The organism is Streptomyces sp. NPDC093586, from assembly GCF_044764905.1.
Lineage (GTDB): Bacteria > Actinomycetota > Actinomycetes > Streptomycetales > Streptomycetaceae > Streptomyces.
On record NZ_JBIWJA010000002.1, the window covers coordinates 238,771 to 352,866 of the forward strand.

Here is a 114,096-nt window from a genome sequence, read left to right on the forward strand (position 1 = left end):
TTGTTGTTGTTGTTCGCGCCTCCGCCGTTGTCGATCGGCGCCATCGCGTGAGTTCCTGTGGGTGCCGGTGCGGCAAAGGCGTTCGACGGCGCCAGGGCGCCTCCCGCGGCCAGAGCTGCCGATGCGGCTACCACTGCCGCGCGCTTGGCATACTTGTTCGTCATGACGTTCCCTTTCCGATGGCATGGACGTCGTAGATTCGCTGTACATTTCGACGGCGGAATACATTCGCTGTGGCAATGGTCCGCCAGTTCGATTCTCGGGAGTTTCAGATGCTGTTGCTCCGATTGTTCACCGCCTGACTGTCATGCCTTTGGATGCGACTGCCACACGGAAACCCGGATCTGAGACTCTCTGGCCAGCATGCCCGGCCGCAGTCGCGGGCGCATCGGGTGAGCACCCCAAGTTCCACTTCGCACACCCCACCTCGCACCCCGGCACACCCCACATCCCGCTCCGGCCCAGCGGTCTTGATCGGTCTGGATCTTTTGCGCAGCTCCGGTCACGGAGGGAAACTGGCTGGTGATGGACCTTCTAGAGCGAGAGGCCGTGCTCCGGGACCTCACCGGTCACTTGAAGGCAGCTGTGAGTGGCCCTGGGCGCCTGGCCCTTGTCCGCGGTGAGGCTGGCATCGGGAAGACCGCCGTCATCCACCGTCTCGCCCAGCTTGTCGATCCTCACATCCGGGTCGTGATCGGCGCCTGTGACCCGCTGACCACGCCCCGCCCTCTGGGCCCTCTGGTGGACTTGGCTCCGCGCTTGGGCGAGGAGGTGCGCACCGCCCTGGCGGCCACGCTGGCCGGCACGAACCGTATTGACGAGGTCTACGACTGCCTGCTCGCCGACCTGAGTGCCTACCCCAGCCTGCTGGTCGTCGAGGACATCCACTGGGCCGATGAGGCCACGATGGACCTACTGCGTTACCTGGCCCGCCGCCTGCCGAGTGTTCCGGCGCTGGTGCTGGCCACCTACCGCGACGACGAGATCGGCCGCACCCACGACCTGACCGCTCTCCTCGGCACCCTGGCCAGCTATCCGTGGGTGTACCGCCATGATCTGGCCCCCTTGAGCCGCCGGGCAGTCGCCCGGCTGGCCGTCGGACACGCCGGGGGTGCCGTAGACGCCGAGCAGCTGTATCACGTCTCCGCCGGCAACCCGTTCATCATCACCGAGATTCTGGCCGCTCCTGCCGAACCCATTCCGGCCACGGTGCGCGAGGCGGTCGCCGGCCGCCTCGCGGGTCTGTCGCCCGCGGCGCGCAGGGTGGTCGGCGTCCTGGCCGTCCTCGGGACCCGAGTCTCGCTGCCCCTGCTGGCCGGCCTCCTGCCGGCCCCGGAGGAGGCGCTCGACGAAGCCGTGGCCTGCGGGATAGTACGGACCCACGGGCAGGTGACCGAGTTCCGCCATGAACTGACCCGGCTGGCGGTGCTGGAGGCCGTGCCCGCCGCCTACCGTCTGCGGGTACACCGGCAGGTGCTGGCGGCGATGCGGTCCGGCCCGGTCGCCGCGGATGATCTGTCGCTGCTGGCGGATCATGCCAACGGCGCCGGGGACCCGGCCGCCGTGCTGGAGTACGCACCCGCAGCCGCCGTCCACGCCGCCGCGCTGGGCGCGCACCGGGAAGCCGCCGCCCAGTACACCCATGCTCTGCGGTACGCCGACCGCCTGCCGTCCGAGCAACAGATCTCTCTGTTGGAGGGCCATTCCCAGGCCTGTCTCCTGTCCAGCAAGCTCGACGAGGGGATCACTTCGCGCCGTACGGCGGTGAGACTATGCCATGCGCTCGGCGACCGGTTGCGTGAAGGGGAGGACCTGCGCTGGCTGTCATGCTGGTTGTGGCCGGCCGGACGGACCGCCGAGGCCAGGCGAACCGGCCTGGACGCAGTGCGGGCACTCGAAGAACTGACGCCCGGCCGGGAGTTGGCGAGGGCGTACCTGAACCTCTGCCAGCTGGCCTGTTACGAGCATGAGGGCGTGGCGGTGGTCGCCGCCTACGCCGAGAAGGCGATCGCTCTGGGTGAGCGCTTTGGTGATGCGGGGGTGCTCGCCCAGGCCTGCTTCCATGCCGCGGCGGCACGCGTGCTGAGTGAAGGACGCGGCTGGGAGAACTGCGAACAAGCGGTGTCCGACGCGATGGCGCGGGACCTGCCGCTGGACGCGGGCTTCATGGCGTTCGTCATGTGCTGGCTGGCCGCGCTGCGGCGGGATACCGCCCGTTCGACCACAGCCGTTGGCCGGGCGGAGACATACTGCCTCGACCACGGCCTGCTGGCCTACCTGCTGTGCGCAAGGGTCTGGGGCAGTTGGGGGATGCTCCACCAGGGTTTGTGGCCGCAAGCCGCCGACGTCGCGCAGAAGATCCTGTCCCACCGCGGCTCGCCACCGGTTGCCCGCGCCCTGGCACTGACCGTGCTGGGGCTGGTAAGAGCCCGCCAGGGCGGATCCGAGGTGTGGCAGCTCCTGGAACAAGCGGCGAGGCTGGTGGACTCGAAGTGCCTGCTGGACACGGGCCTGGGGTGGGAGGCCCGTGTCGAGGCTGCCTGGCTGGCTGGTGACCACGAGCAGGTTCAGTCCGAGGGCCAACGCGGACTGGCCGCGCTGGCGAACCGCGCCCATCCCTGGTTGTCCGGTCCCCTGGCCTGTTGGATCCGCCGAGCCGGAGGAAAGCCTCCGCAGGTCCCGGCGTCCGCCCCGTACGCGCTGGAACTGGCCGGCGACTGGGCCGGCGCCGCGACGCGATGGGACAGGCTCGGCTGCCCGTACGACGCCGCGCTGGCCCGTCTGTCCGGCGACGCACCCGCGCTCCGCCAAGCCCTGGCCGCCTTCGAGGATCTCGGCGCCCGGCCGGCCGTGACGCGCACCCGCTCTCTGATGCGTGCTCGCGGTGTCCGCCCGATCCGGCAAGGCCCGCGGCCAGCCACCCGGGCCAATCCGTACCAGCTCACCAATCGGGAGATGGACGTCCTGAAACTGCTGGAGGAGGGCCTTTCGGATGCCGAGATCGCCGCCCGCCTCTACATCAGCCCCAAGACTGCCGGGCATCATGTGGGTGCCATACTGTCCAAGCTCAACATCCACACCCGTCACGAAGTCGCCCGCAAGCTCCACCACCCCGAGCGCGGATAGGGCTCCGCAACGGATTCATCACCTCAACTGAATTTGCAGTTGAGGTTCTGGCTGCCGGTGAAGGTGTTGTTCCCCTCTGCGGTCTGCCCTGTCGGGGCACAGATCTGCACGAGCGGCGGGATACCCAGAAACGACAGAAGTCCTCCGCCGCCTTGCGCCTGGGTTCCGTTGAGGATGTTGTTGTTGTTGGTGTTGTTGTTCGTGCTCGTGCCGCCATTGTTATTGTTATTGTTGTTGTTGTTCACCCCGCCACCATTATTATTGTTACTGTTATTGTTGTTCGTCGTGCTGGTGGTGTTCTGGGTGCCGGTTCCTCCCGTGCCCGTCTGCCCCACGCGGTAGGGCGCCTGAAGCGGTGACGTGGCACTCAAGCGTGACAGGAGTCCCCCGCCGCCCTGGGCCTGTGCGCCGCCGGCGCTGAAGAGCACCACCGTGATCACGGCGGTGCTGATCGTGGCGAACTGCTTGGTGAGCTTCACTCGGCCGACCTTTCGTCGTTCCTGGTACCGCATTCTCAGGGGACAGGATGGCGACGGCGGGTCTTGAACAATCTCTGGACACACGGCAATGCCCGCGTTTTCCCCCGGACAGCCCCAAGGCCTCACGCGGCTGACCAAGCCGGAAAACATCGGGAAACAATGACCGGTGCGACGGTGACTTTCAGAATGCGTGGCCGACCGGGATGGTCTTCACCGGTAGCCGCCCGCCATCTTCTCGAGCCGGGCGATTCGCTCCGCCATCGGCGGGTGGGTGGAGAACATCCTCGACAGACCCTGTCCCGGGCGGAACGGGTTGGCGATCATCATGTGGCTGGCCGTCTCGATCCGGGGCTCCGGAGGCAGCGGCAGTTGCTTCGTACCGGCGTCGAGCTTGCGCAGCGCACCCGCGAGGGCCAACGGGTCGCCGGTGAGCTGGGCGCCGGACGCGTCGGCCTCGTACTCCCTCGAACGGCTGATCGCCAGTTGGATGAGGCTGGCGGCGATCGGGCCGAGAAGCATGATGAGCAGCATGCCCAGGAGGCCGGGGCCGTCGTCGTCGTTCGACCGGCCGATCGGGATCAGCCAGGCGAAGTTGACCAGGAACATGATCACGGAGGCCAGGGCGCCGGCGACCGACGAGATGAGGATGTCGCGGTTGTAGACGTGACTGAGCTCGTGTCCGATGACGCCGCGCAGCTCGCGCTCGTCGAGCAGGCGCAGGATGCCCTCGGTGCAGCACACGGCGGCGTTGCGCGGGTTGCGGCCGGTCGCGAAGGCGTTCGGGGCCTCCGTCGGGGAGATGTACAGGCGTGGCATGGGCTGGCGGGCCTGCGTGGAGAGATCCCGGACCATGCGGTACAGCGCCGGGGCCTCGAACTCGCTCACCGGGCGTGCGCGCATCGCGCGCAGGGCCAGTTTGTCGCTGTTCCAGTAGGCGTACGCGTTCGTGCCCAGGGCGACGAGGACGGCGACGACGAGACCCGCTCGGCCGAAGAAGCTGCCGATGACGATGATGAGCGCGGACAGTCCCCCGAGGAGTACTGCGGTTCTGAGCCCGTTGTGCCGGCGGTGCACGGTACGCCCTCCAAGTCGTGCAGCAGGGGAACCCTTTGCTTGCTTGTCTCGCTCGCTGTGGTTGCTTCCTGTCTTCGACGCCCCTGGTGTCGTGATGTCACGTCCAGTGGACCCTTCCGTACTGGTCAACGCCAGGCGACGGCCACCAGTTCCCCGACGGGCACGGCCGCGCGCGTGGTCCGTCCGGGTGACGGCCCGGCATGCGGCACGCGCGCGTGGGGGCCGGGTGCCCCACGCGCGCGTGCCGATACGCGGCGACCGCCCGGAAGAACCGGGGCCAGAAGAGACCGGTTCAGAAGAGACCGGTTCAGAAGAGACCGGTGTCGGCGAAGCGAAGGATCAGCTGGGGCGCTCCGGACAGGGCTACGGCGACGAGGGCGGTCACGGTGATCGCCACCGTGAGCGGGGCGGGGAGGCGGTGCCGCACGGCCTCGCCCTCGGGGGCGCGGAACAGCAGGGCCGCCCACTGGAGGTAGTAGAAGAGCGCGATGACGACGTTGACGGCCATGACGACGGCCAGCCAGCCCAGGCCCGCGTCGACGGCCGCGGAGAAGACGGTGACCTTGGCGAAGAGGCCGATGACACCGGGCGGCAGTCCGGCGAGGCAGAGCAGGAAGAACGCCAGGAGCAGGGCGGTCAGCGGACGGGAGGCGTACAGCCCGCGGTAGTCGGCGACGCGGTTGAGGGCCCTGGTACGGCCCACCAGGGCGGCCACCGCGAAGGCTCCGAGGTTCACGGCGGCGTACATGAGGGCGTAGGCGACGGTGGAGCCGATCGACCGTTCGGGGTCGTCGGAGTACCCGGCGGCGGCGATCGGCACCAGGAGGTAGCCGGCCTGGCCGACGGACGACCAGGCGAGCAGGCGTACCGCGCTGTACGCGCGCGTGGCCTGCTGGCGCAGGGCTCCGACGTTGCCGACGGTCATGGTGAGCGCGGCCAGGACCGCGAGGGCCGGTCCCCAGGCGTCGGCGTACGACGGGAGGGCGACGACGGTGACGAGGATCAGGCCGGAGAAGCCGACCGCCTTGCCGACGACGGACAGGTAGGCGGCGATCGGGAGCGGCGCGCCGACGTAGGTGTCGGGCACCCAGAAGTGGAAGGGCACGGCGGCCGTCTTGAAGGCGAAGCCGACGAGGGTGAGGACGACGCCGGTCTGGGTGAGCGTGGTGAGCTGCCCGTCGACGTGCTGGACGCGGTCGGCGACCTGGGTGAGGTAGAGGGTGCCGGTGGAGGCGTACACGAAGCTGATGCCCATGAGGCTGACCGCGGTCGCGGTGACCGAGGACAGGAAGAACTTCAGCGCGGCTTCGGAGGAGCGCCGGTCGCCGTGCCGGAGGCCGACCAGGGCGAAGGCGGGCAGGGAGGCGACCTCCAGGGCGACGACGAGGGTCGCGAGGTCGCGGGAGGCGGGCAGGAGGGCGGCGCCGGCCGCCGAGGAGAGCAGCAGGAACCAGAACTCGCCCTCGGGCAGTCCCCGGTCGGCGTCCTTCAGGGCGGTGACCGAGAGCAGGGCGGCCAGGAGCGCGCCGCCGAGGACCAGGAACTGGATCGCGAGGGTGAAGGTGTCCGCGGTGTAGCTGCACACGTCGGCGTCGCCGGTGAGGCAGAACGTGGAGCGGTCGTCGCCCACGAGGGGCAGCAGCATGAGCGCGGAGGCGGCGAGTCCGGCGACCGCGACCCAGCCGAGCATCGCCTTGCGGGTGTCCGCGACGAACAGGTCGGCGACGAGGACGACGAGCGCGACGACCGCCGCGATGGTGGGCGGCGCGACGGCGAGCCAGTCGACGGACTGGACGAGGTTCTGGGCCAGGGGCTCGGCCAGGGGCTGGGCCGGGGAGCTCATCGGGTGCCTCCTGAGAGGAGCTGCTGCACGGCCGGGTCGGTCAGCCCGAGCAGGGCCTTGGGCCACAGCCCGGCGACGACGGTGAGGACGACGAGCGGGGTCCAGGCGGCGAACTCGTACGTGCGGACGTCGGTGAGCTTCGGGGAGTCCTGCGGTACGGCGCCCATGCAGACGCGGCGGACCACGATCAGCATGTACGCGGCGGTCAGCAGGGTGCCGAAGGCGGCGATCGTCATGAAGGTGAGGAAGGCGGGGCGGCTGAGGCCGGCGGCGGGGTCGAAGGCGCCGAACAGGGCCAGCATCTCGCCCCAGAAGCCCGCCAGGCCCGGCAGGCCGAGCGAGGCGACCGCGGCGAAGGCGAGCAGGCCGCCCAGGCGGGGGGCCTTGCCGTACAGGGCGGCGCCGGTCTCCTCGGCGAGGGTGTCGAGGTCGGTGGTGCCGGTGCGGTCCTTCAGGGCGCCGACCACGAAGAAGAGCAGGCCGGTGATGAGGCCGTGGGCGATGTTGGCGAACAGGGCGCCGTTGACGCCGGTCGGGGTCATGGTCGCGATGCCGAGCAGCACGAAGCCCATGTGGCCGACGGAGGAGTAGGCGATGAGGCGCTTGAGGTCGCCCTTCGCGCCCTGTTTGGCGAGGGCCAGGCAGGCCAGGGAGCCGTAGACGATGCCGACGACGGCGAAGGCGGCGAGGTAGGGCGCGAAGGTGCGGAAGCCGTCGGGGGCGACCGGGAGGAGGATCCGTACGAACCCGTACGTGCCCATCTTCAGCAGGACGCCGGCCAGCAGGACGGAGCCGACGGTCGGCGCGGCGGTGTGGGCGTCGGGCAGCCAGCTGTGCAGCGGCCACATCGGCGTCTTCACCGCGAGCCCGATCCCGATCGCCAGTACGGCGATGACCTGCACGGATGTGGTCAGCGACCGGCCGTTGTCAGTGGCGAGTGCCACCATGTCGAATGTGCCCGCCCTGATTCCGATCAGGAGCAGGCCGAGCAGCATGACGACGGAGCCGAGCAGCGTGTAGAGGATGAATTTCCAGGCGGCCCGGACCCGTCCCTCGCCGCCCCAGCGGGCGATGAGGAAGTACATCGGGACGAGGACCGTCTCGAAGGCGAGGAAGAACAGGATCAGGTCGAGGACGGCGAAGGTGGCGAGGGTGCCGGACTCGAGGACGAGCAGCAGGGCGACGAAGGCCTTCGGGCTCGGGCCCGCGGGCGGCTTGAAGTACGAGTAGAGCGCGCACAGGAAGGTCAGCAGCGCGGTCAGGACCAGCAGGGGGAGGGAGATGCCGTCGATGCCGAGGTGGATGCGCACGTCGAGTGCGGGGATCCAGCTGATGTCCGTGCTGGCCTGCATCGTCGACGGGTGGTCGTGGTCGAAGCCGAGCACGAGGACGATCGCGGCGAGGAGGACGACGCCGGTGACGGTGACGCCGTGCCTCAGGACCGCCTGCTCGGGCGACTTCCCCTTCAGTCCGGGCGGGGCCGGCAGGAGGGCCGCGGCGGCTCCGAGGAGCGGGCCGACGACGACGAACGCCAGAAGGAACTGCATCACGGACTCGTTGATATCGATCACGCCTGCTCACGCTCCCGTGGCGACGAGGACGACGGCGACCGCGAGGACGACGGTGCCGGCGAGCAGCGCGCTCACATAGGTCTGCACATTGCCGGTCTGGGCGCGGCGTACGGCGGTCCCGAGCCAGCGGGGCAGGGTGCCCGCCCCGCGTACGTAGGTGTCGACGACCTCGCGGTCGAGGAACCGGACGAGGCTCGCGCCGGCCTGGACCGGGCGGACGAAGAGGGCCGCGTACACGGCGTCCAGGTGGAAGCCGACGGCCGCGTGGCGGTGCAGCGGACCGAGCAGCAGCCGCCCGGGGTCGGCCGGGTCGGGTGCGGAGGCCACGTCTCCGTAGGCGGGCCGGTGGCCGGCGATGGCCTCGGCCTCGACCTGGCCGGCGTCCGCCTCGGGGTGGGCCGCGACCGCGCCCAGGGGGACGCGGGCCGCGAGCGCGGTGGTGTGCCGCCAGGCCGCGTAGGTGACGATGCCGCCGGCCAGGGCCACACCGGTGCCGAGCACGGAGGTGGTGAGGGTCGGGGTCAGGTCGGTGCCGTCGAACCAGTCGGGCAGCAGGCGGAAGGCGAGCCCGCCGAGGGCGAGGGAGGGGACGGCGAGCACCCAGAGCACGGCGTTCATGACGACCGGCTGCCGGCCGTGGTCGGGGGCCTCGGCGCCCCGGCCGCGGAAGGCCAGCAGCCACAGGCGCATCGCGTAGGCGGCGGTGAGCAGGGCCGTGACCAGGCCGGCGACCAGGACGGTCCAGCCCGCGGCGCCGGGTGCGTGCTCGGTGTGGCCGGTGGCGGCGTGCTCGGCGGCGACGAGGACGGACTCCTTGGAGAAGAAACCGCTGAACGGGGGCATCGCGGCGAGCGCGAGCAGCGCCACGGTCATCGTCCAGTAGGCGTCCGGGACGCGGGAGCGCAGGTCGCGCATGCGGGACATGGCGGCCAGCGAGTTGGTGCCGGTGGCGTGGATGACCACACCGGCGGCGAGGAACAGCAGCGCCTTGAAGGCGCCGTGCGTGAGGAGGTGGAAGACGGCGGCCCCGCGGTCGCCGGCGGCGAGCGCACCGGTCATGTAGCCGAGCTGGCCGATGGTCGAGTAGGCGAGGACGCGCTTGATGTCGTCCTGGGCGAGCGCGGCGAGCGCCGAGCCGGTCATCGTGACGGCGGCCATGACGGCGAGGACGACCATCGCGGCCTGGGAGGCCTCGAAGAGCGGGAGGAGCCGGGCGATGAAGTAGACACCGGCGGCGACCATCGTCGCGGCGTGGATGAGAGCGGAGACGGGTGTCGGGCCCGCCATCGCGTCGGGGAGCCAGGTGTGCAGCGGGAACTGCGCCGACTTGCCCGCGACACCGGCCAGGAGCAGCAGGGCGGTCAGGGTCGGATGGTCGAGCGAGCCGCTCGCCACCGCGCCGAGGACCTTGGTGATGCGGAAGGAGCCGGTCTCGGTGGCCAGTGCGAGCAGGCCGATGAGGAAGGGGACGTCACCGAGCTTGGTCACCAGGAAGGCCTTGAGGGAGGCGGCACGCGCCTCGGGGGTCTCCCAGTAGTGGCCGACCAGGAAGTACGAGCAGATGCCCATGACCTCCCAGCCGACCAGCAGCACCATCAGGTCGCCGGAGTAGACGACGAGGAACATGGCGGAGGTGAACAGGGAGACGAGCGCGGCGTACGAGGGGTAGCGCGGGTCGTCGCGCAGGTAGCCCGTGGAGTAGAGCTGCACGCAGGCGGCGACGCAGCCGACCAGGACGGCGACGAGGGCGGCGAAGCCGTCGATGTGCAGGGCGACCTCGATGGGGACCGAGCCGGTGGGCGTCAGTTCGGTGGCGGCGTCGACGGCCCGGCCACCGCCCTGGCGGGCGGCGACCAGGACGGCGAGGACGAGGGCCGCGAGAGTCGGCAGGACGGCGAGCGGGCGGACGAAGCCGGGTGCGGTGCGGCCGAGGAGGAGGCCGGCGACCGCCCCCAGGAAGGGCAGGAGGGGGACGAGTACGGCGAGGGTGGTCGTGGTCACGCGGTGGCCTCAGCCTTCTCGGCCGTCCCGGTCGCGGGGGCGTCGGTGTCGGGGCCGTCCGGCTCGTGGCCCTCGGCGGTGTCGCGGAGCCTGTCGATGTCCGCGGTGCCGCGGTTGCGGTGGACGGCGAGCACGATCGCCAGGCCGATGCCGATCTCGGCGGCGGCGATGGCGATGGTGAACAGGGTCAGGGCCTGTCCGGAGTGCAGGGTCTCCTCGGCGGCCTTGCTGAGCCAGACGTCGAAGGCGACCAGGTTGAGGTTGACGGCATTGAGCATCAGCTCGACCGACATCAGGACCAGGATCGCGTTGCGGCGGGCGAGGACCCCGTACAGACCCGTGCAGAACAGGAGGGCGGAGAGAACGGCGGGATAGGCGAGGTGCATCAGCGGACACCGCCCTTGCCGGCACCGTTCGGGGTGGTCGCCGGGCCGGCGCCGGCCGCTCGGTCCGTCCTGGCCTTGCGGGACAGGACGATCGCGCCGACCAGGGCGGCGAGGAGGAGGACGGAGAGGGCCTCGAAGGGGAGGACCCAGTTCTGGAAGAGGCTCGCTCCCGTCACGGCGGTGGAGCCGGCGGCCGGGCCGTCCAGGTCGATCCACGTGGTCCGGAAGGCGTCGGTGACGACCCACACCAGGGCCGCCGCGGCGGCGACGGCCACGGTGAGGGCGGCCCAGCGGTTGCCGGAGTCGGCGTCCGGGGAGCGGCCGATCGGAGCCCGGGTGAGCATCAGACCGAACAGGAGGAGGACGACGACGGAACCGACGTAGATGAGGACCTGCACCCAGGCGATGAACTCGGCGGTGAGCAGGAGGTACTCGACGGCGAGGCCGCCGAGGGCCACCACCAGCCACAGGGCGGCGTGGACGAGCTGCCGGGTCGTGACGGTGACGACGGCGGCGCCGAAGGTGACGAGGCCGACGAGGAGGAAGGCGATCTCGACGCCGGTCGGGGACAGGAAGCCGTGGGTTCCGGCGGCCGTGGCCGTGGTCGTGGGATCCGTCGCCGCGAGGCGGACGGCGGTCGCTGCGAGGGTCATTCCCGGCCTTCCTGTCCCGGCCTCGGCCGGTCGGCCTCCGGCTCGTCCGGCCTCGGCTGGTCCGTCTGCTGCTGGGAGTCGCCCGTCGGGCGGGTGGACTGTTCGGCGGCGCGGGCCTGCTCGTCGGCGTGCGGTTCGGTCGGCCGGGCCGCCTCGGCCGCATCCCGCGACGCCGCACCTTGCTGGGCCGTCTCCTGCTGGGCCGTCTCCTGCTGGCCGGCCAGTTTGTCGGCGGTCTTGCGGGCGGCGGCGAGTTCCTTCGGTTCCTCCGCGCCGGGGTCGAGGGCGGGCGGGGCCGGGACCGTCCACATCCACTCGCGGAGCTTGTCGCGCTCGTGGGTGAGGTCGCGGATGTCCGTCTCGGAGTACTCGAACTCGGGGGACCAGAACAACGCGTCGAAAGGACAGACCTCGATGCAGATACCGCAGTACATGCACAGGGAGAAGTCGATGGCGAAACGGTCGAGGACGTTGCGGCTGCGTTCGCGGCCGCCGGGGGTGGCCGCCGGCACCGTCTCCTTGTGGGAGTCGATGTAGATGCACCAGTCGGGGCACTCGCGGGCGCACAGCATGCAGACCGTGCAGTTCTCCTCGAACAGGCCGATCACGCCGCGGGTGCGGGGCGGGAGGTCGGGCAGGGCGTCCGGGTACTGCTCGGTGACGGCCTTCCTCGTCATCGTGCGGAGGGTGACGGCCAGGCCCTTGGCCAGGCCGGAGCCGGGGACGGGGGACATGGTTACCGGATCACCACCTTGACGATGCCGGTGAGGGCGATCTGGGCGAGGGAGAGGGGGACGAGGAGGGTCCAGGAGAGTTTCTGCAGCTGGTCCTCGCGCAGGCGGGGATAGGTGACGCGCAGCCAGATCACCACGAAGGCGAGGACGGCGGTCTTCAGCAGGGTCCAGACCCAGCCGAGGCCGTCGGCACCCCAGGGTCCGTGCCAGCCGCCCAGGAACAGGACGGTGGTCAGGCCGCACAGCACGACGATCCCGGCGTACTCGGCGAGGAGGAACAGGGCGAAGCGCAGGCCGGTGTACTCGGTGTAGGCGCCGAAGATGATCTCCGAGTCGGCGACCGGCATGTCGAACGGGGGGCGCTGCAGCTCGGCCAGCCCGGCGACGAAGAAGACGACCGCGCCGACGATCTGCCAGGGCAGCCACCACCACTCGAACGCGTCGAGGATGCCGACGAGCGAGACGGTGCCGGCCGCCATCGCGACGGAGGCGGCGGTGAGCAGCATCGGGAGTTCGTACGCGAGGAGCTGGGCGGCGGTGCGCAGACCGCCGAGGAGGGAGAACTTGTTGGCGGAGGCCCAGCCGGCCATGAGCGAGCCGAGGACGCCCACGCCCATGACGGCGAGGACGAAGAAGATCCCCGCGTCGACGACCTGGCCCACCGCGCCCTCACCGGGGCCGACGGGGATGGCCAGGAGCACGAGGAGGTACGGCAGCAGCGCCACGGCGGGGGCGAGCTGGAAGACGCGGCGGTCCGCGTCCGCCGGGACGACGTCCTCCTTCTGCGCGAACTTCACACCGTCCGCGACCAGCTGCGCCCAGCCGTGGAAGCCGCCGGCGTACATCGGGCCGAGGCGGCCCTGCATGTGGGCCATCACCTTGTGCTCGGTCTGGCCGACGAACAGGGGGAAGGTGAGGAAGACGACGAAGACGACCAGGAGGCGCAGGGTGACGTCGAGGGCGTCGTTCACTGCGTGCCTCCTGGGCGGTCGTCGGGGGTGCCGGGGCGGGCGGGGGGCTGGTCACCGGTGTCCGGGGTCTCCGAGGTCTCCCGGTTCTCCGGGGTTCCCGGCCCTTCGGGAGTCTCCGGGGTCTCCGGCCCTTCGGGAGCCTTCGGGGTCTCCGGCGTCTCCGCGCTCTTCCCGTCGTCCGTGCTCCCCCGGTCCTCGGGCTTCTCGGTGGGCTCCGTGGGTTCCTCGAAGGCCGGGCGGGCGTGGTGCCAGGGTGCGTCGGAGCTGCGCGGGGGCGTGGAGGCGCGCCTCGGGGCAGCGGGCGTCTCGCCGACGGCGGGCGTCTCCCCCGCGGCGCCGGACGGGCCGGTCGCGTCGGACCGGTCCGCGGCCGAGTCGGTGCGCTGGGATGCCGAGCCCTGGCTCGCGCTCCGGGAGCGGCGGGTGGCTGGTGTGCGCGGTCCGGTGGTCTCCGGGTTCTCCCCGCCGGGTGTGCCCGCCGGTCCTTCAGGCGCTGCCGGTCCCTGCCGCTGCGACGCGGAACCCTGGCTCGCGCTCCGCGCGCGACGGGGCGCGGACGCCGGTGGTGCCGAGGAGGGGCCGGTGGCCGGGATCTCGGCGGCCGGGATCTCGGCGGCCGGGGTCGTCTGGCCGACGGAGCCCTGGGCGGCCGTGCGCATGCGGCGGGGCGGGCGTTCGCCCGCCGCACGGGCCGGACGGTCGCCCGCCGCGCGGGCGGCGCCCCGGGCCGGGCGGGCCGGAGCAGGGGGGAGCTGGCCCTTCAGCGGGCCCCACTCGTTGGGGTCGGGGACGCCCGGGGGCAGCATCTGGCGGCGCCGGGGGCCGCCGTGGTCGGACTCGCCGGGTTCCTTCGCACCCGGCCAGGCCTTGGCGACGCGGGCGGCGAGGACGAAGTCCTTGCGCAGGGGGTGGCCCTCGAAGCCCTCGGGCAGCAGCAGGTGGTCCAGCGCGGGGTGGTCCTCGAAGACGACGCCGAACATCTCGTACGTCTCGCGCTCGTGCCAGGCCGCGCCCGCGTACACCCCGACGGCGGTGGGCAGGACCGGGGACTCGTGCGGAACCGTCGTCCGCACCAGCAGTCGGCGGACCGGCGCGAGGGCGGCCACGTGCGCGGCGACGCGGAAGCCCGTGCCCGGTTCGTCGACCGCGCTCAGCCAGTCGAAGTACGTGCAGCCCAGCCGGTCACGGGCGGTCTCCAGGGCGGAGATCCAGGCCGCCGGCGGCACGTCCACCGTCAGGAGGTCGTACGACTCCTCGGCGGTGGCCTCGGCCCCGAAGAGCTCCTCGGCATCGGCGGGCAGCCAGCCGACGGCGGTCATCGGTCCTCCCCGGAACCCGACGCGGAACCCGACGCGGGAGCCGTCGTGGGGTCGGGCGTGGCGGCGGGCGGCCGCACCAGGTCGCTCTGCAGCGCGGCCGCCGACGGCCTCGGCGAGGTGCCGTACCGCTCCCCCAGCGACTCCCGCGCGATCTTCTCCTGGAGCTTGAGGATGCCCTGGAGCAGCGCCTCGGGGCGGGGCGGGCAGCCGGGGACGTAGACGTCGACGGGGATGATCTGGTCGACGCCCTTCGTCACGGAGTACGAGTCCCAGTACGGGCCGCCGCAGTTGGAGCAGGCCCCGAAGGAGATGACGTACTTCGGCTCGGGCATCTGCTCGTACAGGCGCTTGACGGCGGGGGCCATCTTGTCCGTGACCGTGCCCGAGACCACCATCAGGTCGGCCTGGCGGGGCCCCGGCGCGAACGGGATGACGCCGAGCCGGATGAAGTCGTGGCGGGCCATCGACGCGGCGATGAACTCGATGGCGCAGCAGGCGAGGCCGAAGTTGAAGACCCAGAGGGAGTAGCGGCGGCCCCAGTTGAGGACGACCTTCATCGGCTCGGGGGCGAGCCGGGCCAGCGCGCCCAGCCTCTTCGGTTCCGGCAGCAGGACGGGCTCGGAGCCGGAGGAAGGGGCGGAGGAGGCAGAGGATGCGGAGGGGTTCACGTCCATGACAGGACGCCCTTCTTGTATGCGTAGAGCAGGCCCACGGCGAGGAAGCCGAGGAAGACGAACATCTCCACCAGCGTCGTCGCTCCGTAACCAGGGTCGGCGAAGACCGTCGCCCACGGGAAGAGGAAGATCGAGTCCACCGCGAAGATCACGTACAGGAAGGCGTAGACGTAGTAGCGGACCTGGGTGTGGGCCCAGCCCTCGCCGACGGGGTCGACTCCGCACTCGTACGTCAGGAGCTTCTCGGGCGTCGGGACCACGGGCCGCAGCAGACGCCCGGCGCCGAAGGCGACGGCCACGAAGAGCACGCCGACGACGGCGAGCAGTCCGACGACCGAGTAGGACTGGAAGTAGTCGGCCGCGATGCCGACAGTCGGTTCCGGCACGTCCGTCCTCACTCCCTGTCCGAACCCGAACGCTGCTGTTCGACGATCTGATCTGTACGCACGGGAGTCTAGGGCCTGATAAAGAGGCGGTAAGCAGCCCGTCGCCTCTTGAGACGCCGGGGTGGGGTTTTCCTCAGGGATGCCCGGCGGTCCGCCTCATGGCGCCGCGCCGCGCCGCACGGCACGCTGGCCCGTATGACCGAACGCCTCTCGTCCCCGACGCACGCCGGACACGCCGGTGAAGTGGACGGCGACCGCCTGCCACCGGCCCGTTTCGCCCTCGACCGGCACACCTGGCAGGAGATCGCCCATCTGCTGGCGAACCTTCCGGTGGCATTGCTCGGGTTCACGTACGTCGTGACGGTGCTGAGCCTCGGTTTCGGACTGACGGTCACGGTGATCGGACTGCCCCTGCTGGCGGCCGGTCTGTCGGGGGCGCGGCTGCTGGGCCGGATGGAACGGGCGCGGGCGCGGGCCCTGCTCGGGGTGCGGGTGGAGGAACCGAGCCGGCTGCCGGGGCGGGGCCGGGGCGGGTTCTTCGCCCGGTTGTGGATGGCGCTGAAGGACCCGGTGGGCTGGCGCACGGTCCTGTACGAACTCATACGGCTGCCCTGGGGCGTCGTCACCTTCGCGGTCACGCTGACGTCGCTGTTCGTGCTGTGGCCGGTGCTGCCGTTCGTCGCGCGGGGCCTGACCAACGTGGACCGGGCGATGGTGCGCGGGCTGCTGTCGCCGTCCGACGAGCTGGAGCGGCGGATCGCCGAGCTGGAGACGGACCGGGGGGTCGTGGTCGACACGGCGGCGGCGGACCTGCGGCGCATCGAGCGGGACCTGCACGACGGGGCGCAGGCCCGCCTGGTCAATCTGGCCATGGGGCTGGGCCTGGCCAAGGAGAAGCTGCTGGAGGACCCCGACGCGGCGGCGGCGATGGTCGACGAGGCGCACGGCGAGGTGAAGCTGGCGCTCCAGGAGCTGCGGGACCTGGCGCGCGGCATCCACCCCGCCGTCCTGACCGACCGCGGCCTGGACGCGGCCCTGTCCTCGGTGGCCTCGCGCTGCACGGTGCCGGTGAAGGTGACGGTCGACCTGAGTGAGCGGCCGGCGGCGGCGATCGAGGGCATCGCCTACTTCACCGTCTCGGAGCTGCTGCAGAACGTCAGCAAGCACAGCGGGGCGAGGTCCGCCTCGGTGGAGGTGTGGCGGTCGGCCGACCGGCTGCTGATGCAGGTGGTCGACGACGGGCACGGGGGTGCGCGCATGGACGGCGGTACGGGGATGAAGGGGCTGGCCGAGCGGCTGAGCGCCGTCGACGGCCTGTTCGCGATCCATTCGCCGGAGGGCGGCCCGACGACGATCACGGCCGAGCTGCCCTGGCGCGACCGCTCGGACACCGACGGCGCCTCCGGTGCCTCCGGTGCCTCCGGTGCCTCCGGCACGAGGTAGCGGACCGGCCCCGAGCCACGCCCCGGTGTCCACGTGCCGGGACGTTCGCATGCCGGCCCGTGGGAGGGGTGGGGAAAACCCCCCTTCCAGGACGCCGACGGGCTCCATGTCCCCGGGGCGCGAGGTCGAGGAGGGTGAAGTCAGGACAGCACAGCCACACGTCGAGGAGAAGGACGGCACCGATGGCCACGGAGTACGGACAGGGTTACGGGCTCGGTAGCGGGCCGGGTCTTTCCGCGGATGCCGGTTCGCGGCGGCACCGGCTGCCGGCGGGGCTGCGGGCGCCGTTCGAGGGCCGCAGTCTGCGGGAGTTCGGCTTCGTGCTGCTGAGCCTGCCGATCGGCATCATGCTCTTCGTGTACGCCGTCACGATGATGTCGCTCGGCGCCGGGCTGCTGGTGACGTTCCTGGGCGTCCCGGTGCTGGCCGCCGCGCTCGCCGGCTGCCGGGGGATGGGGGCGCTGGAGCGGGCGCGGGCGCGCGGCCTGCTGGGGCTCGACGTGGCCGCGCCGGAGCCGTTGCGGATGAGCAAGCCGGGCGCGATGGCCTGGATGGGGGCCGTCCTCAAGAGCGGCTCGTCCTGGCGGAGCCTGCTGTACGCGCTGGTGCAGTTCCCGTGGTCGGTGTTCTCGTTCGTCGTCGCCGTGAGCTTCTGGTCGACCGGCTGGGCGATGCTGACGTACCCCCTGTGGTTCTGGGTGTTCCCGGCCCACGCCGGTCAGGACGGGCTCCAGCTGTACGGCGACGAGACGCACCGGATCTACCTCGACAACCCCTTCGAGATCACCGTGACCGCGCTGATCGGCCTGCTGGTCACCCTGGCGACGCCGTGGATCGTGCGGGCCCTGACGACGGTGGACCGGCTGCTGGTGCACGGGCTGCTCGGCCCGTCGCGGCTGGCGACGCGGGTGGTGGAGCTGGAGTCCGACCGGGGCGTCGTGGTCGACACGGCCGCGGCCGACCTGCGACGCATCGAGCGCGACCTGCACGACGGCGCACAGGCCCGCCTGGTCAACCTGGCCATGGACCTGGGGCTGGCGAAGGAGAAGCTGCGGGAGGATCCGCAGGAGGCGGCGCGCATGGTGGGCGAGGCGCACGGCGAGGTGAAGACGGCCCTGCAGGAGCTGCGGGACCTGGCGCGCGGCATCCACCCCGCCGTCCTGACCGACCGCGGCCTGGACGCGGCCCTGTCCTCGGTGGCCTCGCGCTGCACGGTGCCCGTGCGGGTGGAGGTGGACCTGACCGAGCGGCCGGTGGCGGCGATCGAGGGCATCGCCTACTTCACCGTCTCGGAGCTGCTGCAGAACATCAGCAAGCACGCGCGGGCCACGGCGGCCGCCGTGGACGTGTGGCGCGTGGAGAACCGGCTGATGCTCCAGGTCGTGGACAACGGCGTGGGCGGCGCGGAGGTGTCCGCCGGTTCCGGCCTGGCGGGACTGGCCGAGCGGCTCGACGCGGTGGACGGGATCCTCGTGGTGGACTCGCCGGCCGGGGGCCCCACCCGGGTGACGGCGGAGCTGCCGTGGCGGACGGAGCCGGTACGCCGCTGAGCGGCCGCCACCGGACACACCGTCGGCCGGAGCCCCGCACCCCCGGGCTCCGGCCGGCATGATCGAGAATCGGCCACCGGGCGTCCGAATCCCGGCCCGGCCTCCCCTCTCTTCCCGCTTCTTCCCGCTTCTTCCCGTCGTACGAACGCATCCGGCCCCCGATGCTGGGATGCTGGACCCGTCGCACGGACGGTTCGTGGACGCGGCACGGGCCGCGCGGGCCGTGGGGTGGACGGAGTCTGGCTGTGGGGGGCCGAGGATCGTGGAGGACAGGGTGCGGGTGGTCATCGCCGAGGATTCGGTGCTGCTCAGGGAGGGGCTGACCCGGTTGCTGACCGACCGCGGGCACGACGTGGTGGCCGGTGTCGGTGACGCCCAGGCGCTGATCAAGACGATCACCGAGCTGGACGCGCAGGGCGGGCTGCCGGACGTCGTCGTGGCGGACGTGCGGATGCCGCCGACGCACACCGACGAGGGCGTGCGGGCGTCGGTGCAGCTGCGCAAGGCGCACCCCGGGCTCGGGGTGCTGGTGCTGTCCCAGTACGTGGAGGAGCGGTACGCCACCGAGCTGCTGGCCGGCTCCAGCCGGGGCGTCGGCTATCTGCTCAAGGACCGGGTGGCCGACGTGCGGGAGTTCGTGGACGCGGTGGTGCGCGTGGCACAGGGCGGTACGGCGCTCGATCCCGAGGTGGTCGCGCAGCTGCTCGGACGCAGCCGCAAGCAGGACGTGCTCGCCGGGCTCACCCCGCGGGAGCGGGAGGTCCTGGGGCTCATGGCCGAGGGCCGGACGAACTCCGCGATCGCCAGGCAGCTCGTCGTCAGCGACGGGGCCGTGGAGAAGCACGTCAGCAACATCTTCCTGAAGCTGGGCCTGTCCCCGAGCGACGGTGATCACCGGCGCGTGCTCGCCGTGCTCACCTATCTCAACTCCTGAGACCTCGGCTCCTGGGACCTCGACCTTCGAGACCTCGGTCGTCGAGACCTCGGTCCCGGGATCTGGGCGGCCGGGCCGTGTCACCGACCCACCGGTTCCCCGTGGACCGGCAGGGTGCCGGGCCGCCGCGAGGTCGTGTCCATCATGCGAATGTCCACCGGAAGTCAACACCCGCGGACGTAGGGTTGATCCTGGGACGGTCGATGGGAGACCGGTCCCCGGACAGCCGCCTCGAGGGAGGTCCAGTTCAGTGACCAGCCAGGTCAGCAGCCCAGCGGAGCAGGCCGACGGAACCGTCGTGGGAGAGCAGCGCAAACCGGTCGGGGCGAAGGACGTCCGCCGGCTGGACCGGGTGATCATCAGGTTCGCCGGGGACTCCGGTGACGGTATGCAGCTCACCGGTGACCGCTTCACCTCGGAGACGGCGTCGTTCGGCAACGACCTGTCGACGCTGCCGAACTTCCCGGCCGAGATCCGGGCGCCCGCCGGCACCCTGCCGGGCGTCTCGTCCTTCCAGCTCCACTTCGCCGACCACGACATCCTCACCCCCGGCGACGCGCCGGACGTGCTGGTCGCGATGAACCCGGCCGCGCTCAAGGCGAACGTCGCCGACCTGCCGCGCGGCGCGGAGATCATCGTCAACACGGACGAGTTCACCAAGCGGGCGATGCAGAAGGTCGGCTACGAGACCTCTCCGCTGGAGGACGGCTCACTGGACGGCTACAGCGTGCACCCGGTGCCGCTGACCACCCTGACGGTGGAGGCGCTGGGGGACTTCGACCTGTCCCGCAAGGAGGCCGAGCGCAGCAAGAACATGTTCGCGCTGGGCCTGCTGAGCTGGATGTACCACCGGCCCACCGAGGGCACCGAGAAGTTCCTGCGCACCAAGTTCGCGAAGAAGCCCGACATCGCGGAGGCCAACATCGCGGCCTACCGGGCGGGCTGGAACTTCGGCGAGACGACGGAGGACTTCGCGGTCTCCTACGAGGTCGCGCCGGCGGCGCAGGCGTTCCCGCCGGGCGTGTACCGCAACATCTCCGGGAACCTGGCTCTGGCCTACGGGCTGATCGCCGCGTCCCGTCAGGCCGACCTGCCGCTGTTCCTGGGCTCGTACCCGATCACCCCGGCCTCGGACATCCTGCACGAGCTCAGCAAGCACAAGAACTTCGGTGTGCGCACCTTCCAGGCCGAGGACGAGATCGCCGGCATCGGCGCGGCGCTGGGTGCGGCGTTCGGCGGGTCGCTGGCGGTCACCACCACCTCCGGTCCCGGTGTCGCGCTCAAGAGCGAGACGATCGGGCTCGCGGTCTCCCTGGAGCTGCCACTGCTGGTGGTGGACATCCAGCGCGGCGGGCCCTCCACCGGTCTGCCGACCAAGACCGAGCAGGCGGACCTGCTGCAGGCGATGTACGGCCGCAACGGCGAGGCCCCGGTCCCGGTGGTCGCGCCGAGGACGCCCGCGGACTGCTTCGACGCGGCCCTGGAGGCGGCCCGGATCGCCCTGGTCTACCGCACCCCGGTCTTCCTGCTCTCCGACGGCTACCTGGCCAACGGCTCCGAGCCGTGGCGGATCCCGGAGCTCGACGAACTGCCGCACCTGCGGGTGCAGTTCGCGCAGGGACCGAACCACACCCTGGACGACGGCACCGAGGTGTTCCGGCCCTACAAGCGCGACCCGCAGACCCTCGCCCGCCCGTGGGCGGTGCCGGGCACACCGGGCCTGGAGCACCGCATCGGCGGCATCGAGAAGCAGGACGGCACGGGCAACATCTCCTACGACCCGGCCAACCACGACTTCATGGTCCGCACCCGCCAGGCCAAGGTCGACGGCATCGACGTGCCCGACCTGGAGGTGGACGACCCGGGCGGCGCGCGCACCCTCGTGCTGGGCTGGGGCTCGACGTACGGCCCGATCACGGCGGCCGTACGGCGGCTGCGGGCGGCCGGGGAGTCGATCGCGCAGGCCCACCTGCGCCACCTCAACCCCTTCCCGCACAACCTCGGCGAGATCCTGAAGAGGTACGACAAGGTGGTGGTCCCCGAGATGAACCTCGGCCAGCTCGCCACGCTGATCCGGGCGGAGTACCTGGTCGACGCGCGCTCGTACAACCAGGTCAACGGCATGCCGTTCAAGGCGGAGCAGCTCGCCACGGCGCTGAAGGAGGCCATCGATGTCTGACGCCAACGCGCTGCTCCAGCTCGTGCCGAAGGCCGAGGGCACGCAGTCCATGAAGGACTTCAAGTCCGACCAGGAAGTGCGCTGGTGCCCCGGCTGCGGCGACTACGCCGTCCTCGCCGCCGTGCAGGGCTTCATGCCCCAGCTGGGCCTGGCGAGGGAGAACATCGTCTTCGTCTCCGGCATCGGCTGCTCCTCCCGCTTCCCGTACTACATGAACACCTACGGGATGCACTCCATCCACGGCCGCGCCCCCGCCATCGCCACCGGCCTCGCCACGAGCAGGCGTGACCTGTCGGTGTGGGTCGTCACCGGTGACGGCGACGCGCTGTCCATCGGCGGCAACCACCTCATCCACGCGCTGCGCCGCAACGTCAACCTCAAGATCCTGCTGTTCAACAACCGGATCTACGGCCTGACCAAGGGTCAGTACTCCCCGACCTCCGAGGTCGGCAAGATCACCAAGTCGACGCCGATGGGCTCGCTGGACGCGCCCTTCAACCCGGTGTCGCTGGCGCTGGGCGCGGAGGCGTCCTTCGTCGCCCGGACCGTCGACTCCGACCGCAAGCACCTCACCGAGGTCCTGCGCCAGGCCGCCGACCACCCGGGCACGGCGCTCGTGGAGATCTACCAGAACTGCAACATCTTCAACGACGGCGCCTTCGACGTCCTCAAGGACAGGCAGCAGGCCCAGGAGGCGGTCATCCGCCTCGAGCACGGGCAGCCGATCCGGTTCGGCACCGACAACGCCAAGGGCGTCGTCCGCGATCCGGCCACCGGTGACCTGAAGGTCGTCACGGTCACCGCGGACAACGAGGGCGACGTCCTGGTCCACGACGCCCACGCCGCGTCGCCGACCACCGCGTTCGCGCTGTCCCGCCTCGCCGACCCCGACACGCTGCACCACACCCCGATCGGTGTGCTGCGCTCCGTCGAGCGGCCGGTCTACGACACGCTGATGTCCGACCAGCTGGACACCGCCGTCGAGCAGAACGGCAAGGGCGACCTGGCGGCGCTGCTGGCGGGCGGCGACACCTGGACGGTCGTCGGCTGAGAGCCGTACCGCTCCACGAGGCCCGGGTCGTCAGGCCCGGGCCTCGTCGTATGCCCGGCGCGCCCGCGCGACCTCGTCCATCCGGTCCTCCGTCCACCGGGCCAGGGCCGCCACCTGCTCGGCCGCCTCCCGGCCGAGGTCCGTCAGGGAGTAGTCCACCCGCGGCGGGATCACCGGCTTCGCGTCCCGGTGCACCAGACCGTCGCGCTCCAGGGTCTGGAGGGTCTGGGTCAGCATCTTCTCGCTGACCGTCCGGCCCTGCCGGGAGACGGCACGGCGCAGCTCGCCGAAGCGGTACGGGCGGTCGATCAGCTCCATCAGGACCAGGACGCCCCAGCGACTGGTGACGTGTTCCAGGACGAGCCGGTACGGGCACATCGTCTCGCGGCTGACACTTACTTCCATAGCCGTACCTTACTTCAAAGTGGGTACTATCCATAAGTTAGTGCCGCTCCTAGGGTGAGTGACAGAGAAAGACGTCACCGCACGAGGAGTACACGGACCATGAGCATCGTCGTCACCGGAGCCTCCGGACACCTTGGCCGCCACGTGGTGGGGCAGCTGCTGGAGAAGGTCCCGGCCGAGCAGGTCACCGCCGTCGTGCGCAGCGCGGAGAAGGGCGCCGCCCTCGCGGAGCGCGGCGTGCGGATCGCCGTGGCCGACTACAACGCGCCCGAGACCTTCGACGGGCTGTTCTCGGCGGGCGACAAGGTGCTGCTGATCTCCGGCAACGAGGTCACCAAGGACCGCCCCGCGCAGCACAGGGCCGTCATCGACGCCGCCGCCGCGGCGGGGGTCGCGCTGCTGGCGTACACGAGCGCCCCCAGCGGCCTGACCGCCTCCCTCGCCGACGACCACCGCGCCACCGAGAAGGTCCTGCTCTCCTCCGGCCTGCCGTGGGTGATCCTGGGCAACGGCTGGTACCACGAGAACCACACGGAGAACCTCGCCCGGGTACTGGAGCAGGGCGCCGTCGTCCAGGCCGCCCGCGAGGGCCGCATCTCCTCCGCCTCGCGCGCCGACTACGCGGCCGCCGCCGTCGCCGTGCTGACCGGCGAGGGACACGAGAACACGCGGTACGACCTGGGTGGCGACGAGGCGTGGAGCTTCGCCGAGTACGCGGCCGAGGTGAGCCGGCAGGCGGGCCGCGAGGTCGCCTACCGCCCCGTGTCCGTCGAGGAGTACGTCCGCGCCCTCGTCGGCGCCGGGGTGCCCGAGCCGATGGCCGAGGTGCTGGGAGGCGTGGAGGCGTCCACCGAGAAGGGGGAGTTGGTCGTGACCACCGGCGATCTGTCCCGGCTCATCGGCCGTCCGACCACCCCGGTCGCCGACGCGATCGAGGCCGCGCTCCGGGGCTGACGCCCCGACGGCCACCTGTCATGACCGTATGGCGATACGGGCATGACAGGCCGCCGGACGCGGCGCTACCGTCGTCCTGGGCATGCCTCCGTCCCCGGCGTGCCGTAGGCGAGGAGGAGGTGCCCGTGGCCGGGTCGTCCAGGAGTGAACAGCGCATAGGCCTGCTGAACGGCTTCGCGGCCTACGGGATGTGGGGGCTCGTCCCGTTGTTCTGGCCGTTGCTCAAGCCGGCCGGCGCCGGGGAGATCCTCGCCCACCGGATGGTGTGGTCCCTCGCCTTCGTCGCCGTCGCCCTGCTCGTCGTGCGGCGCTGGGCGTGGGCCGGCGAGCTGCTGCGGCAGCCGCGCAAGCTGGGCCTGATCACCGTGGCCGCGGCGGTCATCACCGTCAACTGGGGCGTCTACATCTGGGCCGTGAACAGCGGCCACGTCGTCGAGGCGTCCCTCGGGTACTTCATCAACCCGCTGGTCACCATCGCGATGGGCGTGCTGCTGCTGAAGGAGCGGTTGCGGCCCGTCCAGTGGGCGGCGGTCGGTACCGGCTTCGCGGCCGTCGTCGTGCTCACCGTCGGCTACGGCCGGCCGCCGTGGATCTCCCTCTGCCTCGCCTTCTCCTTCGCCACGTACGGACTGGTGAAGAAGAAGGTCAACCTCGGGGGCGTCGAGTCGCTGGCCGCCGAGACGGCGGTCCAGTTCCTGCCCGCGCTCGGCTTCCTGCTGTGGCAGGGGGCGCACGGCGGCTCCACGTTCACCACCGAGGGCATCGGGCACGGCGCCCTGCTCGCCGCGACCGGCGTGGTCACCGCGATCCCCCTGGTCTGCTTCGGTGCGGCGGCGATCCGCGTGCCACTGTCCACACTGGGACTGCTCCAGTACCTGGCCCCGGTCTTCCAGTTCCTGCTCGGCGTCCTCTACTTCGGCGAGGCCATGCCACCCGAGCGCTGGGCCGGCTTCGCGCTCGTCTGGCTGGCGCTCACCCTGCTCACCTGGGACGCGCTGCGCACCGCCCACCGGACCGCCCGGTCACTGCGGACCCCGCCGGGCGGGGCCGGCGGCGGCGTACCGGCGGAGAAGGGGGACGCCGCGCGGGACTCGGGCGTCGTGGCCTGCGGAGGACCGGCCCCGGATTCCGCTTCCGCGGACCCCGCGCCCGCGCCCGCCCGGATCGACGCCCCGACCGGGAAGCCGTAGCCCGCTATGCGCGACGCGGTGGCCGAATAGCGGTCTTGACGCGGCGTCAGTCGCGGCCACACCATCCAGGCACCTCATTCACCGGGAGACCTCCCCAGGGTCTCCCCAGGAATTCGGAGCCCCCCACATGAAGCTTTCCGTCTCCGGGCGTGCGCTGGCGGCCGGCGCCGTCGCGGTCGCCACCCTGATGACCGGCGGTTCCGTGGCCGGCGCGACCCCCACCCCCGAGGCCACTGCCGCTGCCGCCGCACCCGACATACCGGTGGCCGACGTCAAGGCCCACCTGGCGCGGCTCCAGTCGATCGCCACGGCGAACGGCGGCAACCGCGCCCACGGCCGCCCCGGCTACCAGGCGTCGCTCGACTACGTGAAGGCCAAGCTGGACGCCGCCGGGTTCACCACCACGGTCCAGCGGTTCACGTCCTCCGGCCGCACCGGCTACAACCTCATCGCGGACTGGCCCGGCGGCGACGCGAATCAGGTTGTCATGTCCGGGTCACATTTGGACAGTGTCACCGCGGGCCCCGGCATCAACGACAACGGCTCCGGCTCGGCGGCCGTCCTGGAGACCGCGCTCGCCGTGGCCCGCTCCGGCTACCACCCCACCAAGCACCTGCGCTTCGCCTGGTGGGGCGCGGAGGAGCTGGGGCTGGTCGGCTCCCGCTCCTACGTCAACAGCCTCGGGTCCGCCGGCCTCGCGAAGATCAGCGGCTATCTGAACTTCGACATGATCGGCTCGCCCAACCCCGGCTACTTCGTCTACGACGACGATCCCGTGATCGAGAAGACCTTCAAGGACTACTACGCCGGCCTCGGCGTCGCCACCGAGATCGAGACCGAGGGCGACGGCCGCTCCGACCACGCGCCCTTCAAGAGCGCGGGCGTCCCCGTCGGCGGCCTCTTCAGCGGCGCCGACTACCGCAAGACGTCCGCGCAGGCGGCCAAGTGGGGCGGCACCGCGGGCCAGCCGTTCGACCGGTGCTACCACTCGTCATGCGACACGACCGCCAACATCGACGACACGGCGCTGAACCGCAACAGCGACGCCGTCGCGTACGCGGTCTGGCAGCTGTCGCAGTAGCCGCCGGCGCGTCCCGGCCGACGCCGGGTCAGTCGGCCGAGGCGTGGGCGTGGGCGCGGGCGCGTTCGGCGAGGCGGCCCATGCGGGTGCGGGCCGACTCGAGCCGCTCGGCGTCGTCGGCGGCCGGTCCCTCCTCGGCGGCGAGTTCGCTCCACAGGCCGACCAGGTCGCGCCCCAGCTCCAGCCCCCGCTCGGGGTCGCGCACCGCACGCCAGGCGGTGGCCGCGCTCTGGACGTTGCCGTAGGCGGCCTCCGCGTCGCCCGCCCGGCGGTGGATGCCGACCAGGTCCAGCGAGAGCCGGAAGGCGCGGGCCGGGTCGCCCGACAGGTAGGCGATGTACGCGGTGAGCTCGCGGAGCCGGAGCACCTCCGGGTGCTCCGGTCCCAGCGTGTCCGAGGCCTCGGCCACCGCGCGCTCCGCGAGTCGCGCCGCGTCCTGCGTACGTCCCTCCCTGACCGCCTCGTTGATCCGCGCCGTGGGCTCGGCGAGGAGGGCGGGGGTGGTGACGTCACCGGGCGCGGTGAGCGGCGCGTCCCCGAGCACGGCCTCGGCCACGGCGTCGAAACCGCGGGCGGGGGTGGGCGTGGGCCTGGGGCCGGGGTCGGGGTCCGCGACGAGGCCGGGGACCGGCTTGCGGCGCCCGGCGGGAGCGGGGGCGAGCACGGAGGCGGGCTCGGGCGCCACGCCCGCGGAGCGGCCGGGTATGGCGACGGGAGGTGCGGGGACGCCGGACGCGGGGGCTCCGGTCAGGGATGTGACGGGCGCCGGAGCGGCGGGTGCCGTTCCGTCCGCCGACAGGCCGCCGGGCGCGGCACCGCCGCCCGCGGGCTCCGCGTCCATCCGCGGCGGCGGACCGAACACCCCCGTCGGCGGCGCCACCGTGCCCGGCGCCGTGCCCCCGGCGGGTACGGGCAGGGCGCGCGAGGTGAACGCGGGCGCGGACTCACCGGACGACGCCCGCTGCGGCTCGGGCACCGCGGGCACGTCGGCAGCCGAGTCCGGCCGGACGGCGGGGGACGCCGAGGCAGCGGGGGACGCCGGGGCAGCGGGGGGTGCCGGAGCCGCCGGGAGCACCTGGACGGCGGGGACCGCCGAGGCGACCCGGGTCGCCGGCGTCACCGCCGGCGCATCGGCCGCCGGCGCCGGCCGGACGACGGGAGCCGCCGAGGCAGCCCGAGCCGCAGAAGTCGCCGCCGGCACGTCGGCAGCCGGGGCTGCGGACGCCCTCGAGACCTCCGGGGCCGCCGGGACCGCCGGCGCCTCCGGGACCGCCGGCGCCTCCGAGGCCGATGCGCCCGTGACCGCCGGGGCGCCCTCCGTGCCCTCGGCCGCCTCCGCCGTACGCGGTGTCGGCACCGGCTTGCCCGCGAGGTGGCTGGAGCCGTCCGGGTCGACCCGGAGCCGGACGACGCAGTCGATGCGCTCGTCGTGGACCGTGGCGAGGACGGGCCGGCCCGCCGTGCGGGCGATGTGGTGGAGTCGGTTCAGGACGGCGTGCTGGATCTCCTCGCCGGGGGCGGCGACGACCGGGACGCCGTCGACCGAAGCGCCGCGCACGTCACCGCCGGCCCCCGGTACGCGGACGTCGATCGGCGGACGCTCGGCGCGTCGCTGGTCCCGCTGCCTGTCGCGGCCGAGTCGAGACATCGTCCCCCCACTCATAGGCGGCTTCCGTCGGCGGTTCCGCTTCCCCGCCGTCCAGAGCCTGTCATGCCTGTCGTTCACCTACCGTCGAGTCTCTCCGCTCGCTCGCGATTCTCACGTCACCGCGGTGTCACAGGCTCGTTCCAGGAGGTCACGGACGTGCGGTGCGCCGTGCCGGGCCACCCCGCCCGCCACCGCCCCGGGCGTCACCCTGAACAGTCTCATGCATACGCATATAATGCAGGTGCTGGTATTTCGCGTACGCCGGAAAACCCCTGGGGGATCCCATGAGCCGCCGTTTCCTCTTCCTGCTCGGCAGCAGCCGCCCCGACGGCAACACCGAACTGCTGGCCCGCCGCGCCGCCGAACAGCTGCCCGCGGACGTCGAGCAGCGATGGATCAGCCTGGCCGAGCACCCGCTGCCCGAGTTCGAGGACCTGCGGCACGACAGCGACCACACCCGCCCCACCGAGGGCGATGCGGCGCTGCTGCTCGACGCCACGCTCGCCGCGACGGACCTCGTGATCGCCTCGCCGCTGTACTGGTACTCGCTGTCCGCCCCGGTCAAGCGCTACCTGGACCACTGGTCCGGCTGGCTGCGCACCCCCGGCCTCGACTTCAAGGCGACCCTGGCCGGCCGCACCCTGTGGGGCGTCACCGCGCTCGCGCACGAGGAGCAGGAGGTCGCCGACCCCCTGATCGGCAGCCTGAACAACTCGGCGGCGTACATGGGCATGCGGTTCGGCGGTGTCCTGCTCGGCAACGGCAGCAAGCCCGGCGACGTCCTGCACGACACCGACGCGCTGGCCCGGGCCAAGACCTTCTTCGCCCGGGAGGCGCCGCTCGCCCGCTTCCCGTACGAGCGGGCGGACGCGGCCGCTACGAGGTGATGTCCTTCGTGGTGAACCGTGCCCAGGCCGCCGAGCCGAACACCGCCGCGTACAGGGCCTGCAGGCCGAGGTTCTTCACCAGCTCGTCCCAGTAGACCGGCTCGCGCATCAGGTCGGCGAAGGACAGCCAGTAGTGCGAGAAGAAGTACGGCTGGAGGGCGTGCAGCTGGGGGATCTGGTCGAGGATCTGGACGGTGATCACCAGCCCGACCGTGGTCGCCATCGCCGCGATGCCGCTCCCGGTCAGCGTCGAGACGAACAGGCCGAGCGCCGCCACGCCGACGAGCGAGGCGGCGACGACCAGGGCGATCAACAGGGCCCGCCCCAGGCCCTCGGCGTAGGTGATGCGGGTGCCGGAGATGGTGGTCAGGTCGCCGAGCGGGAACAGCAGCGCCCCGACCGCGAGTGCCGTGACGGCGACCACGAGGGTGGCCGCGAGGCAGAAGGCGATCACCGTCGCGTATTTCGTGAACAGCAGGCGGGTGCGTCCGGCCGGGGCGACCAGGAGGTAGCGCAGCGTGCCCGCGCTCGCCTCGCCCGCGATCGCGTCACCGGCGACGACACCGACGGCCATCGGCAGGAAGAACGGGAGCGTCGCGGCGAGCGCGGTGAAGACCAGGAACAGCCCGTTGTTGCTGATCTGCGCGATGAACGCCGGCCCCTCGTCCCCGCCGCCCCGGCCCCCGCCGAACGACGAGCCGTCCCCCGTCTCGATCCTCACGGCGATCCCCACCAGGACCGGCACCGCGGCCAGCACGCCCAGCAGGGCGAGGGTGCGCCAGCGCCGGAAGGTGGTCAGCAGCTCGCTGCGGAGCAGCCCGAGGGACCACAGGGGGCTCGGCGCGCGCACGACGTGCGCCTCCGCGTCCCCGTGCACCGCGTCCCCGTCCGCCGCTCCCCCGGCGCGTGCCGCCCCGGCCGGTGACGCCTCAGCCCGCGACATCGAAGCCCTCTCCCGTCAGTGCCACGAACGCGTCCTCCAGGGAGGCCCGTTCCACTCCGAAGCCGCGGACGCGCACGCCGGCCGCGACCAGCGCGGCGTTCAGGTCGGCGAGGTCGCCGCCCGGCGGCTCCGCCGTCACCCGGTCCTCGGCGACGGCCACGTCCCCGGCGCCCCGTTCCTTCAGCACCCGCGCCGCCTCCCCCGTGTCCGGCGTGGTCACCACCAGCCGGCCGCGCGCCCCGGCCGCCAGGTCGGCGACCGGGCCCTGGGTGATCAGCCGTCCCCGCGCCATCACGGCGGCGTGCGTGCACACCTGCTCGATCTCGTCCAGCAGGTGGGAGGAGAGGAAGACGGTGGTGCCGTCGGAGGCCAGCTCGCGCACGAGGGCGCGGATCTCGCGCATGCCCTGGGGGTCGAGCCCGTTGGTGGGCTCGTCCAGCACCAGCAGACGGCGCGGCTGGAGCAGCGCGGCCGCCAGTCCGAGGCGCTGCTTCATGCCGAGCGAGTACGCCTTCGCCTTCTTGCCCGCGGCGGCCGTGAGGCCCACCCGGTCCAGCGCCGCCCCGACGCGCTCGCGCCGGGTGCGCGGGTCGGCGGTCGGGTCGGCGGCGTCGTAGCGCAGGAGGTTGTCGCGGCCGGAGAGGAAGCCGTACAGGGCCGGGCCCTCGATGAGGGCGCCGACCTGGGGCAGTACGGCGCGGGCGGCACGCGGCACGGGCCGGCCCAGCACCCGTGCCGCGCCCGAGGTCGGCTCGATCAGGCCCATCAGCATGCGGATGGTGGTGGTCTTGCCGGAGCCGTTGGGGCCGAGGAAGCCGAAGACGCTGCCCGCCGGGACGGTCAGGTCCAGGCCGTCGACGGCGAGCTGTCCGCCGCGGTAGCGCTTGGTGAGGGCGCGGGTGGCGATGACGGCGTCACTCTCGCCGTCCCGGCCCGGGCCCTCCGGTTCCGCGGCGGACGGTTCCCCCATCGGCTCCCTCTCCTCGTCGTGCGGGCGGTGCGGTGCTACTTCGCGGCGTCGGCCGCCTTCACCAGCGCGTCCTTGGTGACCGCACCGGCGTAGACCTTGCCGTCGTCCGTGATCAGGGCGTTGACCAGGCGGGTCGTGAAGACCGTGCCCGAGCCGAAGTCGCCCTTGACCTGGTCGCCGAAGGAGCCCAGGAAGCCGCCCAGGTCGCCGCCCTCGGACGCGTCCGGCAGGCCCTGGCCGCCGGTGTCGAAGGTGGCGATCGTGTTCCAGCCCTCGCCGATGACCTCGAGGCCGTCCAGGTCCTCGGCGAGGTCGGCGTCGGGCTTGTGGCCCCGCTCCGGTGCCTTGGGCGTCTCGCCCGCCTCGGGCGTCTCGTCGTCCTCGGTGACCTTCGCGCCCTTGGGCGGGGTGAAGTCGAACGTCGAGGCGTCCGGCTTCGCGAAGCTGACCTGGGTGAAGCCCGCGTCCACGACGGCGGCGCCGCCGCTCGACGGGGTCAGGGTGAACTTCAGCGGCATGCCGGTCTTCGCGTCCACGGCCACGCTGATCGCGCCGACCGTGGAACCGGACTGCCGGGGCTTGATCACCAGTCGGTACGCGTCCCGGCCGGCGACCTGCGCGGTGCCGTCGACGGTCACGGACGTGGTGTCGTCGACCGCCTTGAGGGCCTGCTCGGTGAAGTCCTTCGGGGTGGCCGGCGCCTTCCCGGCGGGCCGCTCGGCGCCGGGGGACGTGGTGGAGTGGTAGACCTCGTTGGACTTGCTGTCGTAGCCCCAGACGTCCTTGCCGTCGTGGATCAGGCTGTACTCGGCGGCGTTCTCCAGCAGCGAGAGCTTCTGCCGGTCGGGTCCGTCGGCCGCGACGCGCAGCGTGTGGCTGCCGGTCACCAGCCCGGTAAGCTTGGCGGACGGGTCGGCGGAGGAACCGTCACCGCCGCCGGCGCCCGGGCCGCCGGACATGCCGGACGCCAGACCGCTCTCCAGGCCGCCGAGGTCCGGCAGGCCCAGGTCGGTGCTGATCCTGACGGTGCCGGACAGCTGCTGGACGTCCGACTCGGCGATCTTCTGGATGAGCTGCTGGGCCGTCACCTCGGGCAGGTCCGGGTCGCCTGAGTCGGCGAGGGCGGGGACGAGCCCGATCGTGGCGGCCGCCACGCCCATCACCGCGACCGGGACGACGTACCGCGCGGCCCTGCGCCGTCCGGCACGCGGCTCCTCGCCGTCCCCGGCGGTCGTGTTGTCGTCGGAATCGATCGGTGCCATGTGTGCCCTACCTCCGTCGTCGGCGGCGGCTGTCTCGCGACCTCGCACGTGTTCACCCGTGAGCCGCCATTCTCACCCGAATCGGTGAGGAGTGGTGTTTTTCCGTGTGACCATCTGACCAAATCGGCCACGAGGAAGCGTCAGACCGCGGGCTCAACTCCGCGTACTCCTGCGGGATGACACGGAAGGGCGGATCCTCCACCGACCGGTGGGGGCGTCCCCGACCGGTGGGGGCGTCCCCGACCGGTGGGGGCGGGGCGCGTCGCGCCGGGAGAGCGCGGTGGCGGCCGGGAGGTCAGCCGGCTCGGTGCACCACCGCGTCGCACAGCTCGATCAGCGCGGCCTTCGCGTCGCACTCCCGCAGCGGGGCCAGCGCCGACCGGGCGTCCTTCGCGTACCGGACGGTGTCCCGCCGCGCCTGTTCGAGCGCGGGGTGGGCGCGCAGCAGGCGCAGGGCCTCGGCATGCCGCGCGTCGTCGCTCAGGTCGGAGTCCAGCAGCTCGCACAGGGCGATGTCCTCGGCGAGCCCCAGCCGGGCCGCCCGTTCGCGCAGCCGCAGCACCGGGAGGGTCGGGATGCCCTCGCGCAGGTCCGTGCCGGGCGTCTTGCCCGACTCGTGGGAGTCGGAGGCGATGTCCAGGACGTCGTCCGCGAGCTGGAAGGCGACGCCGAGCCGCTCGCCGTACTGGGTCAGCACGTCGACGACCGTGTCGTCGGCGCCGGACATCATCGCGCCGAACCGGCAGGAGACCGCCACCAGCGATCCCGTCTTGCCGCCCAGCACGTCCAGGTAGTGGTCGACCGGGTCCCGTCCGTCCTGGGGCCCCGCCGTCTCCAGGATCTGGCCGGTGACGAGCCGCTCGAACGCGAGGGCCTGCACCCGGACCGCCTCGGGCCCGAGGTCGGCGAGGATCTGGGAGGCGCGGGCGAACAGGAAGTCGCCGGTGAGGACCGCGACCGAGTTGCCCCAGCGGGTGTTGGCGCTGGGCACGCCGCGGCGCACGGCGGCCTCGTCCATCACGTCGTCGTGGTAGAGCGTGGCGAGGTGGGTCAGCTCCACGACCACGGCCGAGGGCACGATGCCGGGCGCGTAGGGGTCGCCGAACCGGGAGGCGAGCATCACCAGCAGCGGCCGGAACCGCTTGCCGCCGGCCCGCACCAGGTGCTGGGCGGCCTCCGTGATGAAGGGCACCTCACTCTTGGTTGCCTCAAGCAACCCTTCCTCGACGGCCGCCAGTCCGGTCTGGACATCGGCTTCCAGTGCCTGGTCCCGCACGCTCAGCCCGAACGGCCCGACGACGGTCACGAGGGGTCTCCTGTCTGCTGGTGTCTACTGGCGATTACCTGGTTTGTCGATAGGTCGCTGCCACCACTCGAGTCAGCGTATCCGGTCACGTTTCGATCACCGCTAGCGCCCACCGTTACAGGCCGGTCGGTATCGGATCATGCACGGTATGTTTTTGATCAAGTGATATGAGCAGATATCGGCCGACATCGCCGGAGAGGCGCGGCGCGGAGCACGGCACACCGGAAGCCACCACCGAAGATCCCACCACCCCTCCCGACGGACCGCACCCCGAGAGCGTCACCCGTTCGCCACCCGCACCCGCGACCCCGGACGGATGCCCGCACACCCCGGACGGATGCCCGCGCGACACGAGGAAACACCGGGGCGCCCCGCCGACGGAGGGGCGTACCCCCGCTGCCGCGCGCGTCCGGCCGGGCACCCGGTCGGCCCCCCAGCCACCCCCCGGTCGGGCCCCCGCACCGAAGCGACCCCCACCAGGGGGCGATTGACCACCAGTTGACTCTAATGCCCGATTTGCCGCTCTTGTTGAGGCCAGTGAGTTGGCTCACGCCACCGCGCCCGCCCGCACCCCCGCCGCGAACCCCCTCACCCCTTTGCCCCGTAGGCGAGTTGAGCCTTGGCAGTAGCAAAGGATCAAGCACCCCAAATGCCTCAGATCAAGGTCAACAGGCACGTCGGGTGATTCCTGCACTTGTTCCGGACATGTGCTCTCGCATACGTTCCCGGCCTGTCAGGCGGACGCCGAATCCTGCCACCGCCCCGACACACAGTCATCCACCGACACACTCGCAGGCAGGAGCGGGGGACCCAAGGTAAGTCGCCGCGCCGGACACCACCGGAGCGGCTCGGGGTGAAGCCGTGCCCGTCAGGGCGCGGCCGGGCACCTCCCCGCCCGAACCCGACAGCTCACCTCGCAGGCGTATGGAGAGGGACACACACATGCCTGCCAACGGTCAGAACCGTCACGCCCGAACCGGCCGCCTCGCCCGCAAGCTCGCCGTCGCCGGCACCGGCGTCGCCGTGCTCGCCCTGCCGCTCGTCGGCGCCGCCACCGCGTCCGCCGCCACCCCGGCCACCACGGCCGCCGCCGCCACGGCGACGGTGTACCCGAACAACCTCGACGGCTGGATCCGCGAGTCGCTGGACATCATGGCGCAGCACGGGATCCCCGGGACCTACGACGGCATCCACCGCAACGTCATGCGGGAGTCGTCCGGCAACCCGTTCGCCATCAACAACTGGGACGTCAACGCCGTCAACGGCACCCCGTCCAAGGGCCTGCTCCAGGTGATCGACCCGACCTTCCGGGCGTACCACGTCGCCGGCACCTCCTGGGACTCGTACGACCCGGTCGCCAACATCACCGCCGCCTGCAACTACGCGGCCCACCGGTACGGCTCCATCGACAACGTCTTCAGCGCGTACTGAGCCGCCCGCGCACCGCGACACAACCGGACGAACCGAGCCGTACCGATACGCACCCGGTGCGTCAGGAGGCTCCGAAGATCCGCTCGAGGACGACGGCCACGCCGTCGTCCTCGTTCGTCGTGGTGACCTCGTCCGCGACCGCCTTGAGTTCGGGGTGGGCGCCCGCCATGGCGACCCCGCGGGCCGCCCAGTGGAACATGGGGATGTCGTTGGGCATGTCCCCGAAGGCGATCGTCCGCCGCCGGCTCAGCCCCAGACGCTCGGCGGCGAGCGCCAGACCGGTCGCCTTGGTCACCCCGCACGGCTGGAGCTCCACCGTCCCCGGCCCCGACATCGTGACCGTCGCGAGGGAACCCACCACCGCGCGCGCCGTCGCCGCCAACTCGTCGTCGGACAGGTCGGGGTGGCGCAGCAGCACCTTGCTGATCGGCGCGCTCCACAGCTCGTCGCGCCGCTCGACCCGCACCGCGGGCAGGGTCGGGTGGGGCATCAGATAGCCCGGTTCGATGAGCGTCAGCCCGTCGACGCCGTCCTGGTCGACCGCGGCGTACACCTCCCCCACCTCGGCCTCGATCTTGCCGAGCGCGGTCTCCGCCAGCTCCCGGTCCAGGGTGACCGACCACAGCATCCGGTGCGCGTCGGCGTCGTACACCTGCGCGCCCTGCCCGCACACCGCGAGCCCCGTGCAGCCGAGGCCGTCGAGCAGGGAGCGCACCCTCGGTGCCGGGCGCCCCGTCACCACCAGGTGCCGCGCCCCCGCCCGGGCCACCCGCGCCAGCGCGGCCAGCGACCGGTCGGAGACGGTGTCGTCGCCGCGCAGCAGCGTTCCGTCGAGGTCGGTGGCGACGAGGGCATATGCGGTGCGGTCCATGATCAGAGAATACGGACACCGCACCTGCCCGACCCACCCACGACCGGTTGCGCACGAGGACGTTCGCAGGTGTCCGAAACCTGACGCAACACCGTCTGAAGGCGGTTAAAGGCCTGTGCACCAGTTGGCAACAACATGCTCTGCCTTCTACCCTCCGGGCGGCCCCGGGGGTACCTTCCTGTTGTCCAGGGGGGACTTGATCGGGGGGTCGGGTTGAGCAGCGGACGTGTACGCGTGCTGAGGCCGGAGGAGCTGGGCGAGGGGGAACGGGAGCGCTGGCGCGAGCTGCGCGCCGGGGCGACGGCGCCCCGCAATCCCTTCATGGAGCCGGAGTTCACCGACGTCGTGGGCCGGGTACGGCCCGGGGCGCGGGTGGCGGTGCTGTACGAGGGCGGTGAGGCCGCCGGTTTCCTGCCGCACGAGCGCGGGCCGCTGGGCCAGGGCCGGGCGATCGGGCTCGGGGTCTCGGACTGCCAGGGCGCGGTGCTGCGGCCGGGCCTCCTCCCGGACACCCGCCGACTGCTGCGGGCCTGCTCCCTGTCGAGCCTCGCCTTCGACAACCTGGAGGCCGAGCAGGGCCTGTTCGTGCCGTACGCCGCCGAGGAGCACGCCACCTACGTCATCGACGTGGAGAAGGGGTACGAGGCGTACGAGAGCGTGCTGCGCACCCAGTCGCCGAAGTTCCTGAAGACCACCCTCGCCAAGGAGCGCAGGCTGGGCCGGCAGGCCGGAACCGTGCGCTTCGTGTTCGACGAGCGCGAACCGGCCGCGCTGCGCACCCTCATGGAGTGGAAGTCGGCGCAGTACCGCAGGACGGGACGCCGGGACCGCTTCGCCCAGGAGTGGATCGCCCGGCTCGTCGGACGGCTCGCCGAGACCCGGGCGCCTCAGTGCACGGGCACGCTGTCCGTGCTCTACGCCGACGACCGGCCCGTCGCCGCCCACTTCGGGCTGCGCTCGGAGTCGGTCCTGGCCTGCTGGTTCCCGGCGTACGACCCGGACTTCGCGAAGTACTCGCCGGGGCTGGTGCTGCACCTGCGGATGGCCGAGGCCGCCGCCGCCGAGGGCATCGGCCTGCTCGACATGGGGCGGGGCGCGGCGGAGTACAAGGACTCGCTGAAGACCGGTGAACTGCCCGTGTACGAGGGGACGGCGACACGTCCGGGGGCGGGCGCCGCGCTGCACTGGCTCGGCCGCGAACCGGCCCGCCGCGCGCACGGCTTCGTGCGCGAACGGCCACGGCTGGCGTCGCTGGCGGCACGCACGCTGAAGGGGGCGGCCCGGCTGCGCCGGTCGTGACGGAGGGGCAACCACGAGGGGGTGGGGCGCATGGCCGGAGCACGGCGTGCGCGGCAGGAGGCACGGCGGGAGATCGAGAGATTCCTGAGCATCGAACCGGTGCAGGTCGCCGAGCTGGACCTCGGCGACGGGGAGGATGCCTGCCTCAGACCGGGGCCGGGTGGTCCCCCGGTCACGTCCGGCCCGGTGTTCGTCCTGGTCCGCAGGGCGGGACGGCCCGTCGGCACACTGCTGGGGCGGGTGCCCCGGGGAGCGGATCCGGCACGGGAACTGGCGGGCCTCGCCCGGCGCCTGCGTCCCGGGACGCCGCCCGGGCCCGTCCCCCCTCCCCCGTCCGCCGGTGTCGTCGTCGCCACCCGGGAGCGCGCCGGGCAGCTCGCCCGCGCGCTCGACTCCCTGCTCGCGCAGGACCATCCGGACTTCGAGGTCGTCGTCGTCGACAACGCCCCGGTGACCGGCGAGACCCGCGAACTGGTCGAGCGGAAGTACGGCGAGCGCGTGCGGTACGTCTGCGAACCGGTCCCCGGACTCGCCGTCGCGCACAACCGGGGCCTCGCGGCCGTGCGCGGCGAGGTGGTCGCCTTCACCGACGACGACGTGGTCGCCGACCCGCGCTGGCTCACCGAGCTGACCGCGCCCTTCACCGCCGACCCGCGCCTGGCGTGCGCGACCGGCCTGATCCTGCCCGCCCGGCTGAGCACCCCGGCCCAGGTCCTCCTGGAGAGCCACGGCGGCTTCGCGAAGGGCTTCGCCCCGCGCACGTACGACCCGGAGCACCCGCCCGCCGACGAACCGCTGTTCCCGTTCACCGCGGGGCGCTTCGGCTCCGGCGCCAACATGGCCTTCCGTACGTCGGTGCTGCGCGCGGCCGGCGGTTTCGACCCGGCGACCGGCGCGGGCACACCCGCACGGGGCGGCGACGACCTCTACGGCTTCGTGCGCGTCCTCACCCGGGGCGGACGGCTGCACTACACGCCGACGGCCCTGGTGTGGCACCACCACCGGGAGACCTGGCGGGACCTGGAGACCCAGGCGTACGGATACGGCGCCGGGCTCACCGCGTACCTCACGGCGGTCCTCGTGAACCGGCCCGCGCTGCTGCCGGCGTTCCTCGCGCGGCTGCCGCGCGGGCTGGCCCACGCGCGCGGTCTGACGGCCGTCCGCGACACGGACGGCGGCGGCGCACCGGGCGCCCACGACGAACGGACCCATCCGTGGCCACGGCGGCTGTCGCGGCTGCAGCGCAGGGGGATGCTGTACGGGCCGGTGGGTTACCTGCGCGCGCGGTACGCCCTGCGGACCGCTGCCAGGGGGGCGAGATGACGACGCCGGACGCCCGCGGCGGGGACGCACCGGGCGGGGGCGCCGTTCCCGTCCTCCTCTACCACGCCGTGATGGAGGACCCGCCCGACTGGATCGCCGAGTTCACCGTCTCCCCCAAGGAGTTCGCCGCCCACCTCGACGCGGTCGTCGACAGCGGGCGGACCCCCGTCACCATCGGCGCGGTCGCCGACCACTTCGCCGGGCGGGCGCCCCTGCCACCCCGGCCCGTGCTGCTGACCTTCGACGACGGCTTCGCCGACCTGCCCGGTCCCACCGCCGAGGCGCTGGCCGACCGCGGACTGCCCGCCACCGCCTACCTCACCACCGGAGCCGTCGCCCCCGGCGGCCGCAGCCTGCTGCCGCCCGCCCCGATGATGCGCCTGGGCGAGGCCGCCGGGCTGGAGGCCTCCGGCATGGAGATCGGCAGCCACACCGTCACCCACGCCCAGCTGGACACCCTGTCCGCCAAGGACCTGGCATACGAACTGCGTACCTCGAAGACCGTGCTGGAGGACGCCCTCGGCCACCCGGTGCGTCACCTCGCCTACCCGCACGGCTACAACAGCCCACGGGTGCGGGCGATGTCGGCCCGCGCCGGCTACGAGACGGCCACCGCCGTGCGGCACGCGCTCAGCTCCGACCGCGACGAGCGGTACCGCATCGCCCGCCTCATCGTGCGGCGCGGTCACACCGTCGCCGACGTCGAGGCGTGGCTGGCGGGTGGCGGCGCCCGGATCGCGCCGTACCGGGACGGGCCGAGGACGGTCGGCTGGCGGTGGTACCGCCGGGCCCGCGCCGTCGTGCGGGGTCCCGTCTTCGCCGGCTGAGCCGGGGAGGCGGGCCCTGCCCGCCCACGTGGACGAGTCTGCGGATTTTGGTGTGAAAAGCCGAGAAAATTCCTATAGTTGACCCGGGGAGGGGAGTCTCAACGTGCAGCACCATGTGCCCGTACCGACCGCCGAGAGCAGTGTGCTGCCTGCCCCCGGCCCCGCCGCCGGCCCGGGGCGCGCGGGCCACGGGCCGTCCCGCCTCCCCGCCGCCGGCCTGCTGACCCTGCTGCTCGCGGCCTGCCTGTGGATCTACGCGCTGCCCCGCATCGGTTTCCGGGAGATGGGCGACTACGGCCTGCTGGACCGCCTGCCCGTCGCCTACTACCTCTCGCTGCTCGTCCTCACCGCGGGCTTCGTCCTCAGTCTCCGGCGCGCCGCCGCCGCGCCCTGGTGGCCGGCCGCGCACTGCGCCGCGCTGCTGTTCGCCCTCAAGGCCCCGCCGGCGGTGCTGTACGACGCGGTGCGCTACCCGTGGGCCTCCAAGCACGACGCCGTCGTCAACACGCTGCTGGCCAACGGCGAACTGCGCCCGGGGGCGGCCCTGTCGGGCAACATGTCCGCGTACGACCAGTGGCCCGGCTTCTTCACGCTCAACGCGGCCCTGACCCGATCCCTGGGCGTGGAGAGCGCCGCCGCGTACGCGAACTGGGCTCCGATCGTCTTCGGCCTGCTGATGATCCCGGTGCTGGTCCTGATCTACCGCACCTTCTGCCGGGACTGGCGGCTGGTGTGGACCGCCGTCTGGATCTTCCAGCTCGCCAACTGGGTGGGCCAGGACTACTTCGCCCCGCAGGGGCTCGCCTACCTGCTGCACCTGACGGTCATCGCGGTGGTGCTGCGGCACTTCGTGCGCCCCGGCTCCGCCGGGCGGCTGCGCGACCGCGGCTTCCTCGACCCGGCGGCCGCCGCCGTGCCGCCGCCCACGAACCACCGGCAGCGCGCCGTCTGCGTCGTGGTCCTCGCCCCGCTGATCGCCGCCGTCAACGCGACGCACCAGCTGACCCCGGTGATGCTCTGCGTCTGCCTGCTCGCGCTCAACCTGACCCGCCGCTACCGCAACGTCGGACTGCTGGCCGTCGCCGTGCTGCTGATGCTGACGTGGGATCTCACCATGGGGCGGCCCCTGTTCACCGAGACGCTCTCCACCCTGAAGGAGTCGATCGGCGAGCTGACCCAGAACTCCCGCGCGGGTTACGCCGGACAGCTCACCGGGCCCGGGCCCGAACTCGCGGGCAGGGCCAACGTGCTGATGGTCCTCGCGATCGTCGTCCTCGCCGGCGCGGCCGTCGTGCTGCGGCGCCGGCTGACCCGCGGCGCGCTGCCGCTGCTGCTGGTCTCCGTCGCCCCCGTGCCGCTGTTCGCCGTCAACGACTACGGCGGCGAAATGCTGTTCCGCGTCTACCTGTTCGGCCTGCCCGGTGCCGCCTTCTTCGCCGCCGCCGCCCTCGTGCCGGCCGCCACGGCCCGCCCGGGCCGGGCGAAGGTCCTGCGGAACAGGGCCGCGGCCGTCGCCCTGCCCGCCGTACTGCTGGTGCTGCTGGCCGGCTTCCTGCCGTCGTACTACGGCAAGGAGAAGATGTACTACACGCCGCCCGAGGAGACCGCGCTGGTCACCCGGGCCCTCGACAGCGCCCCCGACGGCTCGCTGATCCTCGCCACCACCGGCTCCTTCCCGCAGGCGCTGCACCGCTACGACCAGCTGGAGCACTGGTACTTCGCCGAGCAGGAGCTGCCCGAGAACGAGAGGATGCTGAAGGACCCCGCCGGTTACCTCGCCGAGGGGATCCCACCGGGAACCAGGACGTACGTCATCCTCACCCGCACCCAGGACATCTACACCGCCGGAGAGGGTCTGCTGCCGGCCGGCGGCTTCGAGACGCTGCGTACGAAGCTGACCGCCTCGCCGCTCTTCCGGACCGTCGAGAGCCGTCCGTACGGCGTGGTCCTGGAGTACCGGCCGGCCGGCCGCTGAACGACCACAAGGTGATCGCAGTGACGACGAAGGGCAGTCAGGTCAGTCCATGAACACCACCCCGGACTCCGCGGACACCGACAACAGCACCGGGACGGCGAAGGTCCTCGGGCTCACCCCGACACGCCTCAGAGTCCTCGTCGCCGCCTCGGGCTGGCTCGCCCTGGCCACCACCGCCCTGCCCGGCCCCTCGCCGCTGCGCTGGATACCGGTGCTGCTCTTCGTCCTGTTCGGGCCGGGCTGCGCGGCGCTGTACCCGCAGCCCGCCGGGCTGGCCGCCGGCGCCCGGCTGGAGGCCGTCGCGCTCGTCGCGCCGATCAGCCTCTCGCTCGGCGTCCTCACCGCCACCTCGCTGTTCCTGGTGGAGGGCTTCTCGGCCACCGCCTTCCTCGTCCCGCTCGCCGTCTTCACGACGGTCACCGCGGCTCTGCCCGGGCTGCCGCTGCCGGCCGCCCGGCGCGGCGCGGTCGAGCGCGCCGCCCGCCGCCCGACGGGTGGTGGCGGCACATGACGGGCCGGCACCGGTCGGGCGGGCCGCACACACCGCCCGCGACCCACGGAGTGATCGACATGGGGGGCGCCGCGAAGCGCACCTACACGGCCGTCGTCCTGGTCGTGGTGGCCGCACTGCTCGCCGGGCTCGGCATCTGGGCCGGCCGCTCCGAGGACCCGAAGCCGCCCGCCGCCGGCGCCATGCCCGACAACGCGGCCTCCGGCACGCTGCCCACCGGCCCCTGCGCCCCCACGGACACCCTGGTCCCGCGCTGCGGCGCCTGGTGGGGCGCCTACGTGCCGTACGCGGAGAACGGCTCGCTCAAGGACGCCGTGCTCGGCTTCGAGAAGCGGATCGGCCGCAGGCTCGACCTCGTCTACAACTACCACGACATGTCCGGCACCGAACTCGACGGACAACTGCTCACGCCCGACGAGCAGGAGCTCGGCAGGGACCGGCTGCTGATGCTCGCCTGGGAGTCCACCGTGTGGACCGAGCCGCACCACGAGAACTGGACGGAGACCCAGCTCGGCTGGAAGAACATCGCCTCCGGGCGGTACGACGAGGAGATCCTCGACCCGCAGATCCGGCGCATCAAGGCCTACGGCAAACGCGTCTTCCTCTCCTTCGACCAGGAGACCGACGCCCGCATCAAGGAGGGCGCCGGCACCCCGGAGGAGTTCGTCGCGGCCTACCGGCACCTGCACGACCGGTTCCGGGAACTGGGCGCCGACAACGTCGTGTGGGTGTGGACCGTCTCCGGTTACCTCGGCAGCGCGCGGCAGATGAAGGCGCTCTACCCGGGGGACGCGTACGTCGACTGGATCGCCATGGACCAGTACAACTACTACCAGTGTCACGACACGACCGACTGGAAGGACTTCCTGCGCAGCCAGCAGCCCAGTTACGAGTGGCTGCGCGCCAACGTCACCGACGAGAAGCCGGTGATGCTCGCCGAGTTCGCCACCGCGCCCGACGCCGACAACCCGGTGCGCCAGCGCGACTGGTACACGCAGATCCCCGCCGCCGTGAAGAAGCTCCCCGAGGTGAAGGCGCTGGTCCACTGGAACCGGCCGACCTCCGACGAAGCCGCGTGCGACCTCACCGTCGACGACGGCCCCGGTCTGGAGGGGTACCGGGAGGCCGGGAAGAACGGGTACTTCCACCAGCCGGTGCCGACCCGCTGACGGGGCGCGTGCCCGTGGCCGTGACCGGCCGCCGAGGAAGCCGGCGTGCGCCGGGCGGGCGTGCACGAAGTCGGCGGGCCCGGTGCCCCCGGTCGCAGCTCCGCGGCGCGGCCGGGGTGGCCGTCCCGACGGCGGGAAGGGAGCGTTCCTCAGCCCCCGCGGCCCGGCTCGTCCACCCCGCCGGCGGACTCGCCCGCGCCGGACCGGTGGCGTCGCACGATCAGCGCCATCGTGTCGGCCTGCAGCGCCTCGCGCTCGTAGCCGGGGCGGCCGACGAACAGCGTGACCGTGTCGTCGTCCGCCCCCCGCTCGTACGCGGCCCGGCGCGCCCAGCTCGTGCCGTACCCGGCGGTGGCGTTCAGCCGTGCCCAGCGGGTGCCGTAGCCGGGATCCTCCGCGTCCCCGCCGGGGCCGCCCGTGCCGCCCCCGCGCAGGGCGGACCGCAGACCGGGCACACAGCCGACGGCGACCAGGGACATGCTCAGCAGCACCGCCCACCCGGCGCCCGCGATCCCGGCCGGGGCGAACAGCACGGCCGCGCTGCCCAGGACGAGGGTGCACATGGCGCCCTGCACGGCGGCGAGCACGCCGGTGCGGCCCTGGACGCGCAGCACCCCGATGTACAGCTCGACGACGATCCTCGGCAGCGCCCCGACGGCGAGCAGCCGCAGCACCGTGGAGCCGTGCTCGGCGTAGTCCTCGTCGAAGGGGGCGAGGATCTGCGGGGCGAAGACGACCAGGAACAGCACCACCGGCACCAGCAGCAGCGTCATCCGGCGCAGCGCCCCGCGGACGCCGTCGGCGAGACGGCGCGGATCGTGCGAGGCGTGGGCGGTGAGCGAGGAGGCCATGTTGATGGCCATGAACTCCATCGTGCCGCCGACCGTGTACGCCACGTAGAAGAAGCCGTTCTCCGCGGCGCTGAAGCGGACCGCGACCATCACCGGCAGCAGGTTGATCATCGCCAGGCTGAACAGCGCGCCCATGGAGTCCCCGGCCAGGAAGCGGCCCATCTCCCGCACCCCGGGCGGCTCCACGTCGCGGTCGGCGGCGGCCTGGCGCGGGATGAGCCTGCGGAAGATCAGCCAGCCGAGCGGCAGCGTGGAGAAGGCGATGGCCACGGCCCAGGACACGAAGATGCCGAGCACCGGCAGCGCGGAGGCGAAGACGGCCAGGAGGACCAGCTTCCCGACCGAGAACACCGCGTTCCCGGCCGGCACCCACTCGGCCTTGCGCAGCCCGGTCAGCACCCCGTCCTGCAGGGTGAGCAGCGCCCAGGCCACGCACGCGGCGACGAACAGGGCGCCCGCCGCAGGGGTGCCGAGCGGCGCGTACGAGGCACCCCACAGGTCGAGGGTGAGCAGGAAGACCACGGCGGCCACGACCACGACCACCGAACTGGCCACGTACGCACGCCGCACCAGCGTCCCGGTCGCCCGCCCGGCGCGCGGCACGAAGCGGACGACGGCGCCGATCATCGTGGTCGCCGTGATGCTGGCGAGCAGCCGCATCGCGGCGATGGCGGCCGAGCCCTGGCCGACGGCCTCCTCCGAGTAGTAGCGGGCGGCCACGAACCAGAAGCCCAGGCCGAGCACGGCGGAGACGCCGGTGCTGAGCATGAGGAAGTAGGCGTTCTTGAACAGCGAGTCGGAGCCCTGCCCGCCGCCGGACGGCTCGGGGCCGCCGCCCGCGGACGCCGCGGCGGCGTCGTCGTGCACCCGCGTCTCAGCCACGGGACGATCCCGCCCCGTCCGGCGCCCCGGCGGGCCGAGCCCCCGACTCCTCCAGCACCCGAACGACCGCACGGGCGCGCAGCGGGTCCACGGGCAGCGCGTGCCGCGCGAACCAGCGCGCCCCCTCGGGGCTGGGCGAGAGGTCGGTGAACTCCGCGCCCGCGTAGTCGTCCAGCGGCGGATCGTAGAGGTAGCCGACGACGATGCCCCGCCGGGCCAGCGCCCCGATCGCCGCGTCCCGGTCCGCCACGAACAGCGGCACCCGGAACAGCGGCTGCGCCCTCTCCGGCCGCCGGCCGCCGGCCGGGTGCGCCCAGCGGGTCGACAGCAGCAGTTCGGTGCCCGCCCGGCAGCCCGCGAGCACGTCGTCCAGCCGGTCGAGTCTTCGCCCGACGCGCCCGAGCCGGAACCGGCCGGACCGCAGGCGGTAGTCGTGCATGTCGACGCGGACCCAGGGGTCGTGCGCCTCCAGGTCCGGTGCCGAGGCGACCGCCCGGGTCAGCGCCTCCGGCCGCAGCGGCATCCGGATCCCCTCGCGCTCCGTCCTCCCCAGGAGCCGCAGCGTGGCCCAGGCCGCCCGGCGCAGCCGCAGACCGCGCACCGCCGCCTCCGCGTACGGCCGTACGGCGTAGGCGGCCTCGGCCGTGGTCCGGCGCGGCAGCAGCAGGTCGTCGCAGGACTTCGCCAGCGCCTCCCGCAGCCCCGGGTCGGCGACCGAGAGGAACCCGCCGGCCTTGGCGCCGACGTGCTTGGACAGGCTGAACACGGACGCGTCGCCCCAGGTGCCCACGGGCCGCCCGCCCACCTCGCTGCCGATGGCGTGCGCCGCGTCCTCGAACAGCGGGATGCCGAGCGCGTCGCAGCGCTCCCGCAGCCGGGGCGCCGGGTCCGGGTTGCCGTACAGGTTGGTCGTCAGTACGGCGGACAGGGAACCCCACACCTCGTCGGGCACGGCGTCGACGTCGACGGACGCGTCCAGCGGATTCAGCGGCGCCTGCACCGGCCGCAGCCCGGCGGCGAGGACGACGAAGAAGATGACGTCGTCGTTGACCGGCGACATCAGCACCCGGCCGCCCGGCGGGCACCAGTGACGCAGGGCCGCGTACAGCCCGAAACGGCACGACGGTACGTATACGCATTCCCGGCCGAGTCGGCCGCGCATGGTCTCTTCGAGCCGCTCTCTCGGCTGCGCATCGGACCGCGCCGGACCCGGACCGGACTGACCTGTGGTCATCCGCCCCCCTGAGGTGCCGTCGGAACGCCCCCTCCCCGAGGCCTTCCGGCACACGTCCAGAGTCACCCCGTTCGCACCGCTCCGTCAAGATTGCGTTCCGGCCTGTGGACGACTTCCCGCACACGGGTGGTGGCGGAGCGCCACGGCCCCAGGGGCCACTCTCCTCACCGCCCGCGCCGCTGCCGGACCGCTCCCCGCCCGGCAACGCCTGTCCCCGCCGGGCGCCGCCACCTCTTCGGACACTGCCCAAGAGGCGTGTGCCACCCGTAACGTGTGGCACGGCCACGGATCACGTGGCGCACGGCGAGCACGAAAGCGAGGCAGCACCCGATGCCCCCCTTCGATGTCCCCGAGGGCGATCCCTTCGGCCCGCACAACCTCCCGTACGGCGTGTTCTCGATCCGCGGCGCGCAGGAGCGGACGGTGGGCGTCCGGCTCGGCGACCACGTCCTGGACGCGGGCGCGGCGGCCCACGCGCTCGGCTCGCCGTACGCGTCCCTGCTGGCCCGGCCCACCCTGAACCCGCTGCTGGCGGCCGGCCGCACCGCCTGGTCGGACGTGCGGCGCGCGCTGACGGCCTGGGTGACGGTCCCGTCCCACCGGGAGGCCCTGGAGCCCCTGTTCCACCCCCTGTCGTCGGTGACCCTGCACCTGCCCTTCGAGGTGGCGGACTACGTCGACTTCTACGCCTCCGAGAACCACGCCCGCAACGTCGGCCGGATCTTCCGCCCCGACGCCGAGGACTCCCTCACCCCGAACTGGAAGCATCTGCCGATCGGTTACCACGGCCGCGCCGGCACGGTCGTCGTGTCCGGCACGGACGTCGTACGGCCCTCCGGGCAGCGCAAGGCCCCCACCGACGCCGCTCCCGTCTTCGGCCCGTCCGTCCGCCTCGACATCGAGGCCGAGGTCGGCTTCGTCGTGGGCACGCCGTCCGAACAGGGCCACCCGGTGGCGCTCGGCGACTTCCGCGAGCACGTCTTCGGGCTGTGCCTGCTCAACGACTGGTCCGCGCGGGACGTCCAGGCCTGGGAGTACGTCCCCCTCGGCCCGTTCCTCGGCAAGTCCTTCGCCACCTCGGTGTCGGCCTGGATCACGCCGCTGGACGCCCTGGAGGAGGCCCGGGTGGCCCCGCCGGAGCGCACCCACGCGCTGCTGCCCTACCTGGACGACGCCGGGGAGGAGCCGGGCGGTTACGACCTGCGGATCTCGGTCGCGGTCAACGGGCACGTGGTCTCCGAGCCGCCCTTCTCCACCATGTACTGGACCGCCGCCCAGCAGCTGGCCCACATGACCGTCAACGGCGCCTGTCTGCGCACCGGTGACCTCTACGGCTCGGGCACGGTGAGCGGGCCCGCCGAGCGGGAGCGCGGGTCGCTGCTGGAACTGACCTGGAACGGCCGCGATCCGCTGGAACTCCCCGACGGCAAACGGACGTTCCTGGAGGACGGGGACGTGGTGACCCTGTCGGCGTGGGCGCCGGGCCCGGGTGGCCTGCGGGTGGGGCTCGGGGAGGTGACCGGACGGGTGGTCGGCCGGTGACCGTCCGCGGGGGCGGGCCGGGGCGGCCGTCTCGCCCCCGCCCGTACGGGAACCCGATGTCCGTCGGCACCTGACTCGCACCGCCCGTCCCCGTCATACTGGCGTCGGGCGGTGTGCGCGGCACGCCCGCCCTCCAGGACGGCTCGGACCCGTGGCACGCCCCGGACCGGGCACGGACCTGAGCCGCAGCACCGCCGCACAGCACCAGCACACCGCCGTACACCACCACAGCACCACAGCCAGAGCCGCCTTTCCGACCAGGATCCGGAGCCCGTGGCATGACCGTCTGCCTGCTCCTGCTGTTCGCCGTCGCCGTGACCGCCGCCGTGCCGGTACCGCGCGCGCTGACCCGCTCCGCGTGGCCCGAACGGGACCCCGTCGTCGCGCTGTGGGTGTGGCAGTGCCTGGTCGCCACCGTCCTGCTGTGCTGCCTGACGTCCCTCGTCCTCGGTGCCGCCGCCGTCTTCGGCACCGTGCGCGCCCAGTTGTTCGCCCCTGCGCCGCCGGCGGTGACCGCCGCCTACGACCTCTCCGCCGGTCCGGTCTGGGCGGCCGTCCTCACCCTGCTGCTGGCCGGCGGCGCCGCCTGGACGACCGCGATGCTCGCCCGCGAGCTCGTCGAGGCCCGCCGGCGCCGCGCCCGGTCCCGCGCGCACCTGCGCGAACGCGCCCCCGACCTGCCCGCCGGCCTCCCCCGGGCCCGCGGTCCGCTCCTGGTTCTGGAGGACGAGTACCCGGACGCCTGGTGGATGCCCGGCAGCCCGCCCCAGCTGATCGTCACCACCGGTGCCCTGCACCGCCTCACCGACCATCAGCTCGACGCCGTGCTCACCCACGAGCGCGGTCACGCCCGGGCCCGGCACGACTGGCTGCTGCACCTGTCCACCGCCCTGGCCACCGGCTTCCCCCGGGTCCCGCTCTTCTCCCACTTCTGCGACCAGACCCACCGCCTGGTCGAACTCGCCGCCGACGACACCGCCTCCCGCCGCTGCGGCCACCTGACCACGGCGCTGGCCCTGATCGAGCTCAACCAGCACCGAGGCGTCCTGTCCTGCGCCTCCAGCCACCGCCTCCTGGGCGAACGGGTCGACCGCCTCCTGGAACCCCCGCCCCGCCTCTCCCCCCGCGACCGCGCCCTGACCACGGCGACAGCCGCCCTGGTCCCCCTCCTCCCCCTCCTGATCACCTTCGCCCCGGGCCTGACGGCGCTGACCTGACCACGGCCGCGACCGCCTCAGCCGCGGGCGAAGCCCCATGACCGCGGGCAGAGTCGTGCCTCCCCCGGTGCCTGAACGGCCTGGGAGGTGCCCCCAGGGGCGGCACGGGTGGGCGCTGGGGGTTACCCCCTCTGGGGGAGGAGGCACCCCGCTACGCCGGGCCACACACCCCAACCCCGCCCGGCGCCGACGCCGCGCGCCGGCACCCCGGACCACCACAGCCACCTCCCATCCGCCCCGGTGGCACATCTCCCCCACCTGCCAAGAAACCCCAGCTCACCCCCACCCCCGGCGGCGCCCCCGGTGGCGCAACAATCCAGCAACACCGCCAACCCCACCGGATAGGTATGGTTCCCGCCATGCCCCCCACCGACCGCATCCGCGACCACGCCGGCCAGGGCGCGACCACCGTCGCCGCCCACCGCGCGCGGCGCCGGCTGCGCGCCGATCGGGCCCGCCAACTCGCCGATCTGCTCCGCCGCCAGATCCTCACGGAGGCCTTCCCCGACGCCACGCTCCCCCACGAGGACGCCCTCGCCACCGAGTACGGCGCCTCCCGCAACACCGTCCGCGAGGCACTGGGCCTGCTCCGCGCCGAAGGCCTCGTCGCCCGCCAGCCCGGCGTCGGCACCGTGATCGTGGCCCGCAAGTACGCCCACGGCCTGGACCGTCTGATGGGTCTCGCCGAGACCCTGCACGAACACGGCCGAGTCACCAACGAGGTCCGCACGACGGTCCCGGTCCGCGCCCCCGCCCCGGTCGCCGAACGCCTTCACGTCCCACCCGGCACCGACGTCCTCTACATCGAGCGCCTGCGCCGCCTGAACGGCATCCCGCTCTCCCTCGACCTCACCTACCTGCCCCTCGACATCGGCACCACCCTGCTCGGCGCCGACCTGGAGAACACCGACGTCTTCCGCCTCCTGGAGTCCGTCACCGGCCGGCCGCTGGGCCACGCCGAGATCACCCTGGAGGCGGTCACCGCGGACGCGCACTGTTCCGCCGTGCTCGAGGCCCCGCGCGGCACCGCGGTCCTCATGCTGGAACGCCTCACCCACCTCGCGGACGGCCGCCCCGTCGACCTGGAGTTCATCCGCTTCCGCGGTGACCGCATCGCGATGAGCGGCCTCCTGCACCGGTCCCGGTAACCACCTCCGGCAACCACCCTCCTTCGCGCACACTCCCTGGAGACAGCCATGCCCTTGGCGCCCCAGCGGGCCGACGTGCCCGTGACCATCGACGAGTCGAAGTGCATCGACGGCTGCACGCTCTGCGTGGACATGTGCCCGCTGGACTCCCTCGCCATCGACGAGAGCAACGGCAAGGCGTACATGCACGTCGACGAGTGCTGGTACTGCGGTCCGTGCGCCGCCCGCTGCCCCACCGGGGCCGTCACGGTCAACATGCCCTACCTGCTCCGGTGAGAGGCCGACTCGAATGAAACCCGAACGCTCCGCCGTCCTGGCCACCGCGGCCGCCGCCGCCCTGCTCCTCCCCCTCACCGCCTGCGGCGGCAGCGCGTCGGCCGACGGCGACGACTCGACGGTCACCGTGACCGTCGGCTACCAGTCCCGCACGATCAACACGGTCACGGCCGGCACCCTCCTGCGCTCCCTCGGCTACTTCGAGAAGCAGCTCGCCGCCCTCGGCGACGGCGTCACCTACAAGGTGAACTGGCAGGACTACGCGACCGGCGCCCCCATCACCGCGCAGATGACCGCCGGGAAGATCGACATCGGCTCGATGGGCGACTTCCCGCTGCTCATCAACGCGGCCCGCGGCAAGCAGCTCGGCAAGCCGACCCGTCTGGTCTCGGTCACCGGCTACAACCTCCGCGGCGGCCTCAACACCATCGTCACCGCACCCGACTCCTCGCTCACCTCCCTGGAGGACCTCAAGGGCAAGAAGGTCTCCACCAGCGTCGGCTCGGCCGCCGACGGCACCCTCGTACGCGCGCTCCAGCGGGCCGGACTCGACCCGGACGAGGACATCGAGAAGCTCAACCAGCAACCGGCCGTGGGCGTGTCCGCCCTGGCCGCGGGCAGCGCGGACGCCCTGTCGCAGTTCGTCGCCTGGCCCGGCCTGCTCGCCCAGCAGGGCAAGGCGAAGGCGTTGTACGACGGTGCGCAGCTGAACCTTCCCACCTTCCACGGGGTCACCGCTCGCGAGGACTTCGCGAAGAAGCGCCCGGCCGTGCTGGAAGCCTTCCTGAGGGCCCAGACGCAGGCGACCGACTACCTGAACGCGCACCCGGTGGACGCCGCCGAGTCGGTCGCGAAGGCCACCGGCCTGCCCGCCGAGGCCGTCTACCTCTACAACGGCGCCCAGGGCATCGCCACCTTCGACCCGGCGATCAGGCCCCAGCTCGTCGCGGCCCTGAAGGAGGACGTGTCGGTCCTCAAGGACGCGAAGCTGACCGGCGACGTGGACGTGGACGCCTTCGTCGACGACCGGTACGTGCGCAAGGCGCTCGGTCCGGCGCGGTACGCCGAACGGCTCTCCGCCACGCCCCCGGAGCCGGCCGGCGAGGTCTGGCCCGAGGGTGCGCGGAAGACCGTCCCCTTCACCTCCCCCGCCGCCCTGCTGCGGCACGTCGCCGCGCACCGCGACGGCGTCCGGGCCGCCTACGTCCCCGACACCACCACCGGCACCCTCTGGTTCGCCGACCGGTCGGTGTGGGTGGCCGACGGCGACGAGCTGCTGCCCTTCGTCGCACCGGCGACCGCCGAGGCGTACCTCGCCGGGCACGGCGGGGCACGCGTCGTCACGTACGCCGAGGCACTGGAGCGAGCGTCGTGACCCGGTACGCGCTGCGCGTCGCCTCGCTCGCCGTCGCCCTCGGCCTGTGGCAGCTGCTGACCGGCCGGGACATCGATCTCTGGCTGCGCTTCTCGCAGTTCCCCACCGTCACCGACGTGGCCCGCACCTTCGCCGACCGGCTGGCCGGACCCGACTACTGGACGGACCTCACCGACAGTCTCACCCGCATCCTCACCGGCTTCCTGCTCGCCGCCGTCCTGGGCGTGGCCACTGGCGTGCTCGTGGCCCGTTCGCGGCTCGCCGAGGACCTCCTCGGCCCGCTGCTGGAGGTGATCCGCCCGGTACCGGCCATCGCGCTGGTCCCCGTCGCGATCCTCCTCTTCCCCTCCAACGAGCAGGGCATCGTCTTCATCACCTGCACCGCCGCGTTCTTCCCGGTCCTGGTCTCCACCCGGCACGCGGTCCGCGCGCTGACCCCCGTATGGGAGGAGGCGGTGCGCACCATGGGCGGCGGCCGGTGGCGGGTGCTCGGTTCGGTCGTCCTGCCGGGCGCGCTGCCCGGCGTGTTCGGCGGCCTGTCGGTCGGGATCGGCGTGTCGTGGATCTGCGTGATCTCCGCCGAGATGATCTCCGGCCAGTACGGCGTCGGGTACCGCACCTGGCAGGACTACACCGTCGTCGACTACCCGGGCGTGTTCGTCGGCATGGTCACCATCGGAGTGCTGGGCTGGCTGACCTCCACGGGCGTGGAACTGCTGGGCCGCCGCCTGACCCGCTGGCTGCCGCGCGCCTCGTACGGCCCCGGCACCGTTCGCCCCACGGCCACGCGGCCCGGCACGGCCGCACCCTCCGCCCGCACCGCCGTACGCAAGAGCGCCGACCCCGAGGAGGCACATGATGAGCACCTCGTCCGAGACTGAGACCCGTCCGGCGGCCGCCCCGCGGACCTGCCCGCATGGCACGCGTCTCACCCTGCGCGACACCGTCCTCGGCCGCCCGGACGCCCCCGCGCTGACCGGTGTGGACGTGGATGTCCGCCCCGGTGAGGTCCTCACCGTGGTCGGCCCGTCGGGCTGCGGCAAGTCGACGCTGCTGCGCACCCTGGCCGGGCTGCTGCCCCCGCTGGCCGGAACCGTCGAGCAGGACGGCCGGCGCATCGACGGGCCGGGGGCGGACCGCGCGCTGGTCTTCCAGGAGGACGCCCTCCTGCCCTGGCGCTCGCTGCGCGCCAACGTCGAACTCCCCCTCGCCATCCGGGGCCTGCCCCGCGTCGAACGCCGGGAGCAGGCGGCGTCCTGGCTGGAGCGGGTGGGACTCGCCGCGCACGCCCGGCAGTTGCCGCACCGCGTCTCCGGGGGCCAGCGCCAACGCGCCCAGTTGGCCAGGGCCCTCGCCGCGCGTCCCCGTGCCGTCCTGATGGACGAGCCCTTCGGCGCCCTCGACGCCCAGACCCGCGCCGGCATGCAGGACCTGCTGGTCGAGGTGCTGCGCGGCACGGGCGCGACCGTCGTCTTCGTCACCCACGACGTGGACGAGGCGCTGTTCCTCGGCGACCGCGTCGCCCTGCTCGGCTCCGGCCGGCTCACCGCCGTACGCGACGTGCCCCGGCCCCGGGACCGCACCGCGCACGACGACCCGGCCCGCGTGGCGCTGCGGCGCGACGTCCTGACCTCCCTCGGCACCTGAAAGGCACTCTGGTGAAGATCCCCGCCCTCACCGACGCCGAAGAACTCTCCTGCGACGTCCTCGTCATCGGCGGCGGCACCGCCGGCACCATGGCCGCGCTGACCGCCGCCGAACACGGCGCCGACGTCCTGCTGCTGGAGAAGGCCCACGTCCGCCACTCCGGCGCCCTCGCCATGGGCATGGACGGCGTCAACAACGCCGTGATCCCCGGCCGTGCCGAACCCGACGACTACGTCGCCGAGATCACCCGCGCCAACGACGGCATCGTCGACCAGTCCACCGTCCGCCAGACCGCCACGCGCGGCTTCGCCATGGTCCGGCGACTGGAGTCGTACGGGGTCAAGTTCGAGAAGGACGAGCACGGCGACTACGCCGTCCGCCAGGTGCACCGCTCCGGCTCCTACGTGCTGCCGATGCCGGAGGGCAAGGACGTCAAGAAGGTCCTCTACCGGCAGCTCCGGCGCCGCGAGATGCGGGAGCGGATCCGCATCGAGAACCGCGTGATGCCGGTGCGGGTCCTGACCGCGGAGGGCCGGGCGGTGGGCGCGGCGGGCTTCAACACCCGTACGGGACAGTTCGTGACCGTCCGCGCGGGAGCCGTGGTCCTGGCGACCGGCGCCGCCGGCCGGCTCGGCCTGCCCGCCTCCGGCTACCTCTACGGCACCTATGAGAACCCCACCAACGCGGGCGACGGCTACGCCATGGCCTACCACGCGGGCGCCGAGCTGACCGGCATCGAGTGCTTCCAGATCAACCCTCTGATCAAGGACTACAACGGCCCCGCCTGCGCCTACGTCGCCAACCCCTTCGGCGGCTACCAGGTCAACCGGCACGGCGAGCGCTTCGTCGACTCCGACTACTGGTCGGGCCAGATGATGGCCGAGTTCGCGGCGGAGGTCGCCAGCGACCGCGGCCCGGTGTACCTGAAGCTCAGCCACCTCCCGGAGGAGTCGGTCGCCGCCCTGGAGTCGATCCTGCACTCCACCGAACGCCCGACCCGCGGCACCTTCCACGCGGGCCGCGGCCACGACTACCGCACCCACGACGTCGAGATGCACATCTCCGAGATCGGCCTGTGCGGCGGCCACTCCGCCTCCGGCGTCCGCGTCGACGACCACGCCCGCACCACCGTCCCCCGCCTCTACGCCGCCGGCGACCTGGCCTGCGTGCCGCACAACTACATGATCGGCGCGTTCGTCTTCGGCGACCTGGCGGGCGCCGACGCCGCCCGGTACTCGGCGTACACGGGCGAGCTTCCCGCCGACCAGGTGCGCGAGGCCCACGAATTGGTCTACCGCCCGCTGCGCAACCCCGACGGCCCGCCGCAGCCCCAGGTCGAGTACAAGCTGCGCCGCTTCGTGAACGACTACGTGGCCCCGCCGAAGTCCGGGGCGCGGCTGTCGCTCGCCCTGGAGGCGTTCGAGCGGATGCGCGCGGACATCGCGACGATGGGCGCGCGCACTCCGCACGAGCTGATGCGCTGCGCCGAGGTCACCTTCATCCGCGACTGCGCGGAGATGGCCGCCCGGGCCTCCCTGGCCCGCACGGAGTCCCGCTGGGGCCTCTACCACGAGCGCGTCGACATCCCCGAACGCGACGACGCCTCCTGGTTCCACCACCTCGATCTGCACAAGTCCCCCTCCGGTGCGATGGAGTTCACGGCCCGCCCCGTTGCTCCCTATCTGGTGCCGGTCGACGAGTTCACGCCGGTCGGCGGCTCCTCCCGGCACCTCGGCGAGGTGCACCCGGAGCAGGTGGCGACGGCCGGCGCCCGCGACGCCGCGCCCCGTGCCACGGGAGCACTGCCCACGGTGGCCCCCGGCGACGGCGGCCACGCGACCGCCGAACCGGCCACGACGGCCTCGCCCCGGCTGCTGGAGCTGCTGGCCCTGGCCGAGAACGAGCCCGAACTCGCCGCCCTGCGGCCTTACCTGTCCGACGCCGAGCCCGCCGTCCGGCGCACCGCCGTCACCGTGCTGACCGAGACCGTGCCCGCCGGCACCGGTCCGGCGCTCGCCGCCGCCCTGTCCGATCCGGACGGCGAGGTACGCGCCGCCGCCGCGGCCTCGCTGCGCGAACTGGCCGAGACGCTGACACCCGAACCGGCGCTGGGCGAGCCCCTCGTCCGGGCGCTGGACCGGTCCGACCCCGTGGTCCGCGCCACCGCGCTCGACCTGCTGCGCATCCTGCGGCTGGGCGACCCCGGCATCTTCACCGAGGCCCTCGGCGATCCGGACACCTCGGTGCGCATCGAGGCCGTACGCGGGCTGGTCTCCCTGGACGCCGCGGAGTCACTCTCCGCGGTTGCCGAGGACCCGTCCCGCGAGGTCCGGGTCGCCGTCGCCAAGGCGCTGGGCACGCTGCGGGCGGTGCCCCGCACCGGCGGCGCCCACGACCGGCTCACCGAGGACCCCGACGCCCTGGTCCGCGGCGCGGCCTTCGCGGCGCTGGCGGAGACGGGCTGCCCCGCCCCGCTGGCGGCACGGGCGGTCGCCGCACTGTCCGATCCCGCCTGGCAGGTCCGGGCGGGCGCGGCCACGGCGCTGTCCGCCGCCGTGTCCGACGCCGCGGTCCCCGTCCTCGCCAAGGTCCTCGCCGATCCGAACGCCGATGTCCGCAAGGCGGCCGTCCTGGCCCTGACCCGGCACACGGCCACCACCGAGGACGCCAGGACGGCGCTCGCGACCGTCACGAGCGACACGGACGCCGACGTGAGGGCCTACGCGACCCGGGCACTGTGACGCCGTGGACGCGAAGGCCCTGCGGGTGAGTCCCTATATCCAGTCGTCGGGCTCGGGCTCGTGGTCATGCTCGGGTTCGTGCTCGGGCCAGTCGTCGGCGCCGGACCGCGCACCGGAACCCGTGCCCGGTCCGGCCGATGGAGCCGGCGCAGTGTCGGCGACCGGTCCGTCCGGTCCGGCCAGTCCCGCCAGCACCTCGACCACACCCTCCCCGTACGTCGCCAGCTTCTTCTCGCCGACCCCGCTGATGCCTCCGAGCTGCCCGACCGAGGTCGGCCAGACGGTGGCGATCTCCCGGAGCGTGGCGTCGTGGAAGATGACGTACGCCGGGACGCCCTGCTCGCGGGCCTGCTCCGCCCGCCAGGCGCGCAGCGCCTCGAACGCGGGCAGCAGCTCCTCGGGCAGCTCGGCCGCGGGGGCCTTGGCCTTGCGGTCGCCGCGCCCGCCGCCCGCCGACCTGGCCGTGGCCGGCTTCTTGGGCTCCTTGCGCAGCGGCACCTCGCGCTCCCGCCGCAGCACCGCCCCGCTGGCCTCGGTCAGCACCAGCGTGCCGTACTCGCCCTCGACCGCGAGCAGCCCCTGGGCCAGCAGCTGGCGGGTGACGCCCCGCCACTCGGCCTCGGACAGTTCCTCGCCGATGCCGAACACGGAGAGCTGGTCGTGGTCGAACTGGATCACCTTCGCCGTGCGCTTGCCCAGGAGAATGTCGATGATCTGCCCGGCGCCGAACTTCTGGCCGCGCTCCCGCTTCAGCCGCACCACGGTCGACAGCACCTTCTGCGCCGCCACCGTGCCGTCCCAGGTCTCGGGCGGGGTGAGGCAGGTGTCGCAGTTGCCGCAGCCGGCCGGGTCCGGGTCCTGCCCGAAGTAGGCGAGGAGCTGGCCGCGGCGGCACCGGACGGTCTCGCACAGGGCGAGCATCGCGTCCAGGTGGGACTGGGCGCGGCGGCGGAACGCCTCGTCGCCCTCACCGGACTGGATCAGCTTGCGCTGCTGGATGACGTCGTTGAGCCCGTACGCCATCCAGGCGGTCGACGGCAGTCCGTCCCGCCCGGCGCGCCCGGTCTCCTGGTAGTAGCCCTCGATCGACTTGGGCAGGTCCAGGTGGGCGACGAAACGGACGTCCGGCTTGTCGATGCCCATGCCGAAGGCGATGGTCGCCACGACCACCAGGCCCTCCTCGCGCAGGAACCTCGACTGGTGCGCCGCGCGGGTGCCCGCGTCCAGGCCCGCGTGGTACGGCACGGCCTCGACGCCGTTGCGCGACAGGAACTCGGCGGTCTTCTCGACGGAGTTGCGCGAGAGGCAGTAGACGATGCCCGCGTCCCCGGGGTGCTCCTCGCGCAGGAAGCTCAGCAGCTGCTTCCTGGGGTCGGTCTTCGGCACGATCCGGTACTGGATGTTGGGCCGGTCGAAGCTGGCCACGAAGTGCCGCGCCGCCGGCATGTTCAGCCGCTCGGTGATCTCGCGGTGGGTGGCGTGGGTGGCCGTCGCCGTGAGCGCGAGCCGGGGCACGTCCGGCCAGCGCTCGCCGAGCAGGGACAGCGCCAGGTAGTCGGGGCGGAAGTCGTGGCCCCACTGGGAGACGCAGTGCGCCTCGTCGATGGCGAAGAGGGAGATCTTGCCGCGGGACAGGAGATCGAGGGTGGACTCCAGCCGCAGGCGCTCGGGGGCCAGGTACAGCAGGTCCAGCTCGCCGGCGAGGAACTCGGCCTCCACCACGCGCCGCTCGTCGAAGTCCTGCGTGGAGTTCATGAACCCGGCGCGCACGCCGAGCGCCCGCAGCGCGTCGACCTGGTCCTGCATCAGCGCGATCAGCGGCGAGACCACGATGCCCGTGCCGGGCCTGACCAGGGACGGGATCTGGTAGCACAGCGACTTGCCGCCGCCGGTGGGCATGAGAACGACGGCGTCGCCGCCCGCCACCACGTGGTCGACGACCGCCTCCTGCTCGCCGCGGAAGGCCTCGTACCCGAAGACCCGGTGCAGCGTGGCCAGCGTCTCGCTGTCCAGCCGCCTGGTCTCTGCCGTCTCTGCCGTCTCTGTCATCTCGTCGATCACGCCCATCGTCCCGTCCCCCGTATGTCCTGTCGCGCCCGTCCTGTCCCGACCACTGCCTCAACGATAGGGGCCCGCGCCGACAGCCCCGGAGTTGTCCACAGGCTGTCCGACGTGACCCGCGTCAAGGACACGGCGATCGTTCACACGTTCGCGGGAGACCCGTCCGTTTCCGGCGGATAGTCTGATTGCACCCGCGAGACTCCGTCCCATGGGAGCACTGATGAGCGTCGCACCGAAGGCGTCCACACCCGCCTGGCCGGTCCCGCCCGAGGGCGGCTGGACCGCGGACGACCTGGACCGGCTTCCGGACCTGCCTCCGCACACGGAGCTGATCGACGGGAGCCTGGTCTTCGTGAGTCCGCAGACCCTTTTCCACTCACGCGCTGTGAGCTTCTTCGAATGGCAGCTTCAGTCCCTCGCGCCGGCGGAGTTCGAGGTCATCCGCGAGTTCACCATCGACATCGACCGGCAGAACCGGCCCGAGCCTGATGTCATCGTCGTGCGGGGCGACGTGGTCGACGACCCGGAGCAGACACGCTATCCCGCCGAGGCCGTCACCCTGGCCATCGAGGTCGTCTCCGCCGAGTCCGTCTCCCGCGACCGCGAGACCAAGCCCCTCAAGTACGCCCGGGCCGGCATCGCCCACTACTGGCGGGTGGAGAACGAGAAGGGCCTCGCCGTCGTCCACGCCTTCGAACTGGAGCCCACCACCGGCGCCTACACCAGCGTCGGCATCTTCCGCGAACGCATGAAGGTGAGCACGCCCTTCCCGATGGACCTGGACCTGACCGCCATCAAACCGCGCCGCGGCGGCGAGTAGCCCCAGCGCACACGGCTGTGGTCCGGCACCCCTGCGAAGAGGTGCCGGACCACAGCCGTAAAGGCACAAACGCAGCCTCAGCGCACGAACACCCCCGCCTGTCCCGCCAGGTCCAGGAAGTACTGCGGCGCCACGCCGAGCACCACCGTGACCGCCACGCCGACGCCGATCGCCGTCATGGTCAGCGGGGACGGCACCGCGACCGTCGGGCCCTCCGGCCGCGGCTCGCTGAAGAACATCAGCACGATCACGCGGATGTAGAAGAACGCCGCGATCGCCGACGAGATCACGCCGACCACGACCAGCGGGGCCGCGCCGCCCTCCGCCGCCGCCTTGAACACGGCGAACTTGCCCGCGAACCCGGAGGTCAGCGGGATGCCCGCGAAGGCCAGCAGGAACACCGCGAACACGGCCGCCGCCAGCGGCGACCTGCGCCCGAGCCCGGCCCACTTCGACAGGTGGGTCGCCTCGCCGCCCGCGTCGCGCACCAGCGTGACCACCGCGAAGGCGCCGATCGTCACGAAGGAGTACGCGGCCAGGTAGAAGAGGACCGACGAGACGCCGTCCGGCGTGGTCGCGATGACACCCGCGAGGATGAAGCCCGCGTGCGCGATCGACGAGTACGCCAGCAGCCGCTTGATGTCCGTCTGCGTGATCGCGACGATCGCGCCGCCCAGCATGGTGACGATCGCCACCGCCCACATCACCGGCCGCCAGTCCCAGCGCAGGCCGGGCAGGACGACGTAGAGGATGCGCAGCAGGGCGCCGAAGGCCGCGACCTTGGTCGCCGCCGCCATGAAACCGGTGACCGGCGTCGGCGCGCCCTGGTACACGTCCGGCGTCCACATGTGGAACGGCACCGCGCCCACCTTGAACAGCAGGCCCATGACGATCAGCGCGGAGCCGACGAGCAGCAGCGCGTCGTTGCCCATGGTGTCCGCGAGCGCCGGGGTGACGTTCTGGACGGTGCCGTCGACGACCTGCGCGATCGTGCCGTACGACATCGAACCCGCGTAGCCGTAGAGCAGGGCGATGCCGAACAGGGTGAACGCGGAGGCGAACGCGCCGAGCAGGAAGTACTTGACCGCCGCCTCCTGCGACATCAGCCGCTTGCGCCGGGCCAGCGCGCACAGCAGGTACAGCGGGAGGGAGAAGACCTCCAGGGCGACGAAGAGCGTCAGCAGGTCGTTGGCCGCCGGGAAGACCAGCATGCCGGCGACGGCGAAGAGCAGCAGCGGGAACACCTCGGTGGTGGTGAACCCGGCCTTCACCGCCTTCTGCTCGCTCTCGCTGCCCGGCACGGACGCGGCCTGCGCGGCGAAGGAGTCGACGCGGTTGCCGTGCGTCTCCGGGTCGAGCCGCCGCTCGGCGAAGGTGAACACGCCGACCAGCGCCGCCAGCAGGATCGTGCCCTGCAGGAAGAGGGCCGGTCCGTCCACGGCGATGGCGCCCATCGCCGCGATGCCCGCCTTGGTCGTGCCGTATCCGCGCGCCGCGAGCGCGACGACCGCGGCGAAGGCGGCGACGAGCGCGACGACGGACACGAACGTCTGGACGTAGTAGCGGGACCTGCGCGGCACGAAGGCCTCGACCAGGATCCCGACGATCGCCGCGCCGATGACGATGAGCGTGGGCGCGAGCTGCCCGTACTCGATCTTCGGTGCGTCGATCTTCGCGATCGGGTCGGCCGCCGTTGCCGCCGTTGTCCACAGGTCGTGGACGGCTGATGCGCTCACTTGGCCGCCTCCACCTCGGGCTGGGGGTCCTTCTTGTGTACGTCGGACATGGTCTGCCGCACCGCCGGGTCGATGATGTCCGTGACGGGCTTCGGGTAGACGCCCAGGAAGATCAGCAGCGCCACCAGCGGCGCCACGACCACCAGCTCCCGCACCCGCAGGTCGGGCAGGGCCGTCACCCCGGGCTTCACCGGCCCGGTCATCGTCCGCTGGTAGAGGACGAGGGTGTAGAGCGCGGCGAGGACGATGCCGAAGGTGGCGATGATGCCGATCACCGGGTAGCGCGTGAACGTCCCCACCAGCACCAGGAACTCGCTGACGAAGGGCGCGAGGCCCGGCAGGGACAGGGTGGCCAGGCCGCCGATCAGGAACGTGCCGGCGAGTACCGGGGCCACCTTCTGCACACCGCCGTAGTCGGCGATGAGCCGCGAGCCGCGCCGGGAGATCAGGAATCCGGCGATCAGCATCAGCACGGCGGTCGAGATGCCGTGGTTGACCATGTAGAGGGTGGCGCCGGACTGGCCCTGGCTGGTCATCGCGAAGATGCCCATGATGATGAAGCCGAAGTGCGAGATCGACGCGTAGGCGATCAGGCGCTTGATGTCACGCTGGCCGACCGCGAGCAGCGCTCCGTAGATGATGCTGATCACCGCCAGGACGAGGATCGCGGGCGTCGCCCACGTGCTCGCCTCCGGGAACAGCTGGAGGCAGAAGCGGAGCATCGCGAAGGTGCCCACCTTGTCGACCACCGCCGTGATGAGCACGGCGACCGGCGCGGTGGCCTCCCCCATCGCGTTGGGCAGCCAGGTGTGCAGCGGCCACAGCGGCGCCTTCACCGCGAAGGCGAAGAAGAAGCCGAGGAACAGCCAGCGCTCGGTGCTGGTCGCCATGGACAGCGAGCCGTCGGCCCGCGCCTCGGCGATCTCGGTGAGGGAGAAGTTCCCGGCGACCACGTACAGCCCGATCACCGCGGCCAGCATGATCAGACCGCCGGCCAGGTTGTAGAGGAGGAACTTCACCGCCGCGTACGACCGCTGCGTCGCCGCCGTCTGCTCGCCGTGCTCGTGGGCCCGGTCCCCGAAGCCGCCGATCAGGAAGTACAGCGGGATCAGCATGGCTTCGAAGAAGATGTAGAAGAGGAAGACGTCGGTGGCCTCGAAGGAGATGATCACCATCGCCTCGACGGCGAGGATCAGGGCGAAGAAGCCCTGCGTCGGCCGCCACCGGCTGCTGCCGGTCTCCAGCGGATCGGCGTCGTGCCAGCCGGCGAGGACGATGAACGGGATCAGCAGGGCGGTCAGCGCGATCAGCGCCACCGCGATGCCGTCCACGCCCAGCTCGTAGCGGACGCCGAAGTCCGCGATCCAGGAGTGGGACTCGGTGAGCTGGTAGCGGTCGCCGCCCGGGTCGAAGCGGACCAGGACCACGATCGCCAGGACCAGTGTGGCCAGCGAGAACAGCAGCGCCAGCCATTTGGCCACGGTGCGCTTCGCGGCCGGCACGGCGGCCGTGGCGACGGCCCCGACGGCCGGGAGCACCGCCGTCGCTGTCAGCAGGGGAAAGGACATCGGTATCAGACCGCCCTCATCAGCAGGGTCGCGGCGACGAGGACCGCCGCACCGCCGAACATCGAGACCGCGTAACTGCGCGCGAACCCGTTCTGCAGCTTGCGCATCCGCCCGGACAGGCCGCCGACCGAGGCCGCCGTGCCGTTGACGACCCCGTCGACCAGCGTGTGGTCGACGTAGACCAGCGAGCGCGTGAGGTGCTCGCCGCCGCGGACCAGGACGACGTGGTTGAAGTCGTCCTGGAGCAGGTCGCGCCGGGCGGCCCGGGTGAGCAGCGACCCGCGCGGGGCGACGGCCGGGACCGGACGCCGGCCGTACTGCGCCCAGGCGATCGCGACGCCGATGACCATGCAGGCCACGGTCGCCCCGGTGACCACCCCGGCACTGATCGGCGCGTGGCCGTGCTTGTGCCCGGTGACGGGCTCGAGCCAGTCCAGGAAGCGGTCGCCGATGCTGAAGAACGCACCGCCGAACACCGACCCGACGGCCAGCACGATCATCGGGATCGTCATGATCTTCGGGGACTCGTGCGGGTGCGGGGGCGCGTACTCGCCACGTGTCTCGGCGGCCGGCTCCACGTCCGGCCGGGCCGGGGACGGCGTCGGGGCCTCGCGCCAGCGCTCCTCACCGAAGAACGTCATCAGCATCACGCGCGTCATGTAGAACGCGGTGATGGCCGCGCCCAGCAGGGCGCAGGCGCCGAGGATCCAGCCCTCGGTGCCGCCCTTGGCGAACGCCGCCTCGATGATCTTGTCCTTGGAGAAGAAGCCGGACAGGCCCGGGAAGCCGATGATGGCGAGATAGCCGAGGCCGAAGGTGACGAAGGTGACCGGCATGTACTTCCGCAGGCCGCCGTAGCGGCGCATGTCGACCTCGTCGTTCATGCCGTGCATGACCGAACCGGCGCCGAGGAACAGCCCGGCCTTGAAGAAGCCGTGCGTCACCAGGTGCATGATCGCGAAGACGTAGCCGATGGGGCCGAGACCCGCGGCGAGCACCATGTAGCCGATCTGCGACATGGTCGAGCCGGCCAGCGCCTTCTTGATGTCGTCCTTGGCACAACCGACGATCGCACCGAACAGCAGCGTGACCGCGCCGACGATCGTGACCACCAGCTGGGCGTCCGGAGCACCGTTGAAGACGGCTGCCGAGCGGACGATCAGGTACACGCCCGCCGTCACCATCGTCGCGGCGTGGATGAGGGCCGAGACCGGGGTCGGGCCCTCCATCGCGTCGCCGAGCCAGGACTGCAGCGGCACCTGGGCGGACTTGCCGCACGCGGCGAGCAGCAGCATCAGCGCGATCGCGGTGAGCTTGCCCTCGCCGGCCTGTCCCGCGAGGCCGGGATCGTCCAGCGTGCCGAGCACCGGCCCGAAGGCGAAGGTGCCGAACCACAGGAACATCAGCATGATCGCGATCGACAGGCCCATGTCGCCGACGCGGTTGACCAGGAAGGCCTTCTTCGCGGCCGTGGCGGCGCTGGGCTTGTGCTGCCAGAAGCCGATCAGCAGGTAGGAGGCGAGACCGACGCCCTCCCAGCCGACGTACAGCAGCAGGTAGTTGTCGGCGAGGACGAGGATCAGCATCGCCGCGAGGAACAGGTTCAGGTAGCCGAAGAAGCGGCGGCGGCGCTCGTCGTGCTCCATGTACGCGACCGAGTACAGGTGGATCAGCGAGCCGACGCCGGTGATCAGCAGGACGAACGTCATCGACAGCTGGTCGAGCCGGAAGGCGACGTCGGCCTGGAACCCCTCCACCGGGATCCAGCTGAACAGGTGCTGCGTCAGGGTGCGGTCCTCGGCACCGCTGCCGAGCAGGTCGGCGAAGAGGACGACGCCGATCACGAAGGACGCGGCGGCCAGCAGCGTGCCGATCCAGTGGCCGACGGCGTCCAGCCGGCGGCCGCCGCACAGCAGCACCACCGCTCCGAGCAGGGGCGCCGCCACCAGCAGCGCAATCAGGTTCTCTGCGTTAGTCACGGTTCAGCGACCCCTCACAGCTTCATCAGGCTGGCGTCGTCGACCGAGGCCGAGTGGCGGGAACGGAACAGGGACACGATGATCGCGAGCCCGACCACGACCTCCGCGGCGGCGACGACCATCGTGAAGAAGGCGATGATCTGGCCGTCGAGATTGCCGTGCATCCGGGAGAAGGCGACGAACGCGAGGTTGCAGGCGTTGAGCATCAGCTCGACGCACATGAAGACCACGATCGCGTTGCGCCGGATCAGCACGCCGGTGGCGCCGATCGTGAACAGCAGGGCTGCGAGGTAGAGGTAGTTGACGGGGTTCACTTCGACGCCTCCTCGGACCGCTTGAAGGTGGCCGGCGCGACCGTCCCGCGCTCCAGGCGCTCCTCGGCGCGCTGCTCCAGGGCCTTGAGGTCGTTCAGCGCCTCCATCGAGACGTCGCGGATCTGGCCCCGCTCGCGCAGCGTCTTGCTGACGGTGAGCTCGGACGGGGTGCCGTCGGGCAGCAGGCCCGCGATGTCGACCGCGTTGTGCCGGGCGTAGACGCCGGGCGCCGGCAGCGGCGGCAGGTACTTGCCGTCGCGGACGCGCTGCTCGGACAGTTCGCGCTGCGTCCTGGCCCGCTCGGTGCGCTCGCGGTGGGTGAGCACCATGGCGCCGACGGCGGCCGTGATGAGCAGGGCGCCGGTGATCTCGAAGGCGAAGACGTACTTGGTGAAGACGAGGGAGGCGATGCCCTCGACGTTGCCGTTCGCGTTGGCGCGGGCGAGGCCGTCGAACTGCTGGAGCGAGGCGTTGCCGATGCCGGCGATCAGCAGGATGCCGAAGCCGAGCCCGCTGACCAGGGCCAGCCAGCGCTGTCCCCTGATGGTCTCCTTCAGGGAGTCCGCCGCGGTGACGCCGACGAGCATCACCACGAACAGGAACAGCATCATGACCGCGCCGGTGTAGACGACGATCTGCACGATGCCGAGGAAGTACGCGCCGTTGGCGAGGTAGAACACCGCCAGCACGATCATGGTCCCGGCGAGGCAGAGCGCGCTGTGCACGGCCTTCTTCATGAAGACGGTGCACAGGGCGCCGATCACCGCGACCGTGCCGAGGATCCAGAACTGGACGGCCTCTCCGGTGGAGGTGCCGGCGGCGAGGGTCGCCGCGGCGGCGAACTGGGCGCTCATCGGCGGATCACCTCCTCCGAGGCCGGCTCGGTCCCGCCGAAGGTCGAGTCGCCCTCCTGGACGACCTCCCCCTTGGAGTGGGCGACCTGCCGCTCGGTACCGGGCGCGGCCTCGGTGACCAGGCCCCGGTAGTAGTCCTGTTCGTCCGTGCCCGGGTAGAGGGCGTGGGGCGTGTCGACCATGCCCTCCTCCAGGCCGGCGAGCAGCTGCTCCTTGGTGAAGATGAGGTCGGCGCGACTGGAGTCGGCCAGCTCGAACTCGTTGGTCATCGTCAGCGCGCGCGTGGGGCACGCCTCGATGCACAGGCCGCACAGGATGCAGCGGGCGTAGTTGATCTGGTAGACGCGGCCGTACCGCTCGCCCGGCGAGTAGCGCTCCTCGTCCGTGTTGTCCGCGCCCTCCACGTAGATCGCGTCGGCGGGGCACGCCCAGGCGCACAGTTCGCAGCCGACGCACTTCTCCAGGCCGTCCGGATGGCGGTTGAGCTGGTGCCGTCCGTGGAACCGCGGAGCCGTGGTCTTCTTCTGCTCCGGGTACTGCTCGGTCAGCCGCTTCTTGAACATGGCCTTGAAGGTCACGCCGAAGCCGGCCACGGGGTTCAGGAAACCGGGGTCGGTCTCCTTGGGTTCCTCAGCCATCGGACGCCTCCTTTCCATCCGTGGATCCGCCCAGCGGTCCGTCACTGTGAGTATCGGATCCGCCACTGACAATCAGCTCCCGGTCCCGGCGCGGGCGGCGCCTGGGCACCGGCGGCAGCTCCTGACCGGGCATCGGCGGTACGGGGAACCCGCCGGCCATCGGGTCGAAGGCGGCCGGTTCCTCGGCGGGCTCCTCGGCACCCTTGCGCTTGTCGCGGTAGATGTCGGCGACGAAGGACAGCAGCAGCAGGGCCAGGACGCCGCCGCCGACGTAGAGGGCGATGTCGGTGAAGCCGTAGTTCTCGTTCCGCATGGCCCGCACGCTCGCGACGAGCATCAGCCAGACCAGGGAGACCGGGATGAGGACCTTCCAGCCGAGCTTCATCAGCTGGTCGTAGCGCACGCGCGGGAGCGTGCCGCGCAGCCAGATGAAGAAGAACAGCAGCAGCTGGACCTTGACGACGAACCAGAGCAGCGGCCACCAGCCGTGGTTGGCGCCCTCCCAGAAGGTGCTGACCGGCCACGGGGCCCGCCAGCCGCCGAGGAACAGCGTGGTGGCGACCGCCGAGACCGTCACCATGTTCACGTACTCGGCGAGCATGAACATCGCGAACTTGATCGACGAGTACTCGGTGTTGAAGCCGCCCACCAGGTCGCCCTCGGACTCCGGCATGTCGAAGGGGGCGCGGTTGGTCTCGCCGACCATCGTGACGATGTAGAGGATGAAGGAGACCGGCAGCAGCACGATGTACCAGCGGTCGGTCTGCTGGGCGACGATCTCCGAGGTCGACATCGAACCGGAGTAGAGGAACACCGAGGCGAACGCGGCGCCCATCGCGATCTCGTAGGAGATCATCTGCGCGCAGGACCGCAGGCCGCCGAGGAGCGGGTACGTCGATCCGGAGCTCCAGCCGGCGAGCACGATGCCGTAGATGCCGACGGAGGCGACCGCGAGGATGAACAGCATCGCGATCGGCAGGTCGGTGAGCTGCATCGCGGTGCGGTGGCCGAAGACCGACACCTCGTTGCCGGCGGGCCCGAAGGGAATCACCGCGATCGCCATGAAGGCCGGGACGGCCGCGACGATCGGCGCCAGGACGTACACGGCCTTGTCGGCGCGCTTGACGACGACGTCTTCCTTGAGCATCAGCTTGATGCCGTCGGCGAGCGACTGGAGCATGCCCCAGGGGCCGTGCCGGTTGGGGCCGATGCGCAGCTGCATCCAGGCGACGACCTTGCGCTCCCACACGATGGAGAACAGCACGGTCACCATCAGGAAGGCGAAGCAGAAGACCGCCTTGATCACCACCAGCCACCACGGGTCGGTGCCGAACATCGAGAGGTCTTCAGCGGCGAGGTACGGGCTCATGCCTCCACCTCCTTGGGGGCCTCGCCCGCGAGCGTGGCCGGGCCGATGCGGACGAGGGAACCGGGCAGGACCCCGGTGTCGGAGGCGACGCCGTCGCCGGCCGAGTTCAGCGGGAGCCAGACCACCCGGTCGGGCATCTCGGTGATCTCCAGCGGGAGTGCGACGGAGCCGCCGGGACCGGTCACGGCCAGCAGGTCGCCTTCCTTGACGCCCGCCTCGGCGGCCGTGGCGGACGACACGCGCGCGCGTGCGGCGTGCCGGGTGCCGGCGAGCGCCTCGTCGCCCTGCTGGAGGACGCCCCGGTCGAGCAGCAGCCGGTGCCCGGCGAGCACGGCCTCCCCGGCGGCCGGCCGGGGCAGCGCGCTCGCGGTGTGCAGCGGTTCGCCGGCCCGCGGCCCGTCCCAGGCGCCGAGCCGGTCGATCTCCGCGCGCGTGGTGCGCAGGTCCGGCAGGCCCAGGTGGACGTCCATGGCGTCGGCGAGCATCTGGAGGACGCGCGCGTCGGTGGGCGCGAGACGGCGGGTCATCTGGTCGGGCTTGAGGGCGGCCTCGAAGAAGCGCGCCCTGCCCTCCCAGTTGAGGAAGGTCCCGGCCTTCTCGGCGACCGCGGCGACGGGCAGGACCACGTCGGCGTGCGCGGTGACCTCGCTGGGCCGCAGCTCCAGCGACACCACGAAGCCGGCCTCGGCGAGCGCCGCACGCGCGCGTGCCGGGTCGGGCAGGTCGGCGACCTCCACGCCCGCCACCAGCAGCGCCTGCAGCTCGCCGCGCGCGGCGGCCTCGACGATCTCGCCGGTGTCGCGGCCGTGGCGGTGCGGGAGGTCCGACAGGCCCCAGAGAGCGGCGACCTCCTCACGCGCGCGCGGGTCGGTGGCGGGGCGCCCGCCCGGCAGCAGCGACGGCAGCGCCCCCGCCTCGATCGCGCCGCGCTCCCCGGCCCGGCGCGGGATCCACACCAGCCGGGCACCGGTCGCGGCGGCGGTCCGTACGGCGGAGGTGAGGCCGCCGGCCACGGACGCCAGCCGCTCGCCGACGACGATCACGGCGCCCTCGGCGCGCAGGGCCTCGGCGGCCTGGGCGCCGCCGTCCTCCAGACCGACGCCGCTGGCGAGCGCGTCCAGCCACTCGGTCTCGGTGCCGGGAGCGGCGGGCAGCAGCGTGCCGCCGGCCTTCTCCAGACCCCGGGTGGCGTGGGTGGCGAGTGAGAACACCCTCAGTCCGTGCTTGCGCCAGGCCTTGCGCAGCCGCAGGAAGACGCCGGGCGCCTCCTCCTCGGCCTCGAAGCCGACCAGCAGCACGGCGGGCGCCTTCTCCAGCGCGGCGTACGTGACGCCCGTGCCGTCCAGGTCACGGCCGCGGCCGGCCACCCGGGCGGCGAGGAAGTCGGCCTCCTCGGCGCTGTGCACGCGCGCGCGGAAGTCGATGTCGTTGGTGTCGAGCGCCACGCGCGCGAACTTGCTGTACGCGTAGGCGTCCTCGACGGTGAGCCGTCCACCGGTCAGCACACCGGTGCGGCCCCGGGAGGCGAGCAGGCCCTGCGCGGCGATCTGCAGGGCCTCCGGCCAGGAGGCCGGTTCCAGCTCGCCCTCCGCGCTCCGCACCAGGGGCGTCTCCAGCCGGTCGCGCTGCTGCGCGTACCGGAAGGCGAACCGGCCCTTGTCGCAGATCCACTCCTCGTTGACCTCGGGGTCCTCGGCCGCGAGGCGTCGCATGACCTTGCCGCGCCGGTGGTCGGTGCGGATCGCGCAGCCGCCGGAGCAGTGCTCGCACACGGACGGCGAGGAGATCAGGTCGAACGGACGGGAGCGGAACCGGTACGCCGCCGAGGTGAGCGCGCCGACCGGGCAGATCTGGATGGTGTTGCCGGAGAAGTACGACTCGAAGGGGTCGCCCTCGCCGGTGCCGACCTGCTGGAGCGCGCCCCGCTCGATCAGCTCGATCATCGGGTCGCCCGCGACCTGGTTGGAGAACCGGGTGCAGCGGGCGCACAGCACGCACCGCTCGCGGTCGAGCAGCACCTGCGTGGAGATCGGCACGGGCTTCTCGTAGGTCCGCTTCTTTCCCTCGAAGCGGGACTCGGCCTGTCCGTGCGACATGGCCTGGTTCTGCAGGGGGCACTCGCCGCCCTTGTCGCAGACCGGGCAGTCCAGCGGGTGGTTGATGAGCAGCAGCTCCATCACACCCTTCTGGGCCTTCTCCGCGACGGGGGAGGTCAGGTGGGTCTTGACGACCATGCCGTCGGTGCAGGTGATGGTGCAGGACGCCATGGGCTTGCGCTGGCCCTCGACCTCGACGATGCACTGGCGGCAGGCGCCGGCCGGGTCGAGGAGCGGGTGGTCGCAGAACCGGGGGATCTCGATGCCGAGCTGCTCGGCGGCCCGGATGACCAGGGTGCCCTTGGGCACGCTGATCTCGATGCCATCGATCGTCAGCGTCACCAGGTCCTCGGGCGGGACCGCGGCGTCTCCGCCGCCGGAGGGGGCGCTCGTGGTCACGGTCATGCGTTCACCTCCGTACGGTGGTCGGCCCAGGCCGTGGACCTGGCCGGGTCGAAGGGGCAGCCGCGGCCCGTGATGTGCTGTTCGTACTCCTCGCGGAAGTACTTGAGCGAGGAGAAGATCGGCGAGGCGGCACCGTCGCCGAGGGCGCAGAAGGACTTGCCGTTGATGTTGTCGGCGATGTCGTTCAGCTTGTCGAGATCGCTCATCGAGCCCTTGCCGGCCTCGATGTCGCGCAGCAACTGCACGAGCCAGTAGGTGCCTTCGCGGCAGGGCGTGCACTTGCCGCAGGACTCGTGGGCGTAGAACTCGGTCCAGCGGGTGACGGCGCGCACCACGCAGGTCGTCTCGTCGAAGCACTGCAGGGCCTTGGTGCCGAGCATGGAGCCGGCGGCGCCCACCCCTTCGTAGTCGAGGGGTACGTCGAGGTGCTCGTCGGTGAACATCGGCGTGGAGGAGCCGCCCGGCGTCCAGAACTTCAGCCGGTGGCCGGGGCGCATCCCGCCGCTCATGTCGAGGAGCTGGCGCAGGGTGATGCCGAGCGGGGCCTCGTACTGGCCGGGGGTGGCGACGTGGCCGCTGAGCGAGTAGAGCGTGAAGCCCGGGGACTTCTCGCTGCCCATCGACCTGAACCAGTCCTTGCCCTTGTTCAGGATCGCGGGAACCGACGCGATGGACTCGACGTTGTTCACCACGGTGGGGCACGCGTACAGGCCCGCGACGGCGGGGAAGGGGGGACGGAGCCGCGGCTGGCCCCGGCGGCCTTCGAGCGAGTCGAGCAGTGCGGTCTCCTCACCGCAGATGTACGCGCCCGCGCCCGCGTGCACGGTGAGTTCGAGGTCGAGTCCGCTGCCCAGGATGTTCTCGCCGAGGAAGCCGGCCGCGTAGGCCTCGCGCACGGCCGCGTGCAGCCGCCGCAGCACGGGGACGACCTCGCCGCGCAGGTAGATGAAGGCGTGCGACGACCTGATGGCGTAGCACGCGATGACGATGCCCTCGATGAGGCTGTGCGGGTTCGCGAACAGGAGCGGGATGTCCTTGCAGGTCCCCGGCTCCGACTCGTCGGCGTTGACGACGAGGTAGTGGGGCTTGCCGTCGCCCTGGGGGATGAACTGCCACTTCATCCCCGTCGGGAAGCCGGCGCCGCCGCGGCCGCGCAGGCCGGAGTCCTTGACGTACGCGATCAGATCGTCCGGCGACATCGCCAGCGCCTTGCGGAGCCCCTCGTACCCCTCGTGCCTGCGGTAGACGTCCAGGGTCCAGGACTCGTCCTCGTCCCAGAAGGCCGACAGCACGGGTGCGAGCAGCTTCTCCGGGCTGGTGTCCTTGATCTCGGTTGCCAAGGTCATCACTCCCCCTCCTCGGCGGTAGGCCCTGCCGGGTGCGCAGGGTCGGAGGCCGATGTGTCCTGCGGCGCGTCGTGCGAGCTGAGGTGCTGCGAGGGCGACGGGTCGTGCACGGCCCGGTCCTGCGGCGCGTCGTGCGGTCCGCCGTCGCGCGGGTGCACCACGCGCGCGGCGGGCGTCTCGCCCTTGGCGAGCTTCAGCCCGGCCAGGGAGGCGGGGCCCGCGCTGCCGCCGGCCGCGACGGCGCCGTCCCGCTCGTCGGGGAAGCCCGCCAGGATGCGGGCGGTCTCCTTGAAGGTGCACAGCGGCGCACCGCGCGTGGGTGTCACCGGCCGTCCCGCGCGCAGGTCGTCGACGAGGCGCCGGACGCTCGCGGGGGTCTGGTTGTCGAAGAACTCCCAGTTGACCATCACGACCGGGGCGAAGTCGCAGGCCGCGTTGCACTCGATGTGCTCCAGCGTGACCTTGCCGTCGTCGGTGGTCTCGCCGTTGCCGACGCCCAGGTGCTCCTGGAGGGACTCGAAGATCGCGTCGCCGCCCATGACCGCGCACAGCGTGTTGGTGCAGACGCCGACCTGGTAGTCGCCGCTCGGCCTGCGCCGGTACATGGTGTAGAAGGTGGCGACCGCGGTGACCTCGGCCGTGGTCAGGCCGAGCACGTCCGCGCAGAAGCGCATCCCGGTGCGCGTGACGTGGCCTTCCTCCGACTGCACGAGGTGCAGCAGCGGCAGGAGGGCGGACCGGGAGTCCGGGTAGCGGGCGACGATCTCGCGCGCGTCGGCCTCCAGCCGGGTTCGGACGTCGTCCGGGTAGGCGGGCGCGGGCGGTTCCGGCATGCCCAGGCTGACGCCCCGCTCCGAAGAAGAGGTGGTCACCGGTCGACGCCTCCCATCACGGGGTCGATGGACGCCACCGCGACGATGACGTCGGCGACCTGGCCGCCCTCGCACATCGCCGCCATGGCCTGAAGGTTGGTGAAGGACGGGTCGCGGAAGTGGACCCGGTAGGGGCGGGTGCCGCCGTCGGACACGATGTGCACCCCGAGCTCGCCCTTGGGCGACTCGACCGCCGCGTAGACCTGGCCCGGCGGCACGCGGAAGCCCTCGGTGACCAGCTTGAAGTGGTGGATCAGGGCCTCCATGGAGGTGCCCATGATCTTCTTGATGTGGTCCAGGGAGTTGCCCAGTCCGTCCGGTCCGAGCGCGAGCTGGGCGGGCCAGGCGATCTTCTTGTCGGCGACCATGACCGGGCCGGGCCGGAGCCGGTCCAGGCACTGCTCGATGATCCGCAGCGACTGGCGCATCTCCTCCAGCCGGATCAGGAAGCGGCCGTAGGAGTCGCAGGTGTCGGCGGTCGGGACGTCGAAGTCGTACGTCTCGTAGCCGCAGTACGGCTGGGCCTTGCGCAGGTCGTGCGGCAGGCCGGTGGAGCGCAGGACCGGGCCGGTGGCGCCGAGGGCCATGCAGCCGGCCAGGTCGAGGTAGCCGACGTCCTGCATGCGGGCCTTGAAGATGGGGTTCCCGGTGGCGAGCTTGTCGTACTCCGGGAGGTTCTTCTTCATCTTCTTCACGAACTCGCGGATCTGGTCCACCGCGCCCGGCGGCAGGTCCTGGGCGAGTCCGCCGGGGCGGATGTACGCGTGGTTCATCCGCAGTCCGGTGATCAGCTCGTAGATGTCGAGGATCAGTTCACGGTCGCGGAAGCCGTAGATCATGATCGTGGTGGCGCCGAGTTCCATGCCGCCGGTGGCGATGCACACCAGGTGCGAGGAGAGCCGGTTCAGCTCCATCAGCAGCACCCGGATGACCGAGGCGCGGTCCGGGATCCGGTCCTCGATGCCGAGGAGCTTCTCGACGCCCAGGCAGTACGCCGCCTCGTTGAAGAACGGCGTCAGGTAGTCCATGCGCGTCACGAACGTGGTGCCCTGCGTCCAGGTCCGGTACTCGAGGTTCTTCTCGATGCCGGTGTGCAGGTAGCCGATGCCGCAGCGGGCCTCGGTGACCGTCTCGCCGTCGATCTCCAGGATCAGGCGGAGCACGCCGTGGGTCGACGGGTGCTGCGGGCCCATGTTGACGACGATGCGCTCGTCGTCGGCGCGGGCCGCGGTCTGGACGACCTCGTCCCAGTCGCCGCCGGTGACCGTGTAGACGGTGCCCTCGGTGGTCTCGCGGGCGGAGGCCGAAGAAGGAGGAGTGTGCGTGCTCATGAGTACGACCTCCGCTGGTCCGGAGCCGGGATCTGGGCGCCCTTGTACTCGACGGGGATGCCGCCGAGGGGGTAGTCCTTGCGCTGCGGGTGGCCCTGCCAGTCGTCCGGCATCATGATCCGCGTCAGGGCCGGGTGACCGTCGAAGACGATGCCGAAGAAGTCGTACGTCTCGCGCTCGTGCCAGTCGTTCGTCGGGTAGACGGTGAACAGCGACGGGATGTGCGGGTCGCCGTCGGGTGCGCTGACCTCGAGCCGGATCAACCGGTTGTGGGTGATCGAGCGCAGGTGGTAGACGGCGTGCAGCTCGCGGCCCTTGTCGTTCGGGTAGTGGACGCCGCTGACGCCGGTGCACAGCTCGAAGCGCAGAGCCGGGTCGTCGCGCAGGGTCCTCGCGACGCGGACCAGGTGCTCGCGTTCGATGTGGAAGGTCAGTTCGCCGCGGTCGACGACCGTCTTCTCGATGGCGTTCTCGGGCAGCAGCCCCTGCTCCTCCAGCGCGCCCTCGAGCTCGTCGGCGACCTCGTCGAACCAGCCGCCGTAGGGCCTGCTCGCCGGTCCCGGGAGGCGGACCGAGCGGACCAGGCCGCCGTAGCCGGAGGTGTCGCCGCCGTTGTTCGCGCCGAACATGCCGCGCTGGACGCGGATCTCCTCGCCGCCCTGGCCGCGCTGGCCGGGGAGGTTCTGCGCGGAGAGGTCCTTCTCGGGGTTGGGCCCGTTCACGTCACCGGGGGTGTTGTTCGCGTCGCTCACCGCAGCAGCCCCTTCATCTCGATGGTGGGCAGGGCCTTGAGCGCCGCCTCCTCCGCCTCGCGGGCCGCCTCCTCGGCGTTGACCCCGAGCTTGGAGTTCTGGATCTTGTGGTGGAGCTTGAGGATGGCGTCCATCAGCATCTCGGGCCGCGGCGGGCAGCCGGGCAGGTAGATGTCGACCGGGACGATGTGGTCGACGCCCTGGACGATCGCGTAGTTGTTGAACATGCCGCCCGAGGAGGCGCAGACCCCCATGGAGATCACCCACTTGGGGTTCGGCATCTGGTCGTAGACCTGCCGCAGCACCGGCGCCATCTTCTGGCTGACCCGGCCCGCGACGATCATCAGGTCCGCCTGCCGCGGCGAGCCGCGGAAGACCTCCATGCCGAAGCGCGCCAGGTCGTAGCGGCCGGCGCCGGTGGTCATCATCTCGATGGCGCAGCACGCGAGGCCGAACGTGGCGGGGAAGACGGACGACTTGCGCACCCAGCCCGCGGCCTGCTCGACGGTGGTCAGCAGGAATCCGCTCGGCAGCTTTTCTTCGAGTCCCATGACTAAAGGCCCCTCAGTCCCATTCCAGGCCGCCGCGCCGCCATACGTACGCGTACGCGACGAAGACGGTGAGCACGAAGAGCAGCATCTCCACGAGCCCGAAGATCCCCAGGGCGTCGAAGGTGACGGCCCAGGGGTAGAGGAAGACGATCTCGATGTCGAAGACGATGAAGAGCATCGCCGTCAGGTAGTACTTGATGGGGAAGCGCCCGCCGCCGGCCGGCGTGGGGGTGGGCTCGATGCCGCACTCGTAGGCCTCGAGTTTGGCCCGGTTGTACCGCTTCGGACCGATCAGCGTGGCCATGACCACGGAAAAGATCGCAAAGCCTGCCCCGAGGGCTCCCAGTACGAGGATGGGCGCATACGCGTTCACCGCTCCTCGCTCCTCTCAGTCGGCACTGACTGCTGGCGGTTGGCCTGGGCCCACAACCGCCCCGGCAGCCCCACGAGCCCCGCTCGTCCCGGCGAAGATCGCGAACATGTGAAGCAGGTCACAAGCCCAACTGCCTCGCATCTTATGCCTGCCGCTCTGTGATCTGCGACACGGGGTATTGCACAAGCTTTGTGATCTCCACCACCTGACGAAGGATCATGAAGTCGGATGAGCGGTGATCTTCACACAAGAAGCGTTCAGTTGATCACCAGAGGTGACAATTTCACTCGTCACCGCTGGCCAGAGGGCGCGAGCGAAGGGAGTCTCACTATCAAGATGGTTCGCGTGCATGCAAATTCGCGCTGGACTCGATCTCTTGATAGTGGACCCCGTTCACACATCAGGGGGAGGGCGGGGCGCGATGTGGACGCGTGCACGCGTTCACGAGCGTCGCGGGGGGTCGATCCGCGCGGGGGACGCGGCCGCGGGGGCAACCGTTCCGTGACCTCCGACACATCCGCGAGAGGTGACCGAGAACCGGGCTTGGCCAATTAACTCAACCAGTGGTAGGCGAGGGGCAATTCGGGCGAAACGATCAAAGTCCGTGATCACAGGTGGGTCACGGTCACCGCGCAATGTTCGCCAGGGCGTCAAAAAAGGGCGACACGCCCGGGATTCGGAGTGCCCGTTGAACAACTGTGGCGCAGCCCACGTTTCTTGAAGGTATGGAGGAGCTCCTGATACCGGTTGTACCCATGTCCCACACCGCTCACATACGCAGCCACCGGAAGCCCCGCCGCAGCGCGTCGACCCTCGCGATGCGGGCCGGAGTTGCCGGTGGCGTCCTCAGCACCCTGGCAGTGGCCGGGGCGTCGGGCTCGGCGAACGCGGCCGAGCCGGTGACGCAGACCCTCGAGCTGCCCACCCTGACGGCCGACCTGGCCGCCCAGGTCGCCCAGTCCGCGGACGCCACGCAGCAGGCCGCCGCGAACTACGAGCTGCGCGCCGAGCGTGACGCGGCCGCCGCCGCCGCGGCCAAGGAGGCCGAGGCGGACCTCGCCGAGGCCAAGAAGAAGGCCGCCGAGGCCAAGAAGAAGGCCGCGGAGGACGCCCGCAAGAAGGCCGCGGAGCGCGCTTCCCGTGCCGCCGAGCGCGCCACTCTGAGCGCCTCCGTGGACACCGGCTCGTCCTCTTCGTCCTCGTCGTCCTCGTCCGGCGAGGCCTCGGTCAGCGTCAGCTCGTCGGCCACCGGTTCGGCCGCCGCCGTCGTCTCCTTCGTCCAGGCCCAGGTCGGCGACGCCTACGTCTCCGGCGGCACCGGCCCCAACTCGTGGGACTGCTCCGGCCTCGTGCAGGCCGCCTTCAAGCAGGTCAACATCGACCTGCCGCGCGTCTCCCAGGCCCAGTCGACCGCCGGCACCCAGGTGTCGCTGAGCAACCTCCAGCCGGGCGACATCCTGTACTGGGGTGGCGCGGGCAGCGCGTACCACGTGGGCGTCTACGTCGGCGACGGCATGTTCGTCGGCGCGCAGAACCCGTCGACGGGCGTCGTGCTGAAGCCGCTGTCGTACGACCCGCCGAGCGGCGCCGTGCGCGTGCTCTGACGCTCGCGTCCGGACACCACGGACACAACCGCACGAAAAGGCCGCAGCCGCTCGGGGGCTGCGGCCTTTCGGGCTCTCCCGGATCCTCCCGGATCCCCCCGGATCCCCCGGATCCCCCGGCTCTCCCGCCGGACGCGGGCGTCTCCTGGCAGGCTCTGGACGGGCCGGTCGTCACCGGCCGTTCACGAGACCGAAGGAGACGACAGCATGCCGAGCGTGTTCCTGCAGGGGAGGCACACCGCCTCCTATCCGTCGCTCGCACCGGAGGCCCGGCGCGGGTCGGTGCGGCGCGTCACCGAGGTCGGCGAGGAGGTGCTGCACAGGCCGTGCCGGGACGTCACCGAGTTCGGGCCCGACCTGGCGGCGCTCATCGACGACATGTTCCGCACGATGTACATCGCGGAGGGGGCCGGACTGGCGGCCAATCAGGTCGGGGTGGATCTCCGCCTGTTCGTGTACGACTGCCCCGACGACGACGGTGTCCGACATGTCGGGCACATCGTCAACCCGGTCCTGGAGCCCCTCGCCCCGGCCGCGCGGCGGCTGCTCGACGAGGACGAGGGCTGCCTGTCCGTACCGGGCGCCGTCATGGCCGTACCGCGCCCCGACCGGGCCGTCGTGCGGGGCCTGGACAGGAACGGCGAACCGCTCCGTATCGAGGGCACCGGCTACTTCGCCCGCTGCCTCGCCCACGAGACCGACCACGTGAACGGGCGCGTCTACCTGGACCGGCTCTCCGCACGCGACCGGAAACGGGCGCTGCGGCAGTCGGCGGACCGGCGCGACGAGGTGCTCGCACGCCGGGCCGCCAACGCCGCCGCCCTCGGCGCGGCGTGATCACGCCTTCGGGGCCACCTTGCTCAGTCCGTTGATGATGCGGTCCATCGCGTCGCCGCCCGTCGGGTCCGTCAGGTTGGCGAGCATCTTCAGGGTGAACTTCATCAGGACGGGGTGGGTGAGGCCGCGCTGGGTCGCGATCTGCATGACCTTCGGGTTGCCGATGAGCTTCACGAAGGCGCGGCCCAGCGTGTAGTAGCCGCCGTAGGTGTCCTTCAGGACGCGCGGGTAGCGCATCAGGGCGGTCTCGCGCTGGGCCGGCGTGGCCCGCGCGTGTGCCTGGACGATGACGTCGGCGGCGATCTGGCCGGACTCCATGGCGTAGGCGATGCCCTCGCCGTTGAAGGGGTTCACCAGGCCGCCGGCGTCGCCGACCAGGAGCAGGCCCTTGGTGTAGTGGGGCTGGCGGTTGAAGGCCATGGGCAGGGCGGCGCCGCGGATCGGGCCGGTCATGTTGTCCGGGGTGTAGCCCCAGTCCTCCGGCATGGACGCGCACCAGGCCTTCAGCACCTCCCGCCAGTCCAGCTCCTTGAAGGAGGCGGAGGTGTTCAGCACGCCCAGGCCGACGTTCGACGTGCCGTCGCCCATGCCGAAGATCCAGCCGTAGCCCGGCAGGAGGCGGTCCTGGGGGCCGCGGCGGTCCCACAGTTCCAGCCAGGACTCCAGGTAGTCGTCGTCGTGGCGCGGTGAGGTGAAGTACGTGCGGACCGCGACGCCCATCGGGCGGTCCTCGCGGCGGTGCAGGCCCATCGCCAGGGACAGCCGCGTGGAGTTGCCGTCGGCGGCCACGACCAGCGGCGCGTGGAAGGTGACCTCCCGCTTCTCCTCGCCCAGCCTCGCGTGCACGCCGGTGATGCGGCCCGTGCGGTCGTCGACGACCGGGGCGCCGACGTTGCAGCGCTCGTAGAGCCGGGCGCCGGCCTTCTGCGCCTGCCGGGCGAGCTGCTCGTCGAAGTCGTCGCGCTTGCGGACGAGTCCGTAGTCGGGGAAGGAGGCCAGGTCCGGCCAGTCCAGCTGGAGCCGCGAGCCGCCGCCGATGATGCGCAGGCCCTTGTTGCGCAGCCAGCCGGCCTCCTCGGAGATGTCGATGCCCATCGCCACGAGCTGCTTCACCGCGCGGGGGGTGAGACCGTCACCGCAGACCTTCTCCCGCGGGAACGCGGTCTTCTCCAGCAGGAGGACGTCGAGTCCGGCCTTGGCCAGGTGGTACGCGGTCGTGGAGCCGGCTGGCCCCGCGCCCACGACGATCACATCGGCGGTGTTGTCGGAGAGGGGCTCGGTCACGGCGGGATCTCCCCAGAGTTTCGAGAATCTGCGTGCCGACGGGCACTGGACACGGGCAGTCTATTCAGCGTCACCGATCACCCGGCTGAAGGGCTGCCCCGTGAACCGAGCTCTGCCCGTCGTACGGCTGCGCGTCCCCACCGACGAGGACGCCGTCGCCTGGCATCGGGCCTTCGACGACCCGGACGTCATGGAGTTCCACGGCGGCAGGTCCGCGGAACTGTCCGTCTACGAGGAACTGACCGCCCGCCAGCGCCGGCACGACGCCGAGCACGGCTTCTGCCTGTGGACCATGGTGGACGAGTCCGGGCGGGTCATCGGCTTCACCGGCGCGCAGCCGTGGCCGGGCGACTGGGGCCCCCGGGGCGAGATCGAGATCGGCTGGCGGCTCGGGCGGGAGCACTGGGGCAGGGGGTACGTCACGGCGGCCGCGCGCCAGACGCTGGAGCGGGTGCGCTCGGCGGGCGTGGCGGAGGTGGTGGCGATGGTCGACGCCCGCAACAAGCGCTCCATCGCGGTCACGGAGCGGCTGGGCATGCGCCTCGCCGAGGTCTTCACGACCCCGGCGACACAGCGGCAGGGGCACTGCTACCGGCTCCGGCTCTGACCCCGGGGCACGGACGCGTGCCGCTCAGCTCTCCTTGAAGCCCCGGTGCAGCGCCACGACGCCGCCGGTCAGGTTCCGGTACGCCACCTTCGACCAGCCGGCCTTCCGCAGCCGCTGGGCCAGGGCCGCCTGGTCGGGCCAGGCGCGGATGGACTCGGCGAGGTAGACGTAGGCGTCGGGGTTGGACGACACCGCGCGGGCCACCGGCGGCAGGGCGCGCATCAGGTACTCGGTGTACACGGTGCGGAACGGCGCCCAGGTCGGGTGCGAGAACTCGCAGATGACGACCCGGCCACCGGGCCGCGTCACCCGGTACATCTCGCGCAGCGCCGCGTCCGTGTCCTGCACGTTGCGCAGTCCGAAGGAGATGGTGACCGCGTCGAACACGTCGTCGCGGAACGGCAGCCGCGTCGCGTCGCCCGCGGTGAACGGCATCCAGGAGTGCCGCTCCTTGCCCACCCGGAGCATGCCGAGGGAGAAGTCGCAGGGGACGACGTAGGCGCCGGCGCGGGCGAAGGGCTGCGACGAGGTCGCCGTGCCGGCGGCGAGGTCGAGGACCTTCTGCGCGGGCCGGGCGTCGACGGCCCGGGCGACCTCCTTGCGCCACGCCCGGTCCTGGCCGAGCGAGAGCACCGTGTTCGTCAGGTCGTACCGTTCCGCGACGTGGTCGAACATCGAGGCGACTTCGTGCGGCTGCTTGTTCAGGGAAGCGCGGGTCACCCGCCCATTGTCGCAGGGCCGCCTCACGGCACGGACCTCGGCCTCCTCCGCGCGGCGTCGTCCTCCACCCGGCCGAAGAGGACGACGGACACCGCGATCAGGACCCAGCCGACGCAGCGGCCTGGCCCGGCGTCCGGAGTTGTCGACGGACACGGGCCCTTCTGCGGACCCGTTGCCGCGGTGACGGCGGCGACCGTGCGCGAGCCTCTCGCCCGGGGCGGCGCGGCTTACGAAGGCAGGCTCGGAGCGCATTCCCCGGACATTAGGGAACCTTTCCTGCCGCAAACTGGGTCTTCCCTGTGAGTTCACGAGGAAAAGCGGCGCAACCCGTCCGTTCCCTGGGAGACGCCGGGAAACCGCACGCTTTCCTCGGGAAAGGCCCAGCCGCCCGTGGGACATTCACCCGACCGACGAAGAGAACGGGAGCGTACGCACATGAGGGCTTACCGGAAGGCGGTGGCCGGGTGCGCCCTGTTGCTCGCCCTGGCCACCGCCGGCTGCTCCGGGCAGGACGGCACGGCCGACGCGGCCGGTGCGGACGGTGCGGCGCCGTCCGGCTCGGCCGCACCGTCCGCCGCGGCCACGGGCACCTCCTACGCCCCCTATGTCAGCGCCACCACGGCCTCCGCCAACGACGCGGCGGGTTCCCCGGCGGCGTACAACCTGGCGTTCGTGATCGCCTCCGGCGACGACTGCGACCCGCGCTGGAACGGCGTCCAGGAGATCGGCGACGCCTCGGTCGCCTCCCGCGTCGCCGAGCTGAAGGAGTCGGGCGCCGCCGTCCGCGTCTCCTTCGGCGGCTCCTCCGGCAAGGAACTGGCGGCCGCCTGCGACAGCGCCTCCGCGCTGGCCGCGGCGTACGGCGAGGCCCTGGACGCGGCGGGGGCCACGCGGGCGGACTTCGACGTCGAGGGCGACGCGCTGACCGACGCCGGCTCGGTCGCCCTGCGCTCGGAGGCGATCGCGCTGCTCCAGAAGGAGCGGAGCGGCCTGGAGGTCTCCTTCACCCTCCCGGTGATGCCCTCGGGCCTGGACACGCCCTCCCTCGCGCTGCTGGCGTCCGCCAACGACCACGGCGTGAAGGTCTCCACGGTCAACCTCATGGTCATGAACTACGGCGAGTCCTACGGCGGCGACATGGGCGAGTACGCCCTCACCTCCGCCAAGGCCGCCCACACGCAGCTGAGGAAGGTCTTCGGGACGTCGGACGCGGGCGCCTGGCACGGCATGGCGCTCACCTCGATGCCGGGCGTCAACGACGTCGCCGGGGAGACGTTCACGCTCGCGGACGCCGCGGAGGTCCGCGCCTTCGCCGAGGAGAAGGGCATCGCCTGGGTGTCGATGTGGGCGACGTTCCGGGACCGGCCGTGCGGCGACGACTCCTCGTCGGACGACGCGCTGACCGACTGCAGCGGAGTGGACCAGGAGAGCGGCGCGTTCGCGAAGGCGTTCGCGGGATAGCGCGCGCTCAGCGACGCCGGTACACGATCCGGCCCGCGACGACGGTCGCCACGCACGTGGACGCGCCGTCCCGCACGAGCGCGGCCCGGTCGGGTACGTCGAACACCGCGAACCGCGCGGGTCTCCCGGGTGCGAGCCCGGGAAGCAGCACGAGCGGCACCGGTGAGAACGACGCGGGCCCGGGCAGGCCGGCCGGACGCCCCGCCAGGGCGAGCCCCGCTCCCCGCACCGCGTCCAGGGCCGCGCGGCTGCGCAGCTCACCGGCGACGGCGACCGTGCCGTGCGCCAGCATCCGCTGCACCCCGCGCCGGGCACTGGCGCCCCGCGCGGACGGCTGGCCGTCGAGGAGTGCCCGCGCGCGCTCCCCGAAGACCGGCTCGGTACCGAGCCGGTCCGCTTCGCGCGGGTCGGGGTGGTAGGCCTGCTCCAGCAGTTCCGGACCGTAGGGGTTGAGCAGTCCGGGCGTCAGGAGCCCGGGCCACCGGCGCACCCGGGCCCGCGGGTGGTCGGCGGCCAGTGCCTCGTACGGGCCGACGGCGGCGAGATGCGCGCCGTCGACCACGACGGCCGCCTCGGGCGAGGCTTCGGCGACGTGGATCGTCAGCACGGCGGCGTCAGTTGGAAGCGAGCAGCTTCAGCTCGGGGTGGGCCGTGCCGCCCTCGATCGCCGTGGACGAGATGTGGGAGACCACTCGCTCGTCGACGGGGTCGTTCGCCGGGTCGTCGTGCACGACGAGGTGCTCGTACGTCGTGGAGCGCTGCGCCGGGACGCGGCCCGCCTTGCGGATCAGGTCGATGATCTCGAGCCGGTTGGAGCGGTGCTTGGCGCCGGCCGACGAGACCACGTTCTCCTCCAGCATGATCGAGCCGAGGTCGTCGGCGCCGTAGTGCAGGGAGAGCTGGCCGACCTCCTTGCCGGTGGTCAGCCACGAGCCCTGGATGTGGGCGACGTTGTCGAGGAAGATCCGGGCGATGGCGATCATCCGCAGGTACTCGAAGAGCGTGGCCTGCGTGCGGCCCTTCAGGTGGTTGTTCTCGGGCTGGTAGGTGTACGGGATGAAGGCGCGGAAGCCGCCGGTGCGGTCCTGCACGTCCCGGATCATCCGCAGGTGCTCGATGCGCTCGGCGTTGGTCTCGCCGGTGCCCATCAGCATGGTGGACGTCGACTCGACGCCCAGTCCGTGCGCGATCTCCATGATCTCCAGCCAGCGCTCGCCGGACTCCTTCAGCGGCGCGATGGCCTTGCGCGGACGCTCCGGGAGCAGCTCGGCGCCGGCGCCGGCGAAGGAGTCGAGCCCGGCCGCGTGGATCCGGGTGATGGCCTCCTCGACCGACACCCCGGAGATCCGGGCCATGTGCTCGACCTCGCTCGCCCCCAGGCTGTGGATGACGAGTTCGGGGAACTCCTTCTTGATGGCGGCGAAGTGCTTCTCGTAGTACTCGACGCCGTAGTCCGGGTGGTGGCCGCCCTGGAACATGATCTGCGTGCCGCCCAGTTCGACGGTCTCCGCGCAGCGGCGCAGGATGTCGTCGAGGTCGCGGCTCCAGCCCTTCTTCGTGTCCTTGGGGGCCGCGTAGAAGGCGCAGAACTTGCACGCCGTGACGCACACGTTCGTGTAGTTGATGTTGCGCTCGATGATGTACGTCGCGATGTGCTCGGTGCCCGCGTACCGGCGCCTGCGGACGGCGTCGGCGGCGGCGCCGAGCGCGTGCAGGGGGGCGTCGCGGTAGAGGACGAGGGCCTCTTCGGGGGTGATCCGCCCACCGGCGGCGGCACGGTCGAGGATGGGCTGAAGGTCGGCCTTCTCGGTCACCGGCGTCCCTTTCGTAAGGGTTGTGGACGGACGCGACCAGCGTACGCCAGGCCCTTTCCCCGGCCGCGCTCAGGCCGCGTACGCGCCCGCGAGGACGCCGAGGAAGGCGCCCGCGAGCAGGAACGGGCCGAAGGCGATGGCCGTCCGGCGCCCGGCCCGGCCCGCGACGACGAGCGCGCCCCCGTACACCGCCCCGAGCAGGAACCCGGCGAAGGTGCCCAGCATCAGCGTCGGCCAGCCGTACCAGCCGAGGACGGCACCGGCGCCCAGGGCGAGTTTGACGTCCCCGAAGGCCATGCCGGCGGGGTTGACGAGGAACAGCGCGAAGTAGCCGGCGCCGAGCGCGAGGGCGCCCAGCAGGGCGGTGCTCCACTCCCCGGCGTGCTCGGGCAGGAGCGCGGTGACGCCGAGCAGGGCGAGCGCGGTGCCCGCCAGCGGGAGGGTCAGGGGGTCGGGCAGCCGCCGTACCCGCAGGTCGACGACCGCCAGCAGCACGCCGGCCGGCGCGAGCAGCAGCCAGACGGCCAGCTCGGGCCGGGTCCCGGTGGCGGCGGCGAGGGCGGCGCAGACCAGGGCGGTGACGACGGCCGGCACGGCGGCGCCGGGACCGTACGACGCCGGGGCGGGCCGTCCGTCCGCGACCGCGTCGGATCCGTCCGCGACCGCACGCGGCCCTCCCGGCACCGCGCGGGGCCGGGCCGCCGCCGCACCCGGCTCTCGCGGCTCCGCAGGGGATGCGCACCGTGCGCACCGCGCCGGACCGAGCCACCCCCGCAGGGGATGAGCGGCCGGGCACGCGTCGTGCCACGCCTCACCGGAGGGGGCGGAGAACCGGTAGGCCGCCCGCGGCAGCAGCGCGCCCGTCACCGCGCCCCAGAGCACGGCGACGAGGAGGACCAGCACATCGACCACATCGACGCTCAGCACGCGCACACCCTAGGGGGCTCCGCCCCGCGGCCGGTGCCTTTCCCGCCGACCCGGCCTACCCGACCTTCGACAGCCGTGCCTCGGGCCTGCCCGACGCGGCGCTCTCGGAGGCGTAGTCCAGGTCGTCGCCGACGGGCGTGAAGCGGACGGTCGTGGGCGACTGGTTGCAGCCGCTGTGGTTGTCCTCGGCACCGACGGACGCGGCGACGATCTGTTCGTCCGTCACCTGTTTCAGCGTCAGGACGTCGACGCAGACGCCGCCCAGCTGGTCGGTCTGGCGCAACCGCCCCAGCTCCTGGCCGACGCCGGCCTTCTCGATGGTGACGCGGAAGGTGCCCGCCGGGAGCGTGCCGCCGAGGGCGGTGCCCTGGCCCTCCCAGGTGCCGAGGTAGGCGGCGGGGACGGTGCCCGCACCGGACGGTGCGGGGGTTTCGCCGTCCGCACCGCCCGAGCCGCCGGCGCCGGGGTCGCTGCTCCGGTCGCCGCTCGGAGCGGACGGCGACCGGGCGTCGCGGTCGGCGCCGCCGCCGGCGGCGTCCCGGCGCTCGCCCGGCAGCAGGTCGAGCAGGAACACCGAGCCGACCGTCACCGCGGCCAGCGCCCCCGCCACGGCGAGGGCCACCGTGCAGCTGAGCCTGCGCCCGCGTCCGTCACCGCCCCGCGTCGAGGCCGCCGCCATGTGCACGGACAGCTTCCCGGGCCCCCGCCCACCGTCCCGCGGCCCGGGCACCGCACCGGGGGACGCGGAACCATCCGCGGGCGCCCCGGGAAACGCGGGTGCCTCGGGAGCCACGGAGTGCGCGGGAGACACGGGGTGCGCGAGAGACACGGAGTGCACGGGAGACACGGAGTGCACGGGAGACACGGAGTGCGCGGGAGGCGCGGAAGCCCCGGTGGGCGCGGAAGCCCCGGTGGGCGCGGGAATCCCCGGCATCACCGGCGGCGGCCCGAAGGCTCCGACGGTGGGCGCGGGAACCCCCTCCCCGCCTGCCGTCTCCGCCCCCGCCGTCACCGACGGCCGGCTGAAGCCCACCGGCCCCGACCCCGGCGCGTCCTCCCCCGCCGCCTCCAGGTTGAGCAGCTGTACGGCGCTCCGGCTGACCTGTTCCACCAGCGCCCCCGGCAGCCAGCCGCCCGCGACCAGCCGGGCGGCGCCGTCCGGGGCGAGCCGCCGGGCCACCTCGCCGGGGGCGGGACGGGCGGCGGGGTCCTTGGCCAGGCACCGGCGGACCAGTTCCCGCACCTCGCCGTCCAGGGTGCCGAGCTCCGGCTCCTCGTGGACGACCTTGTAGAGCAGCGCGGCCGAGGAGTCCCCGGGGAAGGGCGGCGCGCCGGTCGCCGCGAAGGCGAGGACCGCGCCGAGGGAGAAGACGTCGGCGGCGCCGGTGACGCCCTTGCCGAGGATCTGCTCGGGCGACATGTAGCCGGGCGAGCCGATCGAGACGCCCGTCGAGGTCAGGGAGGCGGTGCCGTCCGTGGCCCGGGCGATGCCGAAGTCGATCAGCAGGGGGCCGTCGAGGGTGAGCAGGACGTTGGACGGCTTCACGTCCCGGTGTACCAGGCCCAGCTCGTGCACCGCGGCCAGCGCCTCACCGAGGCCCGCGCCCAGCGCCCGCACGGAGTGGGCGGGCAGCGGGCCGCCGTCCGCGACCGCCGCCGCCAGGGACGGTCCGGCCGCGTACGCGGTGGCGACCCAGGGCACGCGCGCGTCGGGGTCGGCGTCGAGCACGGGCGCCGTCCAGGCGCCGCCCACCCGGCGGGCGGCCTCCACCTCACGGCGGAACCGGGCCCGGAACTCCTCGTCCAGCGCGAAGTGCGGGTGCACGATCTTCACGGCGACCGTCCGGCCGCCGGCGCTGCGGCCCAGGTAGACCCTGCCCATGCCGCCGGAGCCCAGCCGGCCGAGCAGCCGGTAGGGCCCCACGACGGTGGGTTCGTCGACATCGAGCGGCCGCATCGGCCCACCCCTCCCCCGTACGCCGGAACCTGCCAGCAGCGTAGTGGGCCGACGGCGCGACGCTCAGGGTTCGAGCAGCTCCACCTTCACGTCCGCCGGGAAACCCGTCGTCGGGCCGACCCGGCGGGCGAACTCCGCGACCGCCTTCAGCTGCGGGGCGCCGAAGCGGAAGTCCAGGGTCGTGAAGTACCGCGCGAGGGTCTCCTCGTCGAAGGCCTCCCAGCGGGCCGCCTGCTCGGCGACCTTGTCGACCTCCTCCAGGGAGAGGTTGCGGGAGGCGAGGAAGGCCTCGTGCACCTTGCGGGCGATGACCGGCTCGCGCTCCACGTAGTCGCGCCGGGCCGCCCAGACCGCGAAGACGAACGGCAGGCCCGTCCACTCCTTCCACAGCGCGCCCAGGTCGTGCACCTCGAGACCGAGGCGCGGCCCGTCGATCATGTTGGCGCGCAGCGCGGCGTCACCGATGAGGACGGCCGCGTCGGCCTCCTGCATCATCACGCTCAGGTCCGGCGGGCAGGTGTAGTAGTCGGGCCGGACGCCGAAGCGCTCGGCCAGCAGCAGCTGGGCGAGCCGGACCGAGGTGCGCGAGGTCGACCCGAGGGCGACGCGGGCGCCGTCCAGCCTGTCCAGCGGGACCTGCGAGACGATCACGCAGGACATCACCGGGCCGTCGCAGCCGACGGCGATGTCGGGGAAGGCGACCAGTTCGTCGGCGTTCTTGAGGAACTCGACCAGGGTGACCGGTCCGATGTCGAGGTCGCCCTGCACCAGCTGCTCGCTGAGCTTCTCCGGGGTGTCCTTCGTCAGCTCGAAATCGAGGAGTGTTCCCGTTCTCGCGAGCCCCCAGTACAGAGGCATGCAGTTCAGGAACTGGATGTGGCCGACGCGCGGCCGGGTGCGAGAATTGTCCACATCGCGAGGCTAGCCCTCCCCCGACGGACGCCCGGAGCCGCCCCCGGTGTCGGCCGAATGACACGTGCGTTCAAACATTCGGGTGACGTGATCTTGGCCTCTGTTGCGCTCGGGGGCCTGCGTGCTAGGCTCACAGCAAGTTGCAGTTTGGTTTCCCTTGCAGTACAGAGCCTGCGGAGCATGTGACCGCGGGCTCTCGTCATTCTCAGACATATGCAGTTGTGCGGATCGGTCTTCACACTTGCTGGTTCTGGAGCAGGGCAACCCTTTGAGCCCAAGGAGGGCTTATGGCTACCGGAACCGTGAAGTGGTTCAACGCCGAAAAGGGCTTTGGTTTCATCGCCCAGGAAGGCGGCGGCCCGGACGTCTTCGTCCACTACTCCGCGATCAACGCTCAGGGATTCCGTTCCCTCGAGGAGAACCAGCAGGTGTCCTTCGACGTCACGCAGGGCCCGAAGGGTCCGCAGGCGGAGAATGTCACTCCTGTCTGATCGACAGCAGTACCCAAGGAGCCCCGCGCCGTTTCGGTGACGGGGCTCCTGCCCTTTCCGGCATCCTCGTGAATTCCCGGTGAATTCCGACGGCCGCGGACGGCCGCGGATGGCTGCGGATGGCTCCGAGCACCTCTGGATGACTGTCGGTGGCAGCCCCTAGGGTCCCGACATGACCCACGACACCGGCTTCCTGGACACCACCCGGACCTTCTACGACACCATCGCCGAGGACTACGCCGACCACTTCCGCTCCATCGGCGCCGGCACCGCGCTGGACCGGGCGCTGATGGGCGCCTTCGCCGAGCTGGTGGGACCGGAGGGACAGGTGGCCGACCTCGGCTGCGGGCCCGGCCGGGTCACCGCCCACCTCGCCTCGCTCGGCCTGCGGGTCTTCGGCCTCGACCTCTCCGCCGCCATGCTCGCGATCGCGCGCCGCGAGAACCCGGGCCTGCGCTTCGAGCAGGGCTCCATGCTGGACCTGGACCTGCCCGACGGCGCCCTCGCGGGCGCGGTCTCCTGGTACTCGTCGATCCACACGCCCTGGGACCGGCTGCCGGACCTCTTCGGCGAGGTGCGGCGCGTACTGGCCCCGGGCGGGCACTTCCTCCTCGCCTTCCAGGTCGGTGACGAGCCGAGCCGCCTCGACCGCCCCTTCGGCCACGAGGTCGCCCTGGCCTTCGAACGGCGGCGGCCGGAGCCGATGGCCGGACTGCTGGAGCGGGCCGGCTTCACCGTGCTGTCGCGGACGGTGCGCGTGCAGGAGGAGGACACCTCCGCGAAGATCCCGCAGGCGTGCCTGATCGCCCGCCGCTGAGCCGGCTCTCCCCTACTCCTCGTACAGCCCCTCCACCGCCTCCGCGAAGTCCCGCACGATCACGTCGCGGCGGAGCTTCATCGAGGGGGTCAGGTGGCCCTCCCACTCGGTGAAGTCCCTGGGCAGAACGGCGAAGCGGCGGATGGACTCCGGGCGGGAGACGAGCTTGTTCGCCTCGTCGACCGCCCGCTGGAGCACCGCCCGCAGCTCCTCGTCGTCGGTCAGCAGCTCCGGCGGCACCGGGTGCTTGCCGTTCATGCGGCGCCAGTGGGTGAGGCCGTCGGGGTCGAGGGTGAACAGGGCGGAGACGTAGGGGCGGCGGTCGCCGAGGACGATGCACTGGGAGATCAGGGGATGGGCGCGCAGCCAGTTCTCCAGCGGGGCCGGGGCCACGCTCTTGCCGCCGGCCGTGATCAGCAGCTCCTTCTTGCGGCCGGTGATCGTCAGGTAGCCCTCGTCGTCCAGGCTGCCGAGGTCGCCGGTGGGGAACCAGCCGTCGGGGGCGGCCGGGACGACGCCGCCCGCCTGGGGGTCCCAGTAGCCGTGCAGCACCTGGTCGCCGGCGACCAGGATCTCGCCGTCGGCGGCGATCCGGATCCGGGTGCCGGGCAGCGGCCAGCCCACCGTGCCCAGGCGCGGCTTCAGCGGGGGCGTCACCGTCGCCGCGGCCGTCGTCTCGGTGAGCCCGTAGCCCTCGTAGATCTCGATGCCGGCGCCGGCGTAGAAGGCGGCCAGGCGGCGGCCGAGCGGGGAGCCGCCGCAGATGACGTGCCGGACCCGGCCGCCCATGGCGTGACGGATCTTGCGGTAGACGAGAGGGTCGTAGAAGGAGCGGGCGGTCTTCAGGGCGCGGTTCGGGCCGCCGCCCGAGCCGGTCTGGCGGGCCTCCACGGCCTCGCCGTAGCGCACCGCCACCGAGACCGCGCGGTCGAAGACCGCGGCCCGCCCGCCCGACTCGGCCTTGGCGCGCGCACCGTTGAAGACCTTCTCCAGCATGTACGGGATGGTCAGCAGGCAGGTCGGCCGGAAGGCGGCCAGGACCGGCAGCAGGTCCTGCGGCTTCAGGCTCGGCGCGTGCCCGAGGCGGACCCGCGCGCGGACGCAGGCCACGGCGACCATCCGGCCGAAGACGTGGGACATGGGGAGGAAGAGCAGGACCGACGGTTCCTCCGACTCCGCCTTGAAGACGGGGTGGAGCAGCTCGATCGCGTTGTCGACCTCGGCGAAGAAGTTGCCGTGGGTCAGGACGCAGCCCTTGGGGCGGCCGGTGGTGCCCGAGGTGTAGATGACGGTGGCGAGCGTGCTCGGGCTCAGCATGCCCCGGCGTACGTCCACCTCCGCGTCCGGCACCCGCGCGCCCAGCTCGGCCAGCTGCTCCACGTGTCCCTTCTCCATGACCCACAGGTGCCTCAGGTCGGGGAGGCGGTCCAGCTCGGGACCGAGGGCCGCCGCCTGCGCGGCCGTCTCGGTGACCAGGGTGACCGCGCCGGAGTCCTGGAGGATCCAGCGGAGCTGGAAGAGGGAGGAGGTCGGGTAGACCGGGACGGTGACGAGGCCCGCGGCCCACGCGGCGAAGTCCAGCAGTGTCCACTCGTACGTCGTCCGGGCCATGATCGCTATCCGGTCGCCCGGCCTCAGGCCCTCGGAGATCATCCCCTTGGCCACCGCGAGCACCTGCCCGGCGAACTCGGCCGCCGTCACGTCGCTCCAGTGCCCGTCCCCGGACCGGCGGCTGAGGACCACCGCGCCGGGGACGGCGACCGCGTTCTCGAAGGGCAGGTCGGCGAGGGAGCCGCGCCGCACCGGCGGCGCGAGGGGCGGTACGTACGCCTCCCGCACGGCCCCGTCCAGGTGCCGCGTCTCGGGTGCCACCAGGGTGGGACCGGGCGAGTCGGCGAAGGCGGCGGAGGGGGCGAAGGAGGGAAGCGGGGTGGTCACGGGCGGCTCCTGGAACGTGCAGCGGCGACACTGCTCAGCTGCATGACGTACGTGCCTCGCACACCGAGGCGTTCACCACCGGGGCCGGTGGGCGAGGCCCTGCCGGGGTGTTACCGGCGGTCAGGGTGAGGATCGTACGGGGCTCGCGTGGGGAGTCGGTGCGGGTTCGGGAATGGTCCGGCGCCGGGGTTGTGCAGCCTCGGGGGTTACCTGCGGGTAGGTCGCGTTCGTCCCGACGACATCGACTTACCCTGGGTAACCTTACGTCAGGGCAAGCCCCGCTCGGAAACCGTTCGTGGGGCCGGGAGCCGCCCGGCCCTGCCCGGCGGCCTGGGCCACCGCTTCGGTCCGGCCCCCTCCAGCGGGCACCGGGGCCGGTCCGCCGTCAGTACGCACACGACAGGGTGCCCGGACGTCAGCACGTCCGGGCACCCTGTCATGGCCAAGCGGTCGAGCGGCGAGGCGGTCAGGCCGCGACCGGGACGGGCTCCGCGTCCTGCTTCTCCCGCTCCGGCTCCTCCAGCGGCGAGCTGTGCGCCTCGTCGTACGCCTTGCGGTCGAGCAGGCCCTCGCGGGCGGCGACGATGACCGGGACGAGGGCCTGGCCGGCGACGTTGGTCGCGGTGCGCATCATGTCCAGGATCGGGTCGATCGCGAGGAGGAGGCCGACGCCCTCCATGGGCAGGCCCAGCGTGGACAGGGTCAGCGTCAGCATGACCGTGGCGCCGGTGAGACCGGCCGTGGCGGCGGAGCCGACCACCGAGACGAAGGCGATCAGCAGGTAGTCGCCGACGCCGAGGTGGATGTCGAAGATCTGCGCGACGAAGATCGCGGCGATCGCCGGGTAGATCGCGGCGCAGCCGTCCATCTTGGTCGTCGCGCCGAACGGCACGGCGAAGGACGCGTACTCCTTCGGCACGCCGAGGCGCTCGGTGACCTTCTGGGTCAGCGGCATGGTGCCGACCGAGGACCGGGAGACGAAGGCCAGCTGGATGGCGGGCCAGGCGCCCTTGAAGAACTGGAGCGGGCTGGCCTTGGCGACGGTGGCGAGCAGCACCGGGTAGACCACGAACAGGACGATCGCGCAGCCGACGTAGATGTCGGCGGTGAAGGTCGCGTACTTGCCGATCAGGTCCCAGCCGTAGGTGGCGATGGCGCGGCCGATGAGGCCGACGGTGCCCAGCGGGGCCAGGCGGATGACCCACCACAGGGCCTTCTGGAGGAGTTCGAGGACGGACTCGCTCAGGTTCAGGATCGGCTGGGCCTTCTCGCCGAGCTGGAGGGCGGCGATACCGGCGACGGCGGCCATGAAGACGATCTGGAGCACGTTCAGCTCGGTGAACGGCGTGATGACGTCGGTGGGCACGATGCCGGTCAGGAAGTCGAGCCAGGAGCCGGTGTGCTCGGGCTTGGCGCCGTCGGCCGGGGTGAGGCCGGTGCCCGCGCCGGGGTTGGTGACCAGGCCGATGGCGAGGCCGATGGCCACCGCGATCAGTGACGTGATCATGAACCAGAGGAGGGTGCGGGACGCCAGGCGTGCCGCGTTGTTGACCTTCCGCAGGTTGGTGATCGAGACCAGGATCGCGAAGAAGACGAGCGGGGCGACGGCCAGCTTCAGCAGGCCGACGAAGATGCCGCCGATCTTGTCCAGGGTGGTGACCAGCCAGGAGACGTCCTGACTGCGGGCCAGCCAGCCCAGCAGGGCGCCGAGGACGAGGCCGGCGATTATCTGGGCCCAGAAGGGCACCTTGAAGGACTTCGTGGGAGAAGACACGGACATGCTCCGTAGGGGGACGGGACGCGGGGACGGACGCGCAGTGCTGACGCGGGGAACAGCGGGACGAGAAGGGACGTCAGGGGCGACAGTTCGCGGACGCGCACCGACAGAGGTCCACGTGCAGGCGCGCCACGAGCCCGAGGCTCGGCGGCGTGGCGGGCGCGGCTGCTGGCTTCATGCGTATGACTTTAACACTTACGCTTTGAGACCCCCAAAGCCTCGCTTTGAGAGGCTGGGGACGACTCCTGCCCGTAAAACGCACAGCGCCCCGGTTTCCTGTGATTCGGAAACCGGGGCGCGCGAACGCGTGACGGGAGCTACGAGGTCTGGCCCTGCACGCGGGCGGCCTCGTCGGCGAGGTCCTCCTGGCTGCGGCTGGCCTCCAGGTTGGCCTTCATGCGGTCCACCCGCTGCACGACCTGCACGGAGGCGCGGTCCCGCTCCCCGCGCAGCACCACGAAACTGATGGGGGCCGAGAGCAGCAGGGACAGCAGGACGATCCACATGCCGTTGGAGTCGCCGAGGCCGCGCGGGAACACGCCGGCGTAGACGAGGCCCCAGACGGCCACGAGGCAGCCCACGAAGATCCCGAGGCGCATCAGCGTGTAGCGGAGCATCTCAATCCACTCTTCCGTTTGGTGGAGGCCAGAACGTACCCAAATAGGCAATGTCCAGTGAAGCACGCCGGGGCCCGCGCGCCACAGCCGGGGTGCCGCGCTCAGGCCAGTGGCAGCAGCATCGTGATGTCGTCCCGGTCGTCACCCGGCGCCACGCGGATCGCGCCGGGCACCCGGCCGACCTCCTTGTAACCGCAGGACGCGTAGAACCGCTCCCGACCGCCACCGCCCCGGCAGGTGAGCCGGATCGCCTCGATGCCGTCGCAGGTGCGGGCCGCGTCGGCGGCGGCGGCCATCAGGTCCCGGCCATACCCGCGGCCCTGGTGGCGCGGGTGGACCATCACCGTGTAGAGCCACAGCCAGTGGGTCATCAGCCGGTGCGTGTTGAGGGCGAGGAACGCGGTGGCGGCCACCCGCCCCTCCTCGTCGTGTCCGACGAGGAGCCGGGTGCGGCCCTCCGCCATGGCCACCATGTGCTTGACCAGATCGGGGCGGATGTCCTCCCGCGTCACCGGCGGCACGAAGCCGACGGCGCCGTCGGCGTTGGACACGTCGGTCCACAGGCCGAGGACGCCGTCGCGCAGTTCGGGGGTCAGGGCGGGGTCGAGCGTGAAAGTAAGGGGCACGGGAATATATTAACCATTACCAGCCCGCTCTCGGGAAGAGATTCACGACAACACCCGCGCCGCCACCTCCAGGTCGGAGACCAGTCCCCGGTAGGCGCCCTCCCGGTCGTCCGCCCGCAGCACCGCCGACGGGTGCACCGTCGGCACCAACGTCTCGGTCCGCCCGTGGATCTCCTCCTCCAGGACGGTGCCGCGCACCTGCGTGACCCGGAACGACGAGCCGAGCAGCGCCTTCCCGGCGGTGGCACCGAGCACCACGATCAGCTCGGGTTCCACCACGGCCAGTTCCGCGGCCAGCCACGGCCCGCACGCCGTCGACTCGCGTACGGTGGGCGACTTGTGGACACGGCGCTTGCGCGGCTCGGCCTGCGTGAACTTGAAGTGCTTGACGGCGTTGGTGACGTACGCGTCCGCCGGGTCGATGCCCGCTTCCGCCAGGGCCCGGCCGAGGAGTTCGCCGGCGGGGCCGACGAAGGGCCTGCCCTGGCGGTCCTCCTGGTCACCGGGCTGCTCGCCGACGAGCATGACGCGCGCGTCCGCCGTGCCGGCGCCGAACACGGTCTGCGTGGCGTCCCGGTGCAGGGGGCAGCCGCGGCAGCCGGCGGCGGCCTTCCGCAGGGCGGCGAGGCCGCCGCGGTCCGGAACGAAGGGCTGCGCGGTGTAGTCGTCCTCGGGTGACTTGGTGACGGCCATGCGGTGCGGGTACCCGCCGTGGGCGGTTCGGACCCGGTGCCGGGCGCGGGGGTGCGGGTGGCTGCTCGCGCCCACGCGGCGGAGCCGCATATCGATACAGCCCCGCGCCTCTTTCAGGGGCGTCCGGTGAACGTGCCCCGAAGGGGCGCGGGGAACTGCGCGAACATCCCCACGCACCCGCACCCGGAGAACGGCCGGGGATTCAGACCCGCATCGCCTGCGGCGTATCGCGACGCGCCGGGTCGGGGCCCTCGTACTCGCGGATGATCTCGTACCGCGTGTTCCGCTCCACCGGGCGGAATCCGGCGTCGCGGATCAGGTCGAGCAGGTCCTCGCGGGTCAGCTTGTTCGGCGTGCCGTAGTCGTCCGCGTCGTGCGTGATCTTGTACTCGACGACCGACCCGTCCATGTCGTCGGCGCCGTGCTGGAGCGCGAGCTGCGCCGTCCGGACGCCGTGCATGACCCAGAAGACCTTGACGTGCGGGACGTTGTCGAACAGCAGCCGCGACACCGCGAAGGTCTTCAGCGCCTCCGCGCCGGTCGCCATCTGCGTCCGCCCCTGGAGCCGGTTGCGGATCTTCCCGTCCTTCATGTCCACGAAGTCGTGCTGGTAGCGCAGCGGGATGAAGACCTGGAAGCCGTTCGTCTCGTCCTGCAGCTCACGCAGCCGCAGCACGTGGTCCACACGGTGACGGGGCTCCTCGATGTGGCCGTAGAGCATGGTGCACGGGGTCTTGAGCCCCTTCTCGTGCGCCAGGCGGTGGATGCGCGACCAGTCCTCCCAGTGGGTGCGGTGGTCGACGATGTGCTGCCGCACCTCCCAGTCGAAGATCTCGGCGCCGCCGCCGGTCAGGGACTCCAGACCGGCGTCGATCAGCTCGTCGAGGATGTCGGAGGCGGACATCCCGGAGATCGTCTCGAAGTGGTGGATCTCGGTGGCGGTGAACGCCTTGAGCGACACGTTCGGCAGCGCGGCCTTCAGTTCGCGCAGCGAGCGCGGGTAGTAGCGCCACGGCAGGTTCGGGTGCAGGCCGTTGACGATGTGCAGCTCGGTGAGGTTCTCGCCCTCCATCGCCTTGGCGAGCTTCACCGCCTCCTCGATGCGCATCGTGTAGGCGTCCTTCTCCCCCGGCTTGCGCTGGAAGGAGCAGTAGGCGCAGGACGCCGTGCACACGTTGGTCATGTTGAGGTGGCGGTTGACGTTGAAGTGGACGACGTCGCCGTTCTTCCGCGTCCGCACCTCGTGCGCGAGGCCACCGAGCCAGGCGAGGTCGTCCGACTCGTACAGCGCGATGCCGTCCTCGCGGGTCAGGCGGACGCCCGCCCGCACCTTCTCCTCCAGCTCGCGCTTGAGCCCGGCGTCCATGCGATACCTCTTTCTCCGACAGACTCCGTAAACCGTACGCCCCGCCCGCTACACCTCTTCGGGCAGCTCGCCCACCCGGTTCTCCCACTTGGTGGAGAGCACGATGGTGGTACGGGTCCGCGATACGCCCTTCGTGCCGGACAGCCGGCGGATGATGCTCTCCAGGCCGTCCACGTCGGCCGCGCGCACCTTGAGCATGTACGAGTCGTCGCCGGCGATGAACCAGCAGTCCTCGATCTCCCGCAGGTCCCGCAGCCGCTGCGCGACGTCCTCGTGGTCGGCGGCGTCGGAGAGCGAGACGCCGATCAGGGCGGTGACGCCGAGGCCGAGCGACGCGGAGTCGACGGTGGCCCGGTAGCCGGTGATGACACCGGCCGCCTCCAGCCGGTTGATGCGGTCGGTGACACTGGGTCCCGACAGTCCGACGAGGCGTCCCAGCTCCGCGTAGGAGGCCCGGCCGTTCTCCCTCAGGGCCTGGATGAGCTGCCTGTCCACCGCGTCCATGCGATCGAAGCCTTCCACTGAAGAGGTCTGAAGATACGTGTGGGGGGAGATGGTGCTCGTGGGGTGTGCTTGTGAGGTGTGCTTGTGAGGTGTGCTCGTGGGGGGGGGTGTTCGTGCTCAGCCGGCGGGGCGCGCCCCTCCGCCGAGCTCGCCGCGCCAGCGGCGGTACAGGCCGTGCTCGACGCCCGCCGCGTCCAGGACGCGTCCGGCGACGAAGTCCACCAGGTCCTGGATGTGCGTCGCCCCCGCGTAGAAGGCCGGGGAGGCGGGCACCACGCTCGCGCCCGCGTCGTCCAGGGTCACCAGGTGCCGCAGCGTCCGGCCGTCCAGCGGGGTCTCCCGTACGGCCACGACCAGTGTGCGCCCCTCCTTCAGGGTCACGCTCGCCGCCCGCTGCAGCAGGTCCTTCGACAGCCCCAGCGCGACCCCGGCCACGCAGGCCGTGGAGGCGGGCACGATCAGCATGCCCTTGGCGGGGTACGACCCCGAGGACGGCCCGGCCGCGAGGTCGCCCGCGCTCCAGTGCCGTACCCGGTCGCCGTCGAGGTCGACGTCGAAGGCGTCCGGCTTGCCGTCGGCTCCGCGGGCCAGCCACTCGCGCAGGTCCTGCTGCCAGTGGGCGTCGCGGAAGGAGATGCCGGTCTCGTCGAGCAGGGTGAGCCGCGAGGCCCGGCTGACCACCAGGTCGACGCTCTCGCCGGCCGCGAGCAGCGCCCGCAGCACGGACGCCGCGTACGGCGTACCGGACGCCCCCGACACCCCCACGATCCAAGGCGCGCGCTGCGTCTGTCCTGGCTTCATGATGTCGAGCCTAGCCGCAGGCCCCGGGTATTCAGACGGTGAGGCCCCGAACCAGCAGATCCAGCAGCGCGCACACGAACAGGGCGATGCCGATGAAGCCGTTGACGCTGAAGAACGCCCGGTTCAGGCGGGTCAGGTCGTGCGGCCGCACGATCGTGTGCTCGTAGACGAAGGCGCCCGCGACGATCAGCAGGCCGAGCCAGAAGAAGGCGCCGGCGTCGGTGGCGACGGCGTACCAGGCGAACAGGGCCGTGGTGACGGTGTGGCAGGCACGGGCGCCCCAGATGGCCGCGGGAATGCCGAAGCGGGCCGGGACGGACTTCACGCCGACCTGCCGGTCGGTCTCGACGTCCTGGCAGGCGTAGATCAGGTCGAAGCCGCCGATCCAGATGCCGACGGCGAGGCCGAGGATCACGGCGTCCCAGGACCAGCTGCCGCTGATCGCCAGCCAGCCGCCGACCGGGCCCATGGCCTGCGCGAGCCCGAGGATGGCCTGCGGGAAGTTCGTGAACCGCTTGCCGTAGGGGTACACCACCATCGGGATCACCGCGACGGGCGCGAGGGCCAGGCAGAGCGGGTTGAGCAGGGCCGCCGCGCCGAGGAAGACGACGAGGGCGACGAGCGCGCCGGTCCAGGCGTGCTTGACCGACATCGCGCCGGTGACCAGCTCGCGGTGGGCGGTGCGCGGGTTACGGGCGTCGATCTCGCGGTCGATGATCCGGTTGACGGCCATCGCGAAGGTGCGCAGGCCGACCATGGCGACGGTGACCAGGAGCAGCCGGCCCCAGTGGATGTTCTCGTCCCACTCGTACATCGCGGTGAGGGAGGCGATGTAGGCGAAGGGCAGCGCGAAGACCGAGTGCTCGATCATCACCAGGCGCAGGAACGCCTTGGTACGCCCCGGCTGCGGCATCGCGGCGGCGGAGGCGCTCACAGGCCGTACTCCGTCCAACGGCGCTCGACCGGGCCACCCCCGCATCGGCGGGGAAGCCCCGCCGATGCGATGCCGCGCTCCCTCATGACCTTGGCTGTCACAGACCGTATTCCTTCCAGCGTCGCGTCACCCGTTCGGATGTCTCCGGGTCGGACAGCACCATGTCCGGCCAGCCCCCGTCGCGCGTGTACCCCTCCTCGGGCAGCTTCTTCGTCGCGTCGATGCCCGCCTTGCCTCCCCAGAACTGCTGGTAGGAGGCGTGGTCGAGGTGGTCGACCGGGCCCTCGACGACCGTGAGGTCGCGGGCGTAGTCGGTGTTGCCGAGCGCGCGCCAGGCGACCTCGTGCAGGTCGTGGACGTCGCAGTCGGCGTCGACGACGACGATCAGCTTGGTCAGGGACATCATGTGCGCGCCCCAGATGGCGTGCATCACCTTCTGGGCGTGTTTGGGGTACTTCTTGTCGATCGACACGATCGCACAGTTGTGGAAGCCGCCCGCCTCCGGGAGGTGGTAGTCCACGATGTCCGGGACGATGATCTTGAGGAGCGGGAGGAAGAACCGCTCCGTCGCCCGCCCCAGCGGGCCGTCCTCCGTCGGGGGCCTGCCGACCACGATCGACTGGAGCAGCGGGCGCCTGCGCATCGTCACGCAGTCGATCGTCAGGGCCGGGAAGGGCTCCTGGGGCGTGTAGAAGCCGGTGTGGTCGCCGAAGGGGCCCTCGGGCAGCATCTCGCCGGGCTCCAGCCAGCCCTCCAGCACCACCTCGGCGTTGGCCGGGACCTGGAGCGGCACGGTCTTGCAGTCGACCATCTCGATCCGCTTGCCCTGCACGAAGCCGGCGAAGAGGTACTCGTCGATGTCGCCGGGCAGCGGCGCGGTGGAGGCGTAGGTGACGGCGGGCGGGCAGCCGAAGGCGATGGCGACGGGCAGGCGCTCGCCGCGCCGGGCCGCCACCTGGTAGTGGTTGCGGCTGTCCTTGTGGATCTGCCAGTGCATGCCGATGGTGCGCTTGTCGTGGCGCTGGAGCCGGTAGAGGCCCAGGTTGCGGATGCCCGTCTCCGGGTCCTTGGTGTGGGTGAGGCCCAGGTTGAAGAAGGAGCCGCCGTCCTTCGGCCACGTGAAGAGGGCGGGCAGCCGCTCCAGGTCCACGTCGTCGCCGCGCAGGACGACCTCCTGCACGGGCGCGCTGTCGGACTTCACCTTCTTCGGCGGCACGTGCGCCATCGCGCCGAGCTTGCCGAACGCCTCGCGCATCCCGACGAAGCCCTGCGGCAGCTCGGGCTTCAGCAGCCCGCCGATCTTGTCGGAGATGTCGCTGTACGCCTTCAGGCCGAGGGCCTTGAGCAGGCGCCGGTCGGTGCCGAAGACGTTCATCGCGAGGGGCATGTCGGAGCCCTTCACGTTCTCGAAGAGCAGGGCGGGGCCGCCGGCCTTGTTCACCCGGTCGACGATCTCCCCGACCTCCAGGTACGGATCCACCTCGGCCTTGATGCGCTTGAGGTCGCCCTCGCGCTCCAGCGCCCTGAGCAGGGAGCGAAGATCGTCGTAAGCCATGGGGTCCAGTATCCCCGAGCGGCTACGCTGGCCCTGAACCTGGGGGCCGTGACGCGTCCCCGCCCACCGCTTCCGCTGGAGAGGCCCCATGCTCCGGGTGCTGATGTTCCTCGTGCCACTGGCGTTGAGCGTCTACGCGTTCATCGACTGCATCAGCACGAAGGACGACGACATCCGCCACATGCCCAAGCCGTTGTGGGCGATCCTCGTGCTGCTGTTCCCGCTGGTCGGGTCGATCTCCTGGATCATCGCGGGCAAGAAGCGGCACCCGGCCGGCGCAGCGCCCTGGGGCGGCGGCGCTCAGCGGCGGTGGGTGGCCCCGGACGACAACCCCGACTTCCTGAAGTCCCTCGGCGAGGAGAAGCACAGGGACCCGGACGGGGACAAGGACGAGGATCCGAAGAGGGACTGAACCGGCGATCGGGGCCGGGCCCCCGCTCGCCCTCCGCCCTCCGCCCTCCGCTCACCCGTCCGCCTGTCTGTCCGGGCCCGTTGCCGTACATTCCCCTCGTACGTACGGTCACGGGCCCGAACGGTCCTCCAGTGTGGACCACCACGGCCCCGAATTGGAAGTTCCTTCTAGAAACTCGCTTCAGACCCGTGTGTGGGAACCCAGCCCGATCAGGCAGTACACGTACTCGTCGATCGCCGTTCCGTTGAGCGACAGGGCGAGCAGCACGGCCGCGTCGGCGGCCGCCGACGCCCCCGCCCGAGTGCGCATCTCTGATCCAGACATGCGCACAGTGTGCGGCGACGGACAGGGAACTGGAGTAGTTTTCTAGAAAGCCACTCTAGAACTCCGCCGGAAACGGTACAGGAGGAACAGTGCTTTACGCTGACCGTCACGGTCCCCGGCGAAGAACGGTCGTCCCATGAGCCCCAAGCAACAACGCGGTGAGGCCACCGTCGAGCTGCTCCTGGACGCCGCGCTGCGGGTGTACGGCGAAGCGGGCGAGCAGGGGCTGACCGTCAGCGCCGTGACCAAGGCCAGCGGTGTGAGCCTCGGCAGCCTCTACCACCACTTCGGCAGCATCGACGGCCTCGTCGGCGCGCTGCTGATGCGGTGGCTGGAGCGGCTGCTGGGCGAGATGGTCACCGCGCTGGAACGTTCACGCACCGCCCGGACCGGCATCCGCGCCCTCGTGCACACCTACTTCTCCTTCATCCGGGAGCACCCGGAGGCGGGCCGGCTCCTGCACTCCTCCCACGCCGACCGCCTCGGCATGGCCCAGGCCAAGCAGCTCCGTGACGCCCAGGAGGCCAGGCTGACACCACTGGCGGGCTGGGCCCGGCGGTACGTCGACAAGGGCGAGCTCGCGCCCCTTTCCCCGCCGCTGATCGAGTCCCTGGTCCTGGGCCCGGTCGTCGGCGCGTCCCGCCGCTGGCTGACCCTCGGCGACATCGACCTGGACGAGGCCGCCCGCGACCTGCCGGAGCGCATCTGGCGGTCGGTGAGCGCGGAGGCGGGGTGAACGGCGAAGGCCGGTTCCCGTGACCCGGTCGGGGTCACGGGAACCGGCCTCGCGGCGCTCGGTGCTTCCGGGTCAGAAGCCGGCGGACTGGAGCGCGCCCAGGCCGACGTCGGCGTAGGAGTGCTTGCCGGAGACGAAGATGTTCACGCCGTAGTAGTTGAACAGCCAGCAGGCGAACGCGGCCAGGGCCAGGTAGGCGGCCTTGCGGCCCTTCCAGCCGGCCGTCGCGCGGGCGTGCAGGTAGCAGGCGTAGGCGACCCAGGTGATGAAGGACCAGACCTCCTTGGGGTCCCAGCCCCAGTAGCGGCCCCAGGCGTCGCCCGCCCAGATGGCGCCCGCGATGATCGTGAACGTCCACAGCGGAAAGACGGCGGCGTTGACCCGGTAGGCGAACTTGTCGAGGGAGGCGGCGGCGGGCATCCGGTCCAGGACCGAGTTGGCGAAGCGGCCGGGGGTGCCGCCGGTGGCGAGCTTGTTCTCGTACGAGTCCTTGAAGAGGTACAGGATCGTGGCGACCGCGCCGACGTAGAAGACCGCGCCGCAGAAGATCGCCGTCGAGACGTGGATGTACAGCCAGTACGAGTGCAGGGCCGGGACCAGCTGGTCGCTCGCGGTGTACAGGACGGTGACGGCGAGGCCGAGGTCGAGCAGGACCGTGGTGGACAGGAACAGGCCGAGCCAGCGGACGTTCTTCCGCAGAGCGAGCAGCAGGAGGTACACACCGACGACCACCGTGGTGAGCGTGATGTTGAACTCGTACATGTTGCCCCACGGCGCCCGCTTCACCGACAGGGCCCGCGTGAGCACGCCACCGGCCTCGATGGCGAAGGCGAGCACGGTGAGCGAGACGGCGATCCGCCCGTAGAGGTCGCCCTTCTCGGTGCCACCGTGGGCGCCCGGCCCGTCGGGTACGTCACGGGAGCCGGCCGCGGCGCGCACGGTGACCTTCGGCCGCTCCAGCACGGCGGTGCCGCCGGCCTTGTTCACGGTGACGGCGGGTGCGGCCTTCGCCTTCTCCGCCGTGGCCGCGGTGAGCGCGGCGGCCGTACGGCCGACCTTGCTGCGGCTGCCGAAGAGCCACTCGGCGATGTGGGCGAAGAAGGCCAGGGTGTAGACGGCCATCGCGGAGTAGATCAGCGTGTTGCTGAGGTTCGCGAGATGCTCGTTGGTGGCGGCGGCCAACTCCGTTGCGGCCTCTGTTGCGGCGGCGAGAGTCACTTCTCAGCCCCTTCGGCAGGTACGACTCGGGGATCGGGGGTTTCGGGATCGGCGTCGGCGTCGGGTGCGCCGGGCGCCCGCTCGTACAGGACCCCGGCCAGCTCGCCGAGCTCCTCGGGCAGCTTCGTGGACTCGCTGCGGCCCAGGCCCGCCATCTCGACGACCGTGACGCCGTCGGCGCCCTTGACGGCCCGCACCCACACGCGGCGGCGCTGGATGAACAGGGAGCCGGCGAGACCGAGGATGGCGACGACGGCGCCGGCGAGCGCCCAGCCGCTGGCGGGCTGCCGGGTGACCTGGAAGTTGGCCCACTCCTTGACGCCGTCGAAGGTCACCGTCCCGGCGCCGTTCGGCAGGGTCATGGTCTCGCCGATGGCGAGCCGCCGTGCGAACGGGTTGCCCTCGGAGTCCTTGAACTGCTTCAGCTTGCGGGTGTCCAGCTGGTACACGCTCTTCGGCGTGCCCGCGTCCACGCCCAGGTCGCCGTGGTAGGCGTTCAGGGCGAGCCTCGGATTGATCAGCGCCGGGAACTGGGAGAACATCGTCCCCTGCCCCTCCCCGGCGAAGGTCGGCACGAACACGGCCGAGAAACCGAGCTGCTCCCTCACGCCCTGGGCGTTGCGGTAGCCGTCCCGGATCATGACGGCGCCGGAGGAGGTGACGTTGGCGTCCTGCGGCAGCAGCGCCGTCGCCTCGCGGTCCATGACGACGTTGCCCTTGGCGTCCTTGACGGTGAGGACGGGCGCGTAGCCGTGGGCGGTGAGGTAGACCTTCGAGCCGTCGATCTCCAGCGGCTTGTTCACCTTGATGGTGGTCGGCCTGTCCTTGCCGTAGGCGCCCTCGCTGTAGGTGACCTCGGCCTCGTAGGTGCGGGGGGTGCCGCGGTTGGGGCCGGTCACCTCGTAGGTGCCGTGGAAGTCCTTCAGGGTGAAGCTGAAGGGGGTCAGGTCGTGGTCCGGGTCGAAGAGGTTGCCGGACTTGAAGTCGTCGTACTGGGTGAGGGTGTTGGAGAAGCCGTCGCCCTCCAGGATCAGTTTGTTGCCCTCGTACTTGAACAGCTGGCCCCAGGCGAAGGCGATCAGCATCACGATCAGCGCGATGTGGAAGGCGAGGTTGCCGGCCTCGCGCAGGTAGCCCTTCTCGGCGGCGACGGCGTCACCGACGGTGTGGGCGCGGAAGCGGCGCTTCCTCAGCAGTGCCAGCGCGGCCTCGCGGACCTGCTCGGGCTCCGCCTCGGTGCGCCAGGTGGTGTGGGCGGGCAGCCGGGTCAGGCGCCGAGGGGCGCCGGGCGGCCGGCCGCGCAGCTGGCCGACGAACTGCCAGGTGCGCGGGACGATGCAGCCGATGAGGGAGACGAACAGCAGGATGTAGATCGCGGAGAACCACACCGAGCTGTAGACGTGGAAGAGGCCGAGCTTGTCGTAGAGCGGCGCGAGGACGTCGTGCCGGGCGCGGAAGTCGACGACCTTCGTGGCGTCGATGCCCTCCTGCGGGATCAGCGACCCGGGGATCGCGCCCAGCGACAGCAGCAGGAGCAGCAGCAGCGCCACCCGCATCGACGTGAGCTGCCGCCAGAACCAGCGCACCCAGCCGAGCACCCCGAGGGCGGGGAGGGTGGGCGCGTCCTCCCGGGGAGCGGTGGAGAGCTGGGAGCCGGCGGCGCCCAGGTCCTCCTCACGGGCCGTCGCGGGCTCCTCGGCGGGGGTCTTGTCCGACCCGGTCTTCGAAGTCGTGCTCATCGAGTCAGATCCCTACAGTGAAGCCGTTGGACCAGGTCTGCATGTCCTGCACGATGCGGTCCCACGCGCCGGTCAGCAGGAGCAGGCCGGTCGCGATCATCATGATTCCGCCGATGCGCATCACCCACACATAGTGGCGCTTGATCCAGCCGAAGGCGCCGAGCGCCTTGCGGAAGGCGACCGCGGCGAGCACGAAGGGGATGCCGAGACCGAGGCAGTAGGCGACGGTCAGGACGGCGCCGCGGCCGGCGGTGCCCTGGTCGGCGGAGAGGGCCAGCACGGAGGCGAGCGTCGGGCCGATGCAGGGGGTCCAGCCGATGCCGAACAGGGCGCCGAGCACCGGGGCGCCGATCAGGCCGCTCACGGGCCTGCGGTGGAAGCGGAACTCGCGCTGGGTGAGCCAGGGCATCAGGCCCATGAAGAAGACGCCCATGAGGATCATGAAGACGCCCAGCACCTTGGTCAGGACGCCCTGGCTCTCCTGGAGGGTCTGGCCGAAGTAGCCGAACAGAGCGCCGCTGGAGACGAAGACGGCGGTGAAGCCGAGGACGAAGAGGGAGGCGCCGGCGACCATGCGGCCGCGCCGGGCCTCGCCGAGGTCGGTGCCGGTGACCCCGGTCACGTAGGAGAGATAGCCGGGGACGAGCGGCAGGACGCAGGGCGAGAAGAACGAGACGAGGCCGCCGAGGAGGGCGATGGGCAGGGCGACCAGCAGGGCGCCGTTGAGCACCGTGCCGTTGCTGCCCTCCACGGCGAGCGTGGACAGTGCGCTCACGTCACTTCTCCGCCAGGACGGGGTCGAGCATCTTGCGCAGCTTCTCCTCGCTGAGCGCCTGGAGGGTGCGCGCGGCGACCTTGCCGTCCCGGTCGATGATCAGCGTGGACGGGATGGCCTGCGGGTTGAGGGTGCCCTTCTCGAAGCGGAGCATCAGCTTGCCGGCCGGGTCGTACAGACTCGGGTAGCTGACGCCGAACTCCTTCTCGAAGGCGCGGGCCGGACCGGTGGAGGTGTCGCGGGTGTTGATGCCGACGAACTGGACGCCCTTGTCCTTGACGTCCCGGTAGACCTTCTCGAAGTTCTTGGCCTCGGCCCGGCAGGGCGGGCACCAGGAGCCCCACACGTTGAGGACGACGACCTTGCCCTCGTGGTCGGCGAGGGAGAACCGCCCGCCGTCGACGGTCTCGCCGGAGAGGTCCGGGGCGTCCGCCCGCTCACCCTTCTCGACGGTGGAGATGCCGTCCGAGCCGGTGACGAAGCCGGTCTGGCCACCGCCGCCGGAGGTCCCTCCCGAGCTGCACGCGGACACGAGCAGAGCGGCCACGGCCGCACCGGTGGTCAGGGCGGCGCGACGGCGGACGCGGACGGCGGTGCGGTTCGAGCGCAGGGGGGCGCGGCTGGCGGCACTCATGTGAAAAGTTTCGCATGTCCGTTCCGGGGATCTTGCGCGCCCCCCTCACGGGCGGAAACCCGCATTTCAGGCAGCGTTCCCGGTGGGTGTCGAGCCCCCGCCGGAGGTGTCCTTGAGGAAGGCGTTCCAGCCGCCGGCGGGCTGCTGCCCCACCTCGACCGTACGGAGCCTGGCGAGCACCTCGGGCTTCTGCGCGTCCAGCCAGTCGGTGAACTGGCGGAAGGAGACGAGCCGTATGTCCCCGCCCTTCTCCTTCTCCCGCGCGATGTGCTTGAGGGCGTTCTCGACGGCGTCCATGTAGATGCCGCCGTTCCACTCCTCGAAGTGGTTGCCGACGAAGAAGGGCGCCCGGTTCGTCTCGTACGCCCGCTGGAAGCCGGATATGTACGCCTGGGTGGCCTGGTCGCGCCAGCCCGGGTAGTTGTGGGCGGGTGCCTTGGTCGAGTTGACCGACTGGTTGGCGAGGATGTTGTAGTCCATCGAGAGGACCTCGAAGGAGTGGCCGGGGAAAGGTATCTGCTGCAGCGGCAGGTCCCAGATCCCGTCCTTCTTCACCGGCCACACCTGCCGGCCGCCGGGCGAGGAGGCGTCGTAGCGCCAGCCCAGCGCGCGGGCGGTGGGCAGCAGGTTGTCCTGGCCGAGCAGACAGGGCGTGCGGCCGCCGACGAGTTCCTTGTCGTAGTCGAAGGGCAGCGACGGCAGGTCGGTCCAGCCGGTGTTGGTCCGCCACTCCTTCACGAACGACTTCGCCTGGTCGATCTCGCTGCGCCACTGCGCCGGGGTCCAGTTGCCGACCGTTCCGCGGCCGCCGCAGAAGTGGCCGTTGAAGTGCGTGCCGATCTCGTGGCCGTCCAGCCAGGCCCGGCGGACGTTCTTCAGCGTCTCCTTGATGTGGTCGTCGGTGAGGTAGCCGATGTCCGAGGCGCCGCGCGGGTTGTTCGGCGGGTCGTAGAGGCGCTTCTTCGACTCGGGCAGCAGGTACAGCCCGGAGAGGAAGAAGGTCATGTGCGCGCCGTGCTCCTTCGCGAGGTCGAGGAAGCGCGGGAAGAGTCCGTTGCCGACCTCGCCGGCGCCGTCCCAGGAGAAGACGACGAACTGCGGCGGGGTCTGACCGGGCTCCAGCGGCACGGGCGCGTCCGGCTGGTGCGGCTGCTTGCCGGTGTACGACGTGGAGCCGTCGCCGATGGGGCGGGCGGCCGGTGCCGTGCTGCCGGACGGCGACGGCCGCCCGGCGGATCCGCCGGCCTGGTGCGAGCCGTCCGACGGGTGGGAGCCGCAGCCCGCGAGCCCGGCGGCGGCCGCGGCACCCGCGCCGAGTCCGAGCATCCCCCTGCGGGTGAGAGTGCGGGTGGAAGTGCGCATCGCAACCTCGTTCGTCACGTCCTTGGGTGGTCACTGGGTGAGAGGACGTGACGAACGTACGGGTTCCGTATATTTGTGCGGATTCCGTAACGAGGTTCGCGGAGGGTGGCGGCGGGCGGCGGGCGGCGGGCGGCGGGCGGCGGGCGGCGGGCGCGAACGACCACCGCCCGTGGACGACCGCCCGTGGACGCCGGCTGCGGACGCCGGCTGCGGGACCGTCAGGCCCCGAAGGCCTTGCCCTTCCCCTTCACCGGCTTGGCCCCCGCGAGGAGATGGGCCGGGACGAGGTCGCGGGCGGGCTCCGTGTAGCCCACGGACACGATCCGGTCGCCCCGGAACGTGAACGTCGTCAGGGACGCCAGCGTGCACTGCCGCTTGCGCGGGTCGTGCCACAGCCGCCGCCGCTCGACGTACGACCGCAGGATCCAGATCGGCAGCTGGTGGCTGACGACGACGGCCTCGTGCCCGCGCGCCTTGTCCTTGGCGGCGGTCAGCGCGCCCATCATCCGCACCACCTGGTCGACGTACGGCTCGCCCCAGGACGGCTTGAACGGGTTGACGACGTGCTTCCAGTTGGCCGGCCGGCGCAGCGCGCCGTCACCGATGCCGAAGGTCTTGCCCTGGAAGACGTTGTCGGCCTCGATGAGCCGCTCGTCGGTGTCCAGGTCCAGGCCGTGCGCCTTGGCGATCGGCGTCGCCGTCTCCTGCGCCCGCTCCAGCGGGGAGGCCACGACGTACGTCACGTCGCGCGGGGCGAGGTGCTCGGCGACCCGGTCGGCCATGCGGCGGCCCAGGTCGGAGAGGTGGTAGCCGGGCAGCCGACCGTAGAGCACGCCGGTCGGGTTCTCGACCTCGCCGTGCCGCATCACGTGGACGACGGTCAGCTCGTCGTTGCGCGTGTCGCTCATGCCGTCGCCTCCGCGGCCGCGCGGGCCGCCGCCGGAAGGGCGTCGGCGATGCGCTGCACGGCCCGGTCGTCGTGGGCGGTGGACACGAACCAGGACTCGAAGGAGGACGGCGGCAGGTAGACGCCGTTCGCGAGCAGCGAGTGGAAGAACGCGGTGTACCGGAAGGACTCCTGCGCCTTGGCGTCCTCGTAGTTCCGCACCGGGCCGTCGGTGAAGAAGACGGAGAACATGTTGGAGGCGGTCTGCAGCGTGTGCGCGACGCCCTCCTTGGACAGCGCCTCGGTGACCAGGCCCCGGATCTGCTCCGAGACGGCGTCGACCTTGGCGTAGGCCGCGTCGTCGAGGAGGCGCAGCTGGGCGAGGCCGGCGGCGGTGGCGACCGGGTTCCCGGAGAGGGTGCCGGCCTGGTAGACGGGTCCGGCCGGGGCGAGGTGCGCCATGACGTCGGCGCGCCCGCCGAACGCGGCGGCGGGGAAGCCGCCGCCCATGACCTTGCCGAAGGTCATCAGGTCGGGGACGACGCCCTCGACGCCGTACCAGCCGGCCCGGCTGGTACGGAAGCCGGTCATCACCTCGTCGGAGACGAACAGTGCGCCGTTCGCGGCGCAGGCGTCCTTGAGACCCTGGTTGAACCCGGGCAGCGGCGGCACGACGCCCATGTTGCCGGGCGACGCCTCGGTGATCACACAGGCGATCTCACCGGGGTGGGCGGCGAAGGCCGCGTGCACGGCGTCGAGGTCGTTGTACGGCAGGACGATCGTGTCGCTCGCCTGGGCACCCGTGACGCCCGGGGTGTCGGGCAGCGCGAACGTGGCGACGCCGGACCCGGCGGCGGCGAGCAGCGAGTCGACGTGACCGTGGTAACACCCGGCGAACTTGATCACCTTGGTGCGCTGCGTGAACCCGCGGGCGAGCCGGATGGCCGACATGGTGGCCTCGGTCCCGCTGGACACGAGCCGTACCTGCTCCAGCGGCGCGACCCGCTCGGTCATCGCCTCCGCGAGGGCGACCTCGCCCTCGGCGGGCGTGCCGAACGACGTCCCGCGCGCGACCGCCTCCTGCACGGCGGCGACCACCTCGGGGTGCGCGTGCCCGAGGATCATCGGACCCCAGGAACAGACGAGGTCGACGTACTCGCGCCCGTCCGCGTCCGTCAGGTAAGGCCCGGTGCCGGACACCATGAACCGGGGCGTGCCGCCGACGGCGCGGAACGCCCGCACCGGGGAGTTCACACCACCCGGCGTGACGACCGACGCACGGTCGAACAGAGCCTGCGAGGCCGGTGCTTCGTATGGATATGCCAGTTCGCTCATGACCTGCGACGTCTCCGACCTTCTCGACCTTCTCCGACTTCTCGGACCCTGCTCCGGCTCTGGTTGCCCAGGGTGACCTCGTTCAGGGTAGACAACCGGTCCGAACACCGTGTCGTCTGCCAGACTGGGAGTCCGTCCACGCAGCTCATGCGGGCGGCGCGGGCAGGGGCCGCCGGCTCCTGCGGGCATGACGGCCGTACGACGGCCATATGTCCCCCGCACGTTTCGGCGGGCGGCCGTGGGGGAGGTCACTGACACGATGATCGGGTTGCGCGGCGGGGGTCACGCGTCCTAGAAAAGCAGTCGGGTGGAGATATGCATCGCGGTGGCGGACTGGGCGAGGGGACCGACGGCCTGGGTCCTCGACGTGCCCGGCGGGGAAGGCACCGACGCGACGCGGAGGACACGGCCGAAGCACGCGAGACACGTCAGGCACACGGTGCGCCGAACGAGCCCGACCGGACCGGCCGACGGACCGGCCGGCCGGTGGCGGGGAGCGGGAATGGTGGTCGGGTGGGGGTGACGTACAAGTACTTCGGTGCGCCCGACGGCGCGACCGCGGCCCGCGTCCCGATCTCGATGCGCCCCGAGGAGCTCGGCGGCGACGAGCTCGGGATGAACGGCATGTTCACCAAGATCAAGCCGGAGACCATGGCGGCCATGGTCCTCACCGGCATCGAGGGCGTCCCCCTGCACCGGGTGCCCCCGCTGGAACTGGTCGTCCTGCATCCCGACTACGCGGTCGTGAAACTCCCGATGACCGTCGTCGACCCCCTGCGCGGCATCGGCGAGGAGGCGGTCGGCGCGGCGGCCTTCATCTGGTCGACGGTCCCGGACCGGGGCGGCCCGCGGGACGCGTTCAACGTGTACCGGCTGCTGCACGAGTGGCAGGACTTCTCGCATCGGCTGCACGAGGCGGGGCATCAGGCGTACTGCCTGGTGTGGCCCTGAGCCGGTGTTCCCAGGGGGTCGGGGCCGGCGCTGAACACGGCTGTACGGACAGCCCGGGGGCGAGCGGTTCCAGCGCTTCCTCCCAGCGGTAGCGGTCGGTCCGGTACTCGGCCGTCTCCGCGTCGAGGAAGCCGAGTCCCTGGGGTGCGGCGGTGACGCCGGGCGGTGGGCTGCTCCGGCGTCACGGTCCGGCGCCGCCCATGGGGGGGGCGGAGCGCCGCACCGCCCTGCGCCCCAGGGCCCGGCCGGTGCGGTACCGGAGAGTGTCAGCTGCAGCTCACGTGGATCACGTCCGCCGCGTGGTGTGCGTCCGTGTCGCCCTTGGAGTTCCAGTCCTTGCCGCGGTCGTGCAGCACGACCGACAGGCTTCCGCCGCTGATCCTCACGTTCGGGGCCTCCACCCACTGCCCCAGGTGGTCGACCTGGGCGATCGTGAAGCTCGCGAGCTGCGCCCCGGAGGAGCTGCCGCCGGCGTGGACGGTGTAGTAGGACGGGTCGCCGCCGACGTGCCGGATACCGCCGGAACCGGGGATGTACACCTTGACGCGGCAGGTGCCCGCGGTGTCGAAGCCGGTGTCGAAGGACCAGGTCGCGTAGTTGCCCGCGTCGTTGTTGTTACCGGACATCGGGACCGAACGGTACCGGCCGGTGCAGCCGTTGGACGAGTAGCCGCCGAGGGCGGTCGTCCACTGGTCGCCGTCGTTGGCGACCTTGGACGAGCCGTGCTCGCGGTAGGAGGTGCCGGAGCCCGAGCAGTGCGGGCCCTCGTAGGCGGAGAACGACCGGGTGGTGGCGGCGTGGGACCTGGATTCCGTCGTCGGTCCCACGGCAGGTGCCTTGGAATCGGGTTCCGGCTTGGTGGTCGCCTCGCGGGGCCCGGTGGGCGGCGGTTCGTCGGCCACCCTCTCCTTTCCGGCGGAGTCGGCGACGGCGTTGCTCTGCGGCTCGGGAGGCGTCTTCGAGGCCGTGTCCTGCTTGCCGACAGGGGCCTTGACGCCCGGGGCCCTGTCGCCGTCCTGCTCGGCGGTGGGCACGTACCCCGACGGGAAAGTGCTCGGGCCGGTGTACCCGGCCGCGGTGCCGCGGCTCTTGTCGTCCTTCGGATCGTCGCCGGACACGGCACCGATGATGAAGGGGGTGGCGAGGAGGATCACTCCGCCGATCGCGGCGGCGGCGACCATGGGGCGGGATATCCGGTTCGGGTCCCCGGAGGCGCCGGTGGCCTCGGAGTCCGGGGAGCCGTCGCCCGATCCGCTGCCGGACGCGGTCGCGGTGGCCGCGGCGACGGTGGTGGCGGCGGCTCCGGTGCGCCCGGCACGCAGCCAGGAGAAGCGGGGCCTGGAGGCCGCGGCCGGAGCGGCGGCTGTGCTGCCGGCGGTGGCGCCGGTGGTGGCGCCGGTGGCGGTTGCCGTTGCGGCAGGCCGGGCGGGGGATGCCGTCGCCTCTTCGGACGGCGACGGTTTCTCAGGCGACGGCGGCTCCTCGGACGACGGCGTTTCGGATGCCCCGGGCTTCGTCTCCCCCTCGGCGCCCTCCGCCTCGGCGCCCTTCGGTTCGGCGCCCTTCGGCTCGCTCTCCGTCCTGGGGGTCTCCGGCGACTTGGAGGCGCCGCTCCCCCGCAGCGCGGCGGCGACGCCCGCCGCGGTCTCGGGCTCGGTCTCGGTGTCGGTCTCGGGCCCGGTCTCCGCCTCGGGGTCTGCCGCCACCGCGACCGCGGCCTCGCCCTCGGTTTCGGCCTCGGCACTGGCCTCCGGGGTCGCTCCGGGCTTCTTCTCCGGCGCGGCCTCCGACTCGTCCGGGCCCGCGCCGATCACACCGTTGCTGACGGACACCGTGGCACGCGCCGTCGGCGCCCCGGCCTCCTCTGGTCCGGATCCGCCGGCACTGCCGGGGGTACCGCTCTGCGACTCCGTGACTGCCACTTGGTGCCACTCTCTCTTTTCGTCATCCGTCGTGCTGATGGTGCTGATGATGGTGGTGGTGCGGTCATTCGCCCGGCGGGGAACCGGGCGGTACGGGCCCGCGCGCCGTCGCCGTCTCGTGCTCGAACCACTTCCGTACCGCCGCCGGTCCCGCTTCCCGGTCGCCGGCGTGCAGCGCGGCCAGGACCTCGTCCGTCGTGTGGTGGGCCGCCACGTAGTCCCAGAACCGCTCGATGTCCTCGGCCGTCACCATGAGGTACTTGGTGTCCTCGGCCGTCACCGCGAGATGGGCGATGTCCTCGGCCGTCACCGTGACGTGGTGGAACCAGGCCAGTTCGCGGGGTTCGAGACGGAGGTCGTGGAGGAGCCGCCTCACCAGGTCGGCGGAGTCGGCCGGAACGCCCTGCCAGAGCATCCCCCCGACGGTCCAGCCGTTGCCGGCGGTGAGATTCGGGATGGTACCGAGGAGCTCGGGGGCGATGCCGAGGCGGTCGGCGGTCTCGAGCACCGAGAGGGGGTGGGGCATCTTGTTCGTAGCCGGGTCGGTGAACATCGCAGCCGTCCTGCGGGCGTCCTCGTACCTCTGTTCCAGCTGCGTCGTCAGCGGGAGAGGGCCCGCTTCCCGGCCGGGGCCCTCGACGTAGGTACGGGCCTGGTCGGGCCGCATTCCGAGACGATGGACCAGGAGCGCGAGCGGGCGGGGGTCCAGGCCGTCGGGGAGCGCGGCGGTCGGGCCGCTCAGGCCGAGTCGCCACAGCGCCACGGCACGCGTCAGTCCGTCCAGGGTGAGCCGATCCCGCGACAGTTCCTCGGAGGGGGGAGTCCCGTACCAAACAGCGAACTCGGCCGACGCGCTCTGTGCCGTTCCCGCGGCGCCGAACTGGAATGCCATCTGGCCGAAGTCGTCGCGCCAGTACTGTCCGGCGAACTGCCTGGCCATCTCCTGGACGGTGTTCCCGGTCTCCCAGAACTCCCGGGTGTGCACACCGAACACCGTCGGATCGCCGATCAGGGTCGCGATCATCACCATCTCCAACCGGCGCGGGTGCACCCCGAGCAGGAGAGCCTGGGCGACGACGTCCTGGTGGACCGCCCGCTGTGTCCGCCGGTCCCAAGAGGTGAGCAGGTCACCGTCCGAGACCGCCTTGATCAGGCCGTTCAGCGTCTCCCCCCGGTCCTGCAGATGGGCGGCGAGGTCCCACCAGTGCTCGACGCCGATGCCCCGCGCGCTCGTCCACCTCACCAGCAGCAGCGGGTCCTCGACGCCCAGCCGGTCGGCGATCAGGTCCAGGTGGTCGAGGACGACGAGCGGGTCTCCGAAGCCGCGCAGGAGCGCGGCGACGCTCGACACGTCCTGGGGGTCCACTCCCAGCTCCTGGCTGAGGACGAAGAGGTGCGCCGGGTTGATCCCCGTCCCGGCCGCCGTCTCGGCGAGGGGTCCGTCGGGCTGCCACAGCGGCGGCACGCCGGGGCCTTCGTCGGTGTGGATGGTGTAGTCGGCGATCCGCCACACCCCGTCGGCGCCCTGCTCGTGGCGGATCTCCAGCCGGACGCCCGGCACGGGGAACGCCTCCAGCACCACCGCGTCGGGGACCTGCCGTCCCTCGACGGGGCGGGCGTGCAGGGAGTGCTGCAGCGCGGCCAGCCGCACCCGGTCCGGCGTCCAGTCGCCCCGCAGGTTCTCGGGGATCGTCAGGTCGCTTCCGGCGCCCGGGTGGAACAGGTGGCCGGTGGCACCGACCAGGTCCCGCGCACTGTGGTCGAGGCCGGCGTGGGGCGCGAGTTCCTGGGCGGTGTGCAGCTGTACGAGCGCGTCGACACCGGGCTCGTGGGTGAGCGGGCTCGGTCCGTGGAGGTCGAGCACCGCGAAGGTGGTGGCGCGCCAGACGGGGGTGGCCAGCGTCCCGGCGGGCGGCCTCCACCGATCCGGGCCGAGGGTGCGCGGGGCGGAGAGAAACATCGCTCCCAACCCGGGGCCGAGCAGCGTGCGGACGTCCCTCAGACCGAAGGATGCCGCGCGGTTCAGCAGCTCGGTGTCGGGTCCGCCGCCCGTGCCGTCGTACGCGACCGCGAACCGGAGCTCCACCGGGCCGAGCCCGGGGATGCCGCCGAGGGGCAGCCGGGCGCCCCGGACCGACTCCAGCAGGAAATCCATGCTGTTGTCCCGCGGCACGTGCAGCACACGGACGATCTCGGTGCTCTGTTCGCCGTTGCGGCGCAGCACCCGGTTCATCCGGTAGTGGGCCCCGTCGCCGGTGCGGAACTCGATGCCGTGCGCCTCGGCCAGCACCGCGGTGGACGTGTGGTCCCCCGCTCCGGACTGGTGCCAGGACGGCCGTACCCACTGGTGCTCGCCGTCGAGGACCTGCCCGTGCATCGGCACGTCCTCGACCACGGCGTGCCAGAGGTGGCCGCCGGTGGGCAGGAGGGTGAAGGACCCGTGTGCGAGGGCCTGTTGGTGGCCGGCGCGGAGGTATTCGTCCATCATCCAGTTGTCCCACCCGTCCGGGAAGAGGGTGTTGAGGCCGGCGACGCCGTCGGAGAGGGCGACGGTCGGGCCCGGGGAGGTGAGGGGGGTGCGGACGGCCCCGTTCGCCCAGTACCGCAGTTCGAGGGCGAAGGTGCCGGCCCGCAGGGTGCGGTTGTCCGCCGTGGTGGTGCCGAACGGCAGGTGGCGCACCGCCGGTCCGCCCAGGGGGCCGGCCTCCTCCCACCCGGCGGTACGCAGGTGGCCGCCGATGCCGCGGGACCGGTCGCCGAGTGCGAGGAAGTCCCACAGCCGGTGGGTGGCCAGCGGGTCGCCGCCCCGGGCGAAGGGGGCCGGGTGCGGTTCGTCGGCCGGGTCGGCGAACAGGGCCGGGGTGAGGTCGTCCTGCCGGGGTGACGGCTCGAAGTCGGTGATGGTGCCGTCGGACAGGGCGTGACCGCGGACGCGGACCCCCTGGTGGACGCCCTCGAACCCGCCGTCCTGCCGGATGCCGCCGCGCCGCAGCTGCTCGCGGTGGACGTGTACGGCCGCCGCGGCCGCCTCCTCCAGCGACCAGTGCTCGGGGAACATCATGACGGGCCGGCCGTCCGGGCCGCCCCCGGCCGCGAGGTAGGTGCCGTTGGGGTTGACGTCGTCCAGCGGCTCGGGCCGCGGGCGCCCACCGGTGC

General features: G+C 72.0%; 99 protein-coding genes and 1 riboswitch (1 of these 100 only partly in view). Of the genes, 35 read left to right on the forward strand and 64 right to left on the reverse strand.

The window, feature by feature from the left end; all coding sequences use genetic code 11:
• Positions 1 to 525 precede the first annotated feature (525 nt).
• On the forward strand, positions 526 to 3,126 hold the full coding sequence (locus tag ACIRFH_RS03325) for a helix-turn-helix transcriptional regulator (protein WP_403516957.1): 2,601 nt from the start codon (positions 526 to 528) through the stop codon (positions 3,124 to 3,126).
• A 23-nt stretch (positions 3,127 to 3,149) separates the two neighbouring features.
• Here ACIRFH_RS03325 and ACIRFH_RS03330 read toward each other — a convergent pair whose 3' ends face one another.
• The 12 genes from ACIRFH_RS03330 to ACIRFH_RS03385 form a co-directional block, all read right to left on the reverse strand.
• Positions 3,150 to 3,605, reverse strand: coding sequence for a hypothetical protein (locus ACIRFH_RS03330; RefSeq protein WP_403516837.1), 456 nt, complete (start codon positions 3,603 to 3,605; stop codon positions 3,150 to 3,152).
• A gap of 210 nt (positions 3,606 to 3,815) precedes the next feature.
• The gene (gene htpX / locus ACIRFH_RS03335; protein ID WP_403516838.1) at positions 3,816 to 4,679 is read right to left on the reverse strand and encodes a zinc metalloprotease HtpX; all 864 of its coding nucleotides are present in this window, start codon (positions 4,677 to 4,679) and stop codon (positions 3,816 to 3,818) included.
• Positions 4,680 to 4,986: 307 nt separating this feature from the next.
• Positions 4,987 to 6,522 carry an NADH-quinone oxidoreductase subunit N gene (locus ACIRFH_RS03340; RefSeq protein WP_403516839.1) on the reverse strand — a complete coding sequence of 512 codons (1,536 nt, stop codon included), beginning with the start codon at positions 6,520 to 6,522 and terminating at the stop codon, positions 4,987 to 4,989.
• Positions 6,519 to 8,093: a NuoM family protein gene (locus tag ACIRFH_RS03345; protein WP_403516840.1), complete on the reverse strand. Its 1,575-nt coding sequence runs from the start codon at positions 8,091 to 8,093 to the stop codon at positions 6,519 to 6,521. The genes ACIRFH_RS03340 and ACIRFH_RS03345 overlap by 4 nt, the downstream gene beginning before the upstream one ends.
• 6 nt (positions 8,094 to 8,099) lie before the next feature.
• The gene (locus ACIRFH_RS03350) at positions 8,100 to 10,094 is read right to left on the reverse strand and encodes an NADH-quinone oxidoreductase subunit L (protein WP_403516841.1); all 1,995 of its coding nucleotides are present in this window, start codon (positions 10,092 to 10,094) and stop codon (positions 8,100 to 8,102) included.
• Positions 10,091 to 10,480: an NADH-quinone oxidoreductase subunit NuoK gene (gene nuoK / locus ACIRFH_RS03355; RefSeq protein ID WP_189229192.1), complete on the reverse strand. Its 390-nt coding sequence runs from the start codon at positions 10,478 to 10,480 to the stop codon at positions 10,091 to 10,093. Before nuoK (ACIRFH_RS03355) ends, ACIRFH_RS03350 begins: the two co-directional genes overlap by 4 nt.
• On the reverse strand, positions 10,480 to 11,133 hold the full coding sequence (locus tag ACIRFH_RS03360) for an NADH-quinone oxidoreductase subunit J (protein WP_403516842.1): 654 nt from the start codon (positions 11,131 to 11,133) through the stop codon (positions 10,480 to 10,482). Before ACIRFH_RS03360 ends, nuoK (ACIRFH_RS03355) begins: the two co-directional genes overlap by 1 nt.
• The gene (locus tag ACIRFH_RS03365; protein ID WP_403516843.1) at positions 11,130 to 11,867 is read right to left on the reverse strand and encodes a NuoI/complex I 23 kDa subunit family protein; all 738 of its coding nucleotides are present in this window, start codon (positions 11,865 to 11,867) and stop codon (positions 11,130 to 11,132) included. Before ACIRFH_RS03365 ends, ACIRFH_RS03360 begins: the two co-directional genes overlap by 4 nt.
• A 2-nt stretch (positions 11,868 to 11,869) precedes the next feature.
• Positions 11,870 to 12,838, reverse strand: a complete 969-nt coding sequence (locus ACIRFH_RS03370; RefSeq protein ID WP_403516844.1) for an NADH-quinone oxidoreductase subunit H — start codon at positions 12,836 to 12,838, stop codon at positions 11,870 to 11,872.
• The gene (locus ACIRFH_RS03375; protein WP_403516845.1) at positions 12,835 to 14,157 is read right to left on the reverse strand and encodes an NADH-quinone oxidoreductase subunit C; all 1,323 of its coding nucleotides are present in this window, start codon (positions 14,155 to 14,157) and stop codon (positions 12,835 to 12,837) included. Before ACIRFH_RS03375 ends, ACIRFH_RS03370 begins: the two co-directional genes overlap by 4 nt.
• Entirely contained in the window at positions 14,154 to 14,831 is a 678-nt protein-coding gene (locus ACIRFH_RS03380) for an NADH-quinone oxidoreductase subunit B (protein ID WP_403516846.1), read from the reverse strand. The genes ACIRFH_RS03375 and ACIRFH_RS03380 overlap by 4 nt, the downstream gene beginning before the upstream one ends.
• On the reverse strand, positions 14,822 to 15,217 hold the full coding sequence (locus ACIRFH_RS03385) for an NADH-quinone oxidoreductase subunit A (RefSeq protein WP_403516847.1): 396 nt from the start codon (positions 15,215 to 15,217) through the stop codon (positions 14,822 to 14,824). Before ACIRFH_RS03385 ends, ACIRFH_RS03380 begins: the two co-directional genes overlap by 10 nt.
• Before the next feature lie 195 nt (positions 15,218 to 15,412).
• Between ACIRFH_RS03385 and ACIRFH_RS03390 the strand changes: the two genes are divergently transcribed.
• From ACIRFH_RS03390 to ACIRFH_RS03410, 5 genes are all read left to right on the forward strand, one after another.
• Positions 15,413 to 16,660 (forward strand): sensor histidine kinase, encoded by a 1,248-nt coding sequence (locus ACIRFH_RS03390; RefSeq protein ID WP_403516848.1) that lies wholly within the window; start codon positions 15,413 to 15,415, stop codon positions 16,658 to 16,660.
• A 182-nt stretch (positions 16,661 to 16,842) separates the two neighbouring features.
• Positions 16,843 to 18,210, forward strand: a complete 1,368-nt coding sequence (locus ACIRFH_RS03395; protein WP_403516849.1) for a sensor histidine kinase — start codon at positions 16,843 to 16,845, stop codon at positions 18,208 to 18,210.
• Between the two features lie 274 nt (positions 18,211 to 18,484).
• Positions 18,485 to 19,144, forward strand: a complete 660-nt coding sequence (locus tag ACIRFH_RS03400) for a LuxR C-terminal-related transcriptional regulator (protein WP_403516958.1) — start codon at positions 18,485 to 18,487, stop codon at positions 19,142 to 19,144.
• Positions 19,145 to 19,394: 250 nt separating this feature from the next.
• Complete coding sequence (locus ACIRFH_RS03405) at positions 19,395 to 21,323, forward strand: 2-oxoacid:acceptor oxidoreductase subunit alpha (RefSeq protein ID WP_403516850.1); 1,929 nt, start codon at positions 19,395 to 19,397, stop codon at positions 21,321 to 21,323.
• The gene (locus ACIRFH_RS03410; RefSeq protein WP_403516851.1) at positions 21,316 to 22,374 is read left to right on the forward strand and encodes a 2-oxoacid:ferredoxin oxidoreductase subunit beta; all 1,059 of its coding nucleotides are present in this window, start codon (positions 21,316 to 21,318) and stop codon (positions 22,372 to 22,374) included. Before ACIRFH_RS03405 ends, ACIRFH_RS03410 begins: the two co-directional genes overlap by 8 nt.
• A 30-nt stretch (positions 22,375 to 22,404) precedes the next feature.
• Here ACIRFH_RS03410 and ACIRFH_RS03415 read toward each other — a convergent pair whose 3' ends face one another.
• Positions 22,405 to 22,779 (reverse strand): winged helix-turn-helix transcriptional regulator, encoded by a 375-nt coding sequence (locus tag ACIRFH_RS03415; protein ID WP_403516852.1) that lies wholly within the window; start codon positions 22,777 to 22,779, stop codon positions 22,405 to 22,407.
• A gap of 99 nt (positions 22,780 to 22,878) precedes the next feature.
• Here ACIRFH_RS03415 and ACIRFH_RS03420 point away from each other — a divergent pair, with 99 nt between their 5' ends.
• From ACIRFH_RS03420 to ACIRFH_RS03430, 3 genes are all read left to right on the forward strand, one after another.
• Positions 22,879 to 23,733: an NAD(P)H-binding protein gene (locus tag ACIRFH_RS03420; protein WP_403516853.1), complete on the forward strand. Its 855-nt coding sequence runs from the start codon at positions 22,879 to 22,881 to the stop codon at positions 23,731 to 23,733.
• Positions 23,734 to 23,858: 125 nt separating this feature from the next.
• Entirely contained in the window at positions 23,859 to 24,923 is a 1,065-nt protein-coding gene (gene rarD / locus ACIRFH_RS03425) for an EamA family transporter RarD (RefSeq protein ID WP_403516854.1), read from the forward strand.
• 127 nt (positions 24,924 to 25,050) lie between these two features.
• Positions 25,051 to 26,004, forward strand: a complete 954-nt coding sequence (locus ACIRFH_RS03430) for a M28 family metallopeptidase (RefSeq protein WP_403516855.1) — start codon at positions 25,051 to 25,053, stop codon at positions 26,002 to 26,004.
• A gap of 28 nt (positions 26,005 to 26,032) precedes the next feature.
• On the opposite strand, the gene ACIRFH_RS03435 is transcribed toward ACIRFH_RS03430, so the two are convergent.
• Positions 26,033 to 27,652, reverse strand: coding sequence for a tetratricopeptide repeat protein (locus ACIRFH_RS03435; RefSeq protein WP_403516856.1), 1,620 nt, complete (start codon positions 27,650 to 27,652; stop codon positions 26,033 to 26,035).
• Positions 27,653 to 27,936: 284 nt separating this feature from the next.
• Between ACIRFH_RS03435 and ACIRFH_RS03440 the strand changes: the two genes are divergently transcribed.
• Positions 27,937 to 28,539, forward strand: coding sequence for a flavodoxin family protein (locus ACIRFH_RS03440; protein WP_403516857.1), 603 nt, complete (start codon positions 27,937 to 27,939; stop codon positions 28,537 to 28,539).
• Here ACIRFH_RS03440 and ACIRFH_RS03445 read toward each other — a convergent pair.
• The 4 genes from ACIRFH_RS03445 to ACIRFH_RS03460 all read right to left on the reverse strand — a co-directional run bounded on the left by ACIRFH_RS03445 (position 28,529) and on the right by ACIRFH_RS03460 (position 33,020).
• Positions 28,529 to 29,482 carry an ABC transporter permease gene (locus tag ACIRFH_RS03445; protein ID WP_403516858.1) on the reverse strand — a complete coding sequence of 318 codons (954 nt, stop codon included), beginning with the start codon at positions 29,480 to 29,482 and terminating at the stop codon, positions 28,529 to 28,531. The genes ACIRFH_RS03440 and ACIRFH_RS03445 overlap by 11 nt on opposite strands.
• Positions 29,469 to 30,452, reverse strand: a complete 984-nt coding sequence (locus ACIRFH_RS03450) for an ABC transporter ATP-binding protein (RefSeq protein ID WP_403516859.1) — start codon at positions 30,450 to 30,452, stop codon at positions 29,469 to 29,471. The genes ACIRFH_RS03445 and ACIRFH_RS03450 overlap by 14 nt, the downstream gene beginning before the upstream one ends.
• Before the next feature lie 35 nt (positions 30,453 to 30,487).
• Entirely contained in the window at positions 30,488 to 31,714 is a 1,227-nt protein-coding gene (locus tag ACIRFH_RS03455; protein ID WP_403516860.1) for an outer membrane lipoprotein carrier protein LolA, read from the reverse strand.
• Positions 31,715 to 32,009: 295 nt separating this feature from the next.
• Positions 32,010 to 33,020, reverse strand: coding sequence for a polyprenyl synthetase family protein (locus ACIRFH_RS03460; protein ID WP_403516861.1), 1,011 nt, complete (start codon positions 33,018 to 33,020; stop codon positions 32,010 to 32,012).
• Positions 33,021 to 33,788: 768 nt separating this feature from the next.
• Positions 33,789 to 33,957, forward strand: a riboswitch (cyclic di-AMP (ydaO/yuaA leader).
• Between the two features lie 5 nt (positions 33,958 to 33,962).
• Here ACIRFH_RS03460 and ACIRFH_RS03465 point away from each other — a divergent pair.
• Positions 33,963 to 34,451: a transglycosylase SLT domain-containing protein gene (locus ACIRFH_RS03465; RefSeq protein WP_403516862.1), complete on the forward strand. Its 489-nt coding sequence runs from the start codon at positions 33,963 to 33,965 to the stop codon at positions 34,449 to 34,451.
• A 61-nt stretch (positions 34,452 to 34,512) separates the two neighbouring features.
• Here ACIRFH_RS03465 and ACIRFH_RS03470 read toward each other — a convergent pair whose 3' ends face one another.
• Positions 34,513 to 35,322, reverse strand: a complete 810-nt coding sequence (locus ACIRFH_RS03470; RefSeq protein ID WP_403516863.1) for an HAD family hydrolase — start codon at positions 35,320 to 35,322, stop codon at positions 34,513 to 34,515.
• 213 nt (positions 35,323 to 35,535) lie between these two features.
• Here ACIRFH_RS03470 and ACIRFH_RS03475 point away from each other — a divergent pair, with 213 nt between their 5' ends.
• From ACIRFH_RS03475 to ACIRFH_RS03500, 6 genes are all read left to right on the forward strand, one after another.
• Positions 35,536 to 36,621 carry a GNAT family N-acetyltransferase gene (locus ACIRFH_RS03475; protein WP_403516864.1) on the forward strand — a complete coding sequence of 362 codons (1,086 nt, stop codon included), beginning with the start codon at positions 35,536 to 35,538 and terminating at the stop codon, positions 36,619 to 36,621.
• Positions 36,622 to 36,651: 30 nt separating this feature from the next.
• Entirely contained in the window at positions 36,652 to 37,944 is a 1,293-nt protein-coding gene (locus ACIRFH_RS03480; RefSeq protein ID WP_403516865.1) for a glycosyltransferase, read from the forward strand.
• Positions 37,941 to 38,771 carry a polysaccharide deacetylase family protein gene (locus ACIRFH_RS03485; protein ID WP_403516866.1) on the forward strand — a complete coding sequence of 277 codons (831 nt, stop codon included), beginning with the start codon at positions 37,941 to 37,943 and terminating at the stop codon, positions 38,769 to 38,771. The genes ACIRFH_RS03480 and ACIRFH_RS03485 overlap by 4 nt, the downstream gene beginning before the upstream one ends.
• Before the next feature lie 103 nt (positions 38,772 to 38,874).
• The gene (locus tag ACIRFH_RS03490; protein ID WP_403516867.1) at positions 38,875 to 40,746 is read left to right on the forward strand and encodes a hypothetical protein; all 1,872 of its coding nucleotides are present in this window, start codon (positions 38,875 to 38,877) and stop codon (positions 40,744 to 40,746) included.
• 49 nt (positions 40,747 to 40,795) lie between these two features.
• Complete coding sequence (locus ACIRFH_RS03495; protein WP_403516868.1) at positions 40,796 to 41,257, forward strand: hypothetical protein; 462 nt, start codon at positions 40,796 to 40,798, stop codon at positions 41,255 to 41,257.
• 59 nt (positions 41,258 to 41,316) lie between these two features.
• Positions 41,317 to 42,426, forward strand: coding sequence for a glycoside hydrolase family 26 protein (locus ACIRFH_RS03500; protein WP_403516869.1), 1,110 nt, complete (start codon positions 41,317 to 41,319; stop codon positions 42,424 to 42,426).
• 149 nt (positions 42,427 to 42,575) lie between these two features.
• On the opposite strand, the gene ACIRFH_RS03505 is transcribed toward ACIRFH_RS03500, so the two are convergent.
• Together ACIRFH_RS03505 and ACIRFH_RS03510 are read right to left on the reverse strand one after the other, a co-directional pair.
• On the reverse strand, positions 42,576 to 44,159 hold the full coding sequence (locus ACIRFH_RS03505; RefSeq protein ID WP_403516870.1) for a lipopolysaccharide biosynthesis protein: 1,584 nt from the start codon (positions 44,157 to 44,159) through the stop codon (positions 42,576 to 42,578).
• Positions 44,152 to 45,321, reverse strand: a complete 1,170-nt coding sequence (locus ACIRFH_RS03510; RefSeq protein ID WP_403516871.1) for a DegT/DnrJ/EryC1/StrS family aminotransferase — start codon at positions 45,319 to 45,321, stop codon at positions 44,152 to 44,154. The genes ACIRFH_RS03505 and ACIRFH_RS03510 overlap by 8 nt, the downstream gene beginning before the upstream one ends.
• 402 nt (positions 45,322 to 45,723) lie before the next feature.
• Here ACIRFH_RS03510 and fahA point away from each other — a divergent pair, with 402 nt between their 5' ends.
• The 8 genes from fahA (at position 45,724) to ACIRFH_RS03550 (ending at position 55,339) form a co-directional block, all read left to right on the forward strand.
• Entirely contained in the window at positions 45,724 to 46,935 is a 1,212-nt protein-coding gene (fahA, locus tag ACIRFH_RS03515; protein WP_403516872.1) for a fumarylacetoacetase, read from the forward strand.
• 278 nt (positions 46,936 to 47,213) lie between these two features.
• Positions 47,214 to 48,152, forward strand: a complete 939-nt coding sequence (locus tag ACIRFH_RS03520) for a M56 family metallopeptidase (protein ID WP_403516873.1) — start codon at positions 47,214 to 47,216, stop codon at positions 48,150 to 48,152.
• A gap of 359 nt (positions 48,153 to 48,511) precedes the next feature.
• The gene (locus tag ACIRFH_RS03525; RefSeq protein ID WP_403516874.1) at positions 48,512 to 49,300 is read left to right on the forward strand and encodes a GntR family transcriptional regulator; all 789 of its coding nucleotides are present in this window, start codon (positions 48,512 to 48,514) and stop codon (positions 49,298 to 49,300) included.
• 48 nt (positions 49,301 to 49,348) lie between these two features.
• A complete protein-coding gene (locus tag ACIRFH_RS03530; RefSeq protein WP_010986276.1) occupies positions 49,349 to 49,576 on the forward strand; it encodes a ferredoxin family protein in 228 nt (75 codons plus the stop codon).
• 13 nt (positions 49,577 to 49,589) lie between these two features.
• A complete protein-coding gene (locus ACIRFH_RS03535) occupies positions 49,590 to 50,951 on the forward strand; it encodes an ABC transporter substrate-binding protein (protein ID WP_403516875.1) in 1,362 nt (453 codons plus the stop codon).
• On the forward strand, positions 50,948 to 51,832 hold the full coding sequence (locus ACIRFH_RS03540) for an ABC transporter permease (RefSeq protein ID WP_403516876.1): 885 nt from the start codon (positions 50,948 to 50,950) through the stop codon (positions 51,830 to 51,832). Before ACIRFH_RS03535 ends, ACIRFH_RS03540 begins: the two co-directional genes overlap by 4 nt.
• Positions 51,810 to 52,598, forward strand: a complete 789-nt coding sequence (locus ACIRFH_RS03545; protein WP_403516877.1) for an ABC transporter ATP-binding protein — start codon at positions 51,810 to 51,812, stop codon at positions 52,596 to 52,598. The genes ACIRFH_RS03540 and ACIRFH_RS03545 overlap by 23 nt, the downstream gene beginning before the upstream one ends.
• An 11-nt stretch (positions 52,599 to 52,609) precedes the next feature.
• The gene (locus tag ACIRFH_RS03550) at positions 52,610 to 55,339 is read left to right on the forward strand and encodes a fumarate reductase/succinate dehydrogenase flavoprotein subunit (protein ID WP_403516878.1); all 2,730 of its coding nucleotides are present in this window, start codon (positions 52,610 to 52,612) and stop codon (positions 55,337 to 55,339) included.
• Between the two features lie 33 nt (positions 55,340 to 55,372).
• Here the strand turns inward: ACIRFH_RS03550 and recQ are convergent, their stop codons facing one another.
• Entirely contained in the window at positions 55,373 to 57,388 is a 2,016-nt protein-coding gene (recQ, locus tag ACIRFH_RS03555) for a DNA helicase RecQ (RefSeq protein WP_403516879.1), read from the reverse strand.
• A gap of 232 nt (positions 57,389 to 57,620) precedes the next feature.
• Here recQ and ACIRFH_RS03560 point away from each other — a divergent pair, with 232 nt between their 5' ends.
• Positions 57,621 to 58,220: a Uma2 family endonuclease gene (locus ACIRFH_RS03560; protein WP_403516880.1), complete on the forward strand. Its 600-nt coding sequence runs from the start codon at positions 57,621 to 57,623 to the stop codon at positions 58,218 to 58,220.
• A 77-nt stretch (positions 58,221 to 58,297) separates the two neighbouring features.
• Here the strand turns inward: ACIRFH_RS03560 and nuoN are convergent, their stop codons facing one another.
• From nuoN to ACIRFH_RS03630, 14 genes are read right to left on the reverse strand one after another with little or no spacing between them, the layout of a single operon-like run.
• Entirely contained in the window at positions 58,298 to 59,956 is a 1,659-nt protein-coding gene (gene nuoN / locus ACIRFH_RS03565; RefSeq protein WP_403516881.1) for an NADH-quinone oxidoreductase subunit NuoN, read from the reverse strand.
• On the reverse strand, positions 59,953 to 61,524 hold the full coding sequence (locus ACIRFH_RS03570) for an NADH-quinone oxidoreductase subunit M (protein WP_403516882.1): 1,572 nt from the start codon (positions 61,522 to 61,524) through the stop codon (positions 59,953 to 59,955). Before ACIRFH_RS03570 ends, nuoN begins: the two co-directional genes overlap by 4 nt.
• 5 nt (positions 61,525 to 61,529) lie before the next feature.
• Positions 61,530 to 63,503 (reverse strand): NADH-quinone oxidoreductase subunit L, encoded by a 1,974-nt coding sequence (gene nuoL / locus ACIRFH_RS03575; RefSeq protein WP_403516883.1) that lies wholly within the window; start codon positions 63,501 to 63,503, stop codon positions 61,530 to 61,532.
• Positions 63,504 to 63,517: 14 nt separating this feature from the next.
• Positions 63,518 to 63,817 (reverse strand): NADH-quinone oxidoreductase subunit NuoK, encoded by a 300-nt coding sequence (gene nuoK / locus ACIRFH_RS03580; RefSeq protein WP_004927567.1) that lies wholly within the window; start codon positions 63,815 to 63,817, stop codon positions 63,518 to 63,520.
• Entirely contained in the window at positions 63,814 to 64,671 is an 858-nt protein-coding gene (locus ACIRFH_RS03585) for an NADH-quinone oxidoreductase subunit J (RefSeq protein WP_403516884.1), read from the reverse strand. Before ACIRFH_RS03585 ends, nuoK (ACIRFH_RS03580) begins: the two co-directional genes overlap by 4 nt.
• Positions 64,668 to 65,309, reverse strand: a complete 642-nt coding sequence (gene nuoI, locus ACIRFH_RS03590; RefSeq protein ID WP_403516885.1) for an NADH-quinone oxidoreductase subunit NuoI — start codon at positions 65,307 to 65,309, stop codon at positions 64,668 to 64,670. Before nuoI ends, ACIRFH_RS03585 begins: the two co-directional genes overlap by 4 nt.
• A complete protein-coding gene (nuoH, locus tag ACIRFH_RS03595) occupies positions 65,302 to 66,678 on the reverse strand; it encodes an NADH-quinone oxidoreductase subunit NuoH (RefSeq protein ID WP_403516886.1) in 1,377 nt (458 codons plus the stop codon). The genes nuoI and nuoH overlap by 8 nt, the downstream gene beginning before the upstream one ends.
• Positions 66,675 to 69,179 (reverse strand): NADH-quinone oxidoreductase subunit G, encoded by a 2,505-nt coding sequence (locus tag ACIRFH_RS03600; RefSeq protein WP_403516887.1) that lies wholly within the window; start codon positions 69,177 to 69,179, stop codon positions 66,675 to 66,677. Before ACIRFH_RS03600 ends, nuoH begins: the two co-directional genes overlap by 4 nt.
• Complete coding sequence (gene nuoF, locus ACIRFH_RS03605; RefSeq protein WP_403516888.1) at positions 69,176 to 70,528, reverse strand: NADH-quinone oxidoreductase subunit NuoF; 1,353 nt, start codon at positions 70,526 to 70,528, stop codon at positions 69,176 to 69,178. Before nuoF ends, ACIRFH_RS03600 begins: the two co-directional genes overlap by 4 nt.
• Positions 70,525 to 71,397 (reverse strand): NADH-quinone oxidoreductase subunit NuoE, encoded by an 873-nt coding sequence (gene nuoE, locus ACIRFH_RS03610; RefSeq protein WP_403516889.1) that lies wholly within the window; start codon positions 71,395 to 71,397, stop codon positions 70,525 to 70,527. The genes nuoF and nuoE overlap by 4 nt, the downstream gene beginning before the upstream one ends.
• Positions 71,394 to 72,728 (reverse strand): NADH-quinone oxidoreductase subunit D, encoded by a 1,335-nt coding sequence (locus tag ACIRFH_RS03615; RefSeq protein WP_403516890.1) that lies wholly within the window; start codon positions 72,726 to 72,728, stop codon positions 71,394 to 71,396. Before ACIRFH_RS03615 ends, nuoE begins: the two co-directional genes overlap by 4 nt.
• Positions 72,725 to 73,480 carry an NADH-quinone oxidoreductase subunit C gene (locus ACIRFH_RS03620; RefSeq protein ID WP_403516891.1) on the reverse strand — a complete coding sequence of 252 codons (756 nt, stop codon included), beginning with the start codon at positions 73,478 to 73,480 and terminating at the stop codon, positions 72,725 to 72,727. Before ACIRFH_RS03620 ends, ACIRFH_RS03615 begins: the two co-directional genes overlap by 4 nt.
• Positions 73,477 to 74,031 (reverse strand): NADH-quinone oxidoreductase subunit B family protein, encoded by a 555-nt coding sequence (locus ACIRFH_RS03625; protein ID WP_029381065.1) that lies wholly within the window; start codon positions 74,029 to 74,031, stop codon positions 73,477 to 73,479. Before ACIRFH_RS03625 ends, ACIRFH_RS03620 begins: the two co-directional genes overlap by 4 nt.
• 13 nt (positions 74,032 to 74,044) lie before the next feature.
• Positions 74,045 to 74,404, reverse strand: coding sequence for an NADH-quinone oxidoreductase subunit A (locus ACIRFH_RS03630; protein ID WP_003992243.1), 360 nt, complete (start codon positions 74,402 to 74,404; stop codon positions 74,045 to 74,047).
• 755 nt (positions 74,405 to 75,159) lie between these two features.
• Between ACIRFH_RS03630 and ACIRFH_RS03635 the strand changes: the two genes are divergently transcribed.
• Positions 75,160 to 76,008, forward strand: coding sequence for a C40 family peptidase (locus ACIRFH_RS03635; protein ID WP_403516892.1), 849 nt, complete (start codon positions 75,160 to 75,162; stop codon positions 76,006 to 76,008).
• A gap of 207 nt (positions 76,009 to 76,215) precedes the next feature.
• Positions 76,216 to 76,845, forward strand: coding sequence for a peptide deformylase (gene def / locus ACIRFH_RS03640; protein ID WP_403516893.1), 630 nt, complete (start codon positions 76,216 to 76,218; stop codon positions 76,843 to 76,845).
• Here the strand turns inward: def and ACIRFH_RS03645 are convergent, their stop codons facing one another.
• Positions 76,846 to 78,129, reverse strand: a complete 1,284-nt coding sequence (locus tag ACIRFH_RS03645; RefSeq protein WP_403516894.1) for a geranylgeranyl reductase family protein — start codon at positions 78,127 to 78,129, stop codon at positions 76,846 to 76,848.
• A gap of 100 nt (positions 78,130 to 78,229) precedes the next feature.
• Between ACIRFH_RS03645 and ACIRFH_RS03650 the strand changes: the two genes are divergently transcribed.
• Entirely contained in the window at positions 78,230 to 78,736 is a 507-nt protein-coding gene (locus ACIRFH_RS03650; RefSeq protein WP_403516895.1) for a GNAT family N-acetyltransferase, read from the forward strand.
• 24 nt (positions 78,737 to 78,760) lie between these two features.
• On the opposite strand, the gene ACIRFH_RS03655 is transcribed toward ACIRFH_RS03650, so the two are convergent.
• Entirely contained in the window at positions 78,761 to 79,456 is a 696-nt protein-coding gene (locus tag ACIRFH_RS03655; RefSeq protein WP_403516896.1) for a demethylmenaquinone methyltransferase, read from the reverse strand.
• A 435-nt stretch (positions 79,457 to 79,891) separates the two neighbouring features.
• On the opposite strand from ACIRFH_RS03655, the gene ACIRFH_RS03660 reads away from it, so the two are divergent.
• Complete coding sequence (locus ACIRFH_RS03660) at positions 79,892 to 80,917, forward strand: chitinase (protein WP_403516897.1); 1,026 nt, start codon at positions 79,892 to 79,894, stop codon at positions 80,915 to 80,917.
• 7 nt (positions 80,918 to 80,924) lie between these two features.
• Here ACIRFH_RS03660 and ACIRFH_RS03665 read toward each other — a convergent pair whose 3' ends face one another.
• From ACIRFH_RS03665 to ACIRFH_RS03685, 5 genes are all read right to left on the reverse strand, one after another.
• The gene (locus tag ACIRFH_RS03665; protein WP_403516898.1) at positions 80,925 to 81,524 is read right to left on the reverse strand and encodes a hypothetical protein; all 600 of its coding nucleotides are present in this window, start codon (positions 81,522 to 81,524) and stop codon (positions 80,925 to 80,927) included.
• A gap of 7 nt (positions 81,525 to 81,531) precedes the next feature.
• Positions 81,532 to 82,731, reverse strand: coding sequence for a cyclic dehypoxanthinyl futalosine synthase (mqnC, locus tag ACIRFH_RS03670; RefSeq protein ID WP_403516899.1), 1,200 nt, complete (start codon positions 82,729 to 82,731; stop codon positions 81,532 to 81,534).
• 69 nt (positions 82,732 to 82,800) lie between these two features.
• Positions 82,801 to 83,658 (reverse strand): prepilin peptidase, encoded by an 858-nt coding sequence (locus tag ACIRFH_RS03675; protein ID WP_403516900.1) that lies wholly within the window; start codon positions 83,656 to 83,658, stop codon positions 82,801 to 82,803.
• Between the two features lie 55 nt (positions 83,659 to 83,713).
• Positions 83,714 to 85,615 (reverse strand): protein kinase, encoded by a 1,902-nt coding sequence (locus ACIRFH_RS03680; protein ID WP_403516901.1) that lies wholly within the window; start codon positions 85,613 to 85,615, stop codon positions 83,714 to 83,716.
• Positions 85,616 to 85,678: 63 nt separating this feature from the next.
• Complete coding sequence (locus ACIRFH_RS03685; protein ID WP_403516902.1) at positions 85,679 to 86,527, reverse strand: menaquinone biosynthetic enzyme MqnA/MqnD family protein; 849 nt, start codon at positions 86,525 to 86,527, stop codon at positions 85,679 to 85,681.
• Positions 86,528 to 86,814: 287 nt separating this feature from the next.
• Between ACIRFH_RS03685 and ACIRFH_RS03690 the strand changes: the two genes are divergently transcribed.
• Both ACIRFH_RS03690 and ACIRFH_RS03695 read left to right on the forward strand, forming a co-directional pair.
• On the forward strand, positions 86,815 to 87,018 hold the full coding sequence (locus tag ACIRFH_RS03690; protein ID WP_003974443.1) for a cold-shock protein: 204 nt from the start codon (positions 86,815 to 86,817) through the stop codon (positions 87,016 to 87,018).
• 172 nt (positions 87,019 to 87,190) lie between these two features.
• On the forward strand, positions 87,191 to 87,835 hold the full coding sequence (locus tag ACIRFH_RS03695) for a class I SAM-dependent DNA methyltransferase (RefSeq protein WP_403516903.1): 645 nt from the start codon (positions 87,191 to 87,193) through the stop codon (positions 87,833 to 87,835).
• Positions 87,836 to 87,847: 12 nt separating this feature from the next.
• Here ACIRFH_RS03695 and ACIRFH_RS03700 read toward each other — a convergent pair whose 3' ends face one another.
• The 11 genes from ACIRFH_RS03700 to ACIRFH_RS03750 all read right to left on the reverse strand — a co-directional run bounded on the left by ACIRFH_RS03700 (position 87,848) and on the right by ACIRFH_RS03750 (position 98,646).
• The gene (locus ACIRFH_RS03700; RefSeq protein WP_403516904.1) at positions 87,848 to 89,773 is read right to left on the reverse strand and encodes an AMP-dependent synthetase/ligase; all 1,926 of its coding nucleotides are present in this window, start codon (positions 89,771 to 89,773) and stop codon (positions 87,848 to 87,850) included.
• Positions 89,774 to 90,239: 466 nt separating this feature from the next.
• The gene (locus ACIRFH_RS03705; protein WP_403516905.1) at positions 90,240 to 91,553 is read right to left on the reverse strand and encodes a dicarboxylate/amino acid:cation symporter; all 1,314 of its coding nucleotides are present in this window, start codon (positions 91,551 to 91,553) and stop codon (positions 90,240 to 90,242) included.
• Between the two features lie 73 nt (positions 91,554 to 91,626).
• A complete protein-coding gene (locus ACIRFH_RS03710) occupies positions 91,627 to 91,728 on the reverse strand; it encodes a putative leader peptide (protein ID WP_318213912.1) in 102 nt (33 codons plus the stop codon).
• A gap of 139 nt (positions 91,729 to 91,867) precedes the next feature.
• Positions 91,868 to 92,167 carry a DUF4229 domain-containing protein gene (locus ACIRFH_RS03715; RefSeq protein ID WP_403516906.1) on the reverse strand — a complete coding sequence of 100 codons (300 nt, stop codon included), beginning with the start codon at positions 92,165 to 92,167 and terminating at the stop codon, positions 91,868 to 91,870.
• 101 nt (positions 92,168 to 92,268) lie between these two features.
• A complete protein-coding gene (locus tag ACIRFH_RS03720) occupies positions 92,269 to 92,793 on the reverse strand; it encodes a GNAT family N-acetyltransferase (protein WP_403516907.1) in 525 nt (174 codons plus the stop codon).
• Positions 92,794 to 92,835: 42 nt separating this feature from the next.
• Positions 92,836 to 93,486, reverse strand: a complete 651-nt coding sequence (locus ACIRFH_RS03725; protein ID WP_403516908.1) for a UdgX family uracil-DNA binding protein — start codon at positions 93,484 to 93,486, stop codon at positions 92,836 to 92,838.
• A gap of 202 nt (positions 93,487 to 93,688) precedes the next feature.
• Positions 93,689 to 94,852: an aminofutalosine synthase MqnE gene (gene mqnE / locus ACIRFH_RS03730; RefSeq protein WP_403516909.1), complete on the reverse strand. Its 1,164-nt coding sequence runs from the start codon at positions 94,850 to 94,852 to the stop codon at positions 93,689 to 93,691.
• A gap of 48 nt (positions 94,853 to 94,900) precedes the next feature.
• Positions 94,901 to 95,356 (reverse strand): Lrp/AsnC family transcriptional regulator, encoded by a 456-nt coding sequence (locus ACIRFH_RS03735; RefSeq protein ID WP_385472710.1) that lies wholly within the window; start codon positions 95,354 to 95,356, stop codon positions 94,901 to 94,903.
• Positions 95,357 to 95,473: 117 nt separating this feature from the next.
• Positions 95,474 to 96,157, reverse strand: coding sequence for a UbiX family flavin prenyltransferase (locus tag ACIRFH_RS03740; RefSeq protein WP_403516910.1), 684 nt, complete (start codon positions 96,155 to 96,157; stop codon positions 95,474 to 95,476).
• Positions 96,158 to 96,188: 31 nt separating this feature from the next.
• Positions 96,189 to 97,136, reverse strand: a complete 948-nt coding sequence (gene mqnP, locus ACIRFH_RS03745; protein WP_403516911.1) for a menaquinone biosynthesis prenyltransferase MqnP — start codon at positions 97,134 to 97,136, stop codon at positions 96,189 to 96,191.
• 52 nt (positions 97,137 to 97,188) lie between these two features.
• A complete protein-coding gene (locus tag ACIRFH_RS03750) occupies positions 97,189 to 98,646 on the reverse strand; it encodes a menaquinone biosynthesis decarboxylase (protein WP_403516912.1) in 1,458 nt (485 codons plus the stop codon).
• Between the two features lie 88 nt (positions 98,647 to 98,734).
• Between ACIRFH_RS03750 and ACIRFH_RS03755 the strand changes: the two genes are divergently transcribed.
• On the forward strand, positions 98,735 to 99,058 hold the full coding sequence (locus ACIRFH_RS03755; protein ID WP_403516913.1) for a PLD nuclease N-terminal domain-containing protein: 324 nt from the start codon (positions 98,735 to 98,737) through the stop codon (positions 99,056 to 99,058).
• A 180-nt stretch (positions 99,059 to 99,238) separates the two neighbouring features.
• Here the strand turns inward: ACIRFH_RS03755 and ACIRFH_RS03760 are convergent, their stop codons facing one another.
• On the reverse strand, positions 99,239 to 99,382 hold the full coding sequence (locus ACIRFH_RS03760; RefSeq protein ID WP_403516914.1) for a hypothetical protein: 144 nt from the start codon (positions 99,380 to 99,382) through the stop codon (positions 99,239 to 99,241).
• A gap of 136 nt (positions 99,383 to 99,518) precedes the next feature.
• Between ACIRFH_RS03760 and ACIRFH_RS03765 the strand changes: the two genes are divergently transcribed.
• The gene (locus ACIRFH_RS03765) at positions 99,519 to 100,118 is read left to right on the forward strand and encodes a TetR/AcrR family transcriptional regulator (protein ID WP_403516915.1); all 600 of its coding nucleotides are present in this window, start codon (positions 99,519 to 99,521) and stop codon (positions 100,116 to 100,118) included.
• Positions 100,119 to 100,190: 72 nt separating this feature from the next.
• Here ACIRFH_RS03765 and ccsB read toward each other — a convergent pair whose 3' ends face one another.
• The 7 genes from ccsB to hemL form a co-directional block, all read right to left on the reverse strand.
• Positions 100,191 to 101,240, reverse strand: a complete 1,050-nt coding sequence (ccsB, locus tag ACIRFH_RS03770) for a c-type cytochrome biogenesis protein CcsB (RefSeq protein WP_403516959.1) — start codon at positions 101,238 to 101,240, stop codon at positions 100,191 to 100,193.
• A 92-nt stretch (positions 101,241 to 101,332) separates the two neighbouring features.
• A complete protein-coding gene (locus ACIRFH_RS03775; protein WP_403516916.1) occupies positions 101,333 to 103,075 on the reverse strand; it encodes a cytochrome c biogenesis protein ResB in 1,743 nt (580 codons plus the stop codon).
• A gap of 4 nt (positions 103,076 to 103,079) precedes the next feature.
• Entirely contained in the window at positions 103,080 to 103,850 is a 771-nt protein-coding gene (locus ACIRFH_RS03780; RefSeq protein WP_403516917.1) for a cytochrome c biogenesis CcdA family protein, read from the reverse strand.
• 1 nt (position 103,851) lies between these two features.
• The gene (locus ACIRFH_RS03785; RefSeq protein ID WP_403516918.1) at positions 103,852 to 104,484 is read right to left on the reverse strand and encodes a TlpA family protein disulfide reductase; all 633 of its coding nucleotides are present in this window, start codon (positions 104,482 to 104,484) and stop codon (positions 103,852 to 103,854) included.
• A 66-nt stretch (positions 104,485 to 104,550) separates the two neighbouring features.
• Positions 104,551 to 105,846 (reverse strand): hypothetical protein, encoded by a 1,296-nt coding sequence (locus ACIRFH_RS03790; protein WP_403516919.1) that lies wholly within the window; start codon positions 105,844 to 105,846, stop codon positions 104,551 to 104,553.
• Between the two features lie 218 nt (positions 105,847 to 106,064).
• Positions 106,065 to 106,754 carry a histidine phosphatase family protein gene (locus ACIRFH_RS03795; RefSeq protein WP_403516920.1) on the reverse strand — a complete coding sequence of 230 codons (690 nt, stop codon included), beginning with the start codon at positions 106,752 to 106,754 and terminating at the stop codon, positions 106,065 to 106,067.
• Positions 106,751 to 108,067: a glutamate-1-semialdehyde 2,1-aminomutase gene (gene hemL / locus ACIRFH_RS03800; protein ID WP_403516921.1), complete on the reverse strand. Its 1,317-nt coding sequence runs from the start codon at positions 108,065 to 108,067 to the stop codon at positions 106,751 to 106,753. Before hemL ends, ACIRFH_RS03795 begins: the two co-directional genes overlap by 4 nt.
• A gap of 513 nt (positions 108,068 to 108,580) precedes the next feature.
• Between hemL and ACIRFH_RS03805 the strand changes: the two genes are divergently transcribed.
• Positions 108,581 to 109,018 (forward strand): hypothetical protein, encoded by a 438-nt coding sequence (locus tag ACIRFH_RS03805; RefSeq protein ID WP_345617162.1) that lies wholly within the window; start codon positions 108,581 to 108,583, stop codon positions 109,016 to 109,018.
• Positions 109,019 to 109,284: 266 nt separating this feature from the next.
• Here ACIRFH_RS03805 and ACIRFH_RS03810 read toward each other — a convergent pair whose 3' ends face one another.
• Positions 109,285 to 110,850 carry a hypothetical protein gene (locus ACIRFH_RS03810; RefSeq protein ID WP_403516922.1) on the reverse strand — a complete coding sequence of 522 codons (1,566 nt, stop codon included), beginning with the start codon at positions 110,848 to 110,850 and terminating at the stop codon, positions 109,285 to 109,287.
• A 154-nt stretch (positions 110,851 to 111,004) separates the two neighbouring features.
• Positions 111,005 to 114,096: the final stretch of a hypothetical protein gene (locus tag ACIRFH_RS03815; RefSeq protein WP_403516923.1), read on the reverse strand. Its footprint extends 11,122 nt past the window's final position; only the last 3,092 of its 14,214 coding nucleotides appear in the window; its start codon lies beyond the right edge, outside the window; the stop codon is at positions 111,005 to 111,007.

Coding starts and splice junctions, on each gene's coding strand:
- ACIRFH_RS03535 (WP_403516875.1), top strand. CDS start 49,590: ATGAAACCCGAACGCTCCGCCGTCCTGGCCACCGCGGCCGCCGCCGCC.
- ACIRFH_RS03455 (WP_403516860.1), bottom strand. CDS start 31,714: ATGGCACCGATCGATTCCGACGACAACACGACCGCCGGGGACGGCGAG.
- def (WP_403516893.1), top strand. CDS start 76,216: ATGCCGAGCGTGTTCCTGCAGGGGAGGCACACCGCCTCCTATCCGTCG.
- ACIRFH_RS03365 (WP_403516843.1), bottom strand. CDS start 11,867: ATGTCCCCCGTCCCCGGCTCCGGCCTGGCCAAGGGCCTGGCCGTCACC.
- ACIRFH_RS03585 (WP_403516884.1), bottom strand. CDS start 64,671: ATGAGCGCCCAGTTCGCCGCCGCGGCGACCCTCGCCGCCGGCACCTCC.
- ACIRFH_RS03360 (WP_403516842.1), bottom strand. CDS start 11,133: ATGACCCTCGCAGCGACCGCCGTCCGCCTCGCGGCGACGGATCCCACG.
- ACIRFH_RS03710 (WP_318213912.1), bottom strand. CDS start 91,728: ATGAAGCCAGCAGCCGCGCCCGCCACGCCGCCGAGCCTCGGGCTCGTG.
- fahA (WP_403516872.1), top strand. CDS start 45,724: ATGCCCCCCTTCGATGTCCCCGAGGGCGATCCCTTCGGCCCGCACAAC.
- ACIRFH_RS03465 (WP_403516862.1), top strand. CDS start 33,963: ATGCCTGCCAACGGTCAGAACCGTCACGCCCGAACCGGCCGCCTCGCC.
- ACIRFH_RS03410 (WP_403516851.1), top strand. CDS start 21,316: ATGTCTGACGCCAACGCGCTGCTCCAGCTCGTGCCGAAGGCCGAGGGC.
- ACIRFH_RS03530 (WP_010986276.1), top strand. CDS start 49,349: ATGCCCTTGGCGCCCCAGCGGGCCGACGTGCCCGTGACCATCGACGAG.
- ACIRFH_RS03380 (WP_403516846.1), bottom strand. CDS start 14,831: ATGGACGTGAACCCCTCCGCATCCTCTGCCTCCTCCGCCCCTTCCTCC.
- mqnE (WP_403516909.1), bottom strand. CDS start 94,852: ATGGACGCCGGGCTCAAGCGCGAGCTGGAGGAGAAGGTGCGGGCGGGC.
- ACIRFH_RS03495 (WP_403516868.1), top strand. CDS start 40,796: ATGAACACCACCCCGGACTCCGCGGACACCGACAACAGCACCGGGACG.
- ACIRFH_RS03560 (WP_403516880.1), top strand. CDS start 57,621: ATGAGCGTCGCACCGAAGGCGTCCACACCCGCCTGGCCGGTCCCGCCC.
- ACIRFH_RS03500 (WP_403516869.1), top strand. CDS start 41,317: ATGGGGGGCGCCGCGAAGCGCACCTACACGGCCGTCGTCCTGGTCGTG.
- ACIRFH_RS03570 (WP_403516882.1), bottom strand. CDS start 61,524: ATGTCCTTTCCCCTGCTGACAGCGACGGCGGTGCTCCCGGCCGTCGGG.
- ACIRFH_RS03625 (WP_029381065.1), bottom strand. CDS start 74,031: ATGGGACTCGAAGAAAAGCTGCCGAGCGGATTCCTGCTGACCACCGTC.
- ACIRFH_RS03725 (WP_403516908.1), bottom strand. CDS start 93,486: ATGGCCGTCACCAAGTCACCCGAGGACGACTACACCGCGCAGCCCTTC.
- nuoI (WP_403516885.1), bottom strand. CDS start 65,309: ATGGCTGAGGAACCCAAGGAGACCGACCCCGGTTTCCTGAACCCCGTG.
- ACIRFH_RS03740 (WP_403516910.1), bottom strand. CDS start 96,157: ATGAAGCCAGGACAGACGCAGCGCGCGCCTTGGATCGTGGGGGTGTCG.
- ACIRFH_RS03750 (WP_403516912.1), bottom strand. CDS start 98,646: ATGGCTTACGACGATCTTCGCTCCCTGCTCAGGGCGCTGGAGCGCGAG.
- recQ (WP_403516879.1), bottom strand. CDS start 57,388: ATGACAGAGACGGCAGAGACGGCAGAGACCAGGCGGCTGGACAGCGAG.
- ACIRFH_RS03525 (WP_403516874.1), top strand. CDS start 48,512: ATGCCCCCCACCGACCGCATCCGCGACCACGCCGGCCAGGGCGCGACC.
- ACIRFH_RS03485 (WP_403516866.1), top strand. CDS start 37,941: ATGACGACGCCGGACGCCCGCGGCGGGGACGCACCGGGCGGGGGCGCC.
- ACIRFH_RS03765 (WP_403516915.1), top strand. CDS start 99,519: ATGAGCCCCAAGCAACAACGCGGTGAGGCCACCGTCGAGCTGCTCCTG.
- ACIRFH_RS03760 (WP_403516914.1), bottom strand. CDS start 99,382: ATGTCTGGATCAGAGATGCGCACTCGGGCGGGGGCGTCGGCGGCCGCC.
- ACIRFH_RS03415 (WP_403516852.1), bottom strand. CDS start 22,779: ATGGAAGTAAGTGTCAGCCGCGAGACGATGTGCCCGTACCGGCTCGTC.
- nuoH (WP_403516886.1), bottom strand. CDS start 66,678: ATGAGCCCGTACCTCGCCGCTGAAGACCTCTCGATGTTCGGCACCGAC.
- ACIRFH_RS03600 (WP_403516887.1), bottom strand. CDS start 69,179: ATGACCGTGACCACGAGCGCCCCCTCCGGCGGCGGAGACGCCGCGGTC.
- ACIRFH_RS03480 (WP_403516865.1), top strand. CDS start 36,652: ATGGCCGGAGCACGGCGTGCGCGGCAGGAGGCACGGCGGGAGATCGAG.
- ACIRFH_RS03735 (WP_385472710.1), bottom strand. CDS start 95,356: ATGGACGCGGTGGACAGGCAGCTCATCCAGGCCCTGAGGGAGAACGGC.
- ACIRFH_RS03470 (WP_403516863.1), bottom strand. CDS start 35,322: ATGGACCGCACCGCATATGCCCTCGTCGCCACCGACCTCGACGGAACG.
- ACIRFH_RS03325 (WP_403516957.1), top strand. CDS start 526: ATGGACCTTCTAGAGCGAGAGGCCGTGCTCCGGGACCTCACCGGTCAC.
- ACIRFH_RS03715 (WP_403516906.1), bottom strand. CDS start 92,167: ATGCTCCGCTACACGCTGATGCGCCTCGGGATCTTCGTGGGCTGCCTC.
- ACIRFH_RS03785 (WP_403516918.1), bottom strand. CDS start 104,484: ATGAGTGCCGCCAGCCGCGCCCCCCTGCGCTCGAACCGCACCGCCGTC.
- ACIRFH_RS03545 (WP_403516877.1), top strand. CDS start 51,810: ATGAGCACCTCGTCCGAGACTGAGACCCGTCCGGCGGCCGCCCCGCGG.
- ACIRFH_RS03445 (WP_403516858.1), bottom strand. CDS start 29,482: ATGTCGCGGGCTGAGGCGTCACCGGCCGGGGCGGCACGCGCCGGGGGA.
- ACIRFH_RS03790 (WP_403516919.1), bottom strand. CDS start 105,846: ATGCGCACTTCCACCCGCACTCTCACCCGCAGGGGGATGCTCGGACTC.
- ACIRFH_RS03340 (WP_403516839.1), bottom strand. CDS start 6,522: ATGAGCTCCCCGGCCCAGCCCCTGGCCGAGCCCCTGGCCCAGAACCTC.
- ACIRFH_RS03660 (WP_403516897.1), top strand. CDS start 79,892: ATGAGGGCTTACCGGAAGGCGGTGGCCGGGTGCGCCCTGTTGCTCGCC.
- ccsB (WP_403516959.1), bottom strand. CDS start 101,240: ATGGCCGTCTACACCCTGGCCTTCTTCGCCCACATCGCCGAGTGGCTC.
- ACIRFH_RS03795 (WP_403516920.1), bottom strand. CDS start 106,754: ATGAGCGACACGCGCAACGACGAGCTGACCGTCGTCCACGTGATGCGG.
- ACIRFH_RS03680 (WP_403516901.1), bottom strand. CDS start 85,615: ATGCGGCCGCTCGATGTCGACGAACCCACCGTCGTGGGGCCCTACCGG.
- nuoK (WP_189229192.1), bottom strand. CDS start 10,480: ATGCACCTCGCCTATCCCGCCGTTCTCTCCGCCCTCCTGTTCTGCACG.
- hemL (WP_403516921.1), bottom strand. CDS start 108,067: ATGAGCGAACTGGCATATCCATACGAAGCACCGGCCTCGCAGGCTCTG.
- ACIRFH_RS03510 (WP_403516871.1), bottom strand. CDS start 45,321: ATGCGCGGCCGACTCGGCCGGGAATGCGTATACGTACCGTCGTGCCGT.
- ACIRFH_RS03635 (WP_403516892.1), top strand. CDS start 75,160: ATGTCCCACACCGCTCACATACGCAGCCACCGGAAGCCCCGCCGCAGC.
- ACIRFH_RS03695 (WP_403516903.1), top strand. CDS start 87,191: ATGACCCACGACACCGGCTTCCTGGACACCACCCGGACCTTCTACGAC.
- ACIRFH_RS03395 (WP_403516849.1), top strand. CDS start 16,843: ATGGCCACGGAGTACGGACAGGGTTACGGGCTCGGTAGCGGGCCGGGT.
- ACIRFH_RS03755 (WP_403516913.1), top strand. CDS start 98,735: ATGCTCCGGGTGCTGATGTTCCTCGTGCCACTGGCGTTGAGCGTCTAC.
- ACIRFH_RS03520 (WP_403516873.1), top strand. CDS start 47,214: ATGACCGTCTGCCTGCTCCTGCTGTTCGCCGTCGCCGTGACCGCCGCC.
- ACIRFH_RS03435 (WP_403516856.1), bottom strand. CDS start 27,652: ATGTCTCGACTCGGCCGCGACAGGCAGCGGGACCAGCGACGCGCCGAG.
- mqnP (WP_403516911.1), bottom strand. CDS start 97,136: ATGCGGGGGTGGCCCGGTCGAGCGCCGTTGGACGGAGTACGGCCTGTG.
- ACIRFH_RS03775 (WP_403516916.1), bottom strand. CDS start 103,075: ATGAGCACGACTTCGAAGACCGGGTCGGACAAGACCCCCGCCGAGGAG.
- ACIRFH_RS03705 (WP_403516905.1), bottom strand. CDS start 91,553: ATGTCCGTGTCTTCTCCCACGAAGTCCTTCAAGGTGCCCTTCTGGGCC.
- ACIRFH_RS03690 (WP_003974443.1), top strand. CDS start 86,815: ATGGCTACCGGAACCGTGAAGTGGTTCAACGCCGAAAAGGGCTTTGGT.
- ACIRFH_RS03615 (WP_403516890.1), bottom strand. CDS start 72,728: ATGAGCACGCACACTCCTCCTTCTTCGGCCTCCGCCCGCGAGACCACC.
- ACIRFH_RS03430 (WP_403516855.1), top strand. CDS start 25,051: ATGAAGCTTTCCGTCTCCGGGCGTGCGCTGGCGGCCGGCGCCGTCGCG.
- ACIRFH_RS03440 (WP_403516857.1), top strand. CDS start 27,937: ATGAGCCGCCGTTTCCTCTTCCTGCTCGGCAGCAGCCGCCCCGACGGC.
- ACIRFH_RS03450 (WP_403516859.1), bottom strand. CDS start 30,452: ATGGGGGAACCGTCCGCCGCGGAACCGGAGGGCCCGGGCCGGGACGGC.
- ACIRFH_RS03375 (WP_403516845.1), bottom strand. CDS start 14,157: ATGACCGCCGTCGGCTGGCTGCCCGCCGATGCCGAGGAGCTCTTCGGG.
- ACIRFH_RS03420 (WP_403516853.1), top strand. CDS start 22,879: ATGAGCATCGTCGTCACCGGAGCCTCCGGACACCTTGGCCGCCACGTG.
- ACIRFH_RS03390 (WP_403516848.1), top strand. CDS start 15,413: ATGACCGAACGCCTCTCGTCCCCGACGCACGCCGGACACGCCGGTGAA.